Here is a 115,343-nt window from a genome sequence, read left to right as displayed (position 1 = left end):
CGCTGCTCTTCGGTTTTCTGCCGGTGTTGCTCTTGCAGGCTATCCATACTTTCTTCGGTCAGCTGCTTTTGCTGCAGCTGTGCCAACTCCTGCTGTACATCGCTCAGGCTTTTACGCAGTTCAGTCAGGTGCTTTTCGGTCTGTGCTTTCAGGTTTGCCAGGCGATCAGCTTCGTCGCGGTGCAGTAGCATCTGGCTCAGTGCTTCTATGGTTTCGATGCCCTTCTGCTGCAGCACGTGCAGCAGCCCCTGGCGCAGCTCCTCCAGCACCGATTTGTTCTGCTGATGCTTCTGCAGGCACTCCGTCTGGCGGGCGCGGGCCTCCTGCAGTTCCTGCTGCTTCTGCAGCTGCGCACGCCTTGCTTCCTCCGCCTGCGTGGCCCGGAGTTTCAGTTCCCGTTGCGCTGAGATGCGTTCCTGCTCCGGCTCCTTCTCCCCAAACAACGTATGGCGCTCGGATTTCAGCTGTGTCAGCTGCTCGTGCTCCTCTTTCAGCGCCTGCTTCCGCTCCTCCAGCTCCTTTTGTTTCTGCGCTTCATTGGCTTTCAGGTTTTTCACGTCAGCGTTCAGCTCCACATACTTCTCGCGCATACTTTCCAGGGCCTGCTGCTTTTGCGCATACGTTACACTTTGCTGCTCCAGTGTCTGTAGCAAGGCAAGGCGCTCTTCTGGTTTATACTTTAGGCCAAAGGTGGCAGCAAAGGATTCGGCGGTTTGGGTGTGAACCTGCTCCTGCTCCTGCTCATCAGCAAGTATGATTTGCAGCTTCTGCAGCTGCGCCTGCAGCATTTTGTCTGTATTTTCTATTTGGTTGATGGCAGCCTGCACCTGCACCTGTGCCTCGCGATGCTTTTGGCTTTGCTGGCTTATACTTTCCAGTTCACGGCTCAGGTGGCGCGCCTGCGCCAATTGCTGCTGCAAGGCAGTGGCCGACTCCTGCTGCGCCTGCCGTTGCTGCGCCAGCTTCTCTACATCAGCGATATTGATACCTTCCGTTAGCCCTGCTGCCAGCTGCTCGAACGTGTGGCGCAGCCGCTTCAACTCGGTTTCTGTCTCTGAGCTGGCCGTGATTCCCAGCTGCTGTTGCTGCTCCAGCGAGTTAAGCTGCAGTTGCTGTTGGTTTATACTTCGCTCCAGCTCCTTTACCAATATTTGCTGCTGGTCGCGTTTCTGCACTTCCTCCGGCAGGTCAAAAGTATAGCCATCTTCAGCAAAAGGGTGGTGGGTGGAGCCGCAGAGCGGACAGGGTTCCTCTTTCGTCAAAGTATGGCGCGCCTCCTCATACTGCTGTATCTGCTGCTGTAGCTGCACGAGTTTCTGCAGCGCCTGCAGGTGCTCTTCGGCCTGTTTATACTTTGTTTGGTTTTCTTGGAGGCTTCTACTTGTTTCTTCCTGCTGTTGCCTTAGCTGCGCCAGGTGCTCGTGTATACCTTGGAGTTTCTGCTGATGCCCCGAGTGCTGCTGGGCCAGTTCCTGCAGGCGCTCATACCTGGCCACCACCGCTGGCTGGCTCTGTGCCGCCTGCTCCAGTTCCTCCATAGTTTTATCAGCCAGTATACTTTGGAGCCCGGCAAGTTTCTCCTCTTTCTGCTGCTGCAGCTGCTTATGCTGGGTTTCCTGCTGCGCCTGTTGCTGCTGCAGTTCCGCAAGCTGCTTTGCCTCCCGCTGCCGCTGTTGGTTCAGTTCCTCTTGCTCTTGCCGGTTGCGTTTGATGCGCTGCTCCACCTCCTGCAGATCGCGGAGGGCGGCCTTGAACTCTGGCAGATGCTCTTTCAGGTCCTGCAGCTGCGTGTGCTGCGCCAGCCAGGTTTTTATACTTGTTGCCTCCTGCGTGAGCTTCTCCTGCTCCTGTTGCTTTGTTTGTAACAATGCCTGCTCATGCTGCAGCTGTTGCTCAAAGTTTGTATAAGCGTTTTTGTTCTTGCCATACGCTTCTCGGATGCTGTTTAGTTGATGGTCCAGTTTAGCAACCTGCGCCAGCAGGGGCTCCAGTTTTTGCAGGGCCTCTTCCTGCTGCTGATGCGCTTTGGTGGCCTGGGTGGCTATATTGCCGGCGGCCTCCAGCTCGGTTTCCAGCACTGGCACGCGCTTCTGCAGTGTCTGCAGCTGTTCCTGTACCTCTGTTACTTTGCTGCTGGCATTGTCGATCTGTACCAGCTCCCCTTTAAACTGATATGCCTGCTCGTGCTGCGCCAACTTCACAAAGTCCGGCTGCAGCTGCGCCAGTTTCTGCTCCTGCCCCTGCAGGGCTGCCTGATGCTGTTGTTGCCTGGCCTGCAGCTGCGCCACCTGCTGCAGCCACTGCACCTTCTCCTGCAGCTTTGCAAGGTTCGCCTGAAGTATGGCCTCCTGCCCGGCCAGCTCATTTATACTTTGCTCGTAGGCCTGCCGCTGCTCCTCGGGCAGCAGCTGGGTGTTTTGCAGCAACTGCTCCAGCCCCTCATACTTTTGCCGCTCCTGCTTGGCCTTCTCATAGGCAAATTTGGAAATCTCGGAATAGATGCCCGTATCGGTGATCTTCTCCAGCAAACTGCTGCGTTCGTTGGGGCTGGCCTTCAGGAAACGGGCAAAGTCGCCCTGCGAGAGCATCACCGAGCGCAGAAACTGGTTGTAGTCCAGGCCACAGAGTTCGGCCACTTTGGCCGGCACCTCACTGGGTTTCAGGTCGAATAGTTCATCCTGCTCAAAAGTATACAGCTCCATGTGCACGGGCTGTATGTTGCCGTCCACTTTGCCCCGACTGCGACGCAGGTGCCACTTGGAGCGGTAGCGCTTGCCGTTGGCCTCAAACTCCACCTCCGAAAAGCTCTCGGCCGTGTGGCGCGTCATCAGTTCCAGCGGCTTCTCGTTGCTGTGGCGGTGCACCAGTCCGTAAAGGCCCACCGTGATGGCGTCCAGAATCGTGGTTTTGCCGGCACCGGTGGGGCCGGTAATCGCAAACAGCCCCGCCTCCGCCAGCGGACTCTGGTCGAAACGGATCTCATGCTCACCTTTCAGTGAGTTCAGGTTCTGGAAGCGTACGGAGAGGATTTTCATGGGTGAACTGTGGGTATTTCTGAAGGAATTTGATGGCTGATAAGGTCGGCTAGCTTTCGGGTATCTTCTGGGTTTGTTCTGAAATTTATAGTTTGCACAAGGTAACCATTCCTGTATAGCATTAGCTTACTGTTCCCTACAGGCCAAAGCATGTCAGATCGCCACCAGAAGTCTTTCAATGTTTGTTCCGTTCTTTCTGGCTCAACAACAGCTCTGTCAATTTCTGTTAGATCGATTACTTCTTTTCGGAACCATGGCCGAAAGAATTGAAAGCTAAGCATCGAGCCATTCAGGAAGACTTTGCAATCATATGAATTCGGGATGATGTGCAGCAGCAAACCTGCCGGAACTCCAACCGCTATCTTTATTAGCCAGCTTTCTGTGAAAGCAAAAACAAGCGCAGCCACCACCAATGTCTTCGGCACAATACCATAGACATCACTAGGGAATCGGGTTTCGAAATTATCAGCTGTTTTCATGCTTGCTTCTTGATGGCAAATCAAATAGTATGCGTTTCGTTTATCCCGTAGCTATCGACCAGACACTCGCAGGACCTTCGGGCGCCGCGAGGTTTTTATACTTTTTATTCTTCCTGCCCCATCAGCTCTAGCAACTCCGAAAAAGTAGCCACTAATTCTGCATGATCAGAGTCCGGGAAGGCACTTTGGCAGCGTTTGAGGAACACCTCTTTCTCGCAGAGGGTATGCAGGTCAACCTCCTGCTGCACCTGTTGCTCCAGAGTTTGATTTGCTTTCTGGATGATCGGCGGGCGGTGGATGAGTAGTTGCAGTTCGTCTTTTTTCAGGCGCAGCACCTCTTCCAGCTGCTGGTTCAGGTCCGGCAAGTATGATTCCAGTTCCAGTTGTATTTCAACCCAGGCCGTTAAGGTATGGCTGCTGTTGTCGTAAATGGCCAGTTGCTGCTTTACCTTCTCCAGCGGCCCTTTAAAACGCACCAGTTTGCGGCAAACAGGTATCTCCACTTCGCGCAGGTCTTGCAGCTCACCTTCCTCCAAATCAAGTATAAATACCACCTTTTTGTCCGTTACCTCGCTAAAGCTGAGCGGAATAGGCGAGCCGGAGTAGCGGATGTGGTGGCGGTTGTTCACCTGCTGCGGGCGGTGCAGGTGGCCCAGCGCCACATAGTCGAATTCCTGGGGAAACTGGTCGGCCCCGATCTGGCCCAAGTTGCCGACGTGGATCTCTTTCTCACTTTCGGAGGCAGAGCCGCCGGCGGCAAACAAATGCCCCATCGCCACTACAGGTAGACTTTGCTGTTTATACTTCTGGATGTGCGGCACAAAAGCCTCGTAATGCGCGGCTATACCTTGCTTAATACGCTGCTCCCGCTCCTCAAAGCTCTCGCCGGGCACCGACAAACGCACGTCGCGGTCGCGGAGGAAAGGCACGGCGCACACCACCAGTTGCAGCTCACCCTGCTCGCTGTGCAACTCAATCAGTTCGTCTAAAGGATCAGAAGAGGCCCCGCCAATGACGTGGATGTTGAAGCACTGCAGCAGCTCCTTCGGCGCGTTTAGCGTAGAAACAGAATCGTGGTTGCCGCCCGTGATGATGATGTGGCGGCAGCAGGTAGCGCAGACTTTGCGCAGGAAATCATAGTATAGCTTCAGGGCCGTGTTGGAGGGGGCGCCGTTGTCGAACACGTCGCCGGACATTAGCAGAACCTCTACCTGCTCCTGCTGTATGGTTTGCAGCAGCCAATCCAAAAAATGCTGGTGTTCTTCAGTACGTTCCAGGTTAACAAGGCGCTGGCCCAGGTGCCAGTCTGAGGTGTGTAGTACGCGCATAGCTCTTCTTCTCCGATTCCGGTTCAAGATACATCAGAATATAGGAATATGGCAAGGAATTTCTGTTGATTATCCTCCTGAAGTATGAAATTGAAAAGAAGCCGCAATGAAGGCACTTTATACTTATTGGCAAAGCAAAAGGGCAGAAACAGCTCCTTTGCCATTTCTGCCCTTTCTATAAAACAGTTTATACTTTTACTTCTGTTCAGCAGCACCAGTTTCAGTTGGCAAGCCAGCCTCCACCAGAGACTGATAACCGCCCAGGTCATAGATGTGCTTAAAGCCTGCCTGCTTTAGCATTTCGGAGGCTTTGCCGCTGCGATTGCCGGAGGCGCAGTACAGGTAGTAGACTTTGTCCTTGTCCCAGTTCTGCATGTCCTTAGCAAACTCGCCTCCTCTAAAGTCAGAAAGCATGGCCCCATCCAGGTGACCGCCGGCGTACTCTTCGGGTGTGCGTACATCCAACAGCACCGTTTTTCGGTTCATGTTCTGCTGCTTAAACTCCGAAGGCGTAAGCTTTTGCACCTGTGCCGGTTCCTGCTGTGGCGTGCCGGCGCAGCTAAACATAACGGCAGCTAGCAGCGCTAAGATTATGGTTCTCATAGTTGTTTACGTTGAGTTCTATTTGTAAATATACTCATGTCTACTTTAAGTATACGAAAAACCGCCCCTTTAAAGCAAAAAAGCCCAATTTAGGAGAACAGTTTGCAGCTTTGAATGCAGCTGATAATGTCTGTTATGGTGCTGTCGGTGAGGGAGTAGAATACATTTTTGCCTTCGCGCTGTGTATCCACCAGGCCCTTGTCGCGCATGTTGGTCAGGTGGTGCGAGAGCAGCGACTGCTCTATCTGTAACACGCGCTGTAACTGGCTTACAGTCAGGCGGTCGCGCTGGGTTAAAAGATCGATGATGCTGATGCGAACAGGGTGGGCCACGCACTTAAGCACATAAGCTGTTTTCTCCAAGGCCTTCTGCTCAAGCCTTATCTGTAAGGTACTCATGGAAATTAATATAAGGTAATTGCAATACATGAACATGTGTTCATGTAGAGGTAGTACACCTGGCGGGTACTTTAAGTTCCTGTTTGTACTTTTAATAGTTTAGCGAGAGAAAGAAGCTCATCAAAAGAGGGGAGCCTACAAAGTATCTAGTTTTCCTTAAAACACTTTACCTAGCATGTATTTCTATACTTTCCAAAAAGGAGCTGAGCCATTACAAGGCTATTATGTTAATATTCAACTGTCAAAATGATTAAAAATCAATACCAGGATCTATTATTTTATAAGCTGTATTGAACTTTATGTAGATACCGTTGGTTCGTGGGAATATTACATGGCAAATGCCTGCTTAAAGTACAATTATTCCTGCGTTTCCGAGCCAATGAAAACAACTTTTACCCTTACCTTGCGCTGCATCGCTTTTTGCTGCCTAGTATGGCTGTCAGCGCCTGCCTCAAAAGCCCAGGTTATAATGGGACCGAAGCAAACTTCTTATACTCAAAACTTTAACGATTTCCCGCTTAAAGATACTGTTACCTGGAAAAGTGGCAGCTATTACCTGCCCGGTTGGGTAGTGTTCCGCACCAAAAGCGACTCCACGCTTGTCCCTAACGCTGGCAACTCCAACACCGGTGCGCTTTATAATTATGGATCTGTTGGCTCCACTGATAGAGCCTTGGGCTCCATTAGCTCCACCAAAGGCGGGCAGTTTACTTACAATCTCCTTCTTCAGAATAGCACAGGTAGCACCATCAAGGGCATTGATCTGAGCTACGTGGGGGAGCAGTGGCGCATTTCCAACAGTACAGCCGGGCAGCATGTGATTTCCTTCTGGTATGCTATCAGCAGTGATGCGAATGCCTTTAACACATCCCCCTCCTCTGACAAAGGCTGGACAGAAGTGCCTGAACTCACCTTCTATGGGCCCAAATTTTATACTAAAGGCGGTGCGCTAGACGGAAACGCACCTGATAACCGTGCCCTGCAACAGGCGCTATTGCAGCTTGAAGTGCCAAACGGATATTACTTGATGCTTCGCTGGAAAGATGCCGATGAACTGGAGGCGGACCACGGACTGGCGATTGACGATGTTAACCTGCAGTGGCACATACAGGCAGTTGAAATGCCGGCGCCGCTTCCGGTTGAGCTTGCTTTTTTCAGAGCGGCAGTTAGCGGAGACCAGGTAAAACTGAAGTGGCAGACTGCCAGCGAGGAGCAAAATAGTTATTTTGAGGTACAGCGCAGCCAAAACGGCTCCGCTTTTGAAAGTATAGGCCGCGTTGCCGGGCATGGCACTACTGTTTTAACCAACGACTACTCATATATAGATGAGCGCCCGTTGGATGGAGCTTCCTATTATCGCCTGAAACAGGTGGACGAAGATGACAGCCATACTTTTTCTGCGGTGGTTGCTGTGCGTTACAAGGCGGTGCAGGAAATGAAGGTATTTCCTACGATTGCTACAGATGAGGTACACGTTGCTGCAAGTGTTGGGCTACAGCAGGCGCTGGTGCTGGATATGACCGGAAAAGTGCTGCTGCAGCAGGAGCTTTCACAAAACTTGCCGCTGCACACGCTAGATATCCGCAGGCTTAACTCTGGCAACTACATCCTTGTTTTAATAGATGCCTTTGGCAGGCGCTACACCCGGAAATTCATAAAACAGTAGCAAAAGGCTGCAGAAATAGCATAAAAAAAGGCTCTGCCGCAGTGGCAGAGCCTTTTAAGTACGTATAAATTTTATTGATACTTATACCGAGAAGCTGTCGCCGCAGCCGCAGGTACGGGTTGCATTGGGGTTGTTAAAGAAGAAGCCTTTGCCGTTCAGGCCGTCGGAGAAATCCAGCTCTGTGCCCGCCAGGTATAAAAAGCTCTTCATGTCTACCACCACCTTCACGCCTTTATCTTCAAACTCCTGGTCCATTGGCTTCACCTCATCATCAAAGTCGAGGTTATAGGACAGGCCGGAGCAGCCACCACCCGCAACAGAGGCACGCAAACGGAACGAGTCATCCAGCTGCGCTTCCTGCTTCAGCTTTTCTACCTTTTCTTTTGCTTTATCTGAAACTGTGATCATAATCTTTAAATTTTAGGATACTGGGTTCAATACAACACTGAAAACCGTTATAGTGTTCATGTCCCGTCCAAAGTATAACTTATCCAGCGCCTCATACATGTTACGCGCCCTAAAGTAAGAAGTGTTCAGCTCCTTATCATCACGGGCCATCCACTGTATCGTGAACGAGCTTTCCTGGTCGCGGTAGTTTTGCACGTAGGCCAGCATCTTGCGCAGTGCCTCCAGTTTGTCATAGCCCGTTTCAGAGTGGAACAGGAACGACTGCTGGTGGCGCGGGTTCACCGTGATCAGGTCGAGGCGCGTTTTGTTGTCGAGCTGCCGGAATTCAAAAAGCAGACTGCTCCCGCTTATGCCTAAGTGGTGCTCAATCTGCTTTTGAATACGGGCACTCGCTACGTGTACATCCGTAGTTGACTCCATTGAGTCTGGTTTTCTTAGTGGTGAGACTTAGGCATTTCCAGTTCCGGAAGGCCGTTCTTTACTCTGTAGTCGTTGATGGCTGTTTTGATGGCATCCTCGGCAAGTACAGAGCAGTGGATCTTCACCGGCGGCAGTGCCAGCTCTTCCACAATTGCCATGTTGTCGATAGCCAGGGCCTCGTCAACCGTCTTGCCCTTCAGCCACTCAGTAGCCAGGGAAGAAGAGGCAATGGCAGAGCCGCAGCCGAATGTCTTGAACTTAGCATCAGTGATCACCTGGTTCTCATCTACCTCAATCTGCAGGCGCATTACGTCGCCACACTCAGGGGCACCTACCAGGCCGGTTCCAACACTTTTCTTTGCTTTATCTAGTGTACCAACGTTGCGTGGGTTGGTATAATGGTCGATTACTTTATCTGAATAAGCCATAGCTATTTGTAATTACTAGTTATTAATGATGAATGATTAATAAGGGAAGAGAACCATTATTTATTACTCATTCCCCATTATTAATTCTTAGTGTTCCGCCCACTCAATAGAGTTCAGGTCGATACCTTCCTTAAACATTTCCCATAGCGGAGAGAGTTCACGGAGCTTGGCAACGGCCTCTTTCACATGGTCAATGGCATAGTCGATCTCCTCATCTGTCGTGAACCGGCTCAGGCCGAAACGCAGCGAAGAATGCGCCAGGTCATCGCTCAGGCCTAACGCTTTTAATACGTAAGACGGCTCCAAAGAGGCTGAGGTACAGGCTGATCCGGATGAAACAGCCAGGTCTTTCACACCCATCATCAGGCCTTCGCCCTCTACATACTTAAACGAGATGTTAGACACGTGCGGCAGGCGGTGCTCTGTAGAACCGTTCACGTAAGACTCCTCAATCGTCGTCAGCTCACGCTCCAGTCTGTCGCGCATGGCGGCGATACGCTTGGTATCGGCTTCCATGTCCTGCTTAGCAATCTCAGCGGCTTTACCCAGGCCAACGATGCCCGGCACGTTCAGCGTACCAGAACGCATGCCGCGCTCGTGTCCGCCACCGTCCATCTGGGCAGTTACCTTCACGCGCGGGTTCTTGCGGCGCACGTACAGGGCACCAACACCCTTCGGGCCATACATTTTGTGGGCAGAGAACGCCATCAGGTCTATTCCGTCAGCCTCTACGTCTACCGGAATCTTGCCTACTGCCTGCGTAGCATCTGTGAAGAACAGGATACCGCGTTTTTTGGCGATGGCCGAGATCTCGCGAATAGGCTGGATAACGCCGATCTCGTTGTTGGCGTACATCACCGAGATCAGGATGGTCTTGTCCGTGATGGCTTCTTCCAGTTCTTTCAGGTCGATCAGGCCTTTCTCGTCCACCTGCAGGTAGGTAACCTTACCGCCCATTTTTTCGATGTGCTTGCAAGGGTCCAGCACGGCTTTGTGCTCGGTGGTAAGCGTGATGATGTGATTTCCTTTTGAGGCGTACATCTCAAACACACCTTTCAAGGCAAGGTTGTCAGACTCAGTGGCGCCGGAAGTAAAGATGATTTCCTTTGGAGAACAATTGATCAGGGAGGCAATCTGCTCACGGGCGTAATCCACTGCCTCTTCGGCCTGCCAGCCAAAAGCGTGGTTACGGGACGCCGCATTACCGAACATGTTTGTCATGTAAGGCATCATCGCCTCCAACACACGCGGGTCAAGCGGTGTGGTGGCATTGTTATCCAGGTATATCGGAAGTGTTAGCATAGTAACTATATCTGTTTCTTGTTTTATCCTGTTAGCTAAACAGTTTGAAGAAATTATTAGTTTTGAATCCAGTGCAAAAATAGCAAAAATTCTTTACTTAGACTAATTACAAACACGAAATGAAAAACGTAGAACATATAGGAATCGCCGTCAAGGATTTTGCTGAGGCTAATGCTTTATACTTTAAATTGCTGGGCGTGGAGCCCTACAAAACGGAGTATGTGGAGTCGGAAGGGGTGAACACTTCTTTTTTTAAAGTGGGTGGCACCAAGATAGAGCTGCTGGAGGGCACCAAGCCGGAGAGCGCCATCAGCAAGTTTGTCGAGAAGCGCGGCGAGGGCATCCACCACATTGCCTTTGAGGTGGAAGACATCTATGCGGAGATGGAGCGCCTGAAAGGGGAGGGATTCATACTTCTGAACGAGCAGCCCAAGAAAGGCGCCGACAATAAGCTGGTGTGCTTTGTGCACCCCAAAAGCGCCAACGGTGTGTTAGTAGAACTGACGCAGGAGATCAGGTAAATTGTTGAATTGCTGCCTTGTTGTCCTCAGTTCCCGAATTATAGGACCTACAATCAGCAAAAGCAATCAACAATGTAACAACTTAATAATTAAAACTATGAGCCAGTTAGTGAAGGAAATACAGGCGGCAGAGGAAGAGGTGCTGCTGGGCAATGTGATCCTGTACCCCACCGACACAGTATGGGGAATCGGTTGCGATGCGGAGAACGCCGAGGCCGTGCGGAAGATATTTAAGATAAAGGAGCGGGAAGAGTCGAAGGCGATGATCCTGCTGGTAGCCGACCTGGAAATGCTGAAACACTATGTAGGCGAGCTGCCGGATGGATTTGAGGAACTGGTGAAGCAGCAGGAGCGCCCTACCACTTATGTGTTCCCTAACCCGCAGAACCTGCCCAAAGAGCTGCTCTCGCAGGATGGCACCGTGGCCATACGTGTCGTGCAGAACGAAGAGTTCTGCCACCGCCTCATCCGGCAACTGGCCCGGCCTATCGTGTCCACTTCGGCCAATATTAGTGGCGAGCCCTCTCCTAAAACCTTTGCCGATGTAAGTGACCGTATCAAGGAGCGGGTTGATTTTGTAGTGAACTGGCGCCGGGACGATGCCATGGCCTCCAAGCCTTCGCGCATCGTTAAAATTGAGCCGGATGGCAGCCAAAGTATCCTTCGTGACTAAGGCCAGGTGCAGCAAGTATACGTTGCGGATAAAGTATAAAAGGTTGATACTAAATAGATAGCGAGGTGAACGTGTAGCCGTTTTCTTTATTGAGCCGGTTATGCGTATTTTTGTGCCTCAGGCCGCGCTGCAGTAGCCTGAGGTTTTTGATTTTACCTATGATGGAGAAAGTACAGTTACCCGAACACCCGATTTTTAATGTTGTAGCCGAGGCCGCCGGCGAATTGGGCGTAGATGCCTATGTAATCGGTGGTTTTGTGAGGGACCTGGTGCTGAAACGGCCATCCAAAGACATAGACGTGGTGTGTGTGGGCGACGGCATTTCGCTGGCGGCGCTGGTGGCCCAAAAGCTGCCGCACAAACCCAAGGTGTCCATCTTTAAGAACTTCGGAACGGCCATGTTGCGCTCGGGGGAGTGGGAGGTGGAGTTTGTGGGAGCCCGCAAGGAGTCGTACCGTGAGCACTCGCGCAAGCCGGAGGTGGAGCAGGGCACGCTGGACGACGACCTGAAACGCCGTGACTTTACCATCAACGCCCTCGGCATCAGCCTGAACAAAGACAACTATGGCGAGCTGATAGATGAATTTAACGGCACCAAAGACATGCGCCGTAAGATCATCCGAACGCCGCTGGAGCCGGGCATCACTTTCTCCGACGATCCCTTGCGCATGATGCGCGCCATTCGCTTTGCCTCCCAACTGGGTTTCGACATCGACCCGGATACGTTTGATGCGATCATGGACAATAAAGAGCGCATTAAAATTGTGTCGCAGGAGCGGATTACGGACGAGCTGAACAAGATCATACTTTCGCCTACCCCTAGCTATGGCTTTAAGCTGCTGTTCACCTCCGGCCTGCTGCAGCTCATCTTCCCGAAAATGGTGGAGCTGCAGGGCGTGGAGACCATCAACGGGAACTCACACAAGGATAACTTCTACCATACCTTGCAGGTGCTTGACAATGTGGCACAGGTATCGGATGACCTGTGGCTGCGCTGGTCGGCCATCATGCACGACATTGCCAAGCCCGACACCAAGCGCTACCACCCCAAGGCCGGCTGGACCTTCCATGGCCACGAGGACCGTGGCGCCCGCATGGTGCCCCGCCTGTTCCGCGACCTGAAGCTGCCCCTGAACGAGCACATGAAGTTTGTGCAGAAGCTCGTGCGCCTGCACCTGCGCCCTATCGCCCTGGTAAAGGAAACCGTGACCGACTCGGCCATCCGCAGGCTGCTGTTTGAGGCCGGCGACGATATTGATGCCCTGATGAAGCTTTGCCGCGCCGACATCACCTCCAAAAACGACACCAAGGTAAAGCGCTACCTGCAGAACTTCGACAAGGTGGAGAAACGCCTGGTGGAGGTGGAGGAGAGCGACAAGCTGCGAAATTTCCAGCCGGTCATCACAGGCGAGCTTATCATGGAAACGTTTGGGCTAAAGCCTTCCAAGGCGGTGGGTGAGATTAAGGAAGCCTTGACGGAGGCGATACTGGAAGGCAAGGTGAAAAACGAATTTGACGAAGCCTATGCTTTTATGCTGAACCTGGGAGAGCAGAAAGGGCTAGTTGTCGTCAACAAAAAGGCTTTGTCAGGAAAAGGGGAGTAGCGTTAACGCCCACTCCCGCTAGTGCTTTACTCTAATTCACAGCGTATTGCCTCGGCCTGCATTGGCACGTGATTCCGGCCGACCACGGCCAACACACGCTCCCCTTGCTGTACTGCTTCCGTCAAGATTCTGTACATGTGTAAGTTACGGAAATCGCTGCTGTGGGTGTTTATTTCGTTAGTAAAGTTGCCGCCTGTTTCCTTACCGTCTTTGAGGGGATCGAACCAATGAGCGGGCGCCTGCCACCATTCGCCTTGCCTTGCCCAATATTTCTCAAAAGCAGGTTGCAGCGAGGCCGTGTCGGGCAGTACACCTGCCAATGCCGGAATCAGCTGGTCGGCCTTGGGCAGTAGCTGGGCGATGGCCTCTTTGATCTCTTCCTCGTTCATGCCCTTGCGCTCGCGCAGCCTGCTGGCCTCCCGAAGTATAAAAAACAGTTTGACCTGCTCTGGCGTGAACTTTTCGAGCGAGAGCAGGTAGTCTACCTCCTCCTGCGGCCCTGGCTCCAGGCTTCGGGTCTTTATGCCGCTGGCTTTAGCTAGATACCGCACATACCCTGACTCTCCCAACTGGCTTATTGTTTCCTGTTCTGTAGCGGCTATGCCTCTGTCTGGTCCCTCAAAAAAGGCAATGGTGGGATGCAGCGCCTCCCAGTTTTCTTTTATGATCTGAAACTGGCTGTGAGAGGTATCAGTGGAATGCTCTGCGCCCAAATAGCGTAGTTTGCCGCCGGTGGGCGTGTCTATGCTTAGATTCCACGCAGTAGCAGGAGTTTGTTGCCATGTTTTATAACGCAGTATCTTATGGTGGCATGGTGCTTCTTGTGCGCAAACTTTAGCCTCAGGAAGTATAGCGGCAGCTGCTGTTGCGAGCAGCAAAAGTATAGGCTTTTTCATGCAGTGTTTACTTTAAGAAATCTGTACTAGGGAAAGTATAAGGCAAGGGGTGCGGCTGAAAAGCAGGCGGGGGAGGAGAGGGAGACGGAGCCGAGACCTTTTTACATGAAGTATAAAAGTCCGGGGCTCCGCCAATTCACTCAAACAACTAAACAAACATTATCTACAATGTATGGCTATAACGGCCGTATAATTATTTTAGTATAAAGTTTTATTTTGTACTAAGGGCACTTGCGAGGCAAAATCAGACCAGAACTATACTTCCTCGCCTGACTTTGCTCCAAAAATTAGCGACGCTTTACGCTGCTTGGGCCAGAAGTGTCGATAATGGTATCTTCCGGGTTGCCGCGGTACACGATGCGGCTGGTGCCGGAGGCGTCGGCACGCAGGGTTTTGGTGGCGTATACTTCGGCCACCCCGGCTCCGGTCACATCCACGTCAACAAAGCGAGCTTCCAGGTTATCAGCGTCTACGCCGCAGGCTCCGGTGGCATCAAGCTCAAAGCGGTCGGCTTTGCCGGTAAACTTGCTGATGGTGGCACCAGAGGCATCCACGCGCAGGTTGCGCACATCCACATTGGCCACTGTCTGTATCGCACCCGAGAAATTCATGCGCAAATCGTCTGCCCTCAGGCTTCCCAAGTCAGCCTTGATGGCGCCGTTCAGTTCAATGTTATCAAGGTTGGGAGCAGTGATCTGAATCAGCACAGGCTTGCGGTCATCAAAAATGCTGAAGAACTTCTCCTCCGTGCTGATCTCCAGCTCATTCCCGCTCAGGTCCATTTCGATGCGGTTCATCGCTTTGTCCTCGGCGCGTACCTGCACGCTGTAGTCGTTGCCCTGGCGCAGCTGCACATGGTAAGGCCCGCTGATGGTAAGGCGGTTGAAGTCGCGGAAGTTAAAGCTGCGGACGTTGCTGCTGTACTCGCTCTCGTCCAACAGCACCCTGCCGTTCATCTCAATCGAGCTGTGCTCCTCATCCATGTCCACATGCATGCTAAACTCCTCTTCCGTGTCTGTGTCCAGGGTATCGGAGGCGCAGGTAAGGCAGGTTAGGCGGTCTCCGCTCACTTGCCAGGTGTTACGAGCAATCTTTTCGCGGCTGTAGTCGCCTTCCAGCGCGGCGCTGGGCAGCAGGTAGGTAAAGTCGCGGGTGAGGCGCAGCGGCTTGTCTTTGGGCAACTGCAGCACCAGGCTAAGCTCCTGCTTGCGGAAGGTTGCCCCCGGCTTAAACTCATAGCTGTCGTCAAAACGCAGGGTCGAGTCCTTCAGCACAACGTTATAGGAGATCATGCGGGCGTTTTCCTTGGCCTCTTCCTCGGTGCGGCCTTTTGCCTCCGTTCGCTGCAGGATCTGCACATCCGGTCCATTGCCTTCCTTTACTTCAATGTATACATTGTCATAGTCCAGGCCGGTGTCGTAGGCATCCAGCGTAAGCGTCTTGATGTCTCCTGCCGGCACGGTTTTAGTCGTTACCACTTCGCCGGTGCGGCGGAAATTGCCGCTGAACATAACGATCGTAGCGATCATGGTGAACAGTGCCACCAGCCACACGCCAAACATCGACCAGCCTACAATCGGCTTCATGAAGGTTCGCTTTATCAGCAGGCTTAGCCCCAGCACGATCAGCAGTAGAAGCGGAATGAGCCCTACAAAGAAGCCTGCCACCAATCCGAGCCTGGGAAAGCCCCCGAGAAACACGGAGGCCGGAAAATCACCAAGGTTTACATACTGTGCTTCATCAACAAGGCCAAGTGAAACGAAAAACGTGGTGAACAGGGCAATGGTAAGGCCAATAGACACCACCAGAAGTATAACACCGGCCGAAATACGTATCAGGGTTACCAGAAAAGCCAGCACTGGGCCCAGCGCACGGCCAAGCCAGTTAATGACCTGCGCTACCAGGCGGATGGGCAGTAGGATGAGCTTTGCCAGCGTGCTTTCCTCGCCGTTGCTGTCGCGCATGTTCAGGTTGTCCTTCAGCGTTCTCTCAATGCCCGCCAGCGTTACGGGGTCGCCCTGCATTTGCATGCGCTCGGTCAGGGTAACGGCCTCGGGCATGGCGATCCAGAGCACGATGTAGGCGATGATGCCGAAGCCGCCAAGGAAGATCGATATCAGGAACAGCAGGCGAACCACCGCCACATCGATGCCAAAGTACTTGGCGATGCCAGAGGATACACCGGCCAGCTTTTTGTCGTCCGGGTCGCGGAAGAGTTTGCGCACCTTTGTTTCAGGCAGCACCGCGCTTTCGGGCATGGCAATCCAAAGGACAACATAAATGATAACTCCCGTGGCGGCAGAAATGCCCGCCGAAGCGATGCCTAACAGCACCAGCAACACAAAGAACAGGCGTATCCAGAGCGGGTCGATACTCAGATAGTTGGCAATGCCTGAGGAAACCCCGGCTATGACCTTGTTGTTGAGGTCGCGGTACAGTTTTTTAGGGCCTGCAGCGGCCTGCGCTGCCTCCGGTCCAGCGGCAGCTCCAGTTCCGGCGCTACCGGAGGTATAGGCTTCTTCCTCCAAGGCTTCCTCTACCTCAAAGTCTGTTACATTGCCCATGCGCACGATCAGGTACTGCACGTCCTCCTGCGTGATCACCTGCTTTGCCGGCGAGACCCTGCCAGAAAAGATCTCGGCGATACGGGCCTCAATGTCTGCTACAATCTCCTCGTGGCCCTCATAGTTAGAAAAGTATGTTCTGATAGAGGCGAGGTAGCGGCTAAGCTGCTCATACCCATCTTCCTCAATCTGGAAAATGATGCCTTGCAAGTTTATACTTATGTTCTTTTTCATGATTACTGGGCTTTCTTGTTTCGGATAATGTATTCTGTGGAGTCAACTAGCTCGGACCAGGTTTGCCGGAGTTGGTCCAGAAACGCTTTGCCGGTGTCGGTGAGGCGGTAATACTTTCGTGGCGGGCCGGAGGTGGACTCGACCCAGTTGTATTCCAGAAGCTGCGCGTTCTTCAGGCGGGTGAGCAGGGGGTAGAGCGTACCCTCCACAACGATCATTTTGGCCGCTGTGAGCTCTTCTAGCATATCAGACGCATAAACTTCACCACGAGAGATAATCTCCAGGATGCAGAATTCCAGAATTCCCTTCCGCATCTGCACTTGTGTGTTTTCTACTTTCATGATGATTCCGTTATAATGTTGAGGCAAAGATATAATAAGGTACTATGTAACGCAAGGTACTGTTTAAATTTCTTTACGCCCTTTTTTTAGAATGGTTTTGCCGGTGGGGCAATTATTATTTTAAATGATTAATTTTGGATAAAATAAAATGGAGCCGGAGTCAACTAAAAAATCGCGCCTCGTGTTAAGGAAGGGCAAAAAATGCCTTAGGAGCTTATTTAGGCCAACTTTGGTAAGTACAAAATAAAAAAACCGATTTCTGATAATAACCTTTACTACCAAGCATGAAAGATTTTCTGCTTCGCTGCCTGCTCGCGGCTCTTTTTCTGCTGACCTGGTCGGCGGCCGAGGCCCAGGTATCCACCCCGAAGTATAGCAATGAGTTTCTGAACCTGGGCGTAGGCGCCAGGGCGCTGGGGATGGGCAATGTGCAGTCGGCGCTGGCCGAGGATGCCACTGCCGGTTACTGGAACCCTGCCGGCCTGCTGCGCCTGCCCAACAAGTATAACGTGAGCCTGATGCACTCGGAGCTCTTTGCCGGCATCGCCAAAAACGACTTCGGCAGCTTTGCCATGCCCCTGGACTCCAGCAGTGCTCTGGCTGTATCCATAATAAGAGTAGGGGTGGATGATATTGCCGACACCCGCCGCCTGCAGAACGAGTATGGCTACATTCAATACGACAGCATCCGCTTCTTCTCAGTGGCCGATTACGCCATGCTGCTCTCCTATGCCCGCAAGAGCAACCTGATCGAGGGGCTTCAATTGGGGGCGAGCGCTAAAATCATTTACCGCAATGTGGGCGACTTTGCCGATGCCTACGGCTTTGGCATTGATGCCGGGGCGCAGCTGCAGCGCGGCAACTGGCAGTTTGGCCTGATGGCCAAAGATATCACCACCACCTTTACCGCCTGGACGCACAACGTGGACGAACTGGAGGAGGCTTACCTGCAAACCGGAAACGACCTGCCTGAAAATACCACCGAGCTCACCCTGCCGCGCGTTATACTTGGCGTGGGCCGTTCCTTCCGGTTTACCGATGATTTTACGGCCATGCTGGCCACGGACATTGATTTTACCTTTGACGGCAAGCGCAACGTGCTGCTAAAGTCAGACCCGGTTTCTGTAGACCCGCATATCGGCCTGGAGCTAGCCTATGCCAATTCTGTTTTTGTAAGGGCCGGCCTCAACAACATACAGGAGACGCAGCGCTTTGACGGTACTACCCAGAAGCATGTGCAGCCAAACTTTGGCGTGGGTATAAAAACAGGTGGCTTAAACCTGGATTTGGCCCTTTCGCGCATCAATAACGGAGAAAACAATGCCGTGGGCAGCGAAAATACCTCTTCTGTCATCGTCTCCCTCGGTTATTCCTTTGATTAATTTAGAACGTTCCGCATCAGCACATAGAATAGATGAATAGTATGAAAAGATTTCTGTCGGCTCTATTTCTGGTTCTGCTATACTTGACGGCAGGTACAGCCAAAGCGCAGGAAGTATACGGTAACGAATGGATTGACTATTCTAAAACCTACCATAAGCTGCAGGTAACCGAAACGGGCCTGTATAAGCTGGACTACAATTACCTGCAGCAGCTGGGCCTGGCTAACGTAAACCCGCAGCACCTGCAGCTCTTCCGCCGCGGGAAGGAGCTGGCCATTTACGTGGCTGGCGAAGCCGATGGCAGGCTGGACCAGCAGGACTACCTGGAGTTTTACGGCGAGCGAAACGACGGCGCGCTGGACCAGGAACTGTATAAGAATCCTTCGGACCAGGCGCACCAGCTCTACAGCATGTACACCGATACAGCTGCTTATTTTCTGACTGTGAACCCGGCCGGCAACAACAAGCGCATGCGGGAGGTGAACCCCAGCCCCAATGGTCTGACGCCGGAGCCTTACCACTGGGCGAAGGCCTTGCTGTTGCAGACAACCAACTATAGCTATGGCCCAACCTATTCTTCCAGCAGGATGTCCTGGATGGATAAAGCAGAGGGCTTCACATCCGTCATAAACAACAAAAAAAAGACTTTCACGGTAACCGGCATCACAAACGCAGAACCCACCGGTCCGGCACCAAAACTGGACTTAACCATCGTTGGGCCCTATGACGGGAAACATAAAGTGGAAGTGAGCTCTGTGAATGGCACTGCGCGCTTGTTAGCTACGGTAGAATTTCCCGCAAACAGTTACAGCCGCTCATCCCATAGCTTAAGTTTCACGGATATAAACCTGGCGGAAGGAAAGCTGCCGCTGCAGTTCGTGTCTTATGCCGTTAACACAGAAAGCCCGACAGACTATGGGGTAAGCTATGCCGAGGTTACCTTCCCGCAAAAGGGTATTTATACCCAAAACAACACGGTGGTGTTTACGGACTCTTTGCGTGCTTCGCCGCTCTACTACCAGTTTGCCGGAGCGCCCGCCACTGTGGTGGCCTATGATGTAAGCGACCCTTCAAACGTGGTTAAAATCTCGGGGTATGCCAATGGAAACGGCAAAGGCTATGTGCTGGAGCAGGCAGAAACCAGTCACAAGCTTTTGCTCTCCAACACGGCCACACCGCTAACGCCTGCTGCCTATGCTAAAGGCATCAGCTTTAGAAACATACAGCCAGAAAACTTTAACTACCTGATCGTTACGAATAAGCGCTTGATGCGACCAGCCAAGGGTAGCTCGTTGCCTGCTCCGCAGGAGTATGCCGTATATCGCAAATCCCCTGCCGGCGGAGGCTACGATACGCTGCTGGTTTTTGTAAGCGATTTGGTGAACCAGTTCCATTACGGGGAGTTCTCTCCGAATGCGATACGCCGTTTTTCTTCTTTCATGCTTACATCGGCACGGCCTAAGCACATGCTTTTAATGGGCAAAGGCGTGGAAGTGCACGAGCGCAGTTTCTTTAACTACAGAAACCCGGAAGATAGAGCCTATGATCTGGTGCCCACAGCCGGCTTCCCGGCATCTGATGTGCTTTTCTCCGCAGATTTCAGGCATAACAGCTTTGCGCCAAAAATAGCCACGGGGCGTATTTTCTCTACCTCCCCTGAAGAGGTGATCAGCTACCTGAACAAGGTAAAAGAGTATGAGGCAACGCCGGACGGGCTTGCCTGGAGAAAAAATGTCCTTCACTTAAGTGGAGGGCACGCTCCAGACGAGATAAAAAAGTTCGCTGAATACATAGCGAAGTATACAAGCATGGCAGAAGGCCCTTTATTGGGTGCCCGTGTAATTGAGAAAACGAGGCAGAACCTAAGCGATGTGACAGAGCGCCTGGATGTAGCGCCGGAGGTGAACGAGGGGCTCTCTTTAATTACTTTTTTTGGGCACAGCGGAACAGGAGGCGTGGACTTGGATATTGGCCTGGTTTCGAGTGCCGTGAGCAATTACAAGAACAAAGGGAAATACCCCATTATCCTGATGAATGGCTGTAACGTGGGCAATGGCTATCAAAAAAGCAGCCCCTCGTTTGGGGAAGACTGGATAAACACTGCTGATAAAGGGGCCATTGCGTTTATGGCCCAGGTAGCTGCCGGCTATCCCGAGTTGCTTGATTATTATTCGGAGAACTTTTACCAGGTGGCACTGCAGGAGGAGCCCTTCTTTGGGAGCACGATCGGGGAGATACAGCAGGAGGTGATCAAAAGGGAACTGGCGAAAGGAACGTCTTGGTATTGGCTTAATATAGCCATGGTGTACCAGATAGCGCTTCAGGGGGACCCTGCCGTGCGCATGTACGGACCTGAAAAGCCAGATTATCTCATAAAAGAGAATAGCTTTAGCCTGAAAGGGAAAAACGGGGATGCCGGCAGTGCTGTCTCAGATTCTCTGGTGCTTTCCTTTGACGGACAAAACTTCGGCAAAGCCATTCTGCAGCCTATTTATGCATCTGTTAAGAGGACTTTGCCGTCAGGTGAGATTGTTCAAACAGACTCTATACTTGTGGATCCGATCCTGCACACAAGCAGGGTAAGTCTGACACTGCCCAACAAAGGCCTTGAATCAGCGGGCATCAATATCTTTGAAGTTAAGTTGGATAGCCCGGATGCAGTGGAGGAACTGAAAGAGGACAACAATACAGCTGTTTTCCAGAAGTACATTTCAGAAAGCGGACTGGCAGTTGTTTCGCCGCGAAAGTATGGCGTTGTAGGCACAGACAAAGCCACATTGGCGGTGCAGGCAAGTTTGTTCGGCTCTAAAAGAGATGTGTTTTTTCAGGTAGATACTTCTGCTACGTTCAGCAGTCCGTGGCTGAAGTCCACAACGGTGGCAAACACAGGTTTCGCTTCCTGGGAGGTGCCCATGATCAATTCCACGCCGCCTGATAGCACCGTATACTTTTGGCGGGCCCGTTTCAGGGAGTTTCAGCCTGGGGAGGATACTGTTTGGGTGAACAGCTCCTTCCGGCATATCCCGGCGGTAACAGCCGGTTGGTCGCAGAGCCACAAGGGGCAGTTTACGGAAGCCAGCCTGCAGGGCGTGGACTCGCTGGACCAGCAAACGGGCATCTGGAAGCTAAGCACGGTCAGGAAGTTTATAAGTATGAAGACAGTGGGCGGGGAATTACGCTACAAAGAACCGCCGCATGGTTTCTTTATAGACGGTGCGCAGCAGATGAGCTGGCGTTGCGGTTATCCTGCTTATCATCCGTTTCCGCGTTTCTTCCTGGTGGCGTTTAATAATATAACCCTGGAGCCGGTTACCGATTTGCCCGGGGTGCCCCTGTGTTCCTACACGCCGTACTTGTTTGATACCAACAACCTGACGAAGGCGGCCAACGTGGCTAAAATAAAGAAGTTTATCGATGCGGTGCCGGAGGGGTATTACGTGGCGGTGATGTCCATCAACAACGTGCCCTTCGACAACCTGCCTGAGGATGCCAAGGCAGCCTTCAGAAGTATAGGCTCCGAACTGATTGACCAGCTGAAGACCGGTGATCCGTTTGCCATAATGGGGGTAAAAGGTGCTGCCCCCGGCACGGCACAGGAAATGACTTATTCTCCGGAAGAGGCTGAGCGCGATGGTGGGACACCGCGAAATTCCCAGGATATCGTGCTGGATGTGACGCTAAGATCTAACAGAAATGCCGGCACCATCACATCCACAACCATTGGCCCTGCTTTGCGCTGGAAGTCGCTGCACCACAACGTGGTGGATTACGATGGTGGCCAGGACGAATATACGTTAAGCCTGATAGGCATAACTGCCGCAGGCCAGGAAGAAGTGCTGGAGAAAGACATCACGAGCAAGTCGTTGGATATCTCCTCGATCAGCGCCAGCCAGTATCCGAGCCTGAAGCTCTCCTTGTTTGTGTCAGACTCCGTTGCCCGGACGGCGCCACAACTAAAGGAGTGGTTTGTGCTCTATGATCCGCTGCCGGAGGGCATTGTGCGGCCAGACCTTGTAAAGGCTGATGAGGAAGAGCTGACAAAACAGGCTAGTGGCGGTAGGATAAAGGTCCCGATGGCCTTCCAGAACGTATCCACTACCAGCTTTACCGACTCCCTAACAGTAGAGGCTGTGCTTCGTGGCGAGGGGATTTCGGCAACCACATCGCGGTTTAAAATAAAGCCGGTGGAGGCGGGCGAGACGGTGTACTTTGATTACGAGGTGCTGACCGAGCCGCTAGATGGCAACTACACCCTCAGCCTGTATGTGAACCCAGAGCTCTTGCCGGAGCAGGTATTCACGAACAACATTTATGAGGTGAGCTTCAATGTAAAGTCCAAGCTGCACCCGATCATGGATGTTGCTTTCGACGGCATCCATATACTGGACGGCGACATCGTGTCGCCGAGCCCGCTGATCAGCGTGACGGTGAAGGATGAGAACAGCCACGTATTCCTGCAGGACCCGTCTAAAATGTCGCTGGTGCTGCTAACGCCGGAGGAAGGCGATAAGGAAATTGAGTTGATGGATAACCCTGAGGTGGTGTATACACCAGCCACCGAGACAAGTGATTTTAAACTCGAGTATAAACCTGCCCTTTTGCCGGACGGAAAGTATACGCTGCAGGTTCGGGCGCAGGATGCCGCAGGCAGAGATTCGGGTGTTTCGCCTTATAAGATTGGGTTTGAGGTTGTGAGCGAGTCGAGCATTTCGAATTTTTACCCGTTCCCGAATCCGTTCTCTACGAAGACCAATTTCATCTTCACGATTACCGGGAGCACCATTCCGGAGCACATCAAAATCCAGATCCTGACCATTACGGGCAAGGTGGTGAAGGAGATCATGAAGGAGGAGTTGGGGCCGCTGCGCATCGGCAACAACAAAACAGCCTACGCCTGGGACGGTACTGACATGTATGGCGACAAGTTGGCGAACGGCGTGTACCTGTACCGCGTGATCATGAGCAAAGGAGCGGAGGAAATGAAGCACCGCAACACCTTTGGCGACGGCGCCTTTAAAAATGGCTATGGTAAACTCTACATTCTGCGTTAAGCTGCAGCCACAAGTATAAAAAGAGAGGGGCCGCTGATTAAAGCGGCCCCTCTCTTTTTATACTTTTATACGAAATTCCTACCGCTCCAGCGTCAGGAAAGTATAGCTGTACTTGTTTTTCTCGTCAGGGGCATGGTGCTCCTGCGCCTCCACCTGCCACTCATCTTCTGGAAGTTCCGGGAAATAGGCATCACCTTCAAAAGTATGGTGCACGCGCGTCAGGTATACTTTGTCGGTTAGCGGAAGCGCCTGCTTGTATACATTGGCCCCTCCGATTATGCTGACCTGCTCTGGATCCAGTTCCTGTCCTTTGGCGATTGCCTCCTCCAGCGAGTGCACCACGATACACCCCTCTGCTGTAAAGTCTTTTTGCGAGGTGACAATGATGGAGGTGCGGCCTGGCAGCGGCTTTCCAATGGCCTCATAGGTCTTGCGGCCCATGATCATCGGGTGGCCCATGGTGAGGCGCTTGAAGTGCTTCAGGTCAGCGGGCAGGTACCAGATCAGGTCATTGTCTTTCCCGATCACGTTGTTCTCGGCGGCGGCTACTACGATGACGATCATACTTTATACGTCAAATTTATATCCACGCAGCATGTCTTGCACCGGCATACGTTTTTTCCCTTCCATCTGCAGGTCGAGTATAGAAACAGCCCCGACCGCTGTCTGCACGTGCAGATAGGTTTTGTTGTCGGTGTGCACCGTGCCCGGCGCTGAAGTATAGGCTGCGTTTTCGAGCAGTTCGGTTTTATAGATCTTAAAGTTCTTGCCGCTTAGCTTCGTCCAGGCGGCAGGGTAGGGACTGAGGCCGCGGATAAAGTTGCGCACTTGCCCGGCCGGTTGGTCCCAGTTTATCTGGCAGGTGTCTTTGAAGATCTTCGGTGCATGCTTTGTTTCGGCAGAAGTAAACTGCGGCTGTGCCTGCACGTCGCCGCGCTCGATGGCCTGCACCGTGCGCAGCGCCAGGTCAGCGCCTTTATACTTCAGTTTCTCATACAGTGAGCCAAAATCATCTTCCTCCAGAATCGGCACCCGCTCCTGGTAGATCAAATCGCCGGTATCGATCTCGTGCTTTAAGAAAAAGGAGGTGACGCCGGTTTCTTTCTCGCCGTTGATGATGGCCCAGTTAATAGGCGCGGCTCCGCGGTAAGCTGGCAGCAGCGAGGCATGGATGTTAAACGAGCCCAGCTCCGGCATCGCCCATACCACCTCCGGCAGCATCCGGAAAGCCACGATGATCTGCAGGTTCGCCCGGTAGCTGCGTAGCTCCTCCAGGAAAGCCTCTGACTTGAGGTTAGTTGGCTGCAGCACCGGAATCCCCTGCGCCACGGCATATTCCTTTACCGGCGACTGGTTGAGCTTCTGCCCGCGGCCGGCCGGCTTGTCGGGTGCGGTGACAACGGCCACTACCTTATATTTGTGTTCCACGAGTGTCTGCAGGGTAGGCACGGCAAAATCCGGCGTACCCATAAACACAATGCGCAAATCTTTCATTCTTAGTTAAAGTCTGGGTATAGCAAGTACTGCTTACGCATGGTTTTATAGTTGGATAAAGCCGGCTCCCAGCTGGCCCTGATCTCGGCCTCCGTTTTACCTGCTATCACCTGCTCGCGCAGCTTGGTGGTGCCAGCCAGGCGCTCAAAAAAGTTGTTGAAGAACTTCTCCTGGTTAGTGGAGTTTTGGTACATGTCCAGCAGATAGGCTAGGTCAATTTTATCCGCTACTTCCACGTTTGTCAGATCCTTGCCGTAGCACACCTCGTCTTTGTGCGGCGGGTTGGTAGCGCCTGGGGTGCTCACTGGCGTAAAGCTGAAGTCTTTTTTCTGGTAGCTGGGGCTGCCAATCAACTGGAATGGCGTCGGGGTGCCGCGGCCTACGCTTACGTTCGTGCCCTCAAACCAGCAAATGGATGGGTACAGCGCAATGGCCTGTGCGTTTGGCAGGTTCGGGGATGGTTTTACCGGCAGCTCATAAGGCATGGTATGGTCATAGTTGGCCATCGGGATAACCGTCAACTTAGCCTGCACGCCGCCTTTAAGCCATTTCTCGGAGTTAATCATCTTAGCCAGCTCGCCTACGGTAAGGCCGTGCACGATCGGAATTGGGTGCATGCCCACAAATGATTTCTGGTCCATCTCCAGCACAGGGCCGTCAACAAAATGGCCGTTCGGGTTGGGGCGGTCAAGTATAAGGACCTCTTTTCCGTTCTCAGCGGCGGCCTCCATCACGTAGTGCATGGTGCTGATATACGTATAAAAACGGGTGCCCACGTCCTGGATGTCGAACACGAGCACGTCGAGGTCTTTGATCTGCTCAGGCAGCGGTTTTTTGTTACTTCCGTAAAGCGAGATGATCGGGAGTCCGGTCTTGGGGTCGTTGCCGTCATTGATGTGGGCGCCCGCGTCAGCCTCACCCCGGAACCCGTGCTCCGGCGCAAAGATCGTTTTTATCTCCACGCCGCGGCTCAGCAGCGTATCGACCAGGTGCGTATCGCCAATGGTAGAGGTTTGGTTAACGATCATACCCACGCGCTTGCCCTGCAGCGCAGGCAGGTATAAATCCAACTGCTCAGCGCCCATTTGCAGGGGTTCGGCCTGTTGAGGGGCAGTGGCTGGGGCGGAAGTTTGGGAAGGTGCCGTAGCAGGCACTTGTTTCTGGTTGCAGCCGCCAAACGACAGCAGCAGCGAAGCTGAGAGTAAGAGGTAAGGGTGTGTCATTGTTTTTCTGAGGTAGAAGTCAAAATTCATACCTATCTTTAAGGCCATTAATCTGATTTTAGGCGAGTGAACATCTCCAAATACATATCCGATAAAATATCAGAAGTGCAGACCGGCTCATTTACGCAGTCGGTTACAAAAATAGCAATTATAAGCATAGCCGCAGGCATTGCCATCATGATTGTGTCTTTTGCCATACTGGAGGGGTTCCGGAACGAGATCCGTGAGAAGATTTTTAGCTTCGGTGCGCACCTGCAAATCAGCAAGTACGACACGAATAACTCCTACGAAGGCGCCCCGATCAGCAATAACATCGGCGTTTCCGATACGATAGCGGGTGTTAAAAAAATCCAGTCTTTCGCGCGCAAAACTGCGATCATCAAGACCGAGGATGAGGTGCTGGGCGTGGTGGTGAAAGGCGTGGGCAAGAACTATGACCTGACGGCCATGCAGCATAACCTGGAGGACGGGCAGCTGATCGCCTTTAACGACTCCGCCTCCTCCCTGGACGTGCTGCTGAGCCAAAGTATAGCCAATAAGCTACGTTTAGGCGTGGGAGACGAGGCTATCTTTTACTTTATCCAGAACCCGCCCCGGGCGCGAAAGCTGCGGGTGAGCGGCATCTATAAAACCGGCCTGGAAGAGTTTGACGATGTGTTTGTGATTGGCGACATCAAACTGATACGGGAGCTCAATAACTGGCCGGACACGCTCTCGGGTGGCGTGGAGGTGGTGGTGACGGACTTCCAGGAGATAGACCAGGTGGCCAACCGCGTGTTTGAAAGCATGAACTATGACCTGCAGCTGGAGAAGATCACCGACCGGCACGCGCAGCTGTTCGACTGGCTGAAGCTCCTGCAGAAGAACGTGGTGATCTTTCTGATCCTCATTATCTTTGTGGCGACCTTTAACATGGTTTCCACGGTGTTTATCATGATCATCGAGCGGATTAACATGATTGGCGTGCTGAAAGCGGTAGGCGCCACCGATGCGCAGATACGGCAGGTGTTTTACTTCCGGGGGCTGCGGCTGACGCTGAAAGGCATGCTCTGGGGAAACATTATCGGCCTGGGCTTCTGCGCCATCCAGTACTACTTTGAGCTGATACCGCTGGACCCGGAAAACTACTACATGGACCGCGTGCCGATCAGCTGGAATTTTGGGATGGTGGTGATCCTGAACGTGCTGACGCTGGTGCTTACGATGCTGGCCATCCTTATTCCTGCCGCCATGATTGCCCGCATTAAGCCGGTGAGAGCGATAAAGTTTGATTGATGCTGCTCTAAAAGCAAAAAAGCGTGGGGCTCTTCCAAACAGGAGGAGCCCTAAACTTTTTTTAATGTATACTTTGTTTAAACCCCTGCAGCTACTTGTCCGTTGCTGCCGCTTGGCGAGAGCACCTCGCGCCGAGGCACAGGCAAGGCAATGTGGTTTTGCTCGAAGGCAGCTTTCGCCCGCTCATTCATGTCCCAGAACAGGCCCCAATAATCCTCGCGCTTGCACCAGATGCGGGTACTGATGGTGATAGAGTGCTCGGCAAAATTGGTCACTACAATGGCCGGAGCCGGTTCTTTGAGGATGCGATCATCCTGGCTGATGAGCTCCTGTAGCAGCTGCCGCACCTTACCGATGTCATTGTTCACAGAAACCGTATAAAGCAACTCCACGCGGCGTGTGGCCTCCACAGAGTAGTTTACCACCACGGTAGAGGCCAGCGGGCCGTTGGGCATGTAAATCGTTTTATTGTCGGCCGTTTTCAGCACGGTGTTGAAGATGTTGATGAGCTGCACGGTGCCGCCCTGGCCTTGCGCCTCAATATAATCGCCCACCCGGAACGGCTTGATGGTAAGGATGAGCACCCCGCCGGCAAAATTGGAGAGGCTGCCCTGCAGCGCCAGGCCAATGGCCAGACCGGCAGAGCCCAGCACGGCAATAAAGGAGGTCATCTCCACGCCTAGCTGCGCGATTACCAGCACAAGCAGCAGCACCCACAGCGTGATGTTCAGGATACTGGTCAGGAAGGGGCGCAGTGACTCGTCCACGCCTTTGCGCAGCATCATGGTATTGATAAGGGTCTTCAGGCGCTTTATCACCCAGGTGCCAATGACCAGTATAACAGCTGCCACTAACAGCTTAAAGCCATACAGCACGGCAAAGTTTACAATCATTTCGCGGATGGAATCGAAATCCAAAACCATAGAAGTTAAATGTTAAAGTGTAAAAATTAGCGGGGCCTGTGCCCCATTGTATGCTTGAGTTCCTTGAATTATGTGTTTACCTCCGTTTTAACGGGGGGCCATGAGGCAGTTGCACTGCAGGATGAGGTTTGGGTTGGGGCAGAGCAGTTCATACTTGCTGCGCTCGGCAGTGGTGGCCACGCCTGGAAAGTCACCATACTTGTCGCCCATGTCAGCGATGATCTGGAAGTGCAGGTGAGGTGGCCAGTGGCCGTTCTCGGGGTAGGGGCCTACCTCGGCAATTTTCTGGCCTTTGGCAAAAGACTGCCCCGCTTGCAGGTTATGCAGGGACGTTCGGCTCAGGTGCCCGTACAAAGTATAAAAGGTTACTCCCTCCAGCTCGTGCTGCAGAATGATCGTGGGGCCATAGTCCCCGAAGTTGTCATTGTCTTTAAAGCTGTGCAGCGTGGCATCGAGTGGGGCATACACGGCGGTTCCGGCAGGCAGCCATACATCCACGCCCAGGTGCAGGTTGCGGCTTTCGGCCTGCACATCAAAGTGGCGGCTGCGGCGGTAGATAAAGCGGTCTTCCAGGTACCCGCCCACGCCAATGCTTGCCTTCTGCTGGCGCAGCATCTCATTTACGGCGGCGTTAAAGGCATTCGTGTCCTGCAGGTCGGTTTGCTGGAGCAGCTGGTTGGCAGCGGAGAAGTCCAGCGTGCAAACGGCATCCGTGTTAAGGTCGGCATCCAGCACAGGGGCAAAGGCGTGCCGGTGCCGGCTCAGCAGCTCGCTAAGGGTTGTGGTGTTGTTCATAAGCTTGCATGGCAGGCCTGTTAGAGGCCTGCCATGCAAGTTAAAAAGAATTTAGCTTACGGGCGCAGTCTCTTCATCCTCCAGTACCTTCGTAAAGGTCTTCAGGCTCTTGGTTTTGCCAAAAAGCTCCTCCGATTTTCTGCTATAGGCCAGCGCCGCTTCCTGCAGGGTGTCGAAGGTGCCGAGGTTGATGCGCTGCTTGTTATGGTGGATAATGGCACGGTACTTCTGTGCCTCCTTGTGCACGCCGCGCACGCCGAGCTTGTTCTCGGTTTTAGTCGTGTTGCGGACAATCTTGCAGAGCGGTGCCCACTCTAGATTTTCGCGGCGGCAGTCCAGTTTGTTCCCGTTCTTGAAATGAACATACAGCTTCAGATCGCTCTCGGGCTTTTCCAGTAGCTGTTCCCCAATCATCTTGTGCAGGTAAATGGTTTCGTTGCGGTACTTTCCGTTCTTCAGGGGCCAGTTTTTCTGGAAAAAGGCATAGCCGTTGGAGTGGATGCGGAGGTGCTTCAGGAAGTCGATTTGTTGCAGATACGCGTTGTTTTGGATGTAGTCGTATGTAGTGTCGTCTACCACTACCGTTTTTTCACAGTTTTTAAGCGTTAGTTTGTACAGCATGTTGTTGTTTTCATGTTAATGTATTAGCGTTCAATCAAGCAGCAGCGGTCATTTGCGTGTGCCGGTGCGGCATACGGTAAAGTTCAGCTTTTTTTTAATATATTTTACAACTAATATTCAAATTTTTTAATGCATGCCGGGGCTGGCAGCCTAAAAAGTATACGTCACTTTCCGGTAACAGGAGGGATTCTCGTAACTTTCGGCCCCAAAACCAGTTTTAAACCAAGACGAATTAGCGCAATAGCATAACAAGACATGAGTAGCCCTTATCTAAACCTGAAGGTTGTAGACATTACCCACGAAACGGCCGATGCCGCCACCATTCATTTCGAGCACCCCGATAAACAGAATATAACGTACAAGCCAGGCCAGTTCCTGACGCTGATCCTGCCGATAGACGGCAAGGAAGTGCGCCGCTCTTATTCGCTGTGCAGCACGCCAGCCGAGGCGCCGCGCCTGTCGGTAACGGTAAAACGGGTGGCCGGAGGCCTTGTGTCGAACTACATGCTCGATACCCTGCAGGTGGGGCAGGAAGTGAGGGTGATGGAGCCGTTGGGCAACTTTTGCCTGACCTGCGCCCCAACCAACCAGCGCCAGGTGCTACTGTTCGGGGCGGGCAGCGGCATCACGCCGCTCATGTCCATCCTGAAGGCTGTGCTGCGGGAGGAGCCGGGCAGCAAGGTTACCCTGCTCTATGGCAACCGCAACGAGCATTCGGTGATTTTTAAAGAGCAGCTGCAGCAGCTGCAGGCCAGTAACCCGGAGCGACTGCACGTAGAGTATATCTACAGCCAACCCGCCTATGACTGCGAGCACCGCGGGCGCATGAACCAAAGTATGATCCTGCGGATTCTGGAGCGCCTGCGCCTGGCCAGGATCGACAACGCCGTGTATTACATGTGTGGCCCGGCAGGAATGATGGAGGAGGTGCGGCATGCGCTGGATGTGCTGCACGTACCCGCAGACCGCATTTATAGGGAAAGCTTTGTGAGCAGCAGCGCGCAGGATAAACAGGAGGGGCCGCAGCACGGCACTGTGCTTTCGGCAGACGATGGAAGTGAGGTAAGCACGCAAACGGTAAAGGTCATCTACGAAGGAGCAGAGTATAGCTTTACAGTGGAGCCGGACCAAACCATTCTGGAAGCGGCCCTGGAGCAGAACATCGACCTGCCGTACTCTTGCCAGGCGGGCCTTTGCACCGCCTGCCGCGGCAAGTGCCTGAGCGGGAAAGTATACCTGGACGAAAGCGATGGCCTGTCGGAGGCAGAGATGGAGGAGGGCTATACCCTGAACTGCGTTGGCCACCCCTTAACGCCCGATGTGGTGATAGAGATCGGCTAAGCGATACGTTTTTAAGGGCAGCGGCATGGCTTTTTATGGCTGGCTGCCCATTCCTTTTGCACTTTCGTAAGAAGTAGCTATATTGTACTTCTGAAATACACACGGATACAATGACCACAAAACAAACGACAGAGCTCACTATACCCAAGCGCAAGCCGCGCACCTACCTTTCAGAGGATTTTAAGGTAGAGCAATGGGAAACCATAAAGCCATACTTTGAAGAACTGAAGACCCGGGACCTGAACAGCGTACAAGAGCTGGAAAAGTGGATGCAGGACCGCAGCGAGCTGGAGAGCGTGCTTTCCGAAGACCTGGGCTGGCGCTACATCCGCATGACCTGCGACACGCAGAACGAGGAAACCACCCAGGCCTTCCAATACTTTATCTCGGAAATAGAGCCCAACATCGCGCCCCTGGACCATGAACTGAACCTGAAGCTGATGCACTCGCCTTACGTGAACGGGCTCGACCAGGAAAAGTATAAAATATACCTGCGGGGCGTGGAGCGCGCGCTGGAAATTTTCCGGGAAGAGAACATCCCACTGCAGACCGAGATCAGCACCAAACAGCAACAGTACGCGGCAGTTACCGGCGCCATGACTGTGACGCTGGACGGTGAGGAAGTAACCCTGCAGCGCGCCGGCGACCGCCTGAAGCGCACCAACCGCACCGAGCGGGAGGAAGCATGGCGTGCCGTACAGGAGCGCCGTTTCCAGGATCGGGAGAAGCTCGACAACCTGTTTAACGACCTGCTGAAGCTGCGCCACCAGGTAGCCACCAACGCTGATTTCGCCAACTTCCGCGATCATATGTTCGCTGCCATGGGCCGTTTTGACTATACACCCCAGGATTGCTTCGATTTTCATACTTCCATTAAGGAGACCATCGTGCCCGTGCTGACGCAGGTGGACGAAGAGCGAAAGGAGAAACTGGGACTGGAGCAGCTGCGCCCCTGGGACCTGGATGTTGACCCAAGCGGCAAGAAGCCGCTGGAGCCTTTTAAAACTGGCGAGGAGCTGCTGAACAAGACGGTGCAGGTGTTTTACAAGCTGGACGTGTTCCTGGGCGACTGCCTGGCGACGATGCGCGAGATGGGGCACCTGGACCTGGAGTCGCGCAAGGGCAAGGCGCCGGGCGGCTATAACTATCCGCTGGATGAGATCGGGGTGCCTTTCATCTTTATGAATGCCACCTCCAGCCTCCGCGATGTGATCACGATGCTGCACGAGGGGGGCCATGCCGTGCACTCCTTCCTTACCCGCGACCTGTCGATGAATTCCTTTAAGCACCCGCCGTCAGAGGTGGCCGAGCTGGCCTCTATGTCGATGGAGCTGATTTCGATGGACTACTGGGACACTTTCTTTGAGGATGAGGATGAACTGCGCCGCGCCAAGAAAACGCACCTGGAAAGCGTGCTGGAGACATTTCCTTGGGTAGCCACCGTGGATAAGTTTCAGCATTGGATATACGAGCATCCGGAGCAGACACAGGAGCAGCGCCACGAGGAGTGGGTGAAGATCTTTGAAACGTTTAACCACAAGACGGTTAGCTGGCAAGGGCTGGAGAAGTATAAACCCTACTTGTGGCAGAAGCAGCTGCACATCTACGAGGTGCCGTTCTACTACATTGAATATGCCATGGCCCAGCTAGGGGCTATTGCCGTCTGGAAAAACTACAAGGAGAATCCGGCCGAGGGGCTTGCCGCTTACAAGCGCGCCCTCAGCCTGGGCTACACCGTTTCCATTGGCGAGGTGTATGAGGCGGCCGGCATTAAGTTCGACTTCAGCACAGACTACATCAAGAGCCTGGTAGATTTTGTGAAAACTGAGATGGAGAAAGTATAAGCTCACGTATAAAGTATAGCAAAGCGCCTCGTTTAGACATAAGCGGGGCGCTTTGTGGTTAAGGCGCTGATTAATCTGAACAGCCTGTAAAGCGGGCGCGTACAGTATAATATGAGAAGAAAGTATAGGGTAGGGTTGTGGCTCGGGGCGATGCTGTTTTATATGGCCAGTTGCACCACAAGTCCCGGAGGTGATGTCTCGACGGAGCCAACCGACGTTGGTGCGGCTAAAACACTTGCGCCTACGGCCCTGGTGGGCACCTGGCGCGGCGTGATTCCCTGTGCCGACTGCCCGGGCATTAACTATAGCCTCAGCCTGAGCGAGAACAACACCTTTGCAGAGACGCTGATGTACCAGGACCGCGACGTGCAGCCTTATACCCGTACCGGCACCTGGCGCATAGCTGATAGCACACTGGAGCTGCTGGGGGATTCGGGAAACGGAGGTATTTCCCGCTTTAGCCTGGCACCGCAGGGCGAGCTGAACATGCTGGACCCGGAAGGCAAGCCCTTTGCCACGTCGCTGGCGCCCATGTACCGGCTGCGCCGTGATACCGCTTTAATAGAGGACAATGCCGCTCTCTGGGACAAAAGGCGGGAAAGGGGGATAGACTTTGTGGCAACAGGCAATGAGCCGGGATGGGTGCTGGAGATAGACCTGGAAGACAGTATCCGCTTCAGAACCCTTCCATCTGAAAGTATACACATAGTTACAGCCGTGCCAGCCCCGGCCGAAAAAGGGAACACAACGACTTACAGCGCTACATCAGCTGCAGGTGAGCTGCAGGTAGAGATACTGGAGCAGCCCTGCGAAGACACCATGTCAGGTAAAATATCGTCGTACCTGGTGCGCGTAAAAGCCAACAGCATGGCATTTAGCGGCTGCGGCACCTACCTGAATTCAAAATAGACATCACGGCGGAACGGGCGAAGGTTTTTATACTTGCCGGATGATCTTTTTAGCGCCAGAAAAAATGCCGGGCTGTGGTGGCAGCCCGGCGGTTAGATAGTTTAGATGGTATTAAGGTGAGCGAAAAAAGGTCAGTGCGGCTGGGTTGGGTAACTCAGGCCATGCAGTAGCATATTTGAAATGTTCTCGGCAATTTCAGCCGGTTTCATCTTTCCGTCAGGCCGGTACCAGGTATGGATCCAGTTCAGCGCCGAGAGTATCGTCAGGACGGCAAACTTCTCGTCAGGTACGTGAAACTCATCGCTAGCAGTGCCTTCCCTGATCATGTCGCGGAAGCGAGCCTCATACCTGTCGCGCAGGTTACGGTAAGTGCTGTGCATCGGCTCACTCAGGTGGCGCCACTCGTAGAGAAAAACCGCTGAGGCCTCCGTGTTCTGCGTCAGCACCCGCACATGGGCAGCGATGGCTTTTTTCAGCCTGCTGGTGGCACAACCGGAGTTGGCTTCGGCGGCATCCAGGGCTTCAAAAAACTCCTGCGCCACCCTAAAGCATACCCGCTGCAGAATCTCCTCCTTCGACTTGATGTGCGAGTAAAGGCTGGCAGCCTCTATGCCCAATTCGTGCGCCAGATCCCGCATCGATGTGGCCGCATACCCTTTTGTTCTAAAAAGAGAGGTAGCCGTTCGCTCGATCTGTTGTTTTCTGTTCAAAGGATTCTGGGACACTTCCATTTCAAAAATAGTCAACCTAACGTTTGTTAGCAAATTTATTTTTTGGATAACTGGCATACTTTAACTCCGGCCCATACTTGCTTTATCCTGGCTGCTTTGGTGGCGTTTATACGCTGACGGAATTTATGCAGCGTTGCCAGCCTTCTTGCGTATACCTGAGCACAAGGTTATATTTATCTCCATACTTCAATATAACGTATCATGACTGACCTGACAAATACAGCTGAAAGCCTGACCATGGAATATGTGCACTACGAAGTGAAAGGCCGCGTAGGCTACATTACCTTGGCCCGTGCCGATAAACGCAATGCCCTTAACTTTGAGGTGGTAACCGAGCTGAAGCGTGCCTTTGCCATGGCCGAGGACGACGATGCCTGTAAGGTGATCGTGCTGCGCGCCGAGGGCAAGGTGTTCTGCGCCGGGGCTGACCTGGAGTACATACAGCGGCTGCAGGAGAACGATTACCACGAGAACCTGCTCGATTCCACACACCTGATGGAGCTTTTCCGGATGATTTATACCTTGAAGAAAGTCGTGATTGCCCAGATACACGGCCACGCCATTGCCGGCGGTTGCGGGCTGGCTGCCATCTGCGACCTTGGCTTTACCGTGCCGGAGGCAAAGTTCGGCTACACCGAGGTGAAGATCGGCTTCATACCTGCCATCGTAAAAGTGTTCCTGCTGCGCAAGATTGGCGAGGCCCGCGCCAAGCAGCTGCTGCTCACCGGCGATCTTGTTACGGCCGGGGAAGCCGAGAAGTATGGCCTGGTGAATTTCGTAGTACCTGCCGGAGAACTGGAGGAGCGCGTTTTCTCCTTTGCCCAAAAGCTCTGCGAGGAGAACTCCAGGCAAAGTATGGAAGTAACCAAAGAGATGATAGCGCGGGTACAGGCCATGACGCTGGAGGAAGGCCTGCAGTATGCCACCGAGATGAACGCCGTAACCCGGGGCAGCGAGGACTGCCAGCGCGGTATAGCCGCTTTTTTAAACAAAGAGCAAATAAAGTGGTGAGCTTTTGTTTAATAGTTTAAACTATTCCTTAAACTTGCTGTTTTGTGTGTATGCTAACAGGCATCGGAATCATGCTTTTGACTTTTGTGGCGATGGAAGGCGTGGCGTGGGTTATGCACAAGTACGTGTTGCACGGGTTCCTCTGGTTCCTGCACAAGTCGCACCACACGCACCACAACCACGCTTTTGAACTCAACGACCTGTTTTTTGCCTACTATGGCACGCTGGCGATGCTGTTTTTCATCTTCGGCACCGACCCGCTAGACTACAGGTTCTGGATTGGCGCAGGCATTACCCTGTACGGGGTGGCTTACTTTCTGATCCATGATGTGTTCATCCACAGGCGCTTAAGGTTTTTTGGGAAATCGTCTAACGTTTACCTGAAAGCCTTAAACATGGCCCACAAGGTGCATCACAAAGCGCAAGGCAAGTATGGTTCTGAGTCTTTTGGGATGCTGTGGGTAGCGCCGCGGTACTTCCGGTTGGCTTACGACATTGTGAAGAAACAGGAACAGGAAAAACGTGGCTCAGTACACTATTAAAGAACTCGAACATCTTTCAGGTATCAAGGCGCACACCATCAGGATATGGGAGCAGCGTTACGGCATCCTGAACCCCAAACGCACCGAGACGAACATCCGCTACTACGACGATGCGGACCTGAAGTCTTTGCTGAACATCTCGCTGCTGAATGAGCGGGGGTATAAGATCTCCAAGATCGCGCAGATGGACAAGGGGCAGATCCTGGATACGGTGCAGCAGCTCTGCGACCAGCCCTGCGAATGCGCGCAGCACGTGAGCGAGCTGGTAGCGGCCATGGTGGACATGGATGAGTATAAATTTGACCGGGCGCTCTCTAAGGCCACGCTGCAGATGGGCTTCCAGGAAACTATGCAGGAGGTGGTTTACCCGTTTCTCAACAAGATCGGCATCCTTTGGCAAACCGGAAACATTACGCCGGCCCACGAGCATTTTGTAAGCAACCTTATCCGGCAGAAGCTGCTGGTGGCCATAGACGGCCAGCCGGCGCGTTGGAAGGAGGATGACCCGGTGTACATCCTGTACTTGCCCGAGGGGGAGCTTCATGAGTTGGCCCTGCTCTACATGCTCTACATCTTGCGGGCGCACAACCAGCGGGTGGTATACATGGGGCAGCACCTGCCCTTCAAAGACCTGGAGCTGACCTATGAGCAGTTCAAAGCAAAATTCCTCTGCACCGTGCTGACCACCGTTCCGGAGCGGGAGCAGGTGCAGGCATACCTCAACAAGCTTTCCGAGCGCTTCTCCGACAGCACCATTTATGTGTATGGTTATCAGGCACAGCACGACTTCCTGGTGTTCCCGGTAAATGTGGTGCGTTTAAACTGCATGCGGGAGCTAATGGCAAAGTTTAAGTAATTTTTTGCACTGCTTTAAATCCGGGCCGTCGTCTCTTACGTTTGTAAGACACGGCGGCCCGGATTTTTTTGTGCCTTTCCCAATTATATTCCTGTCGTTTACCCTGAAAAAATGTACATACACAGGTTGTGAGGGTTCATTTGTCGAAATTGTTTAACTTAACACAAAAATAACTTACACAAAGTTATTTTTCTTTCCAATACCATCGTATATTTGTTTATGGTTCAACCATAAAACTTTAAACAGAATGACAGCTCTGGAATTCAATACCCTCGTACAGAATGTGGCACAGTCGCTACGGCCGGCAGCCATGAACCTGACCCGCGATTTAGACGATGCGAAAGACCTGGTGCAGGAAACTATGCTGAAGGCACTGACGAATCGTGATAAATTTAAGGCAGGCACCAACTTAAAGGCCTGGCTCTATACCATCATGCGCAATACCTTCATTAACAACTACAACAAGGTAACCAAGCGCAGCAGTAACATCGATAGCTCCGAGTACCTGCAGTACCTCAATACCGACGAAAACTTCGTGACGCAGAACAAAGGCACGGCAACCTTCGTCATGAACGACATTAACCAAGCGATCGCCAACCTCAACGAGGAGCACCGCACCCCGTTCATGATGTACTATGTGGGGTACAAGTACCTGGAGATCGCAGAGAAACTGCAGATCCCGATCGGTACGGTAAAAAACCGCATTCACATTGCCCGCAAGGAGCTGAAGAAGGTGCTGAAAGTATACAAGCAGGACGCTTAACCCCAAAACAAACGTATGGCTGCAACGCGCGTGATAGTAATCGGCTCGGGCTTTTCGGGCCTTTCGGCTGCCACAAGCCTGGCTGATAAAGGCTACGAGGTAACGGTGCTGGAGAAAAACAGCACCCCCGGGGGGCGCGCCCGCAGCTTCTCAGCCGAAGGCTTCACCTTTGACATGGGCCCCAGCTGGTACTGGATGCCCGATGTGTTCGAGTCATACTTTAACCGTTTCGGAAAATCAACCGCTGACTACTACGACCTCAGGCGGCTTGACCCGTCCTACACCGTAGTTTTTGGGGAGGATGATTTTGTAGACATACCAGCCCGGCTGCCGGAGCTGCAGGCACTCTTCGAGCGTATGGAGCCGGGCAGCGCCAGGCAGCTGGACTTGTTTTTGGACCAGGCGGCCTATAAGTATGAGGTGGGCATCAACCAGCTGGTGTACAAGCCTGGCCGCTCCCTCTCGGAGTTCATGAGCCCGCGCCTGCTGCTGGATGTGCTGCGCATGGACGTGTTCCAGTCCTTCCACAAGCACATCCGCCGCTTCTTCCGGCACGAGAAGATCATCAAGCTCATGGAGTTTCCCATACTTTTCCTGGGGGCGCTGCCACGCAATACGCCTGCGCTGTATAGTCTGATGAACTATGCCGACATCAGCCTGGGCACCTGGTACCCGATGGGCGGCATGTATAAGATTGTGGAGGGGATGGTGCAGCTGGCAGAGGAGAAAGGCGTAACTTTTAAGTATAACCAGAACGTGCAGCGGCTGCAGGTGCAGGAGGGAAGCGTATCGCATGTGCAGACGGATACGGATACGTTTGAGGCTGATATTGTGGTGGCCAGCGCGGATTACCATCACGTAGAGAAAAACCTGCTGCCGCCCGCCAGCCAAAGCTACACCGACAGCTACTGGGAAAGCCGCGTGATGGCACCCTCGTCGCTGCTGTTTTACCTGGGCGTTAGCAAGCGCCTGCAGAACCTGCGGCACCACAACCTGTTCTTCGACGAGGACTTCGGGCCGCACGCGCAGGAGATCTATACCCATCCGCAGTGGCCCAAGAAACCGCTTTTCTATGTATCTGCCCCATCCGTAACCGACCCAAGCGTGGCGCCGGAGGGCTGCGAGAACGTGTTTATACTTATACCCGTGGCGCCCGGCCTGCAGGACACAGAGGAGCTGCGCGAGAAATACTTTAACCTGGTGATGGACCGCCTGGAGCGCCTGACAAAGCAGGACATCCGGAGCCACATGATATACAAGCGCAGCTACGCGCACAAAGACTTTATCCAGGATTACAATGCCTTTAAGGGAAATGCCTACGGTCTGGCCAACACGCTTTTGCAGACAGCCATCCTGAAGCCAAGCCTCAAGAGCAAAAAAGTCCGAAACCTATACTATACCGGGCAGCTCACCGTGCCCGGACCCGGCGTGCCGCCCTCGCTAATATCGGGGCAGGTGGTGGCGAAGGAGATCGAGAAAGAGTATGCACCGCCGGTAGCCTTAAACGTATAAATAACACTAACCCATTTGCGTATGGAGCAGCTTTTTGAAGATACCTGCATGCAGTGCAGCAAAGTGATTACCCAGGCGTACAGCACCTCCTTCTCGCTGGGCATTAAGTCCCTGGATAAAAAACTGCACCTGCCGATCTATGCCATCTACGGCTTTGTGCGCTGCGCCGATGAGATTGTGGACACCTTCCATGGCCATGACAAGCGCAAGCTGCTCGCCGAGTTCAGAAACCAAACCTATGAGGCCATCGACCAGAAGCTGAGCCTGAACCCGGTGCTGCACGCCTTCCAATGCGTGGTAAACAAGTATGGCATCGATAAAAAGTATATTGAGGCCTTCCTCAGAAGTATGGAAATGGACCTGGATGACCGGGTGTATGACCGCGATTTGTACGACGAGTACATCTATGGCTCTGCGGAGGTGGTGGGGCTGATGTGCCTGAAGGTGTTTTGCGAGGGCGATCAGGAAATGTTCGACAGGCTGGAGAAGCCGGCGCGCAGCCTGGGCGCGGCCTTCCAGAAAGTGAACTTCCTGCGCGACATGAAAAGCGACTTTAAGGAGCGGGGCCGGGTATACTTCCCGAAGGTGGAGTACCGCAAGTTCAGCAACGCGTGTAAGGCCGAGATAGAGCAGGACATCCTGAAGGACTTCGAAGACGCCTACGCCGGGATCATGGCTTTGCCGCGTTCTGCCCGCATGGGCGTGTACCTGGCCTATGTGTATTACCGAAAGCTTTTCCGGAAGATACAGGGCCTGCCGGCAAAACACATCCTGAAGGAGCGCGTAAGAGTACCTGATAACACGAAGCTGGCCTTGCTGCTCAGCTCGTACGTCAAGTACCGATTTAACGCGATTTAAATGCAATACAGAATACCCTTTATACTTTTACTGCTGCTGGCGCAGGTAGCGCTGGCCGGCAACAAAACAAGCTATACTTTATCAGAGCTAAGAACCGAGTACCTCCAGGCAAGCCTGGACAAAGACGCTGCAGAGCTGTTTAACAAAAAAATGGCCGCCTATCGCGAGAAGGACCCGGTGGTGCTGGCCTACAAAGCCGTGTCGGAGGCGGTGATGGCCAAGTACCTTTGGAACCCCTACAGCAAGCTGAAGCAGCTGCGGACAGCGGCCGCTATTTTTGACGAGGCGGTGGCCCTGGACAAGGACCATCCGGAGATCAGGTTCCTGCGGTTTACGGTGGAGCATTACGTGCCGCGCTACCTGAACCTGAGCGGGCACCTGGCAGAAGACAAGCAAGTGATGATCGACAGCCTGAAACAGCATCCTGCATCCGGCATTTCTACGGAGTTGGCGCGTACCATACGCGATTTTCTCCTGAAAAAGGACCATTGCACCGAAGCCGAGAAAGAAGAGATCCGTACTATCCGGATTTAAAGCGGGGCGGGTAAGGCTTGTGCGGCGCATTTCCTAATTTACAGCGAATACACCATAAGCCATGTACATCTACCTGTACCTCAATATTTTTACCATCCTGTTTCCTTTCCTGCTCTCCTTCGATAGGAAAGTGGCCTTCTATAAGAACTGGGGAGCGCTTTTCCCGGCTATACTGGTTAACGGTGTCCTGTTTGTGGTTTGGGACGTGCTGTTTACCAAAGCTGGCGTCTGGGGCTTTAACGAGGCCTACCTGACGGGCATTTACCTGTTTAACCTGCCGCTGGAGGAGGTGCTGTTCTTTTTGACGGTGCCTTATGCCTGCGTGTTTATCTATGATGTGCTGAATGCTTATATAACAAGAGACCTGTTGCAGCCTTATGCCAAGCCGGTAGCGGTGCTGCTGATGGTGCTGCTGCCGATGCTGGCCATTTTTAACATGAGCCGACTGTACACCTCCATCACTTTCGTGCTGCTTTCTATAATGCTCCTGTTGCATCTGCGCTTCTTCGGGAGCCGCTTTTTGGGCCGCTTCTACCTGGCCTACCTGGTGCACCTGGTTCCCTTCCTGCTTGTAAACGGCGTGCTTACCTACTTGCCCGTGGTGTGGTATAACAACGACTATAACCTGGGGCTGCGCCTTGTTTCCATACCTGTAGAGGATACCATGTACTCTATGCTGATGCTGCTGCTCACCATATCAGTGTATGAGGGTATTAGACAGCGAAAAAGCGTTAAACAATATCAACCGGTAGTTGTATAGAAAGTATGAGCACCCTGCAAATAACCATCGATGATAACTCCGGCTTCTGCTTTGGGGTAGTATATGCCATCCAGATGGCGGAAGACCTGTTGGATGAGCAGGAGTATCTCTATTGCCTGGGCGACATTGTGCACAACGATGTGGAGGTGGAGCGCCTGCAGCGACGCGGCCTGCGGGTGATAAACCATGAGGAGCTGCGGCAACTGCATAACGAGACGGTGCTGATCCGGGCGCACGGCGAGCCGCCGGAAACTTACCAGGTAGCGCTGCAAAACAACCTCCGGCTGCTGGATGCCTCCTGCCCGGTGGTGCTGAAGCTGCAGAACCGCATCAAAACCTCCTATGATAAAAAAGAGCAGATCTTTATCTATGGCAAGCATGGCCACGCGGAGGTGATGGGGCTGCTGGGGCAGACGAGCAACCAAGCCGTGGTGTTTGAAAGTATGGAGGAGCTGCTGCAGCACGAATTGCCGCAAAAAATCACCCTCTACAGCCAAACCACCAAAAGCACCGACAGCTTTTATCGTATAAAAAGCCGCCTGGAGCAGCAGGGTTACGAAGTAGACGCCAACGATACGATCTGCCGACAAGTATCTAACCGGGACAAGGAATTGCGACGGTTTGCGGCGAATTTCGATAAGGTGATCTTCGTGTCCGGAACCAAGTCCAGCAACGGTCGGGTGCTGTACCAGGTGTGCAAGGATACCAACCCCGAAACATACTTTGTGTCTAAAGTAGAGCAACTGCAGCCCGAGTGGTTTAAGGCCGGCGACAGAATAGGTATTTGTGGCGCCACCTCCACGCCCATGTGGCTAATGGAAGAAGTGCGGGCGGCGCTACTGGCCATTCCGTGCTAGGTATTCGGGATATTTCGGCTAAGAAACTACACCTGCGGCACCAGTAAGGCAATCCATGATGATTTATAACAGAAGAAAAGATTTCCGGGGAATAGGGGTAGCGGCAAGTATACTTGTTCTCTGGGGCTTGCTGCTGGTATACCTGCTCACGTCTTATTCTGTTCGTTTCACCTCGCCGCTTACGTATGTTTTCCTGCTGCTGCAGACGCACCTTTATACGGGCCTTTTCATCACGGCCCACGATGCCATGCACGGGGTGGCAGCCCCTGGCAGGCCAAAACTTAACAAAGCGATCGGTACGGTGACGGCCTTGCTGTTTGCCTATAACTGGTATCCGCGCCTGTTGCCGCGCCACCACCAGCACCACCGCCACGTAGCCACCAGCCAGGATCCCGACTATCACCATGGTTCCTTCTGGCCCTGGTACTTTAGCTTTCTGAAACAGTATATCACCTGGTGGCAGCTTCTGCTGATGGCTATCACGTTTAACGTGCTGAAGCTATACTTTCCGGTGGAGAATGTGGTGCTGTTCTGGATGCTGCCGGCCGTCCTGGCTACATTTCAGCTCTTCTACTTTGGCACCTACCGGCCCCATCGGGGCGAGCACCCGGAGGATAACCCCCACAAGTCGGGCACGCAGCCAAAGAACCACCTATGGGCTTTTATAAGCTGTTATTTCTTCGGCTACCACTACGAACATCATGATAAACCCTTCCTGCCTTGGTGGCAGCTTTATAAAACCAAATAATATCTTTAAAAGGATATATAATTTCCGCAACTACGGAGGTGAAACAGCCGTATGCCAAAGGGCTTGTACATCAACCGCTACGTTATACCCTTTGCCTTTCCAGCCCATGAACCGCTTTTTTGCCTCTGCAGCGCTTAGAGCCTTTACCAGCCTAATTCTACTATCCAGTCCTTTGGATGCGAATGCGCAAACTTTTGTGAACGGAGGGGCGGGCAAGGAGCCGGGGGCGCTGAAGGCAGGCGTATACTTTGTCTGGCTTTCCGAAAACGATAGCCAGGGGCTCTTGTTTAGTAATAACTTTAGCCACTACCTGAGCAAGAAGCTATCAGTGGGCTTGGATGTAGGCCTGCTCTCGGCCAAGCGCTACGACGACGCAAAAAAGATCTTCACCGTTCAGAACACATTTTACATGGCTTCTTTAGGCGCTGCCTTTGATGCCCTGCAGGGCGAAAAGGTAACGTTGCGCTTAGGGGCAGGGCCAAGCGTCCGGCATCGCGCCGAGGTTAACTCCGATCCGGAAGGGCAGGGCACGCAGGACGGTTCCGTTACCCATATCAAAACATCTGATACCGGCTTCTTTGGCTACCTGGAAAACGACTTTGGCGCTTTTCGCAACGGTATAGCAGGCGGGAGGATCTCCTACTTTCATTACAGCGATGGCACGCCGGTGCTGTCTATTGGGGTGCACATGGGATTCAAGTTTTGAGTACAGGTCGATCAGAGTATGAGGAAGGGGCTTTAAACAGCTCCTTTTTTGTTTTCTTTGAACCTGGCTTCGGCTTTGCTTTATCAGTAATCCCCACAGCCACAGGAACCTATCCAACTGATCGTTTTTCTAGAGGAACTTTGCCTCCACTTTGCTCCACCTTAGTTAAATCCCTTCCACTTTCTCCCACTTTTGCCACTTCGTCCCACTTTCAGAGTTATTAAGTATAAAAAATAGACTATGTTCTATCCTTTTGCAATAATCATTTGGTAATCAAATGTTTATGTGTTTTAGGTCTCGTATTTTAAGGAATTTAGAGATTCGCTGCAAATTTAGTTATACCCAAAATGAGGGGCCGGTGGTGTGGATAATGTGGATAAGTGGTGTGGATTACCATAATTTATCCACAAAGTGGTAAAAAGTGGTAGATTGTGGTTGCGATATTTTGCTGATTGGCTACATTTGTATAGTCCAAAGTCTATACGGACTATACCACCATAAGCCTATGAACTTCCTTTCCGGCGAATATGAGTGCAAGATCGATCCGAAGGGAAGGTTGGTTTTACCTGCAAAGATAAAAGCCAACCTGCCGGAGGCGTCTGGCAATCATGTGGTGCTGATGAGGGGGTTTGAGCCTTGCCTGGTGCTGTACCCGAAGGCCGAGTGGAAGGTGATCTACGACAAGGTGGCCGGCCTGAACGAGTTCAACGAGGAGTACCGCCACTTTCAGCGGAACTTCTTCCGGGGCAACACCGAGATTGAGCTGGATGGGGCGGGCCGTTTTATCGTGCCCAAGACCATGGGCCGGTTTGCAGAGCTGGAGAAGGAGGCGATTGTGGTGGGCTTGGGTAACCGTGTGGAGATCTGGAACCCGGATAAATATGAGGAGTTCCTGATAAAGGATCAGCAGAATTTCTCGCAGCTTGCCCAGAAGTTTTTGGGAGATAAACCGGCTGAAGAGCCGCTTGTGTAATGGAATATCATCGCCCAGTATTACTGGAGGAGTCGGTAGCGGCGCTGGCCATAAAGCCGGACGGAATATACGTGGATGTGACGTTTGGTGGCGGAGGCCACTCAGCCCGCATCCTCAAAGAGCTTACAACAGGCAAGCTCTACAGTTTTGACCAGGACAGTGACGCGCAGGAGCAGTCGAAGAAGCTGGAAGGGCCGACCTTTCAGTTCGTGCGCGCCAACTTCCGTGACCTGAAGAAGTACCTGCGCCTGTACGGCGTGAAGAAGGTGGATGGTATTCTGGCGGATCTAGGGGTTTCCTCGCACCAGTTTGACGTGCCGGCGCGTGGTTTCTCTACCCGCTTCGACGGGCCATTGGACATGCGCATGAACCCCGATGCGGGCATAACCGCGCAGGAGGTGCTCGAGACCTATTCCGAGGAGCAGCTGCACCGCATCTTCGGGATTTACGGGGAGGTGAAAAACGCCAAGACCCTGGCCCGGACGGTGGTGGAGAAGCGCAACCGGCAGCCGCTGGAGACGATTGCCGATTTTAAGCAGGCCATCAGCTCCTGCACCCCGAAAGGGAAAGAGAACAAGTACCTGGCCCAGGTGTTTCAGGCGCTCCGCATCGAGGTGAACGACGAGATGAAGGCGCTGGAGGAGATGCTGGAGCAGGCGGCGGAGGTGCTCAGGCCCGGCGGAAGGCTCTCGGTGATCTCGTATCACTCGCTGGAAGACCGGATGGTGAAGAACTACATCGCCAAGGGGAAGTTTTTCGGGGAGGTGGAGAAAGACCTGTTCGGAAACGAGATTAAGCCGCTGGAGGCGGTGCATCGCAAGCCGATCACCCCCACAGAGGAGGAGCTGCTGCAGAACAGCCGCTCCAGGAGTGCCAAGCTAAGAGTAGCCGAGAAGCGGGAGGAAAGAGAAGGAAAGTAAAACAAACTACACAGCTAACGAAAATAAGTATGGCTTCTAATGTACTCACCAAAAGAGCAGCCGCGCCGAAGGTAAATACGGCGCGCGTGAAGCCAGAGGCGGAAGAGCCGCTCAAGCCTAAGAAAAAGGGGATGAGCCTTTTTACGCTGCTCGATAAATACGCCAATGTTGATGCCTTGTTTGAGGAGGGGGTGCCGCTGAAATACATGCCGCGCGTCCTGTTTCTGACGGGCATTACGCTTTTATACATTGGCAACACGCATTTTGCCGTGAAAACGGTTCGCCAGATTGATAAAGTAAAGGTGGAGGTAGAAGACCTTCGCGCCGATTATTCTACCCTAAAATCGGAGTATATGGAAGCAAGCAAACAGTCGGAAGTGGCCCGCAACGTGGCGCCGCTGGGGCTGGAGGAGAGCTCAACACCGCCATACCAAGTTGTAGTGCCTGCAGATGAGTATTAAGAAGTCCATACTGATCAGGGTACGGGTGGCGTTTCTGTTGGTCTGCCTGTTTGCATGCGCGATCGTGTACAAGGTCGTGCATATCCAGTTTCTGCAGGGGGATAAATGGAAGAGCATCTCGAAAGAGCGGCGCATTTTTTACAAGCCGGTGCGCGCCACCAGGGGCAACATCCTTTCGGATAACGAGAGCATCCTGGCTACCTCGCTGCCCTTTTACCGGGTGGCTTTTGACCCTACGGTGGCGAAGGCGGAGGTCTTTAATGCTAGCGTGGACTCGCTGGCGCTGCTGCTGTCGCGGTTCTATGGCGACAGGAGCGAAGACTATTACCGCCGCAAGATGATCAATGCGCGCCACTCGGGCAGACGGTATATTCGCCTGAACAGCCGCCAGATCAATTACCAGGAGAAGAAGAGAATGGCGCACTGGCCCATTTTCCGGCAGGGAAAAAACAGGGGCGGGGTGATTTTTGAGAAAGTAGAAAAACGCTTTAAGCCATTTGGTCTGCTAGCCGAGCGCACCATTGGCTTTATCAACGAAGATAAAAACGGGGCAGGCCTGGAGTATAGCTTTAACGGGCAGCTGACGGGCACAGACGGAGAGGCGTTGTTTGAGCGCATTGCAGGAGGCAGCAAGCCTATTTATGATGGCACAGAGGTGAAGCCGCAGCATGGCTATGACATCAAGACCACCATCGACATCAACCTGCAGGACGTAGCCGAGAACGCGCTCTACAAATCACTGCAGAAAACAGATGCAGATTATGGCACCGTTATCCTGATGGAGGTGAAAACCGGCGAGATAAAAGCGATGGCGAACCTGGGGAAGACAAAGGGCGGCTACATTGAGGATTACAACTACGCGGTAGGCAGCCAGGGACGAACCGAGCCGGGCTCTACCTTTAAGCTGGCCTCTATGATGGCCTTGTTTGAGCACCACCCGGAAGTGAACCTGACCGACACGATTGACACCGGGGATGGCCGCTACCGCATCAAAAACACCACCATGACCGATGCCAAAATCAACGGTTACGGCAAAATTACGGTGCAGCAGGTGTTTGAGAAATCCTCCAATATCGGCGTGGCGAAGCTCATGGAGCAATATTTCGGCAATGAACAGCAGGTTTATGTCGATTACCTGAACAAGTTTGGGTTGAACAGCCCACTGGGTTTTCAGATGGAAGGAGAGGCAAGGCCCTACATGAAGGACCCGCAGGACAAGAACTGGTATGGCACGACGCTTACCTCCATGGCCATCGGGTACGAGCTGAAGCTGTCGCCGCTGCAAACGCTGGCCTTCTACAATGCCGTGGCAAATAACGGCGTGAAGATCCAGCCGATCATCGTGAAAGAGATTCGGCAGGTGGATGAGGTGGTGCAGTCGTTTGAGACGCGCGTGCTGAACGAGAAGATATGCTCTGAAGAAACGCTGAAAAAGCTGAAGGCGATGCTGGAAGGAGTGGTGGAACATGGCACGGCCAGAAACATCCACAGCACGGACTATAAGATAGCCGGAAAAACTGGCACTGCCCGCAAAGTGAAGAATGGCCGCTATGTGCGCGAGTACTCGACCTCCTTTGCCGGCTATTTTCCGGCAGATAACCCGAAGTATAGCTGCATCGTGATCATCGACAATCCGCGAGGCGTGAACGTGTATGGCAGCGATGTGGCGGCGCCGGTGTTTAAAGAGCTTGCGGATAAGGCCTATGCCCGGGACCTGGCGATACACAAGCCGATGCGTGCCAGGGTAGTGCCGGACAAGGAGAGCCTGCCATTGGCAAAGGCCGGTAGCTTTGAGGACCTGAAGATGATCTACAATACCCTGGGAATCAGCACCCACCTAGGCGCGGCGGATGAGGATTGGGTGAAAGTGGAGCCGAAGCGGCGCTCGCTGGAATTTAAGCCAAACCCGGTGCTGCGCAACAAGGTGCCCGATGTAGTGGGAATGACTCTGCGGGACGCCCTGTTCATACTTGGCAACCAGCACCTGAACGTGGACGTGCAAGGCGCAGGCAAATTAGTGAGAAGACAGTCGATCGCCCCGGGCACCGACATTAACGAAGATAAAACCATAACCATTATACTTGGCTGATGCAGCTACTGCAGAACATACTACAACACGTGCAAGTGCTAAGCACCCACGGCTCCCTGGAGGTGCCGGTGCAAGGCATTGTGTTCGACTCGCGGCAGGTACGTGAGGGAAGCTTGTTTGTGGCGGTGCGGGGCGTGCAGGCGGACGGACATGCCTTTATGCCGAAAGCCGAAGAGGCACACGCTGCGGCCATCGTTTGCGAGGAGCTGCCGCAGGAACTGAAGCCGGGTATGACCTACGTGCAGGTAAAAGACTCAGCGGAGGCGCTGGGGCAAATGGCATCGGCGTTCTATGGCCATCCATCCAAGAAGCTGCAACTGGTAGGCGTTACCGGCACCAATGGTAAAACCACGTCTGTAACCTTGCTGCATAAGCTTTTCCGGGAACTAGGCTACCACGTTGGCATGATCTCGACGGTGCAGAACCAGATAGATGAGGAGGTAATCCCCTCTACCCATACCACTCCGGATGCCGTGAAGCTAAACGAGCTGCTGGCGCAAATGGTAAAAGCCGGCTGCACACATGCTTTTATGGAGGTGAGCTCGCATGCCATGGTGCAGCGCCGGGTGGCAGGCATCACGTTTGCCGGTGGCGTTTTCACCAACATCACCCACGACCACCTGGATTACCACGGGTCATTTGAGGAATATATCAAGGCAAAAAAGTCCTTCTTTGATATGTTGCCCAAAAATGCCTTTGCCCTGGTAAACGCAGACGACAAACGCGGGCCGATAATGGTACAAAATACCAAAGCCAGCGCGCATTTTTATGCTTTACGCAAGATGGTGGAGTTTAAGGGCCGCCTGATCGATAATACTATTCAAGGATTGCACCTGGAGGTGAACGGCCAGGAAATCTGGGCAAAGCTCATCGGTGCCTTTAACGCTTACAACCTGCTGGGCGCCTACGGGGTGGCTGTGCTGCTTGGCGAGGACCCAACGGAGTCGTTGACCGTGCTGTCGAGCCTGAGCTCCGCTGCCGGCCGTTTCGACTATGTTGTGTCTGATGCGCAAATAACTGGCATTGTGGACTATGCCCACACACCCGACGCATTGGAGAATGTGCTGCAAACGATCCAGCAGATCCGAAACCCGAACCAAAAGGTGATTACGCTGGTAGGCTGCGGCGGAAACCGCGATGCCGCCAAGCGCCCGGTCATGGCAGATATTGCCTGCCGCCTGAGCGATCAAGTCATCCTTACTTCCGATAACCCGCGCTTCGAGGAGCCCCAGGCGATATTGGAAGATATGCAGAAAGGCGTGAAACCGCTGGATTTTAAGAAAACGCTTTCGGTGCTGGACCGTAAGGAGGCCATTAAAACTGCAGTGATGCTGGCCCAGCCGAACGATATCATACTGGTGGCCGGCAAGGGGCACGAGACATACCAGGAGATCAAAGGCGTGAAGTATGACTTTGATGACAAACAGATTTTAAGCGAGATGTTCCGGCAGCTCGGCAAATAAATATAGCCAAACGATTAATTTTTAGCCAAAGGTAACCGAATAAATGCTATATCACCTTTTCACATACCTCGACCGCGAGTTTGACCTTTTTGGGGCAGGCGTGTTCCAGTACATCTCGTTTCGGGCGGGTATGGCAACCCTGGTGTCGTTGCTGATTGCCATGATCTTCGGGGGCAAACTGATAAAAGTGCTGCAGCGCAAGCAGGTGGGCGAGTCTATCCGTGACCTGGGGCTGGAGGGGCAGTTGGAAAAGAAAGGCACCCCTACGATGGGCGGGCTTATCATCCTGCTGGCCATTCTCGTGCCGGTGCTGCTGTTCGCACGCCTCGACAACGTGTACGTGCAGCTGATGATCGTTTCCACTATCTGGCTGGGCCTGATCGGCTTCCTGGACGATTATATCAAGGTTTTCAAGAAGAACAAGGAAGGTTTGGCCGGCCGCTTTAAGATTTTGGGGCAGGTGGGCCTGGGCCTGATCGTTGGGCTGACGCTGTACCTGAACGACGACGTGGTGGTGCGGCAGTACATGTTTGCCGATGGCACTACCTCTGCGGTGAACGCCTCCAGCAGTTACGTGGACGTGCATAGCATGATCACCACCGTACCTTTCCGCAAAAACAATGAGCTGGACTACTGCAACCTCTTTGCCTTTGCCGGGCCCCTGTTCGAAAACTGGTCCTGCTACCTCTACATTCCTTTCGTGATCCTGGTGATCACGGCGGTGTCTAACGGCGCCAACATCACTGACGGTATTGACGGCTTAGCGGCGGGCACCTCGGCTATTATCGGCACGACGCTGGCGATTTTCGCGTGGGTTTCGGGTAACACCATCTTTGCCGATTACCTGGATATTATGTTCATCCCGAATTCCGGCGAGCTGGCTATTTTCTGTCTGGCCTTTGTGGGGGCCTGCGTGGGCTTCTTGTGGTATAACACCTATCCGGCGCAGGTTTTCATGGGCGATACCGGCAGTCTGGCCATCGGGGGCATCATTGCGGTGCTGGCCCTGATCGTGCGCAAAGAGCTTTTGATTCCGATACTTTGCGGCATTTTCCTGGTTGAGAACCTGTCGGTGATGCTGCAGGTGAGCTACTTTAAGTATACCAAGAAGAAGTATGGCGAAGGCCGCCGCATCTTTAAGATGTCGCCGCTGCACCACCATTACCAGAAACTTGGCTACCACGAGTCTAAGATTGTGGGTCGCTTCTGGATCGTGGGCATCATGCTCGCCATCCTGACACTGGCAACGCTGAAACTGAGATAAGCTCAGGCAAATAACCAACAACGAATAAGAAACTATGAAGATAGCGATACTAGGAGCAGGAGAAAGCGGAGTAGGGGCAGCTTTGCTGGCAAAGGCAAAGGGCCTGGAGGTATTCGTGTCTGACAAAGGAGAGATAAAAGAGCAGTACAAGGCAAAGTTGGCCACGGCTGCCATTCCGTTTGAAGAGGGTACGCATACTTTAGAAAACATACTCAAGGCCGATGAAATCATTAAAAGTCCTGGCATTCCTGGTAAAGCTGCAGTTATTCAAGAAGCAAACAAGAAACAGATACCAGTAATATCTGAGATTGAGTTTGCCGGCAGGTACACTGATGCCAAGTTTATCTGCATCACGGGCACGAACGGTAAAACCACCACCACGCTCCTGACTTACCATCTGCTCAAAAACGCAGGTGTTAATGTGGGGCTGGCCGGTAACATCGGGGAGAGTCTGGCCGAGAAGGTGATCGAGAACAAGCACGACTACTACGTGGTGGAGCTGAGCAGCTTTCAGCTCGATGACATGTACCAGTTCAAGGCGCACATCGCGGTGCTGACCAACATCACCCCCGACCACCTGGACCGCTACGAGTACAGCATGGAAAAGTATGCGGCCTCCAAGCTGCGTATCGCCCAGAACATGACCGGGGCGGATTTCTTCCTGTTCAACGCCGATGATGAGAACATCCGCAAGGCCTTCGACTCAGCCAGCTTTGGCGGGACCACGATTCCTTTCTCCTTGCAGGGAGCAGAAGGCGCCAAAGTATACTTTGAGGACAAAAAGATAAAAGTTACCGCCAAGTTTTACGAGGGGGCAGTGGATACCTCAAAATCCGGCCTGATCGGCAAGCACAACCAGTACAACACCATGGCGGCGGTGGCGGTGGCCAAGTTGATGGGCGTAGACGATGGGGAGATAGAGAAGGGGCTGGAGACATTTGAGAACGCTGAGCACCGGCTGCAGCTGATAGGCATCGCCAAGGAGGTATCCTACATCAACGACTCGAAAGCCACGAATGTAGAGGCCGTCTGGTATGCCCTGGAAGGCATCAAGCAGCCCATCATCTGGATCGCGGGCGGCGTGGACAAGGGCAATGACTACAGCACCCTGGCAGACCTGGCCCGGGAGAAGGTAAAAGTGCTGGTGTGCCTGGGCAAAGACAACGAGAAACTGAAAGAGGCCTTTGGGCGCGTAGTGCCGATCATCGCGGAGACAACCTCCATGGACTACGCCGTGCGCCTGAGCCGCTCACTGGCAACGCCCGGAGACGTGGTGCTGTTGTCGCCGGCCTGCGCCAGTTTCGACCTTTTTGACAATTATGAACACCGTGGAAGGCGCTTTAAAGAAGCCGTGGAGAAAATCGTGTTGAAGAAGTAAGTATAAAAGTATAAGCCAAAGGTATGGTAAAGCAGTGGTTACAGAAAAACCTGAAGGGCGACCCGGTGCTGTGGGGCATCGTGATCGCGTTCTCGCTCATCAGCGTGGCTGTGGTATACTCTGCCACCGGTACTTTGGCGTACAAAAAGATGGAGGGAAACACCGAGTACTTTCTCTTTAAGCATACCTTCCTGATCCTGGTTGGCCTGTTCTGCATGTGGCTGGCGCACAAGATCCCGTACAGGTTCTACTCCAGGCTGTCGCTGCTGGCGCTCATCTTCTCGGCGCCGCTCCTGATCATCACCTATTTTTACGGCGCCAACATTAACGATGCTTCCCGCTGGATCACGATTCCGGTAATCAACCAGACTTTTCAGCCTTCGGATTTGGCTAAACTGGCTTTGATCTCCTACCTGGCAAGTATGCTGTCGAAGCGGCAGCAGAACCTGGACGACTGGAAAAGCACGTTGTTCCCAATGCTGGGCTGGACCGGTGCGATTTGTGGCCTCATCGCCATGACGAACACCTCTACCGCAGTGCTGCTGTTTGCCACCTGCATGCTGTTGATGTTTATCGGCCGGGTGCCCTTAAAGAAGCTGGCAATCATGATGCTGGTGGTGGGCGTGCTCGGAGCGGGTGCCCTGGCTGTGGGCCAGCGTATGGGCACGGCCGTTAGCCGGGTAACAGATTTCCTGGACGAAGATGAGATCCCTTTTCAGCTGGAGCAGTCCTATATCGCCATCGCCACCGGCGGTGTCGTGGGCAAAGGCCCGGGCAATAGCGATCAGCGCGATATCCTCCCGCACCCATACTCTGACTTTATCTATGCCATCATTCTGGAAGAGTACGGCTTGATGGGCGGAGTGATTGTGCTGTTCCTGTACCTGGCCATGCTGTACCGATGCTTGGTAACAGTGGGTAAAAGCGAGGGCGCCTTTGCCGGCCTGCTGGCTGCCGGCCTTAGCTTTAGTTTAGTGCTACAGGGTATGATCAACATGGCCGTGGCCGTGGGGTTAGGGCCTATCACGGGGCTGCCGCTGCCGCTGTTAAGTATGGGAGGCACCTCGCTCATCTTTACCGGAATTTCTATCGGCATCATACTTAGTGTGAGCCGCGATGACATAAACCAGGAACGCGCAGTAGGCGCAGCGTCCGTAAAAATGCCCGTGAATGCCTAAGCAGAGAGCACCATATCGCGTGATCATTAGCGGTGGCGGCACCGGCGGGCACATTTACCCTGCTGTAGCCATTGCCAACCGTCTGCGGGAAATACACCCGGAGGCGGAGATTCTGTTTGTGGGAGCTCAGGGAAGAATGGAGATGACGCGTGTGCCGGAGGCAGGCTATAAAATTGTGGGGTTGTGGATCAGCGGTCTGCAGCGCAGGCTGACGCTGGACAACTTGTCGTTCCCGCTGAAAGTGCTGAAGAGTGTGCGCGACTCGCATAGAATTATAAAAGAGTTTAAGCCCGATGCTGTGGTAGGCGTTGGCGGCTATGCTAGCGGTCCGCTGCTGTATGCGGCTACGTCGCAAGGCGTTCCGGCCCTGATTCAGGAGCAGAATTCCTATGCAGGCATCACGAACAAACTGCTGGCAAAGCGGGTGCAGAAAATATGTGTGGCCTACCCGAATATGGAAGCTTTCTTTCCGGCTGATAAAACCGTGCTAACCGGAAACCCGGTTCGCTCCGACATCATGAACCTGGCGGGAAAGCGGGAGGAGGCCCTGCAGCATTTTCACCTGAGCCCGGAGAAGAAAACGATACTGGTGATTGGCGGTAGCCTGGGTGCCCGCACCCTGAATCAAAGTATGGCTGCGGGTTTGCAACACATAGCTGAGGCCGGCTGCCAGTTGATCTGGCAAACAGGAAAGGCTTTTTTCCCGCAGGCGCAGGAGCTGGAGGCCAAGTATAAAACGCATGGCATCCGAGCCCTGGACTTTATCAAGCGGATGGATCTGGCCTATGCCGCTGCCGATGTAGTGATCTCCAGAGCGGGCGCGCTTTCTATCTCGGAGCTTTGCCTGGCCGGGAAACCCGCGGTGCTGGTGCCTTCGCCCAACGTGGCCGAAGACCACCAGACCAAGAACGCCATGGCGCTGGTGCAGCAGGAGGCAGCCGTGCTGGTGCGCGACGCGGAGGCCATGGAGAAACTGGTGCCGACGGCACTGCAACTACTAAAAGATGAAACGGAGCAGCAGCGCCTGCACCAGCATATATTAAAAATGGCCCGCCCAAACGCGGCAGCCGATATTGTAAACGAACTGGTAAAACTGATCAAGTGAAACTGGAGGACTACAGCTATATCTACTTCCTCGGCATTGGCGGCATCGGCATGAGCGCCCTTGCCCGCTGGTTCAGGGCCAAAGGTTTTCCGGTGTGGGGCTACGACAAAACCCGCACCGCGCTGACCCAGGCACTGGAGCAGGAGGGGATCGCTGTGCACTATGAGGACGACGTGGCGCACCTGCCACAGGAAGTGCTCCAGCACAAAGACCAAACGCTGGTAGTGCTCACGCCGGCCATACCTGCCGAGCACAGCGAGTGGGCTTACCTGAAAGAGCAGGGCTATACGATAAAGAAACGCTCGGAGGTGCTGGGTATCATCACGGCCTCCGCTTACACGGTGGCAGTGGCGGGCACGCATGGCAAAACGACAACTTCCAGCATCGTGGCGCACTTGCTGCACCACGCCGGAGTGGCGTGCTCTGCCTTTTTGGGCGGCATCGCCACCAACCTGAACTCAAACCTGCTGATAGGCAAGGGAGAGACAGAGCATGAAGTAGTGGTTGTGGAGGCCGATGAGTATGACCGTTCCTTCCTGACGCTTTTCCCGGAAATTGCCATCGTCACTTCCGCAGACCCAGACCACCTGGATATCTATGGCGACAAGGAAGAGATGATCCGTACATTCCAACGGTTTATCAGTCAGGTAAAGCCGGGCGGTTTCCTGTTTTTGCATGAGCTGACTGATGCCCGTTTGGCAGAGCAGGTGCAGCCCGGAGTGCAGGTATATAAGTATAGCCTGAAGAGCGGAGATGCCCATGTGCAGCAGCTGCAGGTAAACGGGCACTGGTTTGAGTTTGATGCGGTGAGCCCGTTCGGAAACATAGCTGGGCTGCGGCTGGGGGTGCCGGGTTTCCATAATGTGGAAAATACACTCGCTGCCATCCTGGCGGCGCAGGCGCTGCAGGTGTCGGCCCCTGGTATTAAGGCGGGCGTGGAGGCCTTTACAGGAGTGAAGCGCCGGTTTGAGTTTGTGTATGAGGCTGGCGGAAAAGTATACATCGATGATTACGCGCATCACCCAAAGGAGATTGACGCCTTTATGGAGTCGCTGCGGGCACTGTACCCGAGCAAGCGCATAAAAGTGATATTTCAGCCGCACCTGTTCACACGCACCCGCGACTTTGCCGCGGAGTTTGCCGAGAGCCTGAGCAAGGCGGACGAGCTGGTGCTGCTGGATATTTACCCGGCCCGCGAAAAGCCGCTGCCGGGCGTTACCTCCCACATGATTCTGGAGCAGGCCAACTGCCCTGTAAAAGAATTAATGCACAAAGAGGAAATCGTGGAAAATCTGCTTAAAAACGGCGATTTTGATGTGCTGGCTACTGTTGGCGCCGGCGACATTGATACGCTGGTGAAGCCTATCAGAAATTTTTTAGAAAATAACAGATATGGGCTTGAATAGTAGAATAAAATCTTTAATTTTTGCAGGTTGTAGCATCTTATCAGTTGGTGCCCTTGCAGGTTTCGCTTCTTCTCGACAGAATGAAAAAATCTGTGAAAAAGTGACAATAAATATTGATAATGAGTACAACAATTACTTTATTGGGGATAAAGAAGTAAGGGGTTTGCTAACACGTCAGGGTGAGCGAAAACTCGAAGGCTTACCCAATGCCAACATTGACCTTAAAAACCTTGAAAAACGCATTGAATCGCATAAATTTGTAAAAGATGCAGAGGTTTACAGAGGGTTAGACGGCAACATCCAGGTATTTGTAAAACAGAACAGGCCTATTGCTAGAATTATACGACCAGATCAAGATGTATACATCGATGCCGAGGGGAACATACTTCCGCTCTCCGACAGGTACACAGCTCGTGTAATCCCGATAACTAAGTCAGCTCTCATACAATCAACTGACAAAGGGTTCTTTAAAGATTCCCTGGGCCAGGCTTACCTTTCTTTGCTCCAGTTCATCGAGAACGACGAGTTTTGGAAGGCCCAACTTGCACAGATGCACATAGATGGCAAAGGCAAGGTAGCTTTTCTGCCACAGGTAGGCGACCAGACAATTGAGTTCGGGAAGCCTGTAAACGTGGAGAAAAAGTTTAAGAAATTAGCGATACTCTATAAGGAGGTGCTGCCCACCATGGGCTGGGAGCGCTACAAAAGGGTAAACGTAGAGTTTGAAGATCAGATTATTTGCGAATAACAGACAAAGATATGCAGAACGACAAAATAGTAGTAGGCTTGGATATTGGGACAACCAAGGTTTGCGCACTTGTAGGTCGGAGAAACGAGTTTGGCAAGCTCGAGGTATTGGGCATGGGCAAAGCGGTGTCGGAGGGAGTGGTACGTGGCATTGTGAGCAATATCGACAAGACGGTGGAAGCGATCAAGAAAGCGATTAGCCAGGCAGAGGAGCAGGCCAAGATTAACATCGGCGTGGTAAACGTGGGCATTGCAGGGCAGCATATCAAGAGCCTGCAGCACAATGGCAGCATCACGCGCCAGGTGACTGACGACGAAATAACGGTGGAGGACGTAAACCGCCTGACCAACGATATGTACCGTCTGGTGACGCCTCCCGGAAGCGAGATCATCCATGTGATGCCGCAGGAGTATAAAGTGGACTATGAAGAAGGGATTGTGGACCCGGTGGGCATGTCCGGCGTACGCCTGGAAGGCAATTTCCATATCATCACGGCCCAGTCTAACGCCATCAACAACATTAACAAATGCGTGGCGCGTGCCGGCCTGGAAGTGGAACAGCTGATCCTGGAGCCGCTGGCTTCCAGCATGTCGGTTCTGAGCGATGAGGAGAAGGAAGCGGGCGTGGCGCTAGTCGATATTGGCGGCGGCACAACGGATCTGGCCATATTCAAAGACAATATTATCCGCCATACGGCAGTTCTTCCTTTTGGAGGCAATATTATCACCTCCGACATAAAGCAGGGGTGCATGGTGATGCAGAACCAGGCCGAGCAGCTGAAAGTGAAGTTTGGCCGTGCCATAGCCGATGAGGCTTCCGAGAACGAGATCGTTTCTATTCCCGGGCTGCGCGACCGCACACCGAAGGAAATCTCTATTAAGAACCTGGCTTATATCATTGAGGCTAGAATGGAGGAGATCGTGGAGCTGGTATACGCTGAGATCGTGCGCTCAGGCTACGCGAACAGCCTGGCCGGCGGCATCGTGATAACCGGCGGGGGGGCACAACTGCAGAACCTGGTGCAACTCGTGGAGTACATCACTGGCATGGATACCCGCATTGGCTACCCGAACGAGCACCTGGGCAGATCGAAGGTAGATGCCGTGAAAGGCCCGATGTACGCGACCAGCGTAGGCCTTGTGCTGGCAGGTTACCAGCCGCTGGACCAGCGGGTGGAGCGCTACAACAACGTAGAGGAACAGGTGTATAACAAACCGGCCGCAGAAACGAGAAATCCTTCCGGAAACAACGGAGGGGGTCTGCTGCAGAAGATCAAAGGCTTCCTATCAGACGACATAGACTAAAAAGAACTTATCAACCCATTAATAAGCAGGAGAAATTAGTATGACATCAGCATATGCATTTGACTTACCTACCGGCGGTAAGTCCATCATTAAGGTGATAGGCGTGGGAGGTGGTGGCAGCAATGCCGTTAACCACATGTATAGCCAGGGAATCAAGGACGTAGAGTTTGTGATCTGTAATACCGATGCGCAGGCGCTGCAGAGCGCTGCTGTGCCAAACAGGCTGCAGATAGGTGAAAACCTGACCGAAGGACTTGGTGCCGGTGCCAACCCTGAAAAAGGTAAACAGGCCGCCCTGGAGAGCAAGGAGGAGATTCGTGAGATGCTGAGCAACGATACCAAAATGGTGTTCATCACAGCTGGTATGGGAGGCGGTACCGGTACCGGCGCGGCTCCTGTTATTGCCAGGGTTGCCAAAGAACTGGGCATTCTGACAGTGGGCATCGTTACAGCCCCGTTCGCCTTTGAAGGAAGAAAGAAAAAGGCCGCAGCCGAGAACGGCGTGAAGGAACTAAGCGAGAATTGCGACACGATTCTTGTGATCCTGAACGACAAGCTGCGCGAGATGTTCGGCAATCTGACCATCCGCGAGGCATTTGCCAAAGCCGACAATGTGCTGACAACTGCCGCAAAGTCTATCGCTGAGATTATCACCGTTACTGCTGAGGTGAACGTGGACTTTGAGGACGTTAAAACTGTGATGAAAGATTCTGGTGCAGCAGTGATGGGTTCTGCTACAACAGAGGGCGAGGGCCGTGCCCTGCGTGCCGCCGAAGAGGCGCTTTCTTCTCCGTTGCTTAACAATACTGACATCCACGGTGCTCAGAAGATTCTGCTTTCTATCATGTCAGGGGAGCAGGCTGAACTGGAAATGGATGAATTGACTGAAATCACAGAGTATATCCAGGACAAGGCTGGCCAGGAGGCTGAAGTTATCTTCGGTCACGGTATTGATGCATCGTTGGGCCAGAGCATCCGTGTAACGGTTATCGCTACAGGTTTTGCCAGCGACGCGGAGAGCATTATTGAGCCAAAGAAGACGGTGTTTGACCTGGATAGCCAAAAAAAAATTGAAGTAGCTGAGCCAGCTAAACCAGAGGTAGCCCCTGAAGTTGCCAACTTCGTGCCGAAGCCTGTTGCGCCTGCGCCAGTGGCTACGCCAAAGCCTGCTGCCCCGCAGCAGACGGACTACGAAAACAATGCGCCTCGCCGTGTAGAGCAGCAGCAACCTGTGCAGCCACAGCCACAGCGCATTGTGTTCGAGCTGGACGGCAGCTCTCAAAACGATAGCTTCCAGAACAACTACCGCGAGGAGGCTGCCCGTGAGGAGCGTGAAGCAGAGCAGCAGCGTAAAGCGGAAGAGGAGCGCGAGCGTATGCGCCGCCTGGCTGAGGAGCGCCGTGAGCGCCTGCGTATGCTGAGCTCTGAAACAACTTCTGAGGCCATGAAAGAGAAATTGGAGGTGCCTGCTTACCTACGTCGAAACGTGGCCCTGGACAGAGTAGCGCACTCTTCTGAGCGCAACATCTCCCGCTTCAACCTGAACGACGACAACGAGATTTTGGGCGACAACCGCTTCCTGCACGATAATGTGGACTAAGCTGACCCCTGAAGTATAAAGTATAAAAAAACAGGCCGCAGATTTCTGCGGCCTGTTTTTTTATACTTTATACTACTACCAGTTGATCGGTGCGCACCAGAATTTTTGTATCTACAGGCCTATTCCCCTTCTGGACTAGCCCCATCCCTAGCGAGCGTAGCTTTTTAGGGGTGGGGTGAGGCTGCCTTTAAGTTGTAAAGTTCATGCGCGCACAACTGATCTGATGATGGTATTATACTTCCTGATGAGAGACTAAAACTTTAAAAACTGTTCTACGTGCTGCTCTAAAAGCTCCTGGTATAGCTTATTGCTGAGTTGGCTGCCGTTAAAGTTCTTTTCGATGTGGGCCAGTTTCAGGCGCATGGCCATCAGGTGCATGCCTAGGTAATTCAGTATGTCAGAAAGGTGGCTAAGTGCCAGGCCACTGCCTTGCATGCCTGAGGAAAGACCGATCAAAGCCCCTTTTTTGTCTTTAAAAGTATAGGGGTAATCCAAGCCGTCGATAAAGGCCTTCAACACCCCCGGAAAGGATGAGTTATACTCCGGCACCACAAAAACGAACTTGTCTGAGTTGGCAACCATGGCAGAAAGCTTGTTGAAGGCCTCGTTTTTACCGGTGTTGTCATACAGGGCAGACTGGGTGAAATCGGCCGGTAAGTCTGCAAGGTCCAGTATTTGGGAGGGCATGCCCCGCTCTTGCAGCATATTAGCATAAAGGTTTACAATAGCTCTGGAATTAGATGCGGGCCTGTTGGTACCCGATATCAGTGTGATCATACTTTTTTCTTGTTTCAATAACCTTAAGTCGGTTCTTTTTTTATTTAACCCGCTCCTGTGCTGTTAGTTTAATTTCGTTTTAATAAACTGCTTGATCCTCTTAAAAACTAAAAAGGCGAGCGCAGTAGCTGCCTCGCCTTTTTATACTTAAATAGCGCTTTCGCTACAAGCTCTCGGATGTAGCCTTGGCGTAAATAAACTCGCGTCTCAGCATGTCGATGTTCTCCAGGGAGATACCCACCGGACACTCAGCAGCGCAGGCTCCGGTGTTGGTGCAGGAACCGAATCCTTCAATATCCATCTGGGCCACCATGTTCTCCACGCGTGTTTTGCGCTCTGTCTGTCCTTGCGGCAGCATGGCCAGCTGAGAAACCTTAGCACTGACAAACAGCATGGCAGAAGCGTTTTTGCAGGCCGCTACGCAAGCGCCGCAACCAATACAAGTCGCGGCGTCAAAGGCTTTGTCAGCAATAGATTTCGGAATTGGAATAGCGTTGGCATCCGGAACACCACCAGTGTTAACAGACACATAGCCGCCAGCCTGCTGAATGCGGTCAAAGGCAGAACGATCTACTACCAGATCTTTGTGCACCGGGAAAGCGGCAGCTCTCCAAGGCTCAATGGTGATGGTATCGCCGTCTTTGAAGTGGCGCATGTGCAGTTGGCAAGTGGTCGTGCCACGCTCCGGCCCGTGAGGGCGACCGTTGATGTAGAGACTGCACATACCACAAATGCCTTCGCGGCAGTCGTGGTCAAAGGCAATTGGGTCTTCGCCTTTGCGGAGCAGGTCCTCGTTCAGTACGTCCATCATCTCCAGGAAAGACATATCCGGAGAGATGCCCTTGACAGGGTAGGTCACCATCTGACCTGCGGAATTTCTATCTTTTTGGCGCCAAACCTTTAGCGTAAGGTCCATCGGTTTAGCATTTGGATTACTTCCAGCCATTTCTTTTTAATTAGAAATTATAAATTATGAATTAGAAATTACTAGATCCGATTCTGTATGTTGAACACTTTTCTAATCTTGAATTTCTAATTACCAAACAATTATTTATAACTACGCTGCGTCAGTTTCACGTTCTCGAACTCGAGCTCTTCTTTGTGCAGCACCGGCTCGTTGCCCACGCCTGTAAACTCCCAGGCAGCCACATAAGCAAAGTTCTCGTCGTCGCGCAGGGCTTCGTTCTCCGGTGTCTGGTACTCCTCCCGGAAGTGACCGCCGCACGATTCGTTTCTGTTAAGCGCATCGTCTACCATCAGTTCGCCCAGCTCCAGGAAGTCGGCCACGCGGTTGGCTTTCTCCAGCGTGATGTTCAGCTCTTCGTTCACGCCCACCACTTTCACGTCGCGCCAGAACTCGTCGCGCAGCTTGCGGATTTCCTGCTTGGCAATCTGCAGGCCTTCGGCGTTACGGGCCATGCCGCAGTATTCCCACATAATGTGGCCAAGTGCCTTATGGAAATCGTCCACCGTGCGATTACCGTTGATGGAAAGCAGCTTGTTGTTGATAGAGATAACGTTTTGCTCCGCCTCCACGAAAGCAGGGTGATCCACAGGTACTTTGTCGTAAGGCATTTTAGCCAGGTAATCACCAATGGTATAGGGCAGCACGAAGTAACCGTCAGCCAGACCCTGCATCAGGGCAGAAGCACCCAGGCGGTTGGCGCCGTGGTCAGAGAAGTTTGCCTCGCCGGCAGCATACAGGCCTGGTACGTTGGTCATCAGGTTGTAATCCACCCAAAGGCCACCCATGGTATAGTGAACGGCAGGGTAGATACGCATTGGTCTTTCGTACGGGTTCTCATCGGTGATCTTCTGATACATCTCAAAGAGGTTACCATACTTAGCCGCGATAGCAGGCTGGCCGTCACGTCTGATAGCGTCAGCAAAGTCGAGGTATACAGCCAGGCCAGAGGCTCCCACGCCGCGTCCTTCGTCGCACACCAGCTTGGCGTTACGGGAAGCCACGTCGCGCGGCACCAGGTTACCGAAGGCAGGGTACTTACGCTCCAGGTAGTAATCACGGTCTTCTTCTTTGATATCGTTTACAGTGATCTCGCCTTTGCGCAGGCGCTGGGCAATCTCCACTGTCTTCGGCACCCACACACGGCCGTCGTTACGCAGTGATTCTGACATCAGCGTCAGCTTAGACTGGTAATCGCCGGAAACCGGGATACAGGTTGGGTGAATCTGCGTAAAGCAAGGGTTAGCAAACAGGGCACCTTTCTTATAAGCTCTCCAGGCAGCCGTGGCGTTAGAGCCCATGGCGTTGGTAGAGAGGTAGAAAACGTTGCCGTAACCGCCTGTTGCCAGCACCACTGCATGCGCGCTGTGCGACTCGATCTTACCGGTGATCAGGTTACGCACCACAATACCGCGTGCTTTGCCGTCTACCATCACCAGGTCCAGCATCTCGGTGCGCGGGTACATTTTTACCTTACCGTAAGCGATCTGGCGGTTCAGGGCAGAGTAGGCACCCAGCAGCAGCTGCTGTCCCGTTTGGCCGCGGGCGTAGAACGTACGCGACACCTGCGCACCACCGAATGAGCGGTTGGCCAGCAGGCCGCCGTACTCACGCGCGAAAGGAACACCTTGCGCCACGCACTGGTCGATGATGTTGACAGACACCTGCGCCAGGCGGTACACGTTGGCCTCGCGGGCACGGTAGTCACCACCCTTGATCGTGTCGTAGAACAGGCGGAAAACAGAGTCACCGTCGTTCTGGTAGTTTTTGGCGGCGTTGATACCACCCTGTGCCGCGATGGAGTGGGCGCGGCGCGGGGAATCCTGGAAGCAGAACGCTTTCACGTTGTAGCCCAGCTCACCGAAAGAGGCAGCGGCAGAGGCACCGGCAAGGCCTGTACCCACCACAATGATATCATACTTACGCTTGTTGGCCGGGTTCACCAGCTTCACGTCAAATTTATGCTTGTCCCATTTCTCGGCTAAAGGGCCTCCAGGGATTTGTGATTCTAATATCATAGCAACTATGGATAGCTTTTAATTACACAAGGAAGAAGAAATACAGCGGAATGATGGCAAAGCCAAGGCACACGAGAATGGAGAAGGCCACACCGAACTTCTGGATAAACGGCGTATATTTCTTATGGTCCAGGCCAAGGGTCTGGAAGGCGCTCTGGAAGCCGTGAATAAGGTGATAGGCCAGGGCGATCATGGAGATCACGTAAATGGCCACATAGATCGGGTTTTGGAACGCAAGCACTACAGCCGAGTACAAGTTGTGATACTCTACGTCTTCGATCATGACCCGCTCCAGGCCGCCGTTGGCCTCAAAGCGGGCCGGCACGAAGAAGTTCCAGAGGTGGATGATGAGGAAAACAAGGATCACAGTGCCCAGCAGACCCATGTTGCGGGAAGACCAGGAGCTGTTCTCTTCCGGGTGGCTGTTTACGTAACCAATAGGGCGAGCAGCCTTATTTAGCCTGGTTAGCACAAGGGCATCGTAGATATGGAACACAAAGCCCAGCACCAGGATAATCTCCATAAACCGGATCACACCGTTATGGGCCATGAAATCGGAGTAGAGGTTAAAGGCTTCTCCACCGTCGTTGCGGAACAACTGCAGGTTACCGATCAGGTGCACTACCAGAAAGGAGCAAAGGAAGAGTCCCGTTACCGCCATCACGATCTTTCGCCCGACTGTACTGGAAAACGTTTTAGTAAACCAATTCATCTGTGTTTGTTATAGGTTAAAGTGAATTAAGCGTTAGTTTTTAACGCCCAAAGGTACATTTAGAGCTCTAAGAAAACAATTTTGGCTACATATTTTGAATCAATCTAAATTGCTGTCCGTACCTTATTAAATCTGCTTCTTTTTGCCCCACACGTTTCTAGAAAGACAACATTTTAGTATAAAGTAAGTTTAAGATTATACTATATTTACTGCCTAACCCAATTGATCTATGCCTAACCTTTTACGCCTGAAGTTTCTGCTGCGTGGTAGTTTGTTGTGGGGGGTGCTATTGTTGCTGTTGGGTGCTTTTACGGAAGCACATGCTACTCATATCAGAGCGGGGGACATCACCGCCAAGCGGGATACGACACCGAACCCTAATCCCCGCCGCTTTTTCTTTACCATGATCATCTACACCAACCACTTCTCGCAGGCCGAGGACCCGACGGTGACTATTTACACAGGGGTGGGCAACACGACGATCATTGTGCCGCGCAAGTCGGTTACGCCTGTGAGTGCCGACACTGACAAAGAGGTGTTCCAGTGGGAGTTTACCTACCCCGCAGACGGAACGTATACGACCTACTGGATCGGTGAGAACCGCAACAACGGCATTCTGAACATGGCGGCCCCTTCGGACCAACGGTCCTTCTTTATCTCCACTACGATAGATATTAATGCCCTGCGCGGCTTTAACAGTACGCCGGTTTTAACCGTGGCCCCGCTGGATAAAGCTGCTTTATACCGCAAGTTTACCCATAACCCAGGCGCCTACGATGCCGATGGCGACAGCCTGGTGTTCAGGTTGATTGCGCCGCGTTATCAGCAGCCAAGCGGCACCATTGCGGTGGTGCCAGGCTACAGCAACCCCGACCAGACCTTCTCCTGCCGGACCTCCGACGACAGCGGCCCTGCGTTTTTCACATTAGACCCCCACACGGGCCAACTTACTTGGGATGCCCCCTGCAAGGAAGGGGAGTATAACATTGCCTTTGTGGTAGAGGAATGGCGGCGCGGGCCCAATGGCGGAGCCGTGAAGATAGGGGAGGTAGTGCGCGACATGCAGATCGAGGTAGAAGATAACGAGAACCGGCCTCCGGTGCTGCAGCCCAAAGACACCTGCGTGGTGGCTGGCACTACCCTGCGCGGCCTGGTAAAAGCCACTGACCCCGACGGTGACAGGATAAAACTGACCGTGGCGGGTAGCGGTATAGTGCCGCCCGCTACTTTTGAGCAAGTAACAGACAATGCCGGCAGCGCTACCGGGCAATTGGTGTGGAGTACTACCTGTGAGGACGTGCGCGAAGCGCCTTACCAGGTGGTGTTCAGGGCCGAGGACGTGCGGCCTGACGGAGCGCAACGTCTGGCCGACCTGCAACCCTGGAATATTCGCGTGATCGGCCCGGCGCCGGAAAACCTGGATGCGACGAGCGCTGACAGAAACGTGACTCTGACCTGGAACTCCTATACTTGCCAGAACGCCGACAAAATCCGCATTTACCGCCGCGAAGGGCCCAGTAACTTTGTGCCTGACGAGTGCCAGACCGGGGTTCCGGCCTCAACGGGCTATGTGCTGATAGGAGAGGTAGACGCGGGCGAGGTTACCTTCTTCGACGACAATGAGGGCGCTGGCCTGAAGGCCGGTGTGGAGTACTGCTATATTATCTATGCCACCTTCCCGGGGCAGGGCTTTGGCGAAAGCCTGGCATCCCTGGAAACCTGCGTGGTGATAGACCAGGACATCCCATACCTGACGAACGTGACCGTGGATGAGACGGACGAGACGAACGGTAGGATCACAGTGAAGTGGGCCCAGCCGATTGAAGTAGAGAAGCTGACGCCTCCGCTGGAGTACCGCCTCTACAGAAAAACAGGTATGGAAGCCGGCGCTGGCTTTACCGAGGTGAAGCGCACCCGCAACATGGCAGATACCACGTTTGTTGACAATGGCCTGAATACAGTGGAGAACGCGTATCGCTATCGCCTGGAGTTTTACCAGACCCCGACGCCGAACGGGCAGCCCACCGTGCTGCGGGACAGCTCCGAGGCCTCCAGCGTTTACCTGGAAGCAGCGGCAGACACCGGCGATGTTAAACAGATCGGGCTGAGCTGGACCTATGACGTGCCCTGGAACAACCAAGTGCTGCAGCACTACATTTACCGCCAGATCGACGGAGAATATACTTTGATAGACAGTGTGTCGGCTACAGCAACGGGCGGTTCTTATACCGATACCGGTACCTTTAACGGGGAGGAACTGGTGCGGGGGCAGGAGTACTGTTACTATGTGCAAACGGCCGGTACTTACCAGATAAAGGGTTTGCCGGAGCCGCTGTTGAACAACAGCCAGCAAGTATGCGTGACGCTGCCTGAGAACATTTGCCCGCCGGAGCTAAGTATAGTGCAGCTTGACTGTAACCTGTTTAACCAGAGCCCAACCGAGCCGCCGTATGAAAACGTGCTGACCTGGGTGCCTAATATTACCGGCGACTGCACCGATGAGATAGCCTATTATACCGTATACTTCCGGCCAAGCCTGGACGCTGACTTTGCCAAGCTGGACACGACCACCGAGACTACCTACACCCACAGCGGTTTGCAGTCGTATGCGGGGTGCTATGTGGTAACGGCCACGGATGTAAACGGGCGCGAGAGCGAGTTCAGCAACGAGGAGTGCAATGATAACTGTATCACCTTTATTCTTCCTAACATCATCACCCCGAACGGCGATAACCTGAACGACGTGTTCAGGCCAAAAGTACGGGCCTTTATCAAGAGCATGACCTTTAAGGTATTTAACCGCTGGGGAAACAAGGTATACGACAGCGGAAAAGTGACAGAGGGAGAAGGGCTTTACATAAACTGGCCTGGGGTGGATGATAGCGGCAACCGACTGACCGACGGCACTTATTATTACGAGGCGGTAGTTGAGTTTTATACACTGGATCCGGCGAAGGCCCGCGCCACCTACAAAGGCTGGGTAGAGATTGTACGTTAATGAAAAAGTTACCAGACCTGGAGCAGCTGCAGGATAAGCCCGTTGTTTTTTACGACGGCACCTGCGGCTTTTGCCAGGGCAGCATACAGATTGCCTTAAAGTATAACGCACGCCAGAATTTATACTTTGCCGCCCTGCAATCCGGGGTGCTGGAGGCGCTGGTGCCGCAAGCTCAAATCCCCCATCCTTTGCCGGATTCCATACTTTTCTACGAGAACGGCAGGGTCTACACTGAGTCGGACGCAGCCCTGCGCATTGCCCGCCACCTCGATTTTCCGCTGTCCATACTTGCTGCTTTCCGCATTATTCCCTTATCTTTCCGCAATTTTGTGTACCGGCTGGTAGCCAAAAACCGCTATTTAATAGCTGGCCGCACAGAATCCTGCATGCTGCCAAGCCCCGAGCAAAGGGCGAGGTTTGTGGGTTAAATTGTTTGATTGCTGCATTGTTGATTCCGATATAGTATAGATCTGGAAACTCCGGTCTTATACTTTGTATAGTTACCTATCAACCATTTAGCAATTTAGCAATTTATCAATTTAACATTGCAGCCATTTAGCATGCATCAATCAGCAATTATCAATTAACAATAAAAAAGAATGAAGGCATACGTTTTCCCAGGACAGGGTTCTCAGTTTGTAGGCATGGGCAAAGACCTGTATGAGCAGCACGAGGCGGCAAAGCAGCTGTTTGACAAGGCAAACGAGATCCTGGGGTTCAACATCACAGAGATCATGTTTAACGGCACCGACGAGGAGCTGAAGCAGACAAAGGTGACACAGCCGGCCATTTTCCTGCACTCTGTGGCGCAGGCGGCCGTAGCTAAGGATTTTGCGCCGGATATGGTAGCGGGACACTCGCTGGGCGAGTTCTCGGCGCTGGTGGCCAGCAAGGTGCTGAGCTTTGAGGATGGCTTGCGACTGGTGTACAAAAGAGCGATGGCGATGCAGGCGGCCTGCGAGGCCAATCCCTCAACCATGGCCGCCATACTTGGTCTGGAGGATGATAAAGTAGAAGAAGTATGTGCCTCTATTGATGAGGTGGTAGTAGCAGCTAACTATAACTGCCCTGGTCAGTTGGTGATATCCGGCTCTAACAAAGGCATTGAGATCGCTTGCGAGAAAATGAAAGAGGCCGGTGCCAAGCGCGCCCTGCCGCTGCCCGTGGGTGGTGCGTTCCACTCGCCGCTAATGAAGCCGGCCGAGGAAGAACTGGCAAAGGCTATTGAAGAGACGACGTTTGCACAAGGCATCTGCCCGATCTACCAGAACGTGGATGCCAAGCCGCACACTGACCCTGCCGAGATCAAGCAGAACCTGATCAAGCAGCTGACCGCGCCGGTACGCTGGACGCAGTCGGTGCAGCAGATGGTGGCCGACGGGGCCACGCACTTTGTGGAGTGCGGGCCGGGCAAAGTGCTGCAGGGGCTGGTGAAGAAAATTGAACGCACCGCCGAGGTTAGCTCTGCCGAGTAAGCATCCGCAAGAAGCATAAAGTATGAGCGCCCGCTCCGGTTTTAGCCAGAGCGGGCGCTAATACTTTTAATAATTCAACCTCAATTTGCTAATGATCATGCTCCAGGCTTTCGTGGTGTGCCTGGGCTTCTTTATAATTTTTGTGCACGGTGCCGGCCGGGTGCTGTGCAGGAGCATAGATGGAGTATAGTTTGAGCTCCTTATTGCCGGTGTTCTTTACATGGTGCCAATAGCCGGAGGGGATAAATATTGCCCAATGATCCGACACTTTTTTGTCAAAGCTCAGGTCGTCTTTGGATTTCCCCATACGTACCTGTGCTTCGCCTTGCTCAATCCTAAGAAACTGGTCCACATCATCGTGCCGCTCCAGGTCAATTTCCTCGCCTGGCTTCAGCGACATGAGCACCATCTGCAAGTGCTCGCCAGTCCATCGAACATGGCGGTAGTCCGGGTTGTTCACCGTTGCCTCTTCTATATCCAGCACCCACGGCTTTTTCCCCATATCCTCGCCCTGCTGGTTTGCCTGGGAGGTTTGTTCAGCTTTGGTAGTGCCTTTATCGGCGGCTGCTTCGCTTGTCCTGATTTCATCACAACCAGAGAAGAGCGCAAAGGCTACCAGGCACGCGGCAGGTATTACGTTTGCTCTTTTCATAGGCCATATTTTTTACTAAATAATAACGATAAAATTTAAGTTATGTTAATGATAATCATATACTTATCTTTGTAGTGATACCTCAACTCCTCCCTATGAAAAAGGAAATGCCCCTTGCCCTGTGGCTGCTCGGCTTTTTGCTGCTGAGCCTTTATGTGAACCTTGTTCCACGCTTTTTTGATGCCGGAAACATACCATTTTGGTTTGCCTACTGGGCGGGCTTTTTTGTGCTTGCTTTTCTGGTGAGCCGCTATCTGCTGCAACTGCAGGGGCTAAAATCTTTAGGTATGGAGCGCCACAAGAGCTGGCTGCAGCACCTGGGCATTGGCTTTTTGATCGGGTTTTCGGTGTATGCGCTAAAGTACCTGGCTTTTTATAGGCTGGGCAAGTTTGAGGTGGCGGGGCTGATGGCGCCAGGTTTTATACTTCCGATGCTGGGGCAGGCGCTGCTGGCCATGTTTTTCTCGTCCATCCTCAACGATATTACCATACGCGGCTACTGGTTTTCCTGCTTTAAGCGACGGCAGCTGCTGGCCTGGTACGTTTTGGCGGCTACCATACTTTATGCCTTAGACGATAGCTGGAATGCCGGATTCGATCTGATGAACATGATTTTCTCTGCCATACTGGGGCTTGCCTTTGCCTACACCGTGCTGAAGACAGGGGCTATCTGGATGTCGCTGGGGCTTCACTGGGGCGGCAACGTAATGTACAGGGTGATGTATGGCTTTGAAGGCACTGGCATTTGGCAGCTGCAAAATGTGCAGGAGGGGCCGCTGTATGATTATGTAAGCCTGACCGTAACGGCCCTGATGCTGCCGGCGGTATACCTTGTGCTGCGGGGGAGAAATGAGAAGATTCTGTCTACAAAGGGTGTTTAAATATGGTTTAAGCCAGACTGATACAGTAGCAGTTGCTCCTCGTCGCTAGGGAGCGTGACGGTGCCATTATACCGGAGGCCTAGCTTTTCCAGCAGCTTTTGGCTGGCCAGGTTATCTTTGGTGGTGATAGCGCAGATCTGCTGCAGGCCAAAGTATTCCGATGCTGCTTCTTTTAGCTTACTGGCCGCTTCAAAAGCGTACCCTTGATTCCCAAACTGAGGCAGGAAGGCAAAGCCAATGTCCACCACGCTTAATCCCTCCCGGTCGTAGAGGCCGCAGGAGCCGATTTTGGCACCGTCTGTTTTCCGGATTACTGTGTAGTTGCCGTACCCAAGCTTTTCGAACTGCGGGATTATTCGGCTTTTGATGTACTCTTCGGCAGCTTTCACCGATTTCACGTTGCGGTCCCCGATATACTTCAGCCAGCCCGGCGTGTTCAGGAGCTCGAAGATAAAAGGGGCGTCCTCGTAAGACGTGGGCCTGAGGATCAGCCGCTCTGTTTCGAAGGTTTGGTAGGTGGTCACGATGGTTGTTTGGGTAAAGGCTTGTGCAAAAGAAAACGAGGCGAAGCAGAAGTGTGGCTTCTATACTTCTTACTTCAGGTTAATTTCAAATTTTTGTATACTCAAGCTACTGTTTTCCTGAGATAGTTCAAAGTGGATCGCCCACTGAAAATCCGTATCGAAAACTGTCGTTAATGTGTCCCCGCATTGGTCGGCTCTGTCGAGGCTGAGAGAACAAATCACATACTTTAACCAAGGCCTGTCAATGTTCAACAGCCCGATTCCAGCCTAGTCATTCTTCCTATCACTATCGCAATTTAGCTTGTACCAATCCTGAATCCTGTCGATAATTTCTGTCAATATTATATAGTTTTAATATATGTCAACGTACTTGGCCATAAGGCGGCGCAGCTGGCTTATGGGTGTGGTTACATTATGTTCTTTTTTTCTTCGGCTGTACCAGAACTCAAACGAACAACAAGCCGCTTATACTTTATCAATGCGGTTAATAGGTTCCCACCATATAATGTGATAAAACAGAGGGCGCCAACCCAAATTTCATTCGTTTCATATGCCATGAGTAAGGCCATAATTAAAATTATAATGAGCATCCGTACCATGTAGAACTTGAACAAAAGTTTGTTCCCAGCTATTTCAAAAGAACCTTTCTCAATCTGCCCAAAGTAGTCAAAACTCATTCCCCAGAAAGAAACTTTAAATGTCAGTTTATTACCTAATATTTGAATATCAATTCCTTTATTTCTTTCAATGAAGCATTTAATCTCATTAATTAAATGTGCCTCTTCCAAATTATGTTTAGACTTATCAATTTCCGCTTCAAAACTAAATGATATTGGTAACGCCATCACTGATAATTCATCCTTTAACTTGAATACATTGCAACGTACTTGCCTATAATGTGGCGTAGCTAAATTATAGGCGTGGTTGGCACTGCGTTATTCTTCAAAATACTGTTTGACATTATAGTTGCTTATGGTATTAGCTAAGTCAACAGGGCTTATTCCGCTGTTATTCTTGGCAAACCTGTCTGCACCGTTTCTTAAAAGAAATTCAATAAACTCACCCTTACCTTGTGATGAAAAAGTTGCTCTCCACAACACGTTATTCCCGAAGTCATCTTTCGCATTGACATCAGCACCTTTTGAAATCAGTATCTGACCTATTTCTACAGCTAAGTATTGGGCTGCATAATGAAGTAAAGTCCAGCCTTTGCTACCTCTGGTGTCTATGTTTATTGGGCTTGCTTCTAATACATCAATAAATTCTTCGGTATTACTATTTACAATACAGGAAATTAATTTATCAAAAGCTGGATTCTTCTTCATCTATGCTTTTCTTCTATAATTCTAATGTGTGCTAACGGACTTGGCTATGCGGTGGCGAAGCTGCCGTATAGGTGTGGTTATACTTATTAATTTTTAAAAACCGAGAGAAACTAAAAGGGAAGGATTTTCACCAGCTTCAATCTTTCTATAATTAACAAAAGCACTGCATTCAAGAAATGCATCAAGTATTTCAGGTACTGTTTCTCTCATTGATTTACCGTTTTCAATATGAATTACCGCTTGTTCGTCTTCCGTTAGTTCATCTACACAATCAATCCAGGCATTCATATTTTCTCCATAATAATCAGGAAAGCCTAAAATGTTTTTAAACTCTCTATGAAAGGATTTCCAGTCAGTTAAGTTGTCAGCCTTAATTGTAAATTTTTTCATAGCTTTTATTAAGTATAACTACTGGCTATGCGTAAACATACGCTTATCTGCACTATATGCGGAAGCTTGTTCACTTAATTCTCTCCTCAAACGCCCACACCTCCAGCTCATCTGGGCACTCCTGCAGCAGCTGGTTTATACTTTTGTGCAGCACCGGGTGCTCTAGCTCTGAGGCCAGCTCTGCCATTGGCAGCAAGGTAAACCGGCGCAGGTGCAGCTGCGGGTGAGGGATGGTGAGGCGCTGTGTCTGCTGCACCAGTTCGTCGTAAAACAGGATGTCGATGTCGATGACGCGGGCGCCCCAGTGCTCGTGCCGCACCCGGCCAAGCTCCTGCTCAATCAGGTTTATACTTTGCAGCACCTCTTCCGGACTTAATTCCGTTTGTACCTCCAGCACCTGGTTCAGGAAGTTGGGTTGGTCGGTTTTCCCCCAGGCGGCAGTCTCGTATACTTTGGAGCTGCGCGTGAGAGTGCCCACCTGCTGGTTTATACTTTCGCGGGCCTGCTGCAAGTATAAAGTGCGCTCGCCGAGGTTGCCGCCCAGCAGCAGGTATACCTTAGGCATGGCGGCGGAAGAAATCTATACTTAGGTCGGCAGCTTTACGGGCAGCTTCCGGCAGTTCGGTTTTCTCGTAAGGATGACTGCCCCCAAACGAGTGGTCGGCTTCGGGTAGCAGGTGTAGCTCGGCATCGGGTTTCCAGCTTTGCAGGTCGTGGGCCATCTGGGTCGGTAGCGTTTCGTCCTGCTCGCCGTGCAGCAGGAGCAGGGGCTGTTGCATGCGCTTCACCACGGTAGGGATGTCCAGGCGGTACTTGTTCTCCACGAAATCCTCCACAATCTGGTAATACAGCGGCATCTGCAGGCCGGTGCGGGCATTCTGCACATACTGCACACCCTCTTCTTTCCACTTGTCCATGTGCAGCTCGTCCCAGCGGTTGTCGTAGCGGTTTACGGCGGCCCAGGTGGCTACGGCTTTTACGCGCGGCTCCTCGGCGGCTTTTAGAATCACGGCGCCTCCGCCACGGCTGTGGCCGATCAGGTAAATGCGGCTCAGGTCCAGCTCCGTAGCCTCCACAGGCGGGTTGTCGGAGTGCAGCAAATCAATTAGCGCCTGCATGTCGTCTAGCTCCAGGCTGAAGTTGTTTTGCCCGAATGCTTCCATGTCGTGCATGTCGGCGTAGTTGTCCACGGTGGTGCCGTTGTAAGCAAAGTTAAACTTGATGAACACAAAGCCTTGCTTGGCAAAGTAGGTGGCCAGCAGGTTAAAGTGTCCCCAGTCTTTAAAGCCCTTAAAACCATGGGTAAAGATCACGACGGGCTTTGGGGTGTTGTCGGGCCGGTAGGTGGCATCGGCAGTGAAAGGGCGACCGTGCTCGGGGTATACTACAAAATCAACTTTCATCTTGTAAATTGCTTAGTTGTTGAGGGTTAAATGGTTGTTTGGGTGGATGTACGAGATACATGCTGTTCTTGCTCCGGATGTTTCTGCTATAACACTACTTTGGAGAGGTGAAAATAGAACCATCATGCAAAAAAAGTATACATCCGAGCGAGTGCTGAGATAAAGCCATCAAACAATTTAACCATGCAGCAATTTAACAATTAAACCCTGTTTTGCCAGCACAGGTTTGGAAAGCACTTCCGGAGGCCGTAATATTGCGGACTTAACACATGAGCATAAGTCTAAACGAAATACAGGCGCCCATCGCGTCAGAGATGCAGCTGTTCGAGAAGAAGTTCAGGGCTTCCATGAAGACCCGCGTTTTGCTTCTGGACCGGATCATGAGCTACATCGTCAAGCGCAAGGGTAAGCAGATGCGGCCGATGTTCGTGTTTTTCTCCGCCAAGCTCTTCCAGGAAAGTATAACCGATGCCACCTACCGCGGCGCCGCCCTGATTGAGCTGCTGCACACGGCCACCCTGGTGCACGACGACGTGGTGGACGACGCCAACTACCGCCGCGGTTTCTTCTCTGTAAACGCTCTCTGGAAAAACAAGATTGCCGTACTGGTAGGCGACTACCTGCTCTCCAAAGGCCTGCTGCTCTCGCTGCACAACGACGATTACGAGCTGCTCAAGATCGTATCGAACGCGGTGAAGGAGATGAGCGAGGGGGAGCTGCTGCAGATAGAGAAAGCCCGCCGCCTTGATATTACCGAGGATGTATACTTTGACATCATCCGCCAGAAAACCGCCTCGCTGATCGCCTCCTGCTGTGCCGTGGGCGCTGCCTCTGCCGGTGCCTGCAAAGAGGAGGTGGAAAAGGCGCGTCTGTTCGGAGAGAAAGTGGGGATCGCCTTCCAGATAAAAGATGACCTGTTCGACTACGGTACTGCCGAGATCGGCAAGCCGGTGGGCATCGATATTAAGGAGAAGAAGATGACCCTGCCACTGATCCACGCCCTGCGCGAGGCCGACTGGCTGACCAAGCGCCGCGTGATCTACAACGTGAAAAACAACAACGGCAACAACAAGCGCGTGCAGCAGGTAATCGACTTTGTGAAGCAATCCGGCGGCATTGAGTACACGGTGCAGGCCATGAACCGCTACCACGCCGAAGCCCTCGAAATCCTCCACACCTTCCCCGACACCCCATCCCGCCGCTCGCTGGAGCAGCTGATTGCCTATACCATAGAGCGGGAGAAATAGGCTTAATTGTTACATTGTTGCAGTGTTTAATTGCTGTTTATACTTTGTAGGGACAGGTCGCGACCTGTTCGTCCGATAGCCTAAAGCTTCTAGCGCAAGCGTCCGCTTGTGCTGCCGCAAATACAGTTAAAGGCACAAGCGGACGCTTGCGCCAGGAATTTGATATGCCAGATGAAGTTAATTTATAGTTATAGCGTACTTTTCTTTATTATTCTAGCTACCGTTTTTTTATACAGTAAAGCTTATTACCACTTTCAGTTACGCCGGAGGCTTGACCCTGAATTAACAGAAACTAAGTTTCTTCACTTGTTCTTTAACCCTTTTCTTTTCTTCGGTAATCCAGCCTTATTTTTTCCTATTTACATCAAGTTCAAAGACTTCGACGATATAGAAGCTAACAGACTTCAGATTAAGGTGATGTTTTACGTAAAACTCTTTTGGATAGTATTTGGGGGAGTAATAGTGTTAAGCTTTGTCGGAGCTAGCTTTGGTATCAAAGAATTAGTGTTTTGATTTATTCCTTCCTCAGATTGAAAGGTCACTAACCTTATACTTCTGTAAACATCAACCGGAATTTTGTAACAGGTAGTATAGCAGTATAGGTAGCTTTGTGCATGCAAAATAACCTATGAAAAAATGAGCCTGAATACCAACGCCTGGAACCGCCTGCGGTATACCTTGTACCTGCCGTTCTACGATTTTGTAGCTGACCGCATTTTCCGGAAGTATAGGCAGCGCTCGGTGCAGCTGCTGGGAGCCAAGCCCGATGATGCCATCCTTATACTTGGCGCCGGCACCGGCCTTGACCTGCCCTACCTGCAGGGCTACACCAACCTCACCGCCATCGACATCACTCCTGGTATGATAACAAAGCTAAAGCAGCGGGCTGCGGAACTGCAAATCCCGGTAAACGCGCGGGTCATGAATGGGCAGCAGCTGACCTTTGCCGATGCCTCTTTCGACGCCGTTATACTTCACCTCATCCTTGCCGTCATCCCGGACCCCATAGCATGTATAAAAGAGGTGGAGCGGGTGCTGAAGCCGGGCGGCGCCGTGATGGTGTTCGACAAGTTCCTGCCGGACAATCAGAAGCCTTCCTTACTTCGCCGCATGCTCAACCAGGTGGCCAGCACGCTTTTTTCCGATATTAATCGCAGTATCGGCAACATCATCTGCCAGACTGCGTTGCAACAGGAGCTTAACGAGCCGGCGGCTTTGGGAGGAACTTTTAGAATTGTGCGGTTGAGGAAGCCTGCCGGAGTGTAGGAATGTATGGTGGCGCGTTAACTCAGCTATACCAATAAGAGCTGCTCTAAAAGTTTCTTAAGCTGAAATCAAAACTCGCCAGGGGCCGAACTACTGGAATATTTTTGGTAGTTTAGACCTTTGCCCATAATCCCAGTACATGACTAACGCTGCAGCTTCCTCACAGGAGGAAGACATATCCGCTCCTGCTACCCTTTTAGAGGAGCAGCTCTTCATTTTCAATGCCTTGCCAGCTGCATACCTTCTGCTCTCCCCAGAGCTTAAGATAGAGGCAGCCAGTGATGGATACCTGCAGGCCACCCTCACCGAACGGGATAAGTTAATTGGGCAGTACATCTTCGATGCTTTTCCGGATAACCCGGAGGCAGTTGAGGCACATGCAGTCAATAATCTAAAATCATCCTTACTGAAGGTGCTGTCAACGGCACAGCCGCACGAGATGGAGCTGCAGCATTACGACGTACCCGACCCGAAAAACCCGGGGCAGTTTGTGAAGCGACACTGGCTGCCGCGAAACACACCGGTGCTGGGCCCCGACGGGCGTGTGAGGCATATCATACATTGTGTTGCCAACGTAACCGACAAGATCAAGATTGAGGGTCATTTGCGGGAAAGCCGCACACGGGAGGCCATGGCTCATGCCGCAGCGGAGGAAAATGAACAGGCCCGGCAGCAGGTAGATGCCATAAACCAGGAGTTGGAAGCCCGTGTAGCCCTGCGAACGCAGGAGCTGCAACAGGCAAGACAGCAGGCAGAGTGGCAACGCAAACGCATACAGGATATTTTCATGCAGGCACCCGTGGCCATCGGCATTTTTACGGGCAAGCAGTACACGGTAGAGCTGGTAAACCCGCTTATGTGTGGCATACTGGGCAAAGAAGCCGAAGAGTTGCTTGGTAAAAGCCTGTTTGAGGCTGCGCCCGGTTTAGCAGGACAAGGTTTCAAGGCTATTTTCACAGATATGTTGCACACGGGCAAGCCCTATATCCGGAAGGAGATGCCTGTGAACCATAAAAAGGACGGCAAGGAAAAGACCAGGTTTTACGACGTTGTGTATGAGCCCTTTCGGGATGATCAGAAGGAGATAACAGGGGTTATTCTCATTTTAACCGAGGTAACCGAGCAGCTGGAGGCCAGATTGGCAGTGGAGAGCGGTAAGCAGCAGGCGCAGACGCTGGCCTCTGAGCTTGCTGTGGCAAACGAGAAGATGCAGCTGGCAAACGCAGAAATACACGCATCCAACACTGAGCTTAGCAATACCAATGAGCAGCTCAAGCGCATAAATACGGAACTGGATAGCTTTATTTATACAGCCTCCCATGACCTGAAAGCCCCCATTCTGAACATTGAGGGACTGGTGGAGGCACTGCGGGATGAACTGCCGCCGGAGAGCCTGCGCCTGGAAACCATACAGCGCCTTATCAGCATGATGCTGGAGTCCGTAAAGTGCTTTAAAAATACCATTTATCACTTAACGGAAATAACCAGGCTGCAGAAAGAGACTGCAGTTGAGGTGGAAGCTGTAGATGTGCAGGAAGTGGTAACCAGTGTGCAGATGGACCTGGCAAACCTGATAGAGGAGGCCAGTGCCCAGCTTTTGGTAGATGTTAGCGAGTCGAAAACGGTGAGCTTTGCCAGAAAGAACCTGCGCAGTATACTATACAACCTGCTCTCAAACGCCCTAAAGTACCGCTCCCCAGACAGGCCTTTGATTGTAAACGTCAGGGGCTATGCAACAGCGCAATACCATGTGCTTTCGGTTTCTGATAATGGCCTGGGGGTAGACTTGACCCAGCAGAGCAAGCTCTTCGGGATGTTTAAGCGACTGCACATGCACGTAGAGGGCTCTGGTATCGGCCTGTACATGGTGAAGAAGATTCTGGATAATGCCGGCGGTAAAATAGAGGTAAGCAGTACAGTAGGGGAGGGAACTACCTTTTCCGTTTTCTTTCCGCTCACCAACTAGCATTTTATGTCTAAACCAGGCATAAAAGCAAAGGCCGCTGCTTCATCAGAAACAGCGGCCTTTGCTTTTATACTTTGTCGATCCAACAATCAACAATCAACAATCAACAATCAAACTACTCCGCCAGCAGCTCCTCCATTGTCTTATTAAAATCGGCTACAAATTCGTCGTAGTACTTGCCGGTGCCGGGGCCGGAGAAGCCGGTGTGGATCTTGCGCACCTTGCCGTCGCGGCCGATAAAGATGGTGGTTGGGAAGGAAAGAACGTGGTTTAGCGCTGGCAATGCCTCTGCAGCTGCCGCTTTGTCTGACACGCCGGCAACGAGCAGGTCATAGTTCACGTTCAGGCGCTCTTGCATCTTCTTCAGGCGGGCAGCGGCCTGGTCAAACTCAGGGCTGCGCTCAAAGCCAAGGCCTATAATTTCCAGGCCCCGGTCCTTGTTCTTGTCGTAGTAAGGCGCCAGGAAGTTGGTCTCGTCCATGCAGTTCGGGCACCAGGAGCCCACCAGCTGCACGATCACCACCTTGCCTTTATACTTGTCATCAGACAGCGACACCTGTTCGCCCTCCAGGTTCGGGAACGTGAACGAAAGCGTCTCGTAGCCCGGCTTCAGGAACGTGAGCGAGTCGGCGCTGGCCAGCTCGGCATCGGGGTTGCGCTTCCCGGTCCAGCTCTCATAGCCGCTCATGCCGGCATAGAAGTTTCCGGTCAGGGTGCTGTCGTTGTCAGGCGTGGCCGTGAACAGGTAGGCGTGGTTGCCATCGAAGGTAGAAAGCTGCAGCTCGTTTCCGGCCACCTGCCCCTCCAGGTAGCGGTAATCGCCGGTCTCGGTCAGGAAGGTGCCGGTAGCGTAGTTGCCGTCTTGCTTAAACTCTCCTATGGCCACGTAAGGCTCACCGCCACGCGGCGTAAACACAACCTCCCATTTGCCATCGTAGTCGAAGTTGGCGGGCGCCGGGTTGGCCGCAAAGCGGTTCTCCTGGCCATGCTCTGCTGTAAAAGGCACCGCGTATGGCTCCTGCGTGTCGTTCTTCACGAAGCGCCCTGCCATCTTATCTCCCTCCACCTTGGCAATCAGGTCGGCATCAAAAATGTGCAGCCCAATTTTCACAGAGTCACCCTCTTGCTCAATATCGTCTACCAGGATGCGCTCCTCGCCGTTTACCAGGTACAGCACAGTCTTGCCGTTTTTCTCCTCGGCCTCCATGATAAAAGGTATCTCTTTACCCTCGGCATGCTGCAGGGCCACGCGCCAGCTGCCGGGTTTAATGGTGTTGTCGGTAGATGTCATAGAAGTACAGGATGTTACCAGCGGTATAATCAACAAAGCTAAAAACAAAAAAGGACTGGTATAGGTATTACTTAAGTGATGTTTCATGTATGAACTTTTTGATTTTTAAAGAGCTACAAAAGTATAGATAAGTATGCAAAATCCATACTGTATACTTTTGCATGCCTGTTAATGTAGCAACGTATATTAGTGTAGGCTTATGTTTTTAGAGATATATAGTTTTCGTACATTTGTGAACTTCATTAAAAAGAGTATAAAACACTAACAATAGCAAAACTATGGCATTTGATTTAGAAATGATCAAGGCGGTATATGCCGGCATGGAAGAGCGAATTACTGCTGCCCGCCAGGCAGTGGGTCGTCCGCTTACCCTGACAGAGAAGATCCTGTACGCGCACCTGTATGATGGCAAGGCGCAGCAGGGCTTTGAGCGTGGAAAGTCTTACGTAGACTTTGCTCCGGATAGGGTAGCCATGCAGGACGCCACGGCACAGATGGCCTTGCTTCAGTTCATGCAGGCAGGTAAGCCAACAGTGGCGGTGCCTTCCACCGTGCACTGCGACCACCTGATCCAGGCGCGCGTTGGTGCCGATTCGGATCTGCAGGACGCATACAACGAAAACAAGGAGGTATATGATTTCCTTGCTTCTGTATCTAACAAGTATGGCATCGGCTTCTGGAAGCCGGGTGCCGGTATCATCCACCAGGTGGTGCTGGAGAACTATGCCTTCCCGGGCGGTATGATGATCGGTACGGACTCGCACACACCAAATGCAGGTGGTCTGGGTATGGTAGCGATCGGTGTGGGCGGTGCTGATGCCGTGGACGTGATGGCCGGCATGCCTTGGGAGCTGAAGTTTCCGAAAGTGATCGGTGTGAAGCTGACCGGTAAAATGAGCGGCTGGACATCCCCGAAAGACGTGATCCTGAAAGTGGCTGGTATTTTGACCGTGAAAGGTGGTACAGGCGCTATCGTGGAGTACTTCGGCGAAGGTGCCGAGTCAATGTCTTGTACCGGTAAAGGCACTATCTGTAACATGGGTGCTGAGATCGGAGCCACTACTTCGGTATTTGCCTACGACAACAGCATGCGCGCTTACCTGAACTCTACTGGCCGCGAGGAAGTAGTGCAGATGGCCGACGAGGTTGCGCAGCACCTGCGTGCCGACGACGAAGTATACGCCGATCCGGCTGCTTTCTACGACCAGCTGATCGAGATCAACCTGTCTGAGCTGGAGCCGCACGTAAACGGCCCATTCACGCCGGATGCGGCCTGGCCAATTTCACAGTTCGCTTCTGTAGTGAAGGAGCACGGCTGGCCAGCAAAACTGGAAGTAGGTCTGATCGGATCTTGCACCAACTCTTCTTACGAAGACATCACGCGCGCTGCCTCCATCGCGAAGCAGGCTGTAGATAAGAACCTGGCTGCACAGGCTGAGTTTACCATCACGCCGGGCTCTGAGATGGTGCGTTACACCACGGCCCGCGACGGCCTGTTGGATACCTTCGCTGAGATGGGCGGTGTAGTACTGGCAAACGCCTGTGGTCCGTGCATCGGCCAGTGGGCGCGTCATACCGACGACCCTACCCGCAAGAACTCTATCATCACCTCGTTCAACCGTAACTTTGCGAAGCGTAACGACGGTAACCCGAACACACACGCGTTCGTGGCTTCACCGGAGATTGTAACCGCCTTCGCTATTGCCGGTGACCTGACGTTTAACCCGCTTGTAGATACCCTGACGACCAAAGATGGCCAGCAGGTGAAACTGGATGAGCCGGTAGGCATTGAGTTGCCAACTCAAGGTTTTGCGGTAGAGGATGCTGGTTACATTGCACCTGCCGAGGATGGCAGCACTGTAGAAGTAGTAGTTTCTCCTACATCAGACCGTCTGCAGTTGCTGGAAGGCTTTAAGCCGTGGGAAGGCACAGACCTCAAAGGCCTGAAGCTGCTGATCAAGGCGCAAGGTAAGTGTACCACAGACCACATCTCGATGGCAGGCCCGTGGCTGAAGTACCGTGGCCACCTGGACAACATCTCCAACAACATGTTGATCGGTGCCATTAACGCCTTCAACGGCGAGGCGAACAGCGTATACAACGACATGACCCGTGGTTATGACACCGTGCCTGCCACAGCCCGTACGTATAAAGGTGCCGGCATCGGTACAGTAGTGGTAGGTGACGAGAACTATGGCGAAGGTTCATCCCGTGAGCACGCGGCCATGGAGCCACGTCACCTGGGCGTTCGTGCCGTTATCGTGAAGTCTTTCGCGCGTATCCACGAAACTAACCTGAAGAAGCAGGGCATGCTAGGTCTGACTTTCGCTAACAAAGCGGATTACGACCTGATCGAGGAGACCGATACTTTTGATATCCTTGGCCTGGAGGATTTCCAGGAAGGCAAGCAGCTGAAAGTGGTGCTGCACCACAAAGATGGCTCACAGGATAGCTTCATGGTAAACCATACTTACAACCAAGGTCAGATCGCCTGGTTCAAAGCTGGTTCTGCCCTTAACCTGATCCGTCAGCAGCAGAAGCAAAACGCTAACGCTTAATCGCGAAGCTGCTAAGTATAAATGAAAGGCCCTGCCGTTTGGCAGGGCCTTTTTTTGTTGTGATGGGGACAGGGTAACCGCAAATTGAAGGCTCGCGGGAGGATTGCTGGAATTTTGCTTGACTATCGCCGCACCAGCACGCGCTCTACATAAGATGCACCACCATAGGTAATGCGGGCAATGTATATGCCTGCGCTCAGCTGACTAAGGTCGTAGGTGACGGAGATATTGGTGCTGGCCATTGGCACGGCGGCCACTGCTTTTCCGCTCAGGTCCGTCAGCTGAAACACGGGCGCTGTACTGTCAGAGCCATATACTGGCCTGGTCAGGTTTAGCGTAATACTTTCCGCTGCCGGGTTAGGGTAGAGCTTTGGCGCTACATCATATACGTCGATGGTTTTGGCATAGGAGCTTTGCGTGCAGGCAATGGTATTGCTCACCGTGAGACGCACTTCATAGCTGCCAGGTTTCTTATAGGTATGGTTCGGGTACTGCTCCGAAGAGCTTTGGCCATCGCCAAAATTCCAGTGCCAGCTGGTAGCATGCTCGCTTTCATCGCTAAAAGTAACGGGTTTGTTTACCTGTGCAAAATGCACCTTCTCCGCAAACTGAGCCTGTGCGTTAGGCACTACTTGCACCTGCATAGGCACCAGGGCACTCAGGTAAAGCGAATCTGCATTAGCTACGTACACCGTGGTGTTTTGCGCGGCTCCCGCAAGAGTATAGCTTTGGCCGCTGGCAATCAGGTGCTGTGCCGTAGAGTCGGCGTAGAAGTTAAAGAGGCTCCCGCCGTCCGGGCTGATCACTACATCGCTGGCCCGGCAGGTTTGGTAGGCTGCGGCAACTGGTGGCGGGCCAGATTTTATACCTTTATACTTACGCTGCGCCGCCTGAGCATACTCCTGCAGCGCCTGTAGGTTATCACCTGCCAGCACGGCAAACGCAATGGTTTTTGTCTGACCAGGGGCAAGGTCGGTGGCTGTGGCACCCAGCACGTGTGAGACGCTGCTGCCGTACTCCTCGCCTGCTTTTAAGCGGCTTACGCCGTTCGAGATGACCTTATACTTTTCGGCGTTGCTAAAGCCATCGTCAATCGATACCGTGGAGTCGTTGCTGCTCATGTTATCGGCGGCGTGGTAAATCAGCTTGTTCTCAGGCGTCAGGAGTTTGATGCCGGCGTAGGGCATTTCCTCGTAGGCATGGTAGGCGTAGCCCATTTGCAGTTCCTCATCCCACCCTATCCTGTTCTCGGTATAGTTGCCTATATCCCAATCCGCAAAAAGACCTGCATGCAGGAGCGGAATGGTTTCGTCTGAGCGGTTGGTGAGCTGGTACTCCAGAATTACATAATCCTGGTTCGGAGCATCGGCCCAAGCATACCCAACTGTCCTTACCTCCACAAGCGGGTGGCCGGAGGCATTTGTTTGCATCAGGGTACGCACCTCCTGGTCTGCCAGGCGGGTGTCGTAATATTTTCTTGTGAGTGCCAGGGGCTCAAAACCCTTGCTGTTTTGCCAGGAGGCATTGTGCAGGTTATCGGCTACTTTCCCGCTATCCGCTGAAAGTATGAGCCCTCCTTCAAACAGGAGTGAGGCGCTCCCTTTGTACGTTACCCCAACGCCTTGCCCCAAGTTAAGGCCATTGTAGCCTATGTTGCCTTGGCTGTTAAGCGTGAGCTGCAAGTTGTTGGCGTTAAGCGTGGCAAAGCTGGGGTTGATATAGAGCGCAAAATGCTGAAAGTCGGAGTAAGCGCCATCGGCGTAGCCCAGCCGCAGGTATACTTTGTAGTTGCTGGGGGCATCCTTCGAGATCTTAATTTTAAAGGAGGGGCTACCGGTAGAAGCCTCCGCCAGCGTACCCAGGCTGCCCAACTGCACCTTATCCTGCAGCACCTCCACGTATGGCGAAAGCGAGGTAAGCGTCACGTCCAGGTTAGAGAGCGGCGAGAGGTAATTCACAAAGCGGGCGTCTATGGTTACCACGCTGTTCGCCGACAGGTTTTGGTTGGCTCCCGGGCCGAAACTAGTGCAACGCACCGACTTGGGAGCGGCTGCCTTCAGGGCCTTTTTCAGGTTAAACCTGCCGGTGCCCAACATCTCCAGGTATGGCTTGTTCCCTTCCAGGTCATAAATTTTGTCAGTGCCGGCGCGCAGACGCTCTGCCACTTGCAGGGCGTTGAGCTCCGGGTAGTGAGCGCGTACCAGGGCAGCGCCTCCGGCCACGGTTGGTGCCGAAAAGGAGGTGCCTCCCACATAAACATACTTGGCATCGCCGGCCACAGAGGTGCTGTAAATAGAGAGGCTCGGCGAAATCAGGTCGATGTTATAGCTGTAGGTGTGGTCTTTATACTTTATATCCTGCTTGTCAGAGCCGCCCACCGAAACCACGTTGTCGTAGGAGGCAGGGTAGAGGTCTAGGAAGGCGTTGGTATTGCCCGCGGAGGCGACGATCAGCACATCTTTAACCAAGGCTGCGTAGTTGATGATGTCCTGCTCAAACTGTGAAAAACCCGTGCCGCCCCAGGACAAGTTGATGACTTTGCAGCCTTTATCGGCAGCATACACAATCGCCTCGTAACCGCCAAACGCCCCGCCGGGGTAGGAGGAGAAAACCTTTAGCGGCATGAACTTAGCGTTATAACCTAATCCGGCTATACCCACGCCATTATTGGTGGCACCTGCCGCCACACCGGCTACCGCTGTGCCATGGCCTTTCCAGGGGCTGTCGTCTGCTACGCTGTTGTCATGGTCGGCAAAGTCCCAGCCGCTGTAGTTATCCACCAGTCCGTCGCCGTCATTGTCTCGGCCGTCTATCGGGTCGTTGTAGTTATGCTTTACTTTTTCCTTCAGGTCCTGGTGCGAGAGCCGGAAGCCTGTGTCCAAGATACCGATAACCATGTTTGTGTCGCCCTGCTCTACTTCCCAGCCGCCGTAGGCCTGTACCTGCTTCAGGTAGAACTGCGTTGTCTTGGTGGAGTCGGCGCTAGGGTCGTTGGGTTGGTGCAAGGGCTCGCGCAGGTAGAGCGGCTCCACGTAAGCTACCTCGCCGGTAGCCATCAGGGCTGTTTTAATTTCCTCGAAGGTGTGGCCTTCTCCATACTGCAACTCATAGATCAGCGAAAGGTCTACCGCTGGCGTTGCCATACGGGCAACCCGGTTGGGCGGCGGGGCACCTGCCCCCGGAAACTTCTGCACCACGTTTTTGGCTCCTACCTGGCGCAACACTGCGCTCAGGTTTGCACCAGAGGATTTGCGCAACTGTGCTCCGGACTGTGGCTTCAGCTTGTAAACAAGCTTATTAGGTATTGCACTGTTACCAAAGTCGAACACAGGCCGCTGCGCATAGAGCGCCGGCAGGTGCAACAGCAAGAAAATGGCGAGTACTAGGCTGCGCTTGGGCAGAGGAATATGGGTAAACATTTGCTCAATAAAAATCCCGTTAAATTGAAGTATGATTTAGAGCATGAATATGACGGGTACTGCAAAAGTACCAAAAAGACCAATCATACAAGTATGATCTTAACCTTTTTTTACAATTTTTTACCTACACTTCCTTCAACTGATTTTATGAATAAATGTTTCTTTTACATTAAAAAATATTAATAAACTTTTAAATTTTATTTTGGCTCATGCAGCAACAGGTATAATAAGGGCTAGCTGGGGCACGTATTGGTATCCAAACTCAGTAAAGAAGGAAGATGGTGGAATAGCGGGAGAACACCAGCGCAGCGTGTAGCAAGTGGCTGCATTAGCTTAAGCAATGGCAAACAGGCAGGGAATGAAAGGAAGGAGGGCAGGAAATAAAGTATACGTCCCTGCACTTGGGGGTGCAGGGACGTATACTTTATTTCATCATATTATCCGCATCGTTGTGCAGGCTGTTGATGTTGTTGCGCAGGTCAGACCAGTTGTTGTGCTGTTCTCCCATTTTCCGGGTTATCAGTTCGCGCTTGCGCTCCAACCCAGCAATGTGCTCATGGTAGGTATGGTTAGAGTCGGCGGCGGTGGCGTTTACGCGGGCTTTAAGCGTTTTTATTTTATTATCCAGCTCATCCAGGCTCTTTTGCACCTCCCCCTTGGTCAGGTTGTCCGGTGCACGCATATGCTCAGGTTTGATAGGGTAGTTATCCATGTTCAAAGTTGTTGGTTTTACGTTAGCCACAAGTGGCCCTTGTCTTTTTACTTAGTTTCAGCGGAAAAAGATATGGGCGCGGCAGGCGCAAAGTGGAATCAAGCGTATGCTTTGCGTGTTGTTTAACTCAAGAGGAATCAGCCTGTTCGGGAGCTTGAAAGCCGTGGGTTGATGTAAGTCTCTCATAATCTGAGAGTATAATTAAAGTATGATGAGTGTTTGATTTTATAATTGAGATTGCGAAATTCGCGACAGGTTAAACAGACCTGGGCATGCCTTTTGCTTAAATGTTTACCCTTCCAACTATAAAAAAGAGAGGTATAATGGAGAGCTTCATAAAGCCGTACAACTATCCTTTAAACTTAGTGCTGCTGGTAGATGATGATGAAACGACCAACTATCTGAATGAGCGTTTGCTACGCGAAATGCAGGTAGCCAAGGAGATACGTGCGCTTAAGAACGGAAAGGAGGCGCTGGAATACCTAACGCAAATAGGAAAGGGAAAACTTGATAACAAGCGCCCGGACTTGATATTCCTGGACATTAAGATGCCCGTGATGGACGGCTTTTCGTTTCTGGATGAGTACCACAAGGTGAACCAGGACGACCAAAACCCGATCATCATACTGATGCTAACCTCTTCGGCAAGTTTTTATGACCTGGAGAAACTCAAGAAGTATAACAAGGTAAGGCGGCACTTCTCCAAGGCTCTGACCAAACACGACGTGTACGAGATCATGAACGAGTTCTTTAAGAAAAACTAAAAAGGGGCTGCAGCAAAGCAGCCCCTTTTTAGTGTCTATTGCTCATTGACGATTTCTGTGCCGGGCCAGGTGAAAACAAAGCGGCTTCCCCTGCCTTCTGACTCCACCCAAATCGTTGTCCCCTTCTCCTTCAGAATTCTGGTGATGATGGAGAGGCCAAAGCCCGTGCTGTTGGGAGTGTAGTGCTGCTCCCCAGACTGGTACTTGTTAAAGATCTGCTGCTGCGCTTCCGGTAGGATGCCCGGCCCGTTGTCTGTTACGCTAAAGTATAACTGTTCAGGCGTGATGTCAGCATGTATACTTATTCTGGCACCTTCCGGCCTGTCGTGGTACTTAATGGCGTTGCTGATCAGGTTACTGAATACCTGGTACAGGTATATTTCCTGGGTGTACAGCACAGGTAACTCCGGCTGCACTTCTATGGTAAAAGTTGCGGGCACGTTCAAAGAGGTGATCACCTGGTGCAGCAGCACCTGCAGGTCTACTACTTTCTTTTGAATATTATGGTGCCCGGCCAACGAGTAAGCCAGAATGCCGGTTATCAGTCGGTCCATCTTCTGGGTTTGGAGGCGCAGCATGGGCAGCATCCGTTTGCTAACTTCCTCCATTTGGTCTGCCTCTATGCACGCCTCCAGCGCCGTGGCAATGCCGTTTATGTTTTGCAGCGGCGCACGCAGGTCATGCGATACGGTATGGGCAAAGGCGTCCAGGTGCTGGTTGGCGTCCTGCAGCAGCCGGTTCTTCTTGTCGCGGTCTTCCAGCAGTTGGTTTATTTCCTCGTTAGACTGCTGCAACTGCGTGTTAAGCCGCCGGATTTCATGCAGCTGTTGCTCGGTCTCCAGGTTGCGCAGGCGCAGTTGCTCCAGCACTTCCAGCAGCTGCATGTTCTGCTTCTTTATCTCGGCATAAGGCGAGATATCCGCCTCTTTATCAAACTCTATCACCCACTTCTCTACAAGGTCCTTTGTAATGCCAGGCCCGAACGAGGGAAGCTTTTTTAGGAGCCTTACCCTGGTACCCTTCTCAAAATCGCTCTGTATCTCGAAGAGGTCTACCAGTTTCTTAGAATTGATGATGCCAGTGCCCCGCGACAGGTTGTTGTACTCTTTGCGGGAGAGGATGCTGTCTAAATTGCCTATGCCGCGGCCTCTGTCTGTTACCAGTGCCTCCAGGTAGCTCAGGCTGTTTGCTTCTGCCAGGCCAAACTGAATGCTGCCGCTACCCACGTACTCTACCACGTTACGGCAAATCTCGGATACGGCAGTGGCAAACTTGGTTTGGTTGGCCTGCGCCATCCCCAGCCGTTCCGATAGTTGCATAGCCCGTTTGTAAGCCAGCACCACGTCCAGCTCATTGGCGATATTGATCTTAAGAATGCTTCGCTGCATAGACTATACTTTATTTCTGCAGACAACTACCAGCGTGTCATCAGACTGCCTTCCGTGGTCTCTATACAATAGTGCGGCCACTGTGGTAGGCAGGTGGCGGTTCAGGGAGTGGTATTTGCTCAGGTCCCACCGGCTCTTAATGCCATCCGAGTGCAAGATCAGGGTGCGGTGACGTCCCCACTCCAATAACTGGTTGTTCAGAGTGGTGGGGATGTTGTGCCCTAGTATGCCATTATACGATATGATATTTTTATAGTGGCTGCCATTTATAGTGGTTTCGGGGCTGTACAGCTTGCCTGCTATGTTACCGATGCCGCAGTAGCTTAAGCGCTGGTCGGTGCTGATATGAGCTGCAAAGCCCACCGCCCCGCGCGTGCGTTTAATTTGCTGGTGTATGTTGCGCAGCGCCTCTGCTGGCGACAGGGTAGGGGAGGCGTTAAAAATATCTACAGCTGCCTGGGCTGCCTCGTGGGCATTCGCCCCATGGCCCAGGCCATCTAGTGCCAGTAGGTATATGCCATTGTCCCGTTCATGTATGGCAAGGCCGTCGCCGCAAAGTGTTTCCTTGGGCTTTGGAACCATGACATAGCCTATCTCAAAGCGGCTGGATTTTTTAAGAAGGGCAGGTGTTTTTCCCGGTTTAAAGACTCTGGAAAGTATGATAGTGCCCAAACCCTGCTGCGAGTAGAGGTCGAAGACATCGGACTGCCTTTTGATGGCTCCCAAGCCTTCTCCGGCAGAGCCATACGTAGATACGCCATCCTGCTGCATCCGGGTAGGGTCTGTCATGCCGGGGCCGTTGTCGAGGCAGATTACCTCAATGCCTTCGGTTGGGGAGGCGCTTAGGGTGCGCACCAAAAGCTCGCCGCCCTGCGGAGCGTGCTTGGCCAGGTTAGAGGCCATCTCCGACACCACAATATTCAGCCTGCCCACATCTCCCGGCGACATCCCGGCGGCTTCCGCCATCCTAGTGATCTCGCGTTTGGCAATGCTGGCATAAGTCTTATCAGGTAAATTAAAACGTTGGTGCTGGTTAACGTCCATGCTTCCAATGAATGATTGTAACGGTGGTGCCGGCGCCGAGCGTGCTCTTAATGTCGAACTCGTTTACCAGGCGTTTGGCGCCCGGCAACCCAAGCCCGAGGCTTTTGCCGGTAGAGAAGCCGTCGCGCATGGCTTGCTGCACATCGGCTATCCCGGGGCCCTCGTCCTGAAAGGTAAGCCTGATACCGGCCTGGGCATTTTTAGAGACAGTCTCCAGCATGACCTTACCGCCATTCGCGTACTTGAGCATGTTGCGCACCAGCTCGCTTGCGGCGGTAATAAGTTTTGTCTGGTTCACCAGGCTCATGCCAATCTTAACGCTCAGCTCACGCACCCTGTTACGGAAAGGCACAACATCCTGTTCCCGCACAATTTGCATGGTGTCTTTAGTCATTACTATCATCCGGGCCCTCCTCGTCTTCTTCAGGCTCGTCTGTGATGCCTATTTTACTGTGCAGGAGTTCCATGCCTTTTTCTACATCCAGTGCCGTGTGCACTCCCTGTAGCGTCAGGCCCAACTCTACCAGCGTAATGGCTACGGCAGGCTGCATGCCCACCACCACTGTTTCAGCATCCATAATGCGGGACATAGAGGCAATGTTGCCCAAAATGCGTCCCATAAAAGAATCTACTATGCTAACAGCCGAAATATCGATCAGCACCCCTTTTGCGCCGGTGCGGCTTACCATCGTTATCAAGTCATTCTCAAGGGTTAGGGCCAACCGGTCATACAGGTCCACCTGTATGGTCACCAGTAAAAACGACCCCATCTTTAGAATCGGAATTCTATCCATCGTACTGCTCTATCGGGTTAGGCTGATGCCAGTGTTCTTGTTGATTTTTCTTACTTCTACATTGCGCATGCTAAATGCAAGCTGCAGTGCATTTGCCAGGGAAGCCTTGGTTTTAATGTTGGATAAGTCGATACCCAAATGAACGATGGTCTGGGCGATCTCGGCACGGATACCGCTGATGATGCACTCAGCCCCCATCAAGCGTGTGGCACTAACTGTTTTAATTAGGTGCTGGGCTACCAAAGAGTCTACGGCCGGCACCCCGGAAATATCAAGTATGGCAATGCTGCTGCCTGTGTTCACGATCTCCTGCAGCAGGTTTTCCATCACCACCTGGGTGCGGGCGCTGTCCAGGGTACCGATAATAGGCAGTGCCAGAATACCTTCCCACACGCGGATAACGGGCGTCGAGATCTCGCTGATCTCATCTGTCTGGCGCAGGATCACTTCTTCGCGGCCTTTGATAAAAGTCTCAAACGTTATCACGCTCAGGTTATCGAGCAGCAGGTTCAGCTTGAGCAGCTCCTTGTAAAGCGTTTCCGGCTTGTCGCTCAGTTGCTCTTCCAGCACCTGGCTAATCGCCTGTTTCAGGCTAAGCACGTACATGCCTGTTTCGCGTGGGCTGAAGCCCTGGCGGGCCCTTGTGATAGAGATGTCGCTCAGAATTTCGGTTACCGGCTCATACTCGGGGGCATAAATGTTTTCTACGTTCCCGCTTGCGGTGGCTCTGGCCAAGCCGCTTAGCAGCTCCTCAGACTGTCGGCGCAGTTCCTCGTTCGAAATCAGGTCATCACGTAGCGAAGCGTCTGCCAATTGGTTTTGCATCCAAATGTCCAGTATCTTCTGAATGTTGTTCTGTAAAATCTGAGCTGTTGTGTTCATGTGCAGCGTTTGCGGGTTCGAGTATGAATGAAGGAAAGGTATTTTTCGCTAAAGCGCTAAAGGTACAAAAAATAAGTTGAACTAGCTTGTGTGGTGCAGGGCACAGTGCCTAAGCTAGTACGAAAGTCACAAGTATAAGTATGCCTTGTTGCCGGAGGCGTGCATAAGGGAACGTGCGCGGCAGGGTTAGCCTGCGCTTCGGCATACTTCCTGAAGTTTTAAGTATGGCTTGCCGATCCGCTTTTTGCGGTTCTGTTGTGATTATATCCTCCACATCAAACGTTGCAGAGGTTTTAATGGATTATACTTTGAATAAGTGCTGCAGAAGCGTGGGTGAAATGTGGAGTTCACTTGTAGCTCCGATGCCTGACCTGCCGCTGACGCAGGAAGTGACGCAAGGTGATTTAACGGCTATCTGTAAGCGGCTGGCGAAGGCCGTCGGCCGAAGATGCTGTCTACAAAATGTTAGCGGTTCGCGCTGGCTTCCACCATTTTGTATTTAATCAAAAATGCCATTATCTTCTGTCAATATGAGCGGCTCACCATCGGTTACAACAATTGTATGTTCGTGTTGAGCCATATAACCTCCTTTATTTCCAACCAATGTCCATCCATCACTCAACTCTTTAGTATAAGTTGATGTAGTTGAAATAAATGTTTCAATAGCGACTACTGAATTTTTCTTGAATCTTCTTTGGTCAAATCTATTCTTGAAATTGAGTAATTCATCAGGTTGTTCGTGAAGGCTTCTGCCAATTCCGTGACCGCCAAGATTTTTGATGACCCTGTAACCTCTCTTTTTAGCTTCTGTTTCTATTAAACTACCAATATCTGATATTCTCACACCTCCTTTGATGTTACTGATGGCTTTTCGTAGTATTTCTTTTGATGCGTCCACTAATTTTTGATGATGGTTAATGTCATTGCCAATAACAAAGGAACTTCCATTGTCGGCCCAAAAACCACCAAGTTCGGCCGAAACATCAATGTTTATCAAATCACCTTCTTTCAAAACTCGCTTGTTTGAAGGAATGCCGTGGCAAAACTCATTGTCAACACTTATACAAGTCCAGCCCGGGAAACCATAAGTATGATTGGGTGCTGATCGTGCTCCAAACTCTGAAAGAATTTTTGCTCCATAATCATCCAGTTCTTTTGTCGTCATTCCGGGTTGGGCATAACTCACCATTTTGTTCAGGGTATAGGCTACAGCTTCGCTTACCTTTTGCATCCCTACTAACTCAGATTCTGTTGTTATTGACATATCACCTTAATTTTTCATTGATAATTATTAGACTGACCGCTAACCGGTGTATAGTATGAGTACCCACTCTTGTTATCCGCACTTTGTGTGGAGTATAATTGTTTCATACCATCAGAAAATCAATTTAGGAAAAAATAGTAAGAGGAGGAGTGATTTGCTAGGGAACTCAATTGGAGTGACGGGGTAAAAAACGCTTAGATATTAAAGGAAAAACGCTCTTGAATGATCTATAGGACTGTTTAGTACCGGAAGCTTAAGTTAGTTTTTGTACGCCTTGCGTCAGTTATTTATCAACAAAAAGGCCCTTTACAAGCTGTAAAAGGCCTTTTTAGTAGTCGGAGTGGCGGGATTCGTACGCAAATACCACCAAATCCAGCTATGCAAAAATGCCTCTGAAGCGCCGGTGAAATGTTTGATTCTGGTGGAACTTCGATATTTTGGCCACAACTGGCGCAAGCGCTACTGACGCAGCAAGCGAGCACTGTTTTTTTATACAAGACATGTTTGAGCATTGTTTTTATGCAATGTTGGCCCTCGTTTTTAATCATTCAAAGCCCAGATCAAAGCTTTTTCTTTTGTGGCTCTAAATATTGTGTTGTGCTGCTCTTCAGGTTCGTCTGAATACTTCCATATTAATCCAAGATTTGAATTCTCCAATTTTTTATTTAATTCTCTAGTGTATGGAGAAATGTCAACTGCATCAGAACCCGCAAACCAAAGTTTCTTTTTCTGTGCGTAATCTTCTTTTGCCAATGATATAAAGTTTTTAACCAAATACTGTTCGTTATACCACAAAGCAGGATCCATTGCGATATAGTAGTCAAACATGTCATTATCCAGAAGAAAAGTCTCTATCACAAATATTCCTGCTGCAGATTCTCCAATTATTGCTCTTTTGTCTTTGGTTCGATATCTCTTATTTATTTCAGGGAAAAGTTCATTTTTAATGAAGCCTCTGAAATTATTTGAACCACCCGGATTGGGAACATACTTTAGATCATATTCAATTTCTGTTGGACCAGATAAATCTCTTCTTCTTTCTGTATTTTCAATACCAACCAAGATATACGGTGGTATTTTATTTTCCTTAATCAGTTTTGCCAAAGTGTTTGCTATGTGTGGAAAATCTTCCTTTATACCGCCATCTGGCATATAAAGTACAGGGAAACTGTCGGTCGATTGATTGTAAGTTGGAGGAGTCCAAATGTTGACAATCCGGTCTTCGTTTACGAATTTTGAACTTATGGTTAAGCTGTCGTGCTCTGGAATCTGGTCGTTATGAACGATTCCTTTGTTTTTACAGCTAATTGCCAAAGTTGCAATTAATATAAAAATTATTGCTTTTTTCATATTTTTCAGTTTTTTCAAATGTGTGCCAACGGTTAGTACAGGCTGTGAACGAGGCGCAGCCGAGTATGGAGCCTGTGCAGGGTTATGCTAAGTGGTTTTTTTATTCTATTCTGATTGGCAGATAGAACAATGACGGTTCTGTACAGCCTTCCTGATTATTTCTTTTTAACTCAATGTGATCAACATGCTTAATCAGAGTTGGCAGCAATTGAGCCAATTCCTTTTCAGGCATGTTAACAGCCTCTTCGGTACTTTTAGAGCGGAGTTTTGCCACCATGATTTCATACTTGTTGAACTTTAGGCTTTCCCTGTTATACTCTGCTTTCAGAACTACTAAGCCATGAAATGTTTTGTGAAGACTGAGTGGCTTTACAGTTTCGTCCGTTAGTTGATAGCACGGTGTTTCAATAGGGCAAATAAGTGTTTCTGCTGTGTCGGCACTTGTAGCTAATTGCTTTTTCTCAACTTCTGTAGAGGGCATACCAACTTCTGCTTCTTCTGTTGATTCGCATGAAAACAGAACAAGCGTAAGCAGTAGGTAAAGTTGAGTAAGCAGTACAGCTTTTTTCATTGTTGATTCACATTAAGCATAATTAGTGTATAGCAGGAGTTCCTACACCTGCTATCTGCACTATATGTGGAGTATGATTCTCTGATACTATCAGAGAATCAATATAGGAAAATAATTGTAATAGGAGTAGTGATTTGCTAGGGAACTCAATTGGAGTGACGGGGTAAAAACGCTTGAATATTAAAAGAGAAACATTCTTAAATAAGTGTAGAGCTACTTTGGATAAAATCTTGCGTCAGTTAGCGTTACTTTAGCATCAGTAGAAAGGGCCTATACTGCAAGTATAGACCCTTTTCTGTCGGAGTGGCGGGATTCGAACGCAAATACCACCAAATCCAGCTATGCAAAAATGCCTCAGAAGCGCTGGTTAAATATTGGTTTCTGTTGAAATTTCGATGTTTTTGGCCACAACTGACGCAGAAACTGACGCAAGCGCTACTGACGCAGGAAGTGACGCAAGGTGATTTTTAACGTGCTGGGCTTTGCGGTAGTGTAGCTACCGTAAAGGTGGTGTTGTACAATTTTGTTCTTAAACTTCTGCTAATCTATTCTGATAACCCAAGGACTTTATCCTGCTTTGGATATCTTTATCTATTCTCGCTTTTGAAGTATAAAACCCGAACACATCCAATGATTTTGGAAGTTGACTATTGATTAAGCTGTCAAAGTCAAGGCTCGTTTTATAAATCCATAGTCGTTTTAGGCTTTCCAACTTCTCTAAGCCCTTCAAAAGGGCAAAATTCCTGCAATTCAACACAGCAACTTCTTCAAGATGATGAAGGGGTTTATCAAATACCAGTTCTGTTAGTTGAATTTGATCTTCTATTTGGAGCTTTTTTAGGTTTCCAAAAGATGTTGTGTTCTTAAACTCATTGAAGCCTCTTACTCGTATGATTTCGAGTTCTTCTATCTCGTTATCTTCTATTTCATTTATATCGCTTCTGCCACCTAATATAAACTTAAGAGTCTTTAACTTCTTTAATTTATTGACAAAGTAGATAGGAACTTTACTTATAGAATTAAGTGACAGGTACTCCAGATTAGCAATCTCTCCGATTGCTTCTACGTTTTTGGTGTGACCGCAGCAAATCAAGTACTTAAGTTTCTGGTACTCTCTTAGATATTCCAGGTTCAGAGCTTTAGTCCTTGTGTCAAAAAGCAACAGCTTTTGCAGTGACTTCAAATTATCTGAATTTAAGATTTCAGTATCTTTGAGTTCAAAGAATCCAATGCCAAGTGTGTGAAGATGCTTTAGTCTGGGCAAGAAGGACAGATTCTCCACATGATATAGGCAATCCATATACAGGGACTTTACATCTGGCAACTTTTCGAGAATCTTGCAGTCAAAGTATCCTTTATCTTCATAGTGCCCATAAAACCTAATCTCAAGTAATTCATTATACCTTGCGCATAGTTTATTAAGCTCTGCAAGAAGCTTATCATCATAAACCTTTTCTGAAAACTGAATGAGAACAGTTTTACCTTCACTCAAATCTGACTCAATTGAGTGAAGGTCTAAAGACGTAGGATTGTTTATTCGGTTAAATAGTATCATTTAATTTTGTACAACTATAGTATAGTGGGACTACCTACTCCTACTATCTGCACTATGTGTGGAGTATGATTGTATCATACTATCAGAAAATGAATATAGGAAGAAATAACTATAGTAGGAGAGACTTGCTTGGAAATTCTACAGGAGTGGCGGGTTAAAAAGCGCTCAGGACTAAAGGAAAAACGCTCTTTAATAAGCTGTAGGTCTGTTTTGTTTGGAAAGCTTAAGTTAGTTTTTGTACGTCTTGCGTCAGTAATTTAACAACAAAAGGCCCTTTACGCGCTGTAAAAGGCCTTTTTAGTAGTCGGAGTGGCGGGATTCGAACCCACGACCTCCAGCACCCCATGCTGGCGCGATACCAGGCTACGCTACACCCCGATTTTTGCGCTAATTTATTAATCCGCAAGAAAATTCAAAAGTAGTCGCTCATTTTTGTTTTTACAGGTAAGCCAGGCATGGTGTTGCATGTAAAGGTGCGGCTACATGGGGTAGTGCAATAGGGCAAAAAATAAAAGACAAAGCGCCATCTCGCCACTAAATGCTCCCGCCATGGAAGAACGCTTCTGTAGCGTGGGCGTATAGGTAAGCATAGGAAATGATAGTATGAATCTAACGAATGTGAGGCTAAACCTGGTGCTTTGCCTTTTGTGCCTACTGGTGCTAAGCTGCTCGCCGGTAAGGGTGCTGGACACCAAAGCCGAAGAGGACTTTAAGCTTAGCAACTACCGGACTTTTGGTTTTTTTGACCTGGAAACGAGCGGCGACACGCTGCAGCAGTATATAGGGCAACTGGACTTCCTGAAGCAGGAAATAGCAAAGCAATTGGAGCAGCGCGGGCTGCAGCGCACCGACCAAAACCCCGACCTGAAGATAAACCTGGGTATTGTGGTGGCAGAAGAGGTGCAGACCCGCCAAACCAACATCCTGACTGACCCCCCTTATTACATGGGGCAGCGCCGTTATACCTGGAAAACAGAAGAGGTGGTGGTAGACCGGTACAAGAAGGGCACGCTATCGGTGCACCTGGTAGACAATGCTCAAAACAAGCTGGTTTGGCAAGGGGCAGCGGAAGGGGTGATTCCCGACGACAACACTTCCAAACTGCAGGAGCGAATCGTGAAAGGGGTGCAGAAGCTTATGGAGCAGATACCGCAATAACATCGGTTAAACATTGAAAAAGAAAAGCCTGCCATTCTGTAAAGAAAGCAGGCTTTTCTAAGTCGGGGTGGCAGGATTCGAACCTACGACCTCCACATCCCAAATGTGGCGCGATACCGGGCTACGCTACACCCCGAACACTACAACTTAACTTATACCGTTAGGTTGAGTGGCACAAAGGTACAAATACCGCTCAAAATCGCAAATATTTTGATGTTGCTTACAATAATATTTTCAGGCTGAAAATGCATGAAAAAGGTGAAAGCTGCGCAGAGGAACACGATTCTGGCTGATAGCTTGGTACTTATACTTTATGGTTGGGGCAAAGTATAAAGTATAGCTGGCGTTACTTTTGCAGCAGGAAGGAATAACTGGCTTCAGGAGGTCTTACTTGCACAGCACCGCCCCTACGAAAGAATAAGATTTTAGCGGCCCATCTTTTGATAAAAGTAATATGAAAACGGGTTCCTATGTTATAAACTTCATAAATAAGTGTTACTTTTAAAAATCTGTATCTAGCGGCCTGTAAATAAACAATTTCGCTTTCTATAGATTACTTAATATTAGAACATTTTTATCAAGGCAATCAAAGCAGTCCTATTTTACTTTTCTTTTAAAGTAGGATGGGTAGCTAGGATGAACCTAGCCTACTGATGAAAATAAGTCCGTATTTTTTAAGGTTTTATACTTTATCTTTTTTTGCTACAAGCCAGGTGCTGAAGCCTGGCGTAAACAGAACACCATGAGTCAACAAACAGCACCCGTTAACATCAAGATTGAGAAGAACTACGATTCCGAAATGTGCGGCAGTATTCCGCTGCACCTCGTTAATCTGATACAGCCACACGGTGTGCTGCTGGTGCTAGACAAAAAGGAGCTTCGCATTTTGCAGGCCAGCGAGAATGTGGGGGCGTTCCTGCCCGCCACGCCGGAGCAGCTACTGCAAGAGCCGCTCAGCCGTTTTTTGCCCGCTGCGCAGTATGAGGAGATTCAAAACAAACTGGAAGGAACGCTGGAGAGAATCCCGCTGACACTGCAATTCGAAGTTGATGGTAAGAAAACCGCTTTTTCGGCGCTGGTGCTGCCGCAGGAGGAGTATGTGCTGCTGGAACTGGAGGAGCGGCAGGAAACCGCCCAGGATTCCTTTATCGGGCTGTACCAGAACATTAAGTATATCACTTCGCTCCTGAAGCAGGCAAGCACCTACCAGGGAATTGCGCAACAGGCGGCAGAGGGGCTTAAAAAACTGAGCGGCTTCGACAGGGTGATGATCTACCAGTTTGACCCGCACTGGAACGGCATTGTGGTGGCACAGGCCAAGGAAGAGGACATGGACGACTACATGGACCTGCGCTTTCCTGCCTCCGATGTGCCCAAGCAGGCGCGTGAGCTATACTTCCGCAACCCTTACCGCATCATCCCAACCCACAACTATGAGCCGGTGCGCCTTCAGCCTGTCATCAACCCGCTGACGCAGCGCTTTACGGATCTCTCTGAAAGCAACCTGCGGAGCGTGGCCAAAGTGCACCTGGAGTATCTGTCCAATATGAACATCACGGCTTCCATGTCGCTTCCGATCATTATCGATAACAAGCTGTGGGGCCTGATTTCCTGCCACCATAAAACCGCCAAATACCCTAGCTATGAAATGCGCTCAGCCATGGAGCTCCTGTCCGGCATACTCTCGGCGCAGCTGGAGGCAAAGCAGAAGGAGGAAAGTATGGCCCTGCGGGTGTACCTGCGCGGCCTGCACGTAAACCTGATGGAGCAGCTGTTTAGCGCCGCCACTTTTGCAGAAGGGCTGCAGGAGGGAAGCGAGAACCTCATCAACCTTCTTTCGCTTGGCGGTACTGCGGTGGTTTATGAAGGCAACGTGCTGAAAACGGGTATCACCCCGGAGGAGCGCGAGATAAAGGAGCTGGTATCGTGGCTGCGTCGCAACAAAGCCAGAAGTATATTCGCTACAGATGCCCTTCCTGCGGAGTACCCGCACAGCAAAGCCTTTAGCCAGGTTGCCAGTGGCCTGATTGCCATACCTGTGAACCCCGAGCAAGGAGAGTTTATACTTGGTTTCCGGCCGGAGGTGCTGCAGACAATAAAGTGGGGAGGCAACCCAAACAATGCCATACAAATGGAGCCGGACGGCAAAAACTACCATCCGCGCAACTCCTTTGCCACCTACCAGGAGACCGTGAAACAAACCTCGCTGCCTTGGCGGCAGGAAGAGTATGAGGCGGCTGAAGCGCTGCGGAATGCTGTGCTGGAGAAGATTATTAGGGAAAAATACTAATTAGTTGTGCAGAAGAAGGTTAACCAAGTAGAAAGCAAGACGAAGCCTAAGTCGGGTACCGCTACAGAGAAAGTTACCCAGGCGGATCATTACCTGATCGGCATTGGGGCGTCTGCGGGTGGTTTGGAGGCGATTCATAGACTGTTCGACCATTTCCCGAGCAACTCAAGTTTCTCCTTTGTGATTATACAGCATCTGTCGCCGGACCATAAGAGCCTGATGGCAGACCTGCTGAGCAAGCACACCAGCATGCAGGTGCAGGAGGCGGAAGACAATATGTTTACCCGCCCAAACTGCGTGTACGTGCTGCCAAGCGGCAAACAGCTGACCCTGGAGTATGGCAGGCTGCGGCTGGAAGACAAAGCACGCAGCAGAGAGCCAAACTTTGCGATTGACCTCTTCTTTGAGTCGATGGCGAAAAGCAGGGGAAAGCATGCCATCGGCGTTGTGCTGTCGGGCACGGGCACCGACGGCACCAAGGGCACCAGGGCTATAAAAAAAGCAGGCGGCATGGTGGTGGTACAATCACCGGAAACCGCTAAGTTTGACGGCATGCCCCGCAGCGCCATCGACACAGGTTTTGTAGACTTTGTGCTGCCGCCGGAGCAAATGCCCAAAGAGATTATAGAATACACCCGTAAAGTGCCGCTGGTGAAAACCCTGATAGATAAAACAGAGGAAGACGAGGATAGTCTGGTGCTTCAGGAAATCCTGGACCTCGTCTGCACACATACGCAAACTGATTTTACCAACTACAAGTTAGGAACGATCCAGCGCAGGATACGCAAGCGCATGGACCACCTGAAGGTGAGCGACCTAAAGGGCTACCTGCATTACCTGCATGAGCATCCGGCCGAGATCAACAAGCTGTGCCAGGAGTTCCTGATCAACGTGACCAGCTTTTTCCGCGATCCGGAGGCTTTTGAGTCAATGGCCAAGGATGTGATTCCGAAGATCATCTCGTCGAAGGCGCCGGGGGAGCAGGTAAAAGTATGGGTGGCCGCCTGCAGCACAGGCGAAGAAGTATACTCGCTGGCCATACTTTTTCATGAAGCTTACGAGCGCCTGGGCAAGGAGCCTGAAGTAAAGCTTTTTGCTACGGACGTAGACCAGCAGGCCATTGTGCAGGCATCCAAAGGCGGATATCCCGCCGGTATTGCCAAGCAGGTGTCGCCGGAGCGGCTGCAGCGGTATTTCACGTCCAAAGGCAACCGCTACGTGGTGAAAGAGGAAATCAGGAAACTGGTTGTTTTTGCGCAGCACGACCTGCAGAAAGACCCTCCGTACAGCCGCATCGACCTGATCTCTTGCCGCAACATGCTCATTTACCTGAACCCGGACCTGCAGAACAAGGTGATGGCGCTTTTCCCTTACGCCCTGAACCTGGGAGGCTACCTGTTCCTGGGCCCCAGCGAGCACATCGGCGAATTGAAACCGTTTTTCTGTGAGGAGAACCGGAAATGGAAAATTTTCCAGAAGATAAAAGAAGGCAGATCCGGGCGGCAGAGCTACGGTATTTCCAATTATACCAGCAACTATAAACAGACTAATCCCAGTGCCCCCTTCAAGGCCACCCCGAGTAGCCGCTACAACGACGCCTTTATGGATGCCGTGTCGGAAGACTTTAAGGTAACAGCCCTGTATGTAGACGAGAACTACCAATTGCTGCACGGCATCGGGGATATCAACCGTTTCCTGAAGTTCCCTGACAAGCGCCTGCACTTTAACCTGATCAAGATGGTGCCCGAGGAGCTGGCCGTCACGCTGAGCGTCGGCATCCGGAAGGCCCTGAAGCAGGACAGAAAAGTAGTGGCCCGCCAGGTTACCATAAAGATGGGGAAAAAAGATCAGCTGGTGCATGTGTCTATACGGCCTATTATGCAGGAAAAGGATGATCATAAAATCATACTTATTCTTTTGCAGGAAATGGGGGAGGTGGCGCCGCTGCCGAAAGTGTCGGAGATCAATAGTTTCGTGTCGGACGCTGATTATTACCATCAGCTTACGAACCTGGAGGCTGAACTGAAGGAGGCGCGCGAAAGTCTGCAACTGACAGTACAGGACTTGAGCACGGCAAATGAGGAGCTGCAGAGCACGAATGAAGAACTTATGTCCTCGAACGAGGAGCTGCAAAGCTCTAATGAGGAGATGCAGTCGCTGAACGAAGAGCTGCATACCGTGAACTCTGAGCACCAGCTCAAGATAAAGGAGTTGCAGGAGCTGAACGAAGACCTGGATAATTACATCCGAAGCTCTAATGTAGGCCAGCTGTTTGTAGACCACAACCTGGTAATCCGTAAATTCACTCCTTCCGTCGAGGGGCTGATCAATATTATTGACAGCGACCTGGGGCGGCCTATTCACCACCTGTCGCACAACCTGAAGTATAACCGCCTGATCGACGACATCAAGCATGTGAACAATACCTCCGACGAAGTAGAGCGGGAGGTAGAGGCTGAAGGCGGCAAGTTTTACCTGATGCGCATCTTGCCCTACCTGAAGCACGACGGCAACAAGGATGGCGTGGTGGTGAGCTTTGTGGACGTTACCACCCTGAAGACGCTGACCAATGTGGTGCAAGGGGTGCTGAACAGTTCCCTGAACAGCATTATGGCATTTAGGGCGGTGCGCGACGAGAAGCAGAACGTGCAGGACTTTAACTGGACTTTGCTGAACAAGAAAGCAGAAGGGCTGGTGGGTGCCTCGCAGTCGGAGCTGCTGGATACCAGCGTAACTGAAATGTTGCCCATGCTGCGAAAGAGCGGCCTGTTCCGCAAGTTTGTGCGAACGATAAGCTCCGGCGAGTCGCTGCACATGGAGCAGCAGCTAGATTTTAACGGCGAGAAAGCCTGGTACGAGATAGCCGCTGTGAAAATGGGCGATGGCGTGACGCTGACCATGGCCGACATCACAGAGAAAAAGAACAGCGAGGATCGCGTGCTGGTGGCCTACGAGGAGCTAAAGCTGGCCGAGGAAGACCTGATCAAGCTGAACAATGAGCTGGAGAAGCGCGTTGACAGCCGCACCCAAGCCCTGGCAAACAGCGAAGAGCGCTTCAGGATGGTGTCTATCGCCACAAATGACGTTATCTGGGATTGGGACCTGGTAAACAACCAGGTCTGGTGGAGCGACAGCTTGCTGTCGATGCTGGGCTACAGCGCAGAGGAGGTAAGCCCGGGCGTGGATGGCTGGTATGAGATGATTCATCCTGATGATCGTAAAGACGTTGAGAAGAACATTAACCAAGCCATTAATGCGGGCAAGGAACAGTGGTCTGGTGAATATAGAATGCAAAAGAAGGACGGAGACTTTGCGTTTGTCTCAAACAGGGCACGTATCATGCACAACGAGTATGGCATGGCCTACCGGGTGCTGGGTTCGTTCATAGACCTGACCGACCTGAAGAAAACGCAGGAGAAACTGCAGGAGACAAACGAGCATCTGCTTCGCGTTATCGAAGACCTGGATACATTTGTGTACACGGCCTCGCATGATTTAAAGGCGCCCATCGGAAACATTGAAGGGTTAATGCTGCTGCTGGAAGATCAGATTGTTGCCTCAGGCCCTATTGACGGTGAGCCTACAGAGCCCGTGTTTGAGATGATGAAAGGCGCGATCAGCCGTTTTAAGAACGTGATCAAAGACCTGACAGACATTGCCAAAGTGCAGCGTGACACAGACGGCGGTGCCGAGCAGGTAGATGTGCGCGAGGTATTCGAGGATGTGCGCATGGATATGTCTGAGACGCTTGAAAGCGAGCACGCGCAGATAGAAATAGATTTTGAGGAAGAGCCGCTGATAAAGTTCTCCCGCAAGAACCTGCACAGTGTGCTGTACAACCTGGTGAGCAACGCCATCAAGTATAAAGCCGAAGACCGCGACCCGGTGGTAAAACTGAGAACCCGCCGTATTGACGGTTACGTGCTGCTAACGGTAGAAGACAATGGCCTGGGCATCAGCAAAGAAAACCAATCGAAGCTGTTTACGCTGTTCAAGCGCTTCCATGCGCATGTAGACGGCACCGGCATGGGCCTATACATTGTGAAGCGCCTGGTGGAAAATGCCAATGGCTTTATTCAGGTGCAGAGCGAGGAGGACCAGGGCACAACCTTTAAGTTATACTTTAGAAGCTGATGCTGCTTTGGGCGCCTTGGCACGTAAGAAATGGATTTTGAGAAAGACGCTGAACAATGTATCGTTAATGGCCTTCGGCAGCGGAGGCAGGAATGGCTGCGGGCGGCATACGATGCCTATGCTCCGGCCCTGATGGGCGTAATATCCAGAATAGTAGCTAACAATGAAGTGGCAGAAGCCGTGCTGCAGGAGACGTTTGTCACAGTCTGGGAGAAAATACACATTTACGAACCCGCCAGGGAGCGATTCTTTTCCTGGTGCCTCGGCATTGCAAGGCGACAGGCGCTGCAAGCTGCGAAAGCCCTAGCTGATGAAACCCAGGAAAATCCTGAACAGACCATAGCAGAAGCTTACTTACAGCCGAATAAAATCATACCTTTGCAGGAGAAGCGGTATGATGAAAAAGCACGTTGCGAGCTGCCTCTTCAAGCGCAGGCGGTTTTGGAGCTGCTTTATCTGAGAGGGTTAACCTGTGATGAAGCGGCTAAAGCTTTAAAACTCACACCTCAAGAAGTTAGACAAGTGCTAAAAAAGGCTTTCGCGTTATTAAAGTCAGGACAACCTATATGAATCCAGTTGCAGAATTTATCGAGTCTGGCGTGTTGGAGCTGTATGTGATGGGTGCTTGCAGTCCGGAGGAAGTTCGTGAGGTACACGAAATGGCCGCGGCACACCCGCAAGTAAGGCAGGCACTGGACGAGCGTCAGCAGGCGATGGAGCAGTACGCTTTGGCGCATGCCCTACAGCCGCGTGCCACTGTAAAAACGCTGGTGCTGGCTACGGTGGATTACCTGGAGCGCATGAAAGGCGGTGAGTTGCCGGAATCGCCTCCCGTGCTCTCACCAACTTCCAAGGTTGGAGATTTTTCCAAATGGCTGCAGCACGAAGAAGCCATACTTCCGGAAGGCGCTGAAAGTATGCACGCCAGGATAATCGGGTATACGCCCCAATCTACTACCGCCATACTTTGGGTACAAGACAGAACAGAGGAAGAAGTGCACCATGAGGAGCATGAGCGCTTTTTAATTGTGGAGGGCACTTGCCAGCTAATCGTTAGCGGTAAAGAGCATGCCCTTGCCGCCGGCGATTACTTTGAAATACCGCTGGATGCCTCGCACCATATAAAAGTCACGTCAGCTTCTCCGTGCAAAGCAATTCTGCAGCGGCTTAGCATCGCTTAACCCCCCGGCTTTATTTATCAGATTTCCACACTGCCCATGGCCATCAGGTTGTCGAGGGTGGGGTTTTCGCTTCCGCCTTTCGGCTCCAGCGTTATAGCAAAGGCTTGGGCAGCGGCAACAGTCTTCATTTTAAGCATGCCGGCCTCCTCAAACGATGTCGGAATCAGCCCAGCATCTTGCGGGGTACCTTTGTCTAGCGCCCACAACTGATACTGCATGTTGCTTGGCGGGGCCGGCAACTGCATGCGGTCAACGTAAACGGCTTTTTCTTCGGGATTCCAATAAACATACAGACTGGCTTCCGGATGCGCCTTCACCCCGTTTAAGGCAACCGCCCTGAAAGCGGAATTGCGCATAATAGCCAGCGTTTGCTCCAGTTGTTGCGTGTGCTGCGCATCGTGGCGGACATTCTGGGCCATCAGCTGCTCAGAAGCCACAGCCTTGGCCAGGCGCTGTTCAGCTTGCTGCCATTTCGTGTAAAACCGGTAACTGAGCAGCCCGGAAATGATAAACAGGACAACACTGGCAGCAAACATCCACTTATAGGGCGAAGTTTCCTCTGCGGGGAGCGAGGTAGTGTCCCAGCTTGGCCCTTCATCAAGGCTGGGGTGTGTCTGCAGTTTTCCCAGTATCTGCTGCTTTAGTTCTGGCCTTGGGGCTATAGCATGCAGGTTAGCGTATGCCTCCATGGCGGCACAGGCTTCGTCCAGGGCGGCACATATTTCAGGTGATTCGGCGGCACGCCGTTCCACCTCTTTACGCTCAGCTTCGGTAAGGCCGCCCGCCGCGTAAAGTTCCAGTATGCCTGAGGCCAGATATTCTTCGTTAGACACTTCCCTTAAATAATTTTGATAGAACCTTTACTGCACTTCGTGCCCTGGTTTTAACGGTGCCCAAGGGTATATTATGTTCTTCCGCTATCTCGCTCTGCGTAAGTCCTTTAAAATACATCAGGTCGATGATTTGCTTTTGCTCCGGACTTAGTTTCTCTACTGCCTCGCGCACGCCAATATGGTCGGTGTTGAAGGCGATGTCAGCAAAGCTAGCCTGATGTGCCGGCGACAAGGTGTCGGTCGACACCTTCATGCGGTACTCTAATGACCGTATTTTGTCGATAGCCAGGTTCCTGCTGACGTTTAGCATCCAGGTGAACAGCCTTCCTTTCTGCGCGTCATACTTATCGAAGGAGTTCCAAATCTTTACAAAAGCCTCCTGCAGCACATCCTCGGCAACCTCTTCTGTTTTCACGATGCGCACTATAACGCCATAAAGCGCAGCGCTGTACATGTCATAAAGCAAAGATACGGCCGAAGTATCCCGTGCTCGAAGCCGGGCGATCAGGGTGTCTTCGCTTATTTTGGGTATAGTTTGGTCAGGCAAGGAGGCTTAGCAGTTTAGTACCTTTTACAAAGGTTTATCAAAATTATACTTCAAAAGTATATTCACTAACTTAAAGTATAAAAAAAGGTTTGATAAAGTAGTACCTGATAAGCACAAATTAGCCGGCATGTATCACCCCAGGTGCAGAAATTTAGATTTTTAATCGCCCCTGCACCATAGATGTGTTAAAAAAAGAGCTGCGTCTGCAGCTCTTTTTTGCCCCTGCTTTGCAGGTTTTACAAAGAAGGAGGGAACATCTACTCAAACAGCGACACAATCTGTGCAACCTGTTCCTTGCTAAGCGGCTCGTCGAAGGCTGCCGTAGCGATGGCGACCGAGTATCCGGCACCAACAGCCTTCACGTCGTTCACACCTCCCTGCATCACATTGTCTTCGCCGGCGTAGACTGCCTGTGCGCCCTCAGGCACATTGCTGTTGTCTCCGGCTCCCTCTATCCAGCCCATGTTGCCGCGCATGCGCCTCACGTGTGCCGCATGGCGTGCTTCCACAGAGTGTATCTGCAGCGCCACGGTAAGCACCGTGTCGTTATTAAGGAGGTTAGCGGCCTGGCCTTTGTAAGCCCGAACACCTGTGTCCTCAAAGGCCTGCGCCAATGTCAGGAAGGTTTGGTAGTCGGAATTCCAGTTCGGGAAGTTCTTGCCGAAGTCAAAGGTAGGCTCGTCAATCGGCGTGCCGTTCAGGCTCTCGATGGTTGATTTCAGGAGGTCAACGTGTGCTGCCTCATGCATCTGTATTTGCTCAATGGCACCTCTGGCCGCGCTGTCGGTAATCAGCCCGGACGCCTCTAAGCCTTGGGTATAAAAGTTGCGCTCCAGGTACTCCAGTTTCAGGGCGAAGTTCAGCACATCCAGCACCATGTTGGAGCTCTGCCCATAGGCCTTCTGAAAAACGGAGCCTAGTGCAAAAGGTACAGCTGCCAGAGCCGTCTTTTTCCCGATGCTGCCCATGTTCTTAAACACTTGTCTTCTGGAGTCCAAGCGGTCGTATACTTCCGGGTCAACTTTCTGTATGTCTTCTATTATCTTAAATATATTCATGATCTGTGTCTCCTTATTTTGGTAAGTTATTTGCCGAAATCTTTGTCTTGATAAAAGGCGCTGCGGCTTTTAAAACGTCAGCTGGCATCATGGCCGGGTCTAGCCCCATGTTGTTGGCTGAGTCAGAAAATGTCCCGTTGGAGATAAGATCACGGATGACGGCGGCGTGGCGCGCCTCCACCGATACGATCTTGCCTGCCAGCGTCAGGAAGCCGGCGTTCTCCAGGTATTGGCCCGCTCCGTTGTAAGCGGCTACGCCAAGGTCCTCGAAGGTGCTGGCGGTGGCCAGGATGTTACTTTTATCTTCAAAATCGATAGAGGAGAAGTCTACTTCCAGGTCCGGTATGGCAGCACTTCCAAGGGCAGCTTTCAGAAAGTCTCTGTGGATGCCCTCGTGGCCTTTCAGGTCTTGCATGATCTGCTGCTCGCTTTGGCTAAACATACTCAGGGAGCGATCAACCACGGTGGCGTAGAAGGCCGCTTCGAGCTGCTCCAGCGCGTAGGCGTAATTCAGAATGCCGGTGTCTCCCGATCCCAGGTCCACGGTGTCCGGCTCTACCGGCATCATTTCTTCGTTGTCGTCATCACAAGAGCTGAAGCCGAGAATCATGGTGGTGGCAGCGGCAGTGGCACCAGCGTACCGGAAGAAGGCGCGGCGCTGCATGAGCGCATTAAAAGAGCCTGATTCACTTTTAACCTGATCTGCAGGTTTGTCGTGTAGTTTTTTCATAATTAAAGTTTTAAGGTAAGATACTCGTGGCCCTAGCTGGCCGAAATAATGCAAGACCTACGAAATGAGTTGTAAAACTGGATTTCGGTTTCTGTAAAATATTGCGTGGTCCTGGTACTAGTGTGGGCGGGAGGTATGGTCTGGCTGCTGGCGCTCTTTGGGGGCTGCAGCGGTTTCCACCTCGTTTTTTATGTCTTTGGAGGCGTCCTTAAACTCACGGATGCCTCGGCCCAGGCCTTTGGCCAGCTCAGGGATTTTTTTGGCGCCAAACAGCAGAAGAATGGCAAGTATGATGAGAAACACCTCCGGGCCACCCAAGCCCCCAATAAATAAGAATATGTTATGTACTTCCATCGTATTTAAATTTTTGATGAGCCATACTAACGAATGGGAGCCGTGTCCGGATTTACCCTGAGAATCAGGAATCTAAATAAGTAGACTAAACAGGGGGCATGAAGTATACTTACCGTACCATGCGCGTATGGGATGCCAAGGCAACAAACGGCAGCAAAGCTTCGGATAAGGACAGATTGGTATAGGTTGAGGCGGCCCGAGCATAGTATAATACCTGCCTCCTAGTATGGAATAAACGCTTACGTGAGGGCCAGAATGGGAGCAGTGGGTTTAAAGCGCAACCTATCGGAAAGGGCTTTCTTTCGGAATGCTTTTTCTGATAGCTTTTTAGATAGCAGAACTTGAATTTAAGGCGATAAAGGCGTACTTTCGTGCGTCCATTAAAACTGAAAGCATGAACATACACGAATATCAGGCTAAAGAAATTTTAAAGAGCTACGGAGTACGTATCCAGGAGGGTATCGTGGCTGAGACGCCAGACCAGGCAGTAAAAGCTGCCATGAAACTGACCGAAGAAACCGGCACAGGCTGGCACGTTATCAAGGCACAGATCCATGCGGGTGGCCGTGGTAAAGGTGGCGGCGTGAAGCTGGCCAAAAACCTGGACCAGGTTAAAGAGATCGCTGACCAGATTCTGGGCATGACGCTGGTAACGCACCAGACCGGACCCGAGGGAAAGCTGGTACAGAAAGTACTCGTTGCCCAGGACGTATACTATCCGGGCGAGTCTGACCCGAAAGAGTTCTACCTGAGCATCCTGCTGGATCGCGCCAAAGGTCAGAACGTGATCATGGCCTCTACAGAAGGCGGCATGGACATCGAGGAGGTGGCTGAAAAGTCTCCGGAGAAAATCATCAAGGAGTGGATAGACCCGGCTGTAGGCCTGCAGGGCTTCCAGGCTCGTAAGATCGCTTTCGCCTTCGGCTTACAGGGGGAGGCCTTCAAGGAGATGGTGAAATTCGTGACCAACCTGTACAAAGCGTACGTGGAGACGGATTCTTCTATGTTCGAGATCAACCCTGTCCTGAAAACATCTGATAATAAAATACTGGCCGTTGACGCGAAGGTGAACCTGGACGACAACGCCCTGTATCGCCACAAGAACCTGGCTGCCATGCGCGACATTACAGAGGAAGATCCTTTGGAGGTTGAGGCAGGCGAGTTTAACCTGAACTACGTGAAGCTGGACGGCAACGTAGGCTGTATGGTGAACGGTGCTGGTCTTGCCATGGCTACCATGGATATCATCAAGCTTTCCGGCGGCGAGCCTGCCAACTTCCTGGACGTAGGGGGTGGGGCAAACGCGCAGACAGTGGAGGCAGGTTTCCGCATCATCCTGAAAGACCCTAACGTGAAGGCTATCCTGATCAACATCTTCGGCGGTATCGTGCGTTGCGATAGAGTTGCCAACGGTGTGGTGGAAGCTTACAAAAACATCGGCGACATTAAGGTTCCGATCATCGTTCGCCTGCAAGGCACCAACGCTGAGGAAGGCGCGAAGATTATTGACGAGTCCGGCCTGAAAGTATACTCTGCCGTGGCGCTGAAAGAAGCCGCTGAGAAAGTAGAGCAGGTGTTGGCTGAGGCTTAGTCTTAATTAACAAAGTATAAAAACAGAAAGGCTACTCATTGTGAGTAGCCTTTCTGTTTTTATACTTTGTAACGGTATTGCGCTGCAGTTATAACACCTCTAGCTCCACGTCCACGTTGCCGCGCGTACCGATGGAGTATGGGCATATCTGGTGCGCCTCATCTACCATTTGCCTTGCCTTGTCCTTATCCACCCCTTTTAGCGCTACAGCAAGCTTTACGCTTAGGGCATATCCTCCGTCGTCCTTCTGGTTGAGGTCAACGTGCGCGGTTACCGTAGAAGCGGGGTCTAAACGCTCGTGATGCTTACCTGCCACTACGAGCAGTGCGCTTTGGAAGCAGGCAGAATATCCTGCCGCAAAAAGCTGCTCAGGGTTGGTGCTTCCTCCTTGTCCGCCCAAGCCTTCCGGCAAGCTCAGTTTCATGTCAATTATGCCGTCATCAGATTTCACCTGGCCGCGCCGGCCACCTGTTGCAGTTACCACCGCTGTATATAGTTTCTTCATGAGTTTGCTTTGTTTATATTTTTGCTAGTGATACCTTAACTAGAGTATGAGCCTGATTGTTTTCGGTCAGCTGGAATAGGGAAAGTATAAGCAGTATTTTTTATCTCATGATATTTCATTTTCTGCATAAACTTCCTATTTTTGCACTCGTACTGCACCCGTAGTTCAACTGGATAGAATATCGGATTTCGGCTCCGAGGGTTAGGGGTTCGAATCCTCTCGGGTGCACTATTAAACATCGATAACGCTGACTATCTCGCTGACGGTCAGCGTTTTTTTATGCCCATCATACACATTGAAACAAGCATCCGCGCAAGGGTAGAAGTATGCTTCGATTTATCCAGAAGTATAGACCTGCATGTTATCTCGACGAAGCATACCGGAGAGCGAGCGATTGCTAGCGTTACCTCGGGGCTGATAGGGCTCGGAGAGTCTGTGACATGGAGGGCCAGGCATTTTGGCCTTTGGCAGCGCCTTACCAGCAGCATAACTGCATATGAGCGCCCTTATTACTTTGCCGATGAAATGGTAGCGGGTGCGCTTAAACGGTTCAAACATGAACATCACTTCCGGGAGTCCGGCAACGGTATTACGCTGATGCAAGATGTGTTTGACTATACTTCCCCTTTTGGCACAATTGGTAAAGTAGCTGATATGCTTTTTCTGAAGAGGTACATGACCCGCTTGCTGGTGGAGCGAAACAGCGTGATCAAATATTACGCTGAATCAGGAAAATGGCAAGACTTGCTTCTGAGGAATAGCTAACCGGCACTTTCAAACGTTGCTCATCATCAGCAGCGATTCCGGCAACATCATCATATGTGCTGGCTGTGTTTATTGCAGGAAATAAGTGTTTACTGTGGAGAGAATCATGGCGATGGCATAGATAATGAAGAACCATTTTAAGAGCCGCTTTCTGCTGACCGAATTCTTGAGGAACGGGTAAAACAGAAAATAGAAAAAGCCTACAGCAGCAAACAGTACTAGCGTAAATTTAAGCATGTGTATTTAAAATGTACTACAGCAAGGAATTCAGTATTTGTTTTCATTTAGATGCCTGATGTAGTTGTTTAGAAGCCCCTTAATTTGCTCTGCCGCTATTGGGTTAGCGGAATGAACATGAAATTTTAAATTGCGCAGGTTCAGGCCAGATTCATAAACAAGCCATTTGGCTGCAGCATACCCATCAGGTGCCACTTCATTATTTTCATCTAAGCCCAGGTCATTGTCAAAGCTAATAAAGTCTGGAAGGCCGTTTGCTAAGATATAACTCACAAACTCCTGATACGTTCTGACGACATCAAACTCTTTTTCCATAGCCTTGTCATATACCATGTCTACGGTTCTTACATCATCTAAAAAGAGTTTCCTCATAAACTTTGTGTTGGTTAACGGGCTGGTATAGCTAATGGCAAGGTGCAGCCAAAGTCTAAGCGCTGCGCTTTGTTAGGGGGGCGGCTATTCTCGTTTCGTTTCCTGATGCAAGTCAGGTATGATTTCAGTAACAATTGACAATGCTTTTTCCAGAGGTATCCCCTTAATTTGGGCAAGAGCGAGAGGGTGGTTTTCTTCTGTCACGATTACTTTAGGTATGAACCCAACGTCTTGTGTGATGACTTGAGTTTTTATGTTCAGGGTGTTGCCGTAGGTAGGAACGTACGTTTGCAGCCAACCAAAGTATGGAGGCTCGTTCACCCTGTCAGCCTCATTCCACAATTCGTTCGTTCTGATAAAATTTTCCTTGCTTAGACTTGCCCAGACGTTGAATATTAAGTCTTCTTCACAGTCTACTATAGGTATAGTCAACCTGCCACGGATAAAGAAGTATTCATCATCAACAACACAAAGGCTATCGGTTATTTCAACTCTTCTTTCTCTTTCTATTTCTGGTATTGTAAAATAGTATTCAGGATAGCCGCTGCCAAAGGTCAACGGCAAGCTGCCAAGCTCCATGCCACAGCAGGAGCACTTATATGCTATCCGACCTGACTGATTTACTTCTTTTGTGACTTTCAATTTACATTAATTTATAGTACCACAGGTTGCGCGAAAGAGGCTTTTATGCTTTTTAGCTATTGTTGGGTGAGGTACTATTCCGATGCTTTGCTCAAGCTGTTTAGTTTTATATAATATTCGTCGAGTAAATCATAGATCGCTTTTTGGTCTTTGCCTGATGCTTCAGCATCCCAGTCTGTGTTAACTATAAAATACCTGCCCATCTTTTTGTCCTTGAAAAACCAAATTACAGAAAACATTCCTGGATCGCCTCCGGTATGCCCGAAATTTCCTGTAGAGCCGAATCCCATTGTGATTCCCATGTTATACTCGTCACTGTATTCACTCGTGCTCCTGTTTATGAAGTTCTCTGCCGTCAGTTGGGGGGTGAAGTATTCCTTGTAACTCTGTTTAGAAAGTATGGTTCCTTTGCCAATGTACCCTTTCATTAGCTCTAAAGTATACTTACTCATGTCAGAACTCGTGGTAAGCAATCCTCCATCCGGATAACCTATTAGTGAGTAGTAGGGGTAAGGAGTTTGTTTATCCTGGTAAGTGAGGGAATAGTTTGAGAAATCAATAGCATCGAAACTCCAGCCCGACGCATTCATCTTCAATGGACGCAAAATATACTGTGTCGTAAACTTATCATAGGTAGTGCCTACTGCTTGCTCTAAAACAAGTGCGGCAAGCGAAGCCCCAACGTTGGAGTACTCATAAATACTGCCTGGCTTCTTCTCTGAAAAAGCCTCTTTCGAATACCATTCTCCCTCGGTATCAAGCAGGTTTTTTAAGAAGCCCTCCAAGGAGGTTTTAGCTGGAGGAGGATTAAACCGTGTTGGCGAAATGTCTATCCCAAGATTATGAGCCAGATTTATTGTGTCTTTCAGCACCACATTTCTGGTAAGGTATTCTTCTGTGTCTACGATTGAAGAAGTATGCGTTACCAGATGCCCGTTAGTGATAGGAACTTCCGGGTACTTTGGATTGAACACGTTGAAGGGTAAGTAGTTATTTATTGGATCATCTAAGTTAAGTTTGCCTAACTCCTGCGCTTTAAGAATGGCAAGGCCAATGACAGTCTTTGAGACAGAGGCAATGTTCTGAACGGTGTTTTCGGTATACTTGGCGCTTGTTGTGATATCAGAAACCCCAAAACCGTTTTGATACAAAACCTCTTTATCATTTACTAAAGCTACGCCAAAGCCGTTGAAGCTCGCTGTTTTGCTTAGTTGCGTCAGTTTTTCGGTCAACTCTTGTTGAGTTCGCACAAACTCCTTTGAGTGTAAATCCTTTGTCGTGCTACAGGAAACAACTGTAAAAGAGATGGCCACAAGTAAAAACAAATGCTTCATATTCTTAATCAATGTGCCCCTTTTTTGAAGTTATATATTAAGTATTGCACCCAAAGGAATTGACCAGAAGGTGGCGTAGCTGGTTTATGGGTGTGAGGTACTTTAGTATGCATAGAACTCTTGGGGCTGAATATCTCTTCCTTGCGTTAGAATTCTGAGTTATCTAAGTATGTAGTATCGGTGCAACAGTCCAGTAGTCACCACCATTCTTTTGCCTGGGTCTTGCTCTGCCACTCTCATGATGTTTTTTGCCATGGTTCTGTTTCGCAAATCCCAGTAGTCCGCCCAGGGTTGATATCCGTCTCGGTAGCTTATTTTTTTCCGTCGGGCATGGAGAAGTAGGTGTTCGCGAACTCCTCTCTTGCGTTGGTAATCTCTGTCAGCTTTTTGTGCTGATAAAACTGACGCAACCCGGCAATGCTACCGGTAACGGCATTGTTAAAGTCTGCTGGTGAACCGCTGGCAATCATCTTTAGCTCGTGGGTAGGGTCATCGTATCTCTGTAGTATCTCCCGCTGCTGTGGAGTAAGTGCATTTTCAGTATAGAGGCTCTTCAACAATATAGTTGTCAGATTATCGGTGGGCACCATCTCCCTTTCCCGTCTGTACTCATTTCTCCCCTCAAATTCGAAAGGGCGGATAAGTGTTTCAGGATAATTTGCCACATACCTTGCTGCTGCATTCTGTTCATTTTTTCAGAAGCGTATTTGAACCTGAAATCTTCTGTAAAGAACGAAGAGTCCATTTCCTAATGAATAACATTGGGCTTTACCTGCTCAAAAAATTTTAAGTAGTACATCAGCGTTGAAGTTAGGAACGGGTTGATGAATACTGCCTATAACTACTATTTCTGCCGCTTTTTGCTGCCCATGAGTATGGCAGGCAAAGAACAGGCTAAAAAGGAGTTAAAATATTTTCTTCACTTTTATTCATTTATGTGAACGGGCACGGCTCTGGGCAGTTGAATTCCTAAATTTCTGTTTAGCATCAACCTTTATGTTATGTTTACATTCTCCTTATGTCATTTCGCCCCGACTGCACATGATCATTGTTGTGCGTTCGTGCTACTTTATCCATAGGAGAGTTATTTCAATTGGTTTTATACTTGTAACTTAAAACAGTTTTTCCGCCCGGGTAAAGCTTTGATTTGATTGGAATGAATTTCTGTATTTTGTCAAGAGAATCAAATATAGTTATTCCACTTCCCATCGCTGTTGGATTTACAATAAGATGGTATTCATCAATAAGCCCTTCTTTGATCAAGGAAGAAACAAACCCAGCACCTCCAAACACAAGAATATCTTTGCCTTCCTGCTGTTTTAAGTTGGCGACTTCCTCTATAAGATTTCCTTTCGCTAAAGTAGTGTTGTTCCAGATAGATTTGTCTAGTGTTTTGGTAAAAACAACCTTTTGAATGTCAGTTATTTCTCTTGCAAATGGATGTTCAGGATTATTTTTGGCAGTATTCTCCCAATGTTCAATAAATCCGCTTGTGGCAAGTTTTCTCCCAAGCAGAAGTGTGTCTGAGGAAATGACAAGGGAATTAAGAAATACCAAAAATTCATCATCAGGATTCCAGGTCATCCAGTCATTTTCGCCGTTCTGCCCACCAACATATCCGTTGATAGTCATTTGCATTTGTAATTTTAATTTTCTCATGCTGTATGTTTTAGTTACATGAACTGGACTGTATGCCTCATCTTTTGCTCTGAGTTTCCGAATAAGTAGGGAGGTTTAAGCATGAAGATAACGGTTAGCACAGGCTGTGAGCGAGGCAACTGCCGAAGCTTAAAGCCTGTGCCGTGTGTGCGCCCAGTATGGGCACTTGATACTAAAGGTATCAAATTATTCCAGAGGGTGAAAGTCCCTTACAGGCGAGTTGGTGAAGCCTGTTAGC

At 51.4% G+C, this 115,343-nt stretch carries 103 protein-coding genes and 3 tRNA genes (1 of these 106 running past the window's edge); 51 read left to right on the top strand and 55 right to left on the bottom strand.

What is annotated here, in order from left to right:
- The 5 genes from FJM65_RS16335 to FJM65_RS16315 all read right to left on the bottom strand — a co-directional run.
- A protein-coding gene (locus FJM65_RS16335; RefSeq protein WP_140622627.1) for an AAA family ATPase crosses the window boundary here: on the bottom strand, positions 1-3,035 show its 5' portion. It extends 619 nt beyond the left edge of the window; 3,035 of the gene's 3,654 nt are visible here — the first part of the coding sequence; its start codon is at positions 3,033-3,035; its stop codon lies off the left edge, out of view.
- A complete protein-coding gene (locus FJM65_RS16330) occupies positions 3,032-3,514 on the bottom strand; it encodes a hypothetical protein (RefSeq protein WP_140622626.1) in 483 nt (160 codons plus the stop codon). The genes FJM65_RS16335 and FJM65_RS16330 overlap by 4 nt, the downstream gene beginning before the upstream one ends.
- A 104-nt stretch (positions 3,515-3,618) precedes the next feature.
- Positions 3,619-4,842 carry an exonuclease SbcCD subunit D C-terminal domain-containing protein gene (locus tag FJM65_RS16325; protein WP_140622625.1) on the bottom strand — a complete coding sequence of 408 codons (1,224 nt, stop codon included), beginning with the start codon at positions 4,840-4,842 and terminating at the stop codon, positions 3,619-3,621.
- A gap of 195 nt (positions 4,843-5,037) precedes the next feature.
- The gene (locus FJM65_RS16320; RefSeq protein WP_140622624.1) at positions 5,038-5,445 is read right to left on the bottom strand and encodes a rhodanese-like domain-containing protein; all 408 of its coding nucleotides are present in this window, start codon (positions 5,443-5,445) and stop codon (positions 5,038-5,040) included.
- A gap of 89 nt (positions 5,446-5,534) precedes the next feature.
- Positions 5,535-5,843, bottom strand: coding sequence for an ArsR/SmtB family transcription factor (locus tag FJM65_RS16315; RefSeq protein ID WP_140622623.1), 309 nt, complete (start codon positions 5,841-5,843; stop codon positions 5,535-5,537).
- A 469-nt stretch (positions 5,844-6,312) separates the two neighbouring features.
- On the opposite strand from FJM65_RS16315, the gene FJM65_RS16310 reads away from it, so the two are divergent.
- A complete protein-coding gene (locus tag FJM65_RS16310) occupies positions 6,313-7,509 on the top strand; it encodes a T9SS type A sorting domain-containing protein (protein WP_181163751.1) in 1,197 nt (398 codons plus the stop codon).
- 81 nt (positions 7,510-7,590) lie between these two features.
- Here FJM65_RS16310 and FJM65_RS16305 read toward each other — a convergent pair whose 3' ends face one another.
- From FJM65_RS16305 to FJM65_RS16290, 4 genes are all read right to left on the bottom strand, one after another.
- The gene (locus FJM65_RS16305; RefSeq protein ID WP_140622621.1) at positions 7,591-7,917 is read right to left on the bottom strand and encodes a HesB/IscA family protein; all 327 of its coding nucleotides are present in this window, start codon (positions 7,915-7,917) and stop codon (positions 7,591-7,593) included.
- A 12-nt stretch (positions 7,918-7,929) separates the two neighbouring features.
- A complete protein-coding gene (locus FJM65_RS16300) occupies positions 7,930-8,337 on the bottom strand; it encodes a hypothetical protein (RefSeq protein ID WP_140622620.1) in 408 nt (135 codons plus the stop codon).
- A gap of 14 nt (positions 8,338-8,351) precedes the next feature.
- Positions 8,352-8,765: a Fe-S cluster assembly scaffold IscU gene (gene iscU, locus FJM65_RS16295; RefSeq protein ID WP_140622619.1), complete on the bottom strand. Its 414-nt coding sequence runs from the start codon at positions 8,763-8,765 to the stop codon at positions 8,352-8,354.
- 87 nt (positions 8,766-8,852) lie between these two features.
- Positions 8,853-10,067 carry an IscS subfamily cysteine desulfurase gene (locus FJM65_RS16290; RefSeq protein WP_140622618.1) on the bottom strand — a complete coding sequence of 405 codons (1,215 nt, stop codon included), beginning with the start codon at positions 10,065-10,067 and terminating at the stop codon, positions 8,853-8,855.
- A gap of 119 nt (positions 10,068-10,186) precedes the next feature.
- On the opposite strand from FJM65_RS16290, the gene mce reads away from it, so the two are divergent.
- The 3 genes from mce (at position 10,187) to FJM65_RS16275 (ending at position 12,865) form a co-directional block, all read left to right on the top strand.
- Entirely contained in the window at positions 10,187-10,588 is a 402-nt protein-coding gene (gene mce, locus FJM65_RS16285; protein ID WP_140622617.1) for a methylmalonyl-CoA epimerase, read from the top strand.
- 97 nt (positions 10,589-10,685) lie between these two features.
- A complete protein-coding gene (locus FJM65_RS16280; protein WP_140622616.1) occupies positions 10,686-11,261 on the top strand; it encodes an L-threonylcarbamoyladenylate synthase in 576 nt (191 codons plus the stop codon).
- 161 nt (positions 11,262-11,422) lie between these two features.
- Positions 11,423-12,865: a CCA tRNA nucleotidyltransferase gene (locus tag FJM65_RS16275; protein WP_140622660.1), complete on the top strand. Its 1,443-nt coding sequence runs from the start codon at positions 11,423-11,425 to the stop codon at positions 12,863-12,865.
- A gap of 26 nt (positions 12,866-12,891) precedes the next feature.
- Here the strand turns inward: FJM65_RS16275 and FJM65_RS16270 are convergent, their stop codons facing one another.
- From FJM65_RS16270 to FJM65_RS16260, 3 genes are all read right to left on the bottom strand, one after another.
- The gene (locus FJM65_RS16270) at positions 12,892-13,761 is read right to left on the bottom strand and encodes a TraB/GumN family protein (RefSeq protein ID WP_140622615.1); all 870 of its coding nucleotides are present in this window, start codon (positions 13,759-13,761) and stop codon (positions 12,892-12,894) included.
- Between the two features lie 287 nt (positions 13,762-14,048).
- Positions 14,049-16,559 carry a PspC domain-containing protein gene (locus FJM65_RS16265; RefSeq protein ID WP_140622614.1) on the bottom strand — a complete coding sequence of 837 codons (2,511 nt, stop codon included), beginning with the start codon at positions 16,557-16,559 and terminating at the stop codon, positions 14,049-14,051.
- 2 nt (positions 16,560-16,561) lie between these two features.
- The gene (locus FJM65_RS16260) at positions 16,562-16,900 is read right to left on the bottom strand and encodes a PadR family transcriptional regulator (RefSeq protein ID WP_140622613.1); all 339 of its coding nucleotides are present in this window, start codon (positions 16,898-16,900) and stop codon (positions 16,562-16,564) included.
- Positions 16,901-17,184: 284 nt separating this feature from the next.
- Here FJM65_RS16260 and FJM65_RS16255 point away from each other — a divergent pair, with 284 nt between their 5' ends.
- Complete coding sequence (locus FJM65_RS16255; protein ID WP_140622612.1) at positions 17,185-18,282, top strand: putative type IX sorting system protein PorV2; 1,098 nt, start codon at positions 17,185-17,187, stop codon at positions 18,280-18,282.
- Positions 18,283-18,323: 41 nt separating this feature from the next.
- On the top strand, positions 18,324-23,333 hold the full coding sequence (gene porU2, locus FJM65_RS16250; protein WP_181163750.1) for a putative type IX secretion system sortase PorU2: 5,010 nt from the start codon (positions 18,324-18,326) through the stop codon (positions 23,331-23,333).
- 78 nt (positions 23,334-23,411) lie between these two features.
- Here the strand turns inward: porU2 and FJM65_RS16245 are convergent, their stop codons facing one another.
- From FJM65_RS16245 to FJM65_RS16235, 3 genes are read right to left on the bottom strand one after another with little or no spacing between them, the layout of a single operon-like run.
- Positions 23,412-23,897, bottom strand: coding sequence for a dihydrofolate reductase (locus FJM65_RS16245; RefSeq protein WP_140622610.1), 486 nt, complete (start codon positions 23,895-23,897; stop codon positions 23,412-23,414).
- A gap of 3 nt (positions 23,898-23,900) precedes the next feature.
- A complete protein-coding gene (gene fmt / locus FJM65_RS16240) occupies positions 23,901-24,827 on the bottom strand; it encodes a methionyl-tRNA formyltransferase (protein ID WP_140622609.1) in 927 nt (308 codons plus the stop codon).
- Between the two features lie 2 nt (positions 24,828-24,829).
- Positions 24,830-26,050, bottom strand: a complete 1,221-nt coding sequence (locus tag FJM65_RS16235) for an exo-beta-N-acetylmuramidase NamZ family protein (RefSeq protein WP_140622608.1) — start codon at positions 26,048-26,050, stop codon at positions 24,830-24,832.
- Positions 26,051-26,116: 66 nt separating this feature from the next.
- On the opposite strand from FJM65_RS16235, the gene FJM65_RS16230 reads away from it, so the two are divergent.
- Positions 26,117-27,325, top strand: a complete 1,209-nt coding sequence (locus FJM65_RS16230) for an ABC transporter permease (RefSeq protein WP_140622607.1) — start codon at positions 26,117-26,119, stop codon at positions 27,323-27,325.
- A gap of 77 nt (positions 27,326-27,402) precedes the next feature.
- Here FJM65_RS16230 and FJM65_RS16225 read toward each other — a convergent pair whose 3' ends face one another.
- The 3 genes from FJM65_RS16225 to FJM65_RS16215 all read right to left on the bottom strand — a co-directional run bounded on the left by FJM65_RS16225 (position 27,403) and on the right by FJM65_RS16215 (position 29,664).
- Positions 27,403-28,248, bottom strand: coding sequence for a mechanosensitive ion channel family protein (locus FJM65_RS16225; RefSeq protein ID WP_140622606.1), 846 nt, complete (start codon positions 28,246-28,248; stop codon positions 27,403-27,405).
- A gap of 87 nt (positions 28,249-28,335) precedes the next feature.
- A complete protein-coding gene (locus FJM65_RS16220; RefSeq protein WP_140622605.1) occupies positions 28,336-29,043 on the bottom strand; it encodes a peptidoglycan DD-metalloendopeptidase family protein in 708 nt (235 codons plus the stop codon).
- 51 nt (positions 29,044-29,094) lie between these two features.
- Positions 29,095-29,664 (bottom strand): HNH endonuclease, encoded by a 570-nt coding sequence (locus tag FJM65_RS16215; protein WP_140622604.1) that lies wholly within the window; start codon positions 29,662-29,664, stop codon positions 29,095-29,097.
- Between the two features lie 255 nt (positions 29,665-29,919).
- Between FJM65_RS16215 and FJM65_RS16210 the strand changes: the two genes are divergently transcribed.
- From FJM65_RS16210 to FJM65_RS16200, 3 genes are all read left to right on the top strand, one after another.
- Positions 29,920-31,005 (top strand): ferredoxin--NADP reductase, encoded by a 1,086-nt coding sequence (locus FJM65_RS16210; protein WP_140622603.1) that lies wholly within the window; start codon positions 29,920-29,922, stop codon positions 31,003-31,005.
- A 110-nt stretch (positions 31,006-31,115) separates the two neighbouring features.
- Positions 31,116-32,849: a M3 family oligoendopeptidase gene (locus FJM65_RS16205; protein WP_140622602.1), complete on the top strand. Its 1,734-nt coding sequence runs from the start codon at positions 31,116-31,118 to the stop codon at positions 32,847-32,849.
- Between the two features lie 111 nt (positions 32,850-32,960).
- Positions 32,961-33,758 carry a copper resistance protein NlpE N-terminal domain-containing protein gene (locus FJM65_RS16200; protein ID WP_140622601.1) on the top strand — a complete coding sequence of 266 codons (798 nt, stop codon included), beginning with the start codon at positions 32,961-32,963 and terminating at the stop codon, positions 33,756-33,758.
- Positions 33,759-33,889: 131 nt separating this feature from the next.
- On the opposite strand, the gene FJM65_RS16195 is transcribed toward FJM65_RS16200, so the two are convergent.
- Entirely contained in the window at positions 33,890-34,468 is a 579-nt protein-coding gene (locus FJM65_RS16195) for a TetR/AcrR family transcriptional regulator (RefSeq protein WP_181163749.1), read from the bottom strand.
- 258 nt (positions 34,469-34,726) lie between these two features.
- Here FJM65_RS16195 and FJM65_RS16190 point away from each other — a divergent pair, with 258 nt between their 5' ends.
- The 24 genes from FJM65_RS16190 to ftsZ all read left to right on the top strand — a co-directional run bounded on the left by FJM65_RS16190 (position 34,727) and on the right by ftsZ (position 59,525).
- Positions 34,727-35,500 carry an enoyl-CoA hydratase/isomerase family protein gene (locus FJM65_RS16190; protein ID WP_140622658.1) on the top strand — a complete coding sequence of 258 codons (774 nt, stop codon included), beginning with the start codon at positions 34,727-34,729 and terminating at the stop codon, positions 35,498-35,500.
- A gap of 50 nt (positions 35,501-35,550) precedes the next feature.
- Positions 35,551-36,042, top strand: a complete 492-nt coding sequence (locus tag FJM65_RS16185) for a sterol desaturase family protein (protein ID WP_239022990.1) — start codon at positions 35,551-35,553, stop codon at positions 36,040-36,042.
- The gene (locus FJM65_RS16180; RefSeq protein ID WP_140622599.1) at positions 36,023-36,898 is read left to right on the top strand and encodes a MerR family transcriptional regulator; all 876 of its coding nucleotides are present in this window, start codon (positions 36,023-36,025) and stop codon (positions 36,896-36,898) included. The genes FJM65_RS16185 and FJM65_RS16180 overlap by 20 nt, the downstream gene beginning before the upstream one ends.
- A 247-nt stretch (positions 36,899-37,145) precedes the next feature.
- Complete coding sequence (locus tag FJM65_RS16175; RefSeq protein ID WP_140622598.1) at positions 37,146-37,661, top strand: RNA polymerase sigma factor; 516 nt, start codon at positions 37,146-37,148, stop codon at positions 37,659-37,661.
- Between the two features lie 15 nt (positions 37,662-37,676).
- Positions 37,677-39,173 (top strand): phytoene desaturase family protein, encoded by a 1,497-nt coding sequence (locus FJM65_RS16170; RefSeq protein WP_140622597.1) that lies wholly within the window; start codon positions 37,677-37,679, stop codon positions 39,171-39,173.
- 21 nt (positions 39,174-39,194) lie between these two features.
- Positions 39,195-40,031, top strand: a complete 837-nt coding sequence (locus FJM65_RS16165) for a phytoene/squalene synthase family protein (RefSeq protein WP_140622596.1) — start codon at positions 39,195-39,197, stop codon at positions 40,029-40,031.
- Positions 40,032-40,565, top strand: a complete 534-nt coding sequence (locus FJM65_RS16160; protein ID WP_140622595.1) for a hypothetical protein — start codon at positions 40,032-40,034, stop codon at positions 40,563-40,565. It abuts the gene before it with no gap.
- A gap of 61 nt (positions 40,566-40,626) precedes the next feature.
- Positions 40,627-41,325 carry a lycopene cyclase domain-containing protein gene (locus FJM65_RS16155; protein WP_140622594.1) on the top strand — a complete coding sequence of 233 codons (699 nt, stop codon included), beginning with the start codon at positions 40,627-40,629 and terminating at the stop codon, positions 41,323-41,325.
- Between the two features lie 5 nt (positions 41,326-41,330).
- On the top strand, positions 41,331-42,182 hold the full coding sequence (locus FJM65_RS16150) for a 4-hydroxy-3-methylbut-2-enyl diphosphate reductase (protein ID WP_140622593.1): 852 nt from the start codon (positions 41,331-41,333) through the stop codon (positions 42,180-42,182).
- A gap of 55 nt (positions 42,183-42,237) precedes the next feature.
- Positions 42,238-42,930, top strand: coding sequence for a fatty acid desaturase (locus FJM65_RS16145; protein ID WP_140622592.1), 693 nt, complete (start codon positions 42,238-42,240; stop codon positions 42,928-42,930).
- Between the two features lie 106 nt (positions 42,931-43,036).
- Positions 43,037-43,636, top strand: a complete 600-nt coding sequence (locus FJM65_RS16140; protein WP_140622591.1) for a hypothetical protein — start codon at positions 43,037-43,039, stop codon at positions 43,634-43,636.
- Positions 43,637-44,141: 505 nt separating this feature from the next.
- Positions 44,142-44,609, top strand: coding sequence for a division/cell wall cluster transcriptional repressor MraZ (gene mraZ / locus FJM65_RS16135; RefSeq protein ID WP_140622590.1), 468 nt, complete (start codon positions 44,142-44,144; stop codon positions 44,607-44,609).
- A complete protein-coding gene (gene rsmH, locus FJM65_RS16130) occupies positions 44,609-45,529 on the top strand; it encodes a 16S rRNA (cytosine(1402)-N(4))-methyltransferase RsmH (RefSeq protein ID WP_140622589.1) in 921 nt (306 codons plus the stop codon). The genes mraZ and rsmH overlap by 1 nt, the downstream gene beginning before the upstream one ends.
- A gap of 29 nt (positions 45,530-45,558) precedes the next feature.
- Positions 45,559-45,990, top strand: a complete 432-nt coding sequence (locus FJM65_RS16125) for an FtsL-like putative cell division protein (protein ID WP_140622588.1) — start codon at positions 45,559-45,561, stop codon at positions 45,988-45,990.
- A complete protein-coding gene (locus FJM65_RS16120; protein WP_140622587.1) occupies positions 45,980-48,079 on the top strand; it encodes a penicillin-binding protein in 2,100 nt (699 codons plus the stop codon). The genes FJM65_RS16125 and FJM65_RS16120 overlap by 11 nt, the downstream gene beginning before the upstream one ends.
- Complete coding sequence (locus FJM65_RS16115; RefSeq protein ID WP_140622586.1) at positions 48,079-49,542, top strand: UDP-N-acetylmuramoyl-L-alanyl-D-glutamate--2,6-diaminopimelate ligase; 1,464 nt, start codon at positions 48,079-48,081, stop codon at positions 49,540-49,542. The genes FJM65_RS16120 and FJM65_RS16115 overlap by 1 nt, the downstream gene beginning before the upstream one ends.
- Before the next feature lie 43 nt (positions 49,543-49,585).
- Complete coding sequence (gene mraY / locus FJM65_RS16110) at positions 49,586-50,806, top strand: phospho-N-acetylmuramoyl-pentapeptide-transferase (RefSeq protein WP_140622585.1); 1,221 nt, start codon at positions 49,586-49,588, stop codon at positions 50,804-50,806.
- A 34-nt stretch (positions 50,807-50,840) separates the two neighbouring features.
- Complete coding sequence (gene murD, locus FJM65_RS16105; RefSeq protein ID WP_140622584.1) at positions 50,841-52,184, top strand: UDP-N-acetylmuramoyl-L-alanine--D-glutamate ligase; 1,344 nt, start codon at positions 50,841-50,843, stop codon at positions 52,182-52,184.
- A gap of 23 nt (positions 52,185-52,207) precedes the next feature.
- Positions 52,208-53,362, top strand: a complete 1,155-nt coding sequence (locus FJM65_RS16100) for an FtsW/RodA/SpoVE family cell cycle protein (protein ID WP_140622583.1) — start codon at positions 52,208-52,210, stop codon at positions 53,360-53,362.
- Positions 53,355-54,467, top strand: a complete 1,113-nt coding sequence (murG, locus tag FJM65_RS16095) for an undecaprenyldiphospho-muramoylpentapeptide beta-N-acetylglucosaminyltransferase (RefSeq protein ID WP_140622582.1) — start codon at positions 53,355-53,357, stop codon at positions 54,465-54,467. Before FJM65_RS16100 ends, murG begins: the two co-directional genes overlap by 8 nt.
- The gene (gene murC, locus FJM65_RS16090) at positions 54,464-55,873 is read left to right on the top strand and encodes a UDP-N-acetylmuramate--L-alanine ligase (RefSeq protein ID WP_140622581.1); all 1,410 of its coding nucleotides are present in this window, start codon (positions 54,464-54,466) and stop codon (positions 55,871-55,873) included. The genes murG and murC overlap by 4 nt, the downstream gene beginning before the upstream one ends.
- Positions 55,860-56,621: a cell division protein FtsQ/DivIB gene (locus tag FJM65_RS16085; protein WP_140622580.1), complete on the top strand. Its 762-nt coding sequence runs from the start codon at positions 55,860-55,862 to the stop codon at positions 56,619-56,621. Before murC ends, FJM65_RS16085 begins: the two co-directional genes overlap by 14 nt.
- 11 nt (positions 56,622-56,632) lie before the next feature.
- On the top strand, positions 56,633-57,925 hold the full coding sequence (ftsA, locus tag FJM65_RS16080) for a cell division protein FtsA (RefSeq protein WP_140622579.1): 1,293 nt from the start codon (positions 56,633-56,635) through the stop codon (positions 57,923-57,925).
- A 40-nt stretch (positions 57,926-57,965) separates the two neighbouring features.
- Positions 57,966-59,525, top strand: a complete 1,560-nt coding sequence (gene ftsZ / locus FJM65_RS16075) for a cell division protein FtsZ (protein ID WP_140622578.1) — start codon at positions 57,966-57,968, stop codon at positions 59,523-59,525.
- Positions 59,526-59,777: 252 nt separating this feature from the next.
- Here ftsZ and FJM65_RS16070 read toward each other — a convergent pair whose 3' ends face one another.
- From FJM65_RS16070 to FJM65_RS16055, 4 genes are all read right to left on the bottom strand, one after another.
- Entirely contained in the window at positions 59,778-60,302 is a 525-nt protein-coding gene (locus FJM65_RS16070) for an NADPH-dependent FMN reductase (protein ID WP_140622577.1), read from the bottom strand.
- 163 nt (positions 60,303-60,465) lie between these two features.
- Complete coding sequence (locus FJM65_RS16065) at positions 60,466-61,218, bottom strand: succinate dehydrogenase/fumarate reductase iron-sulfur subunit (RefSeq protein WP_140622576.1); 753 nt, start codon at positions 61,216-61,218, stop codon at positions 60,466-60,468.
- A gap of 131 nt (positions 61,219-61,349) precedes the next feature.
- Entirely contained in the window at positions 61,350-63,284 is a 1,935-nt protein-coding gene (locus FJM65_RS16060) for a fumarate reductase/succinate dehydrogenase flavoprotein subunit (RefSeq protein ID WP_140622575.1), read from the bottom strand.
- A gap of 22 nt (positions 63,285-63,306) precedes the next feature.
- A complete protein-coding gene (locus FJM65_RS16055; RefSeq protein ID WP_140622574.1) occupies positions 63,307-63,996 on the bottom strand; it encodes a succinate dehydrogenase cytochrome b subunit in 690 nt (229 codons plus the stop codon).
- A gap of 229 nt (positions 63,997-64,225) precedes the next feature.
- Between FJM65_RS16055 and FJM65_RS16050 the strand changes: the two genes are divergently transcribed.
- From FJM65_RS16050 to fabD, 3 genes are all read left to right on the top strand, one after another.
- Positions 64,226-66,994, top strand: a complete 2,769-nt coding sequence (locus tag FJM65_RS16050; protein WP_239022986.1) for a T9SS type B sorting domain-containing protein — start codon at positions 64,226-64,228, stop codon at positions 66,992-66,994.
- On the top strand, positions 66,994-67,422 hold the full coding sequence (locus FJM65_RS16045) for a thiol-disulfide oxidoreductase DCC family protein (RefSeq protein ID WP_140622573.1): 429 nt from the start codon (positions 66,994-66,996) through the stop codon (positions 67,420-67,422). The genes FJM65_RS16050 and FJM65_RS16045 overlap by 1 nt, the downstream gene beginning before the upstream one ends.
- A gap of 171 nt (positions 67,423-67,593) precedes the next feature.
- Positions 67,594-68,469 (top strand): ACP S-malonyltransferase, encoded by an 876-nt coding sequence (fabD, locus tag FJM65_RS16040; protein WP_140622572.1) that lies wholly within the window; start codon positions 67,594-67,596, stop codon positions 68,467-68,469.
- 88 nt (positions 68,470-68,557) lie between these two features.
- Here the strand turns inward: fabD and FJM65_RS16035 are convergent, their stop codons facing one another.
- Positions 68,558-69,121 (bottom strand): cupin domain-containing protein, encoded by a 564-nt coding sequence (locus tag FJM65_RS16035; protein ID WP_140622571.1) that lies wholly within the window; start codon positions 69,119-69,121, stop codon positions 68,558-68,560.
- Positions 69,122-69,216: 95 nt separating this feature from the next.
- On the opposite strand from FJM65_RS16035, the gene FJM65_RS16030 reads away from it, so the two are divergent.
- Positions 69,217-70,002 carry a CPBP family intramembrane glutamic endopeptidase gene (locus FJM65_RS16030; protein WP_140622570.1) on the top strand — a complete coding sequence of 262 codons (786 nt, stop codon included), beginning with the start codon at positions 69,217-69,219 and terminating at the stop codon, positions 70,000-70,002.
- Here FJM65_RS16030 and FJM65_RS16025 read toward each other — a convergent pair.
- The 6 genes from FJM65_RS16025 to FJM65_RS16000 all read right to left on the bottom strand — a co-directional run bounded on the left by FJM65_RS16025 (position 69,999) and on the right by FJM65_RS16000 (position 73,644).
- Complete coding sequence (locus FJM65_RS16025; RefSeq protein ID WP_140622569.1) at positions 69,999-70,526, bottom strand: GNAT family N-acetyltransferase; 528 nt, start codon at positions 70,524-70,526, stop codon at positions 69,999-70,001. The genes FJM65_RS16030 and FJM65_RS16025 overlap by 4 nt on opposite strands.
- A gap of 407 nt (positions 70,527-70,933) precedes the next feature.
- On the bottom strand, positions 70,934-71,374 hold the full coding sequence (locus FJM65_RS16020; RefSeq protein WP_140622568.1) for a hypothetical protein: 441 nt from the start codon (positions 71,372-71,374) through the stop codon (positions 70,934-70,936).
- An 87-nt stretch (positions 71,375-71,461) separates the two neighbouring features.
- On the bottom strand, positions 71,462-71,851 hold the full coding sequence (locus tag FJM65_RS16015) for an ankyrin repeat domain-containing protein (RefSeq protein WP_140622567.1): 390 nt from the start codon (positions 71,849-71,851) through the stop codon (positions 71,462-71,464).
- Between the two features lie 93 nt (positions 71,852-71,944).
- Positions 71,945-72,241 carry a barstar family protein gene (locus tag FJM65_RS16010; RefSeq protein ID WP_140622566.1) on the bottom strand — a complete coding sequence of 99 codons (297 nt, stop codon included), beginning with the start codon at positions 72,239-72,241 and terminating at the stop codon, positions 71,945-71,947.
- Between the two features lie 70 nt (positions 72,242-72,311).
- Positions 72,312-72,806 carry a 2-amino-4-hydroxy-6-hydroxymethyldihydropteridine diphosphokinase gene (folK, locus tag FJM65_RS16005; RefSeq protein ID WP_140622565.1) on the bottom strand — a complete coding sequence of 165 codons (495 nt, stop codon included), beginning with the start codon at positions 72,804-72,806 and terminating at the stop codon, positions 72,312-72,314.
- Positions 72,799-73,644, bottom strand: coding sequence for an alpha/beta hydrolase family protein (locus FJM65_RS16000; RefSeq protein WP_140622564.1), 846 nt, complete (start codon positions 73,642-73,644; stop codon positions 72,799-72,801). Before FJM65_RS16000 ends, folK begins: the two co-directional genes overlap by 8 nt.
- Positions 73,645-73,913: 269 nt before the next feature.
- Between FJM65_RS16000 and FJM65_RS15995 the strand changes: the two genes are divergently transcribed.
- The 3 genes from FJM65_RS15995 to FJM65_RS15985 all read left to right on the top strand — a co-directional run bounded on the left by FJM65_RS15995 (position 73,914) and on the right by FJM65_RS15985 (position 78,123).
- Positions 73,914-74,891, top strand: a complete 978-nt coding sequence (locus tag FJM65_RS15995) for a polyprenyl synthetase family protein (protein ID WP_140622563.1) — start codon at positions 73,914-73,916, stop codon at positions 74,889-74,891.
- A gap of 636 nt (positions 74,892-75,527) precedes the next feature.
- Positions 75,528-76,157, top strand: coding sequence for a class I SAM-dependent methyltransferase (locus tag FJM65_RS15990; RefSeq protein WP_140622562.1), 630 nt, complete (start codon positions 75,528-75,530; stop codon positions 76,155-76,157).
- Positions 76,158-76,296: 139 nt separating this feature from the next.
- Complete coding sequence (locus FJM65_RS15985) at positions 76,297-78,123, top strand: PAS domain-containing sensor histidine kinase (protein WP_140622561.1); 1,827 nt, start codon at positions 76,297-76,299, stop codon at positions 78,121-78,123.
- A gap of 115 nt (positions 78,124-78,238) precedes the next feature.
- Here FJM65_RS15985 and FJM65_RS15980 read toward each other — a convergent pair whose 3' ends face one another.
- Positions 78,239-79,414, bottom strand: a complete 1,176-nt coding sequence (locus FJM65_RS15980) for a peroxiredoxin family protein (protein ID WP_140622560.1) — start codon at positions 79,412-79,414, stop codon at positions 78,239-78,241.
- 278 nt (positions 79,415-79,692) lie between these two features.
- Here FJM65_RS15980 and FJM65_RS15975 point away from each other — a divergent pair, with 278 nt between their 5' ends.
- Positions 79,693-81,972: an aconitate hydratase gene (locus tag FJM65_RS15975; protein WP_140622559.1), complete on the top strand. Its 2,280-nt coding sequence runs from the start codon at positions 79,693-79,695 to the stop codon at positions 81,970-81,972.
- A gap of 122 nt (positions 81,973-82,094) precedes the next feature.
- Here FJM65_RS15975 and FJM65_RS15970 read toward each other — a convergent pair whose 3' ends face one another.
- Both FJM65_RS15970 and FJM65_RS15965 read right to left on the bottom strand, forming a co-directional pair.
- The gene (locus tag FJM65_RS15970; RefSeq protein ID WP_140622558.1) at positions 82,095-85,391 is read right to left on the bottom strand and encodes a S8 family serine peptidase; all 3,297 of its coding nucleotides are present in this window, start codon (positions 85,389-85,391) and stop codon (positions 82,095-82,097) included.
- Between the two features lie 424 nt (positions 85,392-85,815).
- Entirely contained in the window at positions 85,816-86,103 is a 288-nt protein-coding gene (locus FJM65_RS15965) for a sll1863 family stress response protein (protein WP_140622557.1), read from the bottom strand.
- Positions 86,104-86,426: 323 nt separating this feature from the next.
- Between FJM65_RS15965 and FJM65_RS15960 the strand changes: the two genes are divergently transcribed.
- Positions 86,427-86,867 carry a response regulator gene (locus FJM65_RS15960; RefSeq protein ID WP_140622556.1) on the top strand — a complete coding sequence of 147 codons (441 nt, stop codon included), beginning with the start codon at positions 86,427-86,429 and terminating at the stop codon, positions 86,865-86,867.
- A gap of 35 nt (positions 86,868-86,902) precedes the next feature.
- On the opposite strand, the gene FJM65_RS15955 is transcribed toward FJM65_RS15960, so the two are convergent.
- From FJM65_RS15955 to FJM65_RS15910, 10 genes are all read right to left on the bottom strand, one after another.
- Positions 86,903-88,255, bottom strand: a complete 1,353-nt coding sequence (locus FJM65_RS15955; protein WP_140622555.1) for an ATP-binding protein — start codon at positions 88,253-88,255, stop codon at positions 86,903-86,905.
- A gap of 3 nt (positions 88,256-88,258) precedes the next feature.
- Positions 88,259-89,299: an ATP-binding protein gene (locus FJM65_RS15950; protein WP_140622554.1), complete on the bottom strand. Its 1,041-nt coding sequence runs from the start codon at positions 89,297-89,299 to the stop codon at positions 88,259-88,261.
- Entirely contained in the window at positions 89,289-89,693 is a 405-nt protein-coding gene (locus FJM65_RS15945; RefSeq protein WP_140622654.1) for an anti-sigma regulatory factor, read from the bottom strand. Before FJM65_RS15945 ends, FJM65_RS15950 begins: the two co-directional genes overlap by 11 nt.
- Positions 89,686-90,093 (bottom strand): STAS domain-containing protein, encoded by a 408-nt coding sequence (locus FJM65_RS15940; protein ID WP_140622553.1) that lies wholly within the window; start codon positions 90,091-90,093, stop codon positions 89,686-89,688. Before FJM65_RS15940 ends, FJM65_RS15945 begins: the two co-directional genes overlap by 8 nt.
- 9 nt (positions 90,094-90,102) lie before the next feature.
- Complete coding sequence (locus FJM65_RS15935; RefSeq protein ID WP_140622552.1) at positions 90,103-90,975, bottom strand: STAS domain-containing protein; 873 nt, start codon at positions 90,973-90,975, stop codon at positions 90,103-90,105.
- A gap of 499 nt (positions 90,976-91,474) precedes the next feature.
- Complete coding sequence (gene map / locus FJM65_RS15930; protein ID WP_140622551.1) at positions 91,475-92,239, bottom strand: type I methionyl aminopeptidase; 765 nt, start codon at positions 92,237-92,239, stop codon at positions 91,475-91,477.
- A gap of 540 nt (positions 92,240-92,779) precedes the next feature.
- Positions 92,780-93,589: an alpha/beta hydrolase gene (locus FJM65_RS15925; protein WP_140622550.1), complete on the bottom strand. Its 810-nt coding sequence runs from the start codon at positions 93,587-93,589 to the stop codon at positions 92,780-92,782.
- 100 nt (positions 93,590-93,689) lie between these two features.
- Positions 93,690-94,160 carry a hypothetical protein gene (locus tag FJM65_RS15920; protein ID WP_140622549.1) on the bottom strand — a complete coding sequence of 157 codons (471 nt, stop codon included), beginning with the start codon at positions 94,158-94,160 and terminating at the stop codon, positions 93,690-93,692.
- A gap of 529 nt (positions 94,161-94,689) precedes the next feature.
- Complete coding sequence (locus tag FJM65_RS15915; RefSeq protein ID WP_140622548.1) at positions 94,690-95,715, bottom strand: hypothetical protein; 1,026 nt, start codon at positions 95,713-95,715, stop codon at positions 94,690-94,692.
- Between the two features lie 304 nt (positions 95,716-96,019).
- Positions 96,020-96,093 (bottom strand) — tRNA-Pro (locus FJM65_RS15910).
- A 225-nt stretch (positions 96,094-96,318) separates the two neighbouring features.
- Here FJM65_RS15910 and FJM65_RS15905 point away from each other — a divergent pair.
- Positions 96,319-96,873, top strand: a complete 555-nt coding sequence (locus FJM65_RS15905; protein ID WP_140622547.1) for a DUF4136 domain-containing protein — start codon at positions 96,319-96,321, stop codon at positions 96,871-96,873.
- Positions 96,874-96,935: 62 nt separating this feature from the next.
- Here FJM65_RS15905 and FJM65_RS15900 read toward each other — a convergent pair.
- Positions 96,936-97,009: transfer RNA gene (locus tag FJM65_RS15900), tRNA-Pro, on the bottom strand.
- A gap of 606 nt (positions 97,010-97,615) precedes the next feature.
- Between FJM65_RS15900 and FJM65_RS15895 the strand changes: the two genes are divergently transcribed.
- Genes FJM65_RS15895 through FJM65_RS15880 form a run of 4 tightly spaced genes read left to right on the top strand, consistent with a single transcriptional unit; the run spans position 97,616 to position 104,478 of the window.
- Positions 97,616-99,163, top strand: a complete 1,548-nt coding sequence (locus tag FJM65_RS15895) for a GAF domain-containing protein (RefSeq protein WP_140622546.1) — start codon at positions 97,616-97,618, stop codon at positions 99,161-99,163.
- Positions 99,164-99,169: 6 nt separating this feature from the next.
- Positions 99,170-103,297 (top strand): chemotaxis protein CheB, encoded by a 4,128-nt coding sequence (locus FJM65_RS15890; protein WP_140622545.1) that lies wholly within the window; start codon positions 99,170-99,172, stop codon positions 103,295-103,297.
- A gap of 30 nt (positions 103,298-103,327) precedes the next feature.
- Positions 103,328-103,867, top strand: a complete 540-nt coding sequence (locus FJM65_RS15885) for an RNA polymerase sigma factor (protein WP_140622544.1) — start codon at positions 103,328-103,330, stop codon at positions 103,865-103,867.
- Positions 103,864-104,478 carry a cupin domain-containing protein gene (locus FJM65_RS15880; protein ID WP_140622543.1) on the top strand — a complete coding sequence of 205 codons (615 nt, stop codon included), beginning with the start codon at positions 103,864-103,866 and terminating at the stop codon, positions 104,476-104,478. The genes FJM65_RS15885 and FJM65_RS15880 overlap by 4 nt, the downstream gene beginning before the upstream one ends.
- Before the next feature lie 17 nt (positions 104,479-104,495).
- Here FJM65_RS15880 and FJM65_RS15875 read toward each other — a convergent pair whose 3' ends face one another.
- From FJM65_RS15875 to FJM65_RS15855, 5 genes are all read right to left on the bottom strand, one after another.
- Positions 104,496-105,311 carry an anti-sigma factor gene (locus tag FJM65_RS15875; protein WP_140622542.1) on the bottom strand — a complete coding sequence of 272 codons (816 nt, stop codon included), beginning with the start codon at positions 105,309-105,311 and terminating at the stop codon, positions 104,496-104,498.
- The gene (locus FJM65_RS15870) at positions 105,304-105,858 is read right to left on the bottom strand and encodes an RNA polymerase sigma factor (protein WP_239022985.1); all 555 of its coding nucleotides are present in this window, start codon (positions 105,856-105,858) and stop codon (positions 105,304-105,306) included. Before FJM65_RS15870 ends, FJM65_RS15875 begins: the two co-directional genes overlap by 8 nt.
- Before the next feature lie 257 nt (positions 105,859-106,115).
- Positions 106,116-106,916, bottom strand: a complete 801-nt coding sequence (locus FJM65_RS15865) for a ferritin-like domain-containing protein (protein ID WP_140622541.1) — start codon at positions 106,914-106,916, stop codon at positions 106,116-106,118.
- A 13-nt stretch (positions 106,917-106,929) separates the two neighbouring features.
- Positions 106,930-107,646, bottom strand: a complete 717-nt coding sequence (locus FJM65_RS15860) for a ferritin-like domain-containing protein (protein WP_140622540.1) — start codon at positions 107,644-107,646, stop codon at positions 106,930-106,932.
- Between the two features lie 117 nt (positions 107,647-107,763).
- Entirely contained in the window at positions 107,764-108,000 is a 237-nt protein-coding gene (locus tag FJM65_RS15855; RefSeq protein ID WP_140622539.1) for a Sec-independent protein translocase subunit TatA/TatB, read from the bottom strand.
- Between the two features lie 394 nt (positions 108,001-108,394).
- Here FJM65_RS15855 and sucC point away from each other — a divergent pair, with 394 nt between their 5' ends.
- A complete protein-coding gene (gene sucC / locus FJM65_RS15850; RefSeq protein WP_140622538.1) occupies positions 108,395-109,591 on the top strand; it encodes an ADP-forming succinate--CoA ligase subunit beta in 1,197 nt (398 codons plus the stop codon).
- A gap of 88 nt (positions 109,592-109,679) precedes the next feature.
- On the opposite strand, the gene FJM65_RS15845 is transcribed toward sucC, so the two are convergent.
- On the bottom strand, positions 109,680-110,096 hold the full coding sequence (locus FJM65_RS15845) for an organic hydroperoxide resistance protein (RefSeq protein ID WP_140622537.1): 417 nt from the start codon (positions 110,094-110,096) through the stop codon (positions 109,680-109,682).
- Between the two features lie 154 nt (positions 110,097-110,250).
- Here FJM65_RS15845 and FJM65_RS15840 point away from each other — a divergent pair.
- Together FJM65_RS15840 and FJM65_RS15835 are read left to right on the top strand one after the other, a co-directional pair.
- Positions 110,251-110,324, top strand: a tRNA-Arg gene (locus FJM65_RS15840).
- A 51-nt stretch (positions 110,325-110,375) separates the two neighbouring features.
- A complete protein-coding gene (locus tag FJM65_RS15835) occupies positions 110,376-110,861 on the top strand; it encodes an SRPBCC family protein (protein WP_140622536.1) in 486 nt (161 codons plus the stop codon).
- Positions 110,862-111,128: 267 nt separating this feature from the next.
- Here FJM65_RS15835 and FJM65_RS15830 read toward each other — a convergent pair whose 3' ends face one another.
- From FJM65_RS15830 to FJM65_RS15810, 5 genes are all read right to left on the bottom strand, one after another.
- The gene (locus tag FJM65_RS15830) at positions 111,129-111,470 is read right to left on the bottom strand and encodes a cyclic-phosphate processing receiver domain-containing protein (protein ID WP_140622535.1); all 342 of its coding nucleotides are present in this window, start codon (positions 111,468-111,470) and stop codon (positions 111,129-111,131) included.
- Between the two features lie 84 nt (positions 111,471-111,554).
- Positions 111,555-112,112, bottom strand: coding sequence for a DUF2199 domain-containing protein (locus FJM65_RS15825; protein WP_140622534.1), 558 nt, complete (start codon positions 112,110-112,112; stop codon positions 111,555-111,557).
- 74 nt (positions 112,113-112,186) lie between these two features.
- Positions 112,187-113,344, bottom strand: a complete 1,158-nt coding sequence (locus tag FJM65_RS15820) for a serine hydrolase domain-containing protein (RefSeq protein WP_181163748.1) — start codon at positions 113,342-113,344, stop codon at positions 112,187-112,189.
- A 413-nt stretch (positions 113,345-113,757) separates the two neighbouring features.
- Entirely contained in the window at positions 113,758-114,111 is a 354-nt protein-coding gene (locus FJM65_RS15815; RefSeq protein WP_181163747.1) for a hypothetical protein, read from the bottom strand.
- A 424-nt stretch (positions 114,112-114,535) separates the two neighbouring features.
- The gene (locus tag FJM65_RS15810; protein WP_140622531.1) at positions 114,536-115,105 is read right to left on the bottom strand and encodes a dihydrofolate reductase family protein; all 570 of its coding nucleotides are present in this window, start codon (positions 115,103-115,105) and stop codon (positions 114,536-114,538) included.
- Positions 115,106-115,343: the final 238 nt, after the last annotated feature.

Origin of the sequence: Pontibacter mangrovi (genome assembly GCF_006385705.1) — a bacterium.
GTDB classification, from domain to species: Bacteria; Bacteroidota; Bacteroidia; order Cytophagales; family Hymenobacteraceae; genus Pontibacter; species Pontibacter mangrovi.
This window is presented reverse-complemented; position numbering and strand designations above follow the sequence as displayed.

What these genes read in the sequence shown, in the direction of transcription:
- FJM65_RS16330 (WP_140622626.1), bottom strand. Translation starts at nt 3,514, where the DNA reads ATGAAAACAGCTGATAATTTCGAAACCCGATTCCCTAGTGATGTCTAT.
- FJM65_RS16325 (WP_140622625.1), bottom strand. Translation starts at nt 4,842, where the DNA reads ATGCGCGTACTACACACCTCAGACTGGCACCTGGGCCAGCGCCTTGTT.
- FJM65_RS16320 (WP_140622624.1), bottom strand. Translation starts at nt 5,445, where the DNA reads ATGAGAACCATAATCTTAGCGCTGCTAGCTGCCGTTATGTTTAGCTGC.
- FJM65_RS16315 (WP_140622623.1), bottom strand. Translation starts at nt 5,843, where the DNA reads ATGAGTACCTTACAGATAAGGCTTGAGCAGAAGGCCTTGGAGAAAACA.
- FJM65_RS16310 (WP_181163751.1), top strand. Translation starts at nt 6,313, where the DNA reads ATGGGACCGAAGCAAACTTCTTATACTCAAAACTTTAACGATTTCCCG.
- FJM65_RS16305 (WP_140622621.1), bottom strand. Translation starts at nt 7,917, where the DNA reads ATGATCACAGTTTCAGATAAAGCAAAAGAAAAGGTAGAAAAGCTGAAG.
- FJM65_RS16300 (WP_140622620.1), bottom strand. Translation starts at nt 8,337, where the DNA reads ATGGAGTCAACTACGGATGTACACGTAGCGAGTGCCCGTATTCAAAAG.
- iscU (WP_140622619.1), bottom strand. Translation starts at nt 8,765, where the DNA reads ATGGCTTATTCAGATAAAGTAATCGACCATTATACCAACCCACGCAAC.
- FJM65_RS16290 (WP_140622618.1), bottom strand. Translation starts at nt 10,067, where the DNA reads ATGCTAACACTTCCGATATACCTGGATAACAATGCCACCACACCGCTT.
- mce (WP_140622617.1), top strand. Translation starts at nt 10,187, where the DNA reads ATGAAAAACGTAGAACATATAGGAATCGCCGTCAAGGATTTTGCTGAG.
- FJM65_RS16280 (WP_140622616.1), top strand. Translation starts at nt 10,686, where the DNA reads ATGAGCCAGTTAGTGAAGGAAATACAGGCGGCAGAGGAAGAGGTGCTG.
- FJM65_RS16275 (WP_140622660.1), top strand. Translation starts at nt 11,423, where the DNA reads ATGGAGAAAGTACAGTTACCCGAACACCCGATTTTTAATGTTGTAGCC.
- FJM65_RS16270 (WP_140622615.1), bottom strand. Translation starts at nt 13,761, where the DNA reads ATGAAAAAGCCTATACTTTTGCTGCTCGCAACAGCAGCTGCCGCTATA.
- FJM65_RS16265 (WP_140622614.1), bottom strand. Translation starts at nt 16,559, where the DNA reads ATGAAAAAGAACATAAGTATAAACTTGCAAGGCATCATTTTCCAGATT.
- FJM65_RS16260 (WP_140622613.1), bottom strand. Translation starts at nt 16,900, where the DNA reads ATGAAAGTAGAAAACACACAAGTGCAGATGCGGAAGGGAATTCTGGAA.
- FJM65_RS16255 (WP_140622612.1), top strand. Translation starts at nt 17,185, where the DNA reads ATGAAAGATTTTCTGCTTCGCTGCCTGCTCGCGGCTCTTTTTCTGCTG.
- porU2 (WP_181163750.1), top strand. Translation starts at nt 18,324, where the DNA reads ATGAAAAGATTTCTGTCGGCTCTATTTCTGGTTCTGCTATACTTGACG.
- FJM65_RS16245 (WP_140622610.1), bottom strand. Translation starts at nt 23,897, where the DNA reads ATGATCGTCATCGTAGTAGCCGCCGCCGAGAACAACGTGATCGGGAAA.
- fmt (WP_140622609.1), bottom strand. Translation starts at nt 24,827, where the DNA reads ATGAAAGATTTGCGCATTGTGTTTATGGGTACGCCGGATTTTGCCGTG.
- FJM65_RS16235 (WP_140622608.1), bottom strand. Translation starts at nt 26,050, where the DNA reads ATGACACACCCTTACCTCTTACTCTCAGCTTCGCTGCTGCTGTCGTTT.
- FJM65_RS16225 (WP_140622606.1), bottom strand. Translation starts at nt 28,248, where the DNA reads ATGGTTTTGGATTTCGATTCCATCCGCGAAATGATTGTAAACTTTGCC.
- FJM65_RS16220 (WP_140622605.1), bottom strand. Translation starts at nt 29,043, where the DNA reads ATGAACAACACCACAACCCTTAGCGAGCTGCTGAGCCGGCACCGGCAC.
- FJM65_RS16215 (WP_140622604.1), bottom strand. Translation starts at nt 29,664, where the DNA reads ATGCTGTACAAACTAACGCTTAAAAACTGTGAAAAAACGGTAGTGGTA.
- FJM65_RS16210 (WP_140622603.1), top strand. Translation starts at nt 29,920, where the DNA reads ATGAGTAGCCCTTATCTAAACCTGAAGGTTGTAGACATTACCCACGAA.
- FJM65_RS16205 (WP_140622602.1), top strand. Translation starts at nt 31,116, where the DNA reads ATGACCACAAAACAAACGACAGAGCTCACTATACCCAAGCGCAAGCCG.
- FJM65_RS16200 (WP_140622601.1), top strand. Translation starts at nt 32,961, where the DNA reads ATGAGAAGAAAGTATAGGGTAGGGTTGTGGCTCGGGGCGATGCTGTTT.
- FJM65_RS16190 (WP_140622658.1), top strand. Translation starts at nt 34,727, where the DNA reads ATGGAATATGTGCACTACGAAGTGAAAGGCCGCGTAGGCTACATTACC.
- FJM65_RS16185 (WP_239022990.1), top strand. Translation starts at nt 35,551, where the DNA reads ATGCTAACAGGCATCGGAATCATGCTTTTGACTTTTGTGGCGATGGAA.
- FJM65_RS16175 (WP_140622598.1), top strand. Translation starts at nt 37,146, where the DNA reads ATGACAGCTCTGGAATTCAATACCCTCGTACAGAATGTGGCACAGTCG.
- FJM65_RS16170 (WP_140622597.1), top strand. Translation starts at nt 37,677, where the DNA reads ATGGCTGCAACGCGCGTGATAGTAATCGGCTCGGGCTTTTCGGGCCTT.
- FJM65_RS16165 (WP_140622596.1), top strand. Translation starts at nt 39,195, where the DNA reads ATGGAGCAGCTTTTTGAAGATACCTGCATGCAGTGCAGCAAAGTGATT.
- FJM65_RS16160 (WP_140622595.1), top strand. Translation starts at nt 40,032, where the DNA reads ATGCAATACAGAATACCCTTTATACTTTTACTGCTGCTGGCGCAGGTA.
- FJM65_RS16155 (WP_140622594.1), top strand. Translation starts at nt 40,627, where the DNA reads ATGTACATCTACCTGTACCTCAATATTTTTACCATCCTGTTTCCTTTC.
- FJM65_RS16150 (WP_140622593.1), top strand. Translation starts at nt 41,331, where the DNA reads ATGAGCACCCTGCAAATAACCATCGATGATAACTCCGGCTTCTGCTTT.
- FJM65_RS16145 (WP_140622592.1), top strand. Translation starts at nt 42,238, where the DNA reads ATGATGATTTATAACAGAAGAAAAGATTTCCGGGGAATAGGGGTAGCG.
- FJM65_RS16140 (WP_140622591.1), top strand. Translation starts at nt 43,037, where the DNA reads ATGAACCGCTTTTTTGCCTCTGCAGCGCTTAGAGCCTTTACCAGCCTA.
- mraZ (WP_140622590.1), top strand. Translation starts at nt 44,142, where the DNA reads ATGAACTTCCTTTCCGGCGAATATGAGTGCAAGATCGATCCGAAGGGA.
- rsmH (WP_140622589.1), top strand. Translation starts at nt 44,609, where the DNA reads ATGGAATATCATCGCCCAGTATTACTGGAGGAGTCGGTAGCGGCGCTG.
- FJM65_RS16125 (WP_140622588.1), top strand. Translation starts at nt 45,559, where the DNA reads ATGGCTTCTAATGTACTCACCAAAAGAGCAGCCGCGCCGAAGGTAAAT.
- FJM65_RS16120 (WP_140622587.1), top strand. Translation starts at nt 45,980, where the DNA reads ATGAGTATTAAGAAGTCCATACTGATCAGGGTACGGGTGGCGTTTCTG.
- FJM65_RS16115 (WP_140622586.1), top strand. Translation starts at nt 48,079, where the DNA reads ATGCAGCTACTGCAGAACATACTACAACACGTGCAAGTGCTAAGCACC.
- mraY (WP_140622585.1), top strand. Translation starts at nt 49,586, where the DNA reads ATGCTATATCACCTTTTCACATACCTCGACCGCGAGTTTGACCTTTTT.
- murD (WP_140622584.1), top strand. Translation starts at nt 50,841, where the DNA reads ATGAAGATAGCGATACTAGGAGCAGGAGAAAGCGGAGTAGGGGCAGCT.
- FJM65_RS16100 (WP_140622583.1), top strand. Translation starts at nt 52,208, where the DNA reads ATGGTAAAGCAGTGGTTACAGAAAAACCTGAAGGGCGACCCGGTGCTG.
- murG (WP_140622582.1), top strand. Translation starts at nt 53,355, where the DNA reads ATGCCTAAGCAGAGAGCACCATATCGCGTGATCATTAGCGGTGGCGGC.
- FJM65_RS16085 (WP_140622580.1), top strand. Translation starts at nt 55,860, where the DNA reads ATGGGCTTGAATAGTAGAATAAAATCTTTAATTTTTGCAGGTTGTAGC.
- ftsA (WP_140622579.1), top strand. Translation starts at nt 56,633, where the DNA reads ATGCAGAACGACAAAATAGTAGTAGGCTTGGATATTGGGACAACCAAG.
- ftsZ (WP_140622578.1), top strand. Translation starts at nt 57,966, where the DNA reads ATGACATCAGCATATGCATTTGACTTACCTACCGGCGGTAAGTCCATC.
- FJM65_RS16070 (WP_140622577.1), bottom strand. Translation starts at nt 60,302, where the DNA reads ATGATCACACTGATATCGGGTACCAACAGGCCCGCATCTAATTCCAGA.
- FJM65_RS16065 (WP_140622576.1), bottom strand. Translation starts at nt 61,218, where the DNA reads ATGGACCTTACGCTAAAGGTTTGGCGCCAAAAAGATAGAAATTCCGCA.
- FJM65_RS16060 (WP_140622575.1), bottom strand. Translation starts at nt 63,284, where the DNA reads ATGATATTAGAATCACAAATCCCTGGAGGCCCTTTAGCCGAGAAATGG.
- FJM65_RS16055 (WP_140622574.1), bottom strand. Translation starts at nt 63,996, where the DNA reads ATGAATTGGTTTACTAAAACGTTTTCCAGTACAGTCGGGCGAAAGATC.
- FJM65_RS16050 (WP_239022986.1), top strand. Translation starts at nt 64,226, where the DNA reads ATGCCTAACCTTTTACGCCTGAAGTTTCTGCTGCGTGGTAGTTTGTTG.
- FJM65_RS16045 (WP_140622573.1), top strand. Translation starts at nt 66,994, where the DNA reads ATGAAAAAGTTACCAGACCTGGAGCAGCTGCAGGATAAGCCCGTTGTT.
- fabD (WP_140622572.1), top strand. Translation starts at nt 67,594, where the DNA reads ATGAAGGCATACGTTTTCCCAGGACAGGGTTCTCAGTTTGTAGGCATG.
- FJM65_RS16035 (WP_140622571.1), bottom strand. Translation starts at nt 69,121, where the DNA reads ATGAAAAGAGCAAACGTAATACCTGCCGCGTGCCTGGTAGCCTTTGCG.
- FJM65_RS16030 (WP_140622570.1), top strand. Translation starts at nt 69,217, where the DNA reads ATGAAAAAGGAAATGCCCCTTGCCCTGTGGCTGCTCGGCTTTTTGCTG.
- FJM65_RS16015 (WP_140622567.1), bottom strand. Translation starts at nt 71,851, where the DNA reads ATGAAGAAGAATCCAGCTTTTGATAAATTAATTTCCTGTATTGTAAAT.
- FJM65_RS16010 (WP_140622566.1), bottom strand. Translation starts at nt 72,241, where the DNA reads ATGAAAAAATTTACAATTAAGGCTGACAACTTAACTGACTGGAAATCC.
- folK (WP_140622565.1), bottom strand. Translation starts at nt 72,806, where the DNA reads ATGCCTAAGGTATACCTGCTGCTGGGCGGCAACCTCGGCGAGCGCACT.
- FJM65_RS16000 (WP_140622564.1), bottom strand. Translation starts at nt 73,644, where the DNA reads ATGAAAGTTGATTTTGTAGTATACCCCGAGCACGGTCGCCCTTTCACT.
- FJM65_RS15995 (WP_140622563.1), top strand. Translation starts at nt 73,914, where the DNA reads ATGAGCATAAGTCTAAACGAAATACAGGCGCCCATCGCGTCAGAGATG.
- FJM65_RS15990 (WP_140622562.1), top strand. Translation starts at nt 75,528, where the DNA reads ATGAGCCTGAATACCAACGCCTGGAACCGCCTGCGGTATACCTTGTAC.
- FJM65_RS15985 (WP_140622561.1), top strand. Translation starts at nt 76,297, where the DNA reads ATGACTAACGCTGCAGCTTCCTCACAGGAGGAAGACATATCCGCTCCT.
- FJM65_RS15980 (WP_140622560.1), bottom strand. Translation starts at nt 79,414, where the DNA reads ATGACATCTACCGACAACACCATTAAACCCGGCAGCTGGCGCGTGGCC.
- FJM65_RS15975 (WP_140622559.1), top strand. Translation starts at nt 79,693, where the DNA reads ATGGCATTTGATTTAGAAATGATCAAGGCGGTATATGCCGGCATGGAA.
- FJM65_RS15970 (WP_140622558.1), bottom strand. Translation starts at nt 85,391, where the DNA reads ATGTTTACCCATATTCCTCTGCCCAAGCGCAGCCTAGTACTCGCCATT.
- FJM65_RS15965 (WP_140622557.1), bottom strand. Translation starts at nt 86,103, where the DNA reads ATGGATAACTACCCTATCAAACCTGAGCATATGCGTGCACCGGACAAC.
- FJM65_RS15960 (WP_140622556.1), top strand. Translation starts at nt 86,427, where the DNA reads ATGGAGAGCTTCATAAAGCCGTACAACTATCCTTTAAACTTAGTGCTG.
- FJM65_RS15955 (WP_140622555.1), bottom strand. Translation starts at nt 88,255, where the DNA reads ATGCAGCGAAGCATTCTTAAGATCAATATCGCCAATGAGCTGGACGTG.
- FJM65_RS15950 (WP_140622554.1), bottom strand. Translation starts at nt 89,299, where the DNA reads ATGGACGTTAACCAGCACCAACGTTTTAATTTACCTGATAAGACTTAT.
- FJM65_RS15945 (WP_140622654.1), bottom strand. Translation starts at nt 89,693, where the DNA reads ATGACTAAAGACACCATGCAAATTGTGCGGGAACAGGATGTTGTGCCT.
- FJM65_RS15940 (WP_140622553.1), bottom strand. Translation starts at nt 90,093, where the DNA reads ATGGATAGAATTCCGATTCTAAAGATGGGGTCGTTTTTACTGGTGACC.
- FJM65_RS15935 (WP_140622552.1), bottom strand. Translation starts at nt 90,975, where the DNA reads ATGAACACAACAGCTCAGATTTTACAGAACAACATTCAGAAGATACTG.
- map (WP_140622551.1), bottom strand. Translation starts at nt 92,239, where the DNA reads ATGTCAATAACAACAGAATCTGAGTTAGTAGGGATGCAAAAGGTAAGC.
- FJM65_RS15925 (WP_140622550.1), bottom strand. Translation starts at nt 93,589, where the DNA reads ATGAAAAAAGCAATAATTTTTATATTAATTGCAACTTTGGCAATTAGC.
- FJM65_RS15920 (WP_140622549.1), bottom strand. Translation starts at nt 94,160, where the DNA reads ATGAAAAAAGCTGTACTGCTTACTCAACTTTACCTACTGCTTACGCTT.
- FJM65_RS15915 (WP_140622548.1), bottom strand. Translation starts at nt 95,715, where the DNA reads ATGATACTATTTAACCGAATAAACAATCCTACGTCTTTAGACCTTCAC.
- FJM65_RS15905 (WP_140622547.1), top strand. Translation starts at nt 96,319, where the DNA reads ATGAATCTAACGAATGTGAGGCTAAACCTGGTGCTTTGCCTTTTGTGC.
- FJM65_RS15895 (WP_140622546.1), top strand. Translation starts at nt 97,616, where the DNA reads ATGAGTCAACAAACAGCACCCGTTAACATCAAGATTGAGAAGAACTAC.
- FJM65_RS15885 (WP_140622544.1), top strand. Translation starts at nt 103,328, where the DNA reads ATGGATTTTGAGAAAGACGCTGAACAATGTATCGTTAATGGCCTTCGG.
- FJM65_RS15880 (WP_140622543.1), top strand. Translation starts at nt 103,864, where the DNA reads ATGAATCCAGTTGCAGAATTTATCGAGTCTGGCGTGTTGGAGCTGTAT.
- FJM65_RS15865 (WP_140622541.1), bottom strand. Translation starts at nt 106,916, where the DNA reads ATGAATATATTTAAGATAATAGAAGACATACAGAAAGTTGACCCGGAA.
- FJM65_RS15860 (WP_140622540.1), bottom strand. Translation starts at nt 107,646, where the DNA reads ATGAAAAAACTACACGACAAACCTGCAGATCAGGTTAAAAGTGAATCA.
- FJM65_RS15855 (WP_140622539.1), bottom strand. Translation starts at nt 108,000, where the DNA reads ATGGAAGTACATAACATATTCTTATTTATTGGGGGCTTGGGTGGCCCG.
- sucC (WP_140622538.1), top strand. Translation starts at nt 108,395, where the DNA reads ATGAACATACACGAATATCAGGCTAAAGAAATTTTAAAGAGCTACGGA.
- FJM65_RS15845 (WP_140622537.1), bottom strand. Translation starts at nt 110,096, where the DNA reads ATGAAGAAACTATATACAGCGGTGGTAACTGCAACAGGTGGCCGGCGC.
- FJM65_RS15835 (WP_140622536.1), top strand. Translation starts at nt 110,376, where the DNA reads ATGCCCATCATACACATTGAAACAAGCATCCGCGCAAGGGTAGAAGTA.
- FJM65_RS15830 (WP_140622535.1), bottom strand. Translation starts at nt 111,470, where the DNA reads ATGAGGAAACTCTTTTTAGATGATGTAAGAACCGTAGACATGGTATAT.
- FJM65_RS15810 (WP_140622531.1), bottom strand. Translation starts at nt 115,105, where the DNA reads ATGAGAAAATTAAAATTACAAATGCAAATGACTATCAACGGATATGTT.